Origin of the sequence: Bradyrhizobium sp. SZCCT0231 (genome assembly GCF_018130245.1) — a bacterium.
Lineage (GTDB): Bacteria > Pseudomonadota > Alphaproteobacteria > Rhizobiales > Xanthobacteraceae > Bradyrhizobium > Bradyrhizobium japonicum_F.
Window position 1 is genome coordinate 57,501 of record NZ_JAFCKP010000016.1, and the last position, 111,669, is coordinate 169,169.

105 protein-coding genes and 1 tRNA gene (2 of these 106 running past the window's edge) are annotated in these 111,669 nt (G+C 65.1%); 63 read left to right on the forward strand and 43 right to left on the reverse strand.

Going from position 1 to position 111,669, the window contains the following annotated elements:
• Positions 1-434: the start of a hypothetical protein gene (locus tag JQ566_RS27775; RefSeq protein ID WP_212378324.1), read on the reverse strand. The gene continues 1,177 nt to the left of window position 1, outside the view; 434 of the gene's 1,611 nt are visible here — the first part of the coding sequence; its start codon is at positions 432-434; the stop codon falls past the left edge of the window.
• A gap of 349 nt (positions 435-783) precedes the next feature.
• Between JQ566_RS27775 and JQ566_RS27780 the strand changes: the two genes are divergently transcribed.
• Entirely contained in the window at positions 784-1,380 is a 597-nt protein-coding gene (locus tag JQ566_RS27780; RefSeq protein ID WP_212378326.1) for a hypothetical protein, read from the forward strand.
• Between the two features lie 282 nt (positions 1,381-1,662).
• Here JQ566_RS27780 and JQ566_RS27785 read toward each other — a convergent pair whose 3' ends face one another.
• The 5 genes from JQ566_RS27785 to JQ566_RS27805 all read right to left on the reverse strand — a co-directional run bounded on the left by JQ566_RS27785 (position 1,663) and on the right by JQ566_RS27805 (position 7,067).
• Entirely contained in the window at positions 1,663-2,751 is a 1,089-nt protein-coding gene (locus tag JQ566_RS27785; RefSeq protein WP_212378327.1) for a TRAP transporter substrate-binding protein, read from the reverse strand.
• A 179-nt stretch (positions 2,752-2,930) separates the two neighbouring features.
• Complete coding sequence (locus tag JQ566_RS27790) at positions 2,931-4,244, reverse strand: NAD(P)H-dependent oxidoreductase (protein ID WP_212378329.1); 1,314 nt, start codon at positions 4,242-4,244, stop codon at positions 2,931-2,933.
• A gap of 164 nt (positions 4,245-4,408) precedes the next feature.
• Positions 4,409-5,209, reverse strand: a complete 801-nt coding sequence (locus JQ566_RS27795; RefSeq protein WP_212378331.1) for a phytanoyl-CoA dioxygenase family protein — start codon at positions 5,207-5,209, stop codon at positions 4,409-4,411.
• 140 nt (positions 5,210-5,349) lie between these two features.
• On the reverse strand, positions 5,350-6,027 hold the full coding sequence (locus JQ566_RS27800) for a GntR family transcriptional regulator (protein WP_212378333.1): 678 nt from the start codon (positions 6,025-6,027) through the stop codon (positions 5,350-5,352).
• 182 nt (positions 6,028-6,209) lie between these two features.
• Positions 6,210-7,067, reverse strand: a complete 858-nt coding sequence (locus JQ566_RS27805) for a sigma-70 family RNA polymerase sigma factor (RefSeq protein ID WP_212378335.1) — start codon at positions 7,065-7,067, stop codon at positions 6,210-6,212.
• A gap of 99 nt (positions 7,068-7,166) precedes the next feature.
• Between JQ566_RS27805 and JQ566_RS27810 the strand changes: the two genes are divergently transcribed.
• Positions 7,167-7,622: a carboxymuconolactone decarboxylase family protein gene (locus JQ566_RS27810; protein WP_212378534.1), complete on the forward strand. Its 456-nt coding sequence runs from the start codon at positions 7,167-7,169 to the stop codon at positions 7,620-7,622.
• Between the two features lies 1 nt (position 7,623).
• Here the strand turns inward: JQ566_RS27810 and JQ566_RS27815 are convergent, their stop codons facing one another.
• Both JQ566_RS27815 and JQ566_RS27820 read right to left on the reverse strand, forming a co-directional pair.
• A complete protein-coding gene (locus JQ566_RS27815) occupies positions 7,624-8,436 on the reverse strand; it encodes an alpha/beta fold hydrolase (RefSeq protein WP_212378337.1) in 813 nt (270 codons plus the stop codon).
• An 18-nt stretch (positions 8,437-8,454) separates the two neighbouring features.
• Positions 8,455-9,273: an alpha/beta fold hydrolase gene (locus JQ566_RS27820; RefSeq protein WP_212378339.1), complete on the reverse strand. Its 819-nt coding sequence runs from the start codon at positions 9,271-9,273 to the stop codon at positions 8,455-8,457.
• 133 nt (positions 9,274-9,406) lie between these two features.
• On the opposite strand from JQ566_RS27820, the gene JQ566_RS27825 reads away from it, so the two are divergent.
• Positions 9,407-9,949 (forward strand): methylated-DNA--[protein]-cysteine S-methyltransferase, encoded by a 543-nt coding sequence (locus JQ566_RS27825; RefSeq protein ID WP_212378341.1) that lies wholly within the window; start codon positions 9,407-9,409, stop codon positions 9,947-9,949.
• 36 nt (positions 9,950-9,985) lie between these two features.
• Here the strand turns inward: JQ566_RS27825 and JQ566_RS27830 are convergent, their stop codons facing one another.
• Positions 9,986-11,530: an acyl-CoA synthetase gene (locus JQ566_RS27830; RefSeq protein WP_212378343.1), complete on the reverse strand. Its 1,545-nt coding sequence runs from the start codon at positions 11,528-11,530 to the stop codon at positions 9,986-9,988.
• Between the two features lie 118 nt (positions 11,531-11,648).
• Positions 11,649-12,821 carry an acetyl-CoA C-acetyltransferase gene (locus JQ566_RS27835; protein WP_212378345.1) on the reverse strand — a complete coding sequence of 391 codons (1,173 nt, stop codon included), beginning with the start codon at positions 12,819-12,821 and terminating at the stop codon, positions 11,649-11,651.
• A gap of 209 nt (positions 12,822-13,030) precedes the next feature.
• Here JQ566_RS27835 and JQ566_RS27840 point away from each other — a divergent pair, with 209 nt between their 5' ends.
• The 8 genes from JQ566_RS27840 (at position 13,031) to JQ566_RS27875 (ending at position 22,275) form a co-directional block, all read left to right on the forward strand.
• Positions 13,031-13,633 carry a TetR family transcriptional regulator gene (locus tag JQ566_RS27840; protein WP_249139851.1) on the forward strand — a complete coding sequence of 201 codons (603 nt, stop codon included), beginning with the start codon at positions 13,031-13,033 and terminating at the stop codon, positions 13,631-13,633.
• Positions 13,634-13,687: 54 nt separating this feature from the next.
• Positions 13,688-14,446, forward strand: a complete 759-nt coding sequence (locus tag JQ566_RS27845) for an SDR family NAD(P)-dependent oxidoreductase (RefSeq protein WP_212378350.1) — start codon at positions 13,688-13,690, stop codon at positions 14,444-14,446.
• A gap of 215 nt (positions 14,447-14,661) precedes the next feature.
• Positions 14,662-15,468, forward strand: a complete 807-nt coding sequence (locus tag JQ566_RS27850) for an enoyl-CoA hydratase/isomerase family protein (protein ID WP_212378352.1) — start codon at positions 14,662-14,664, stop codon at positions 15,466-15,468.
• A 43-nt stretch (positions 15,469-15,511) separates the two neighbouring features.
• Positions 15,512-17,383, forward strand: coding sequence for an AMP-binding protein (locus JQ566_RS27855; RefSeq protein ID WP_212378354.1), 1,872 nt, complete (start codon positions 15,512-15,514; stop codon positions 17,381-17,383).
• 143 nt (positions 17,384-17,526) lie between these two features.
• Positions 17,527-18,654, forward strand: coding sequence for an acyl-CoA dehydrogenase family protein (locus JQ566_RS27860; protein WP_212378356.1), 1,128 nt, complete (start codon positions 17,527-17,529; stop codon positions 18,652-18,654).
• Between the two features lie 164 nt (positions 18,655-18,818).
• Positions 18,819-20,063 carry an acyl-CoA dehydrogenase gene (locus JQ566_RS27865; RefSeq protein WP_212378358.1) on the forward strand — a complete coding sequence of 415 codons (1,245 nt, stop codon included), beginning with the start codon at positions 18,819-18,821 and terminating at the stop codon, positions 20,061-20,063.
• A gap of 125 nt (positions 20,064-20,188) precedes the next feature.
• Positions 20,189-21,433 carry an acyl-CoA dehydrogenase gene (locus tag JQ566_RS27870; RefSeq protein WP_212378360.1) on the forward strand — a complete coding sequence of 415 codons (1,245 nt, stop codon included), beginning with the start codon at positions 20,189-20,191 and terminating at the stop codon, positions 21,431-21,433.
• A gap of 143 nt (positions 21,434-21,576) precedes the next feature.
• Positions 21,577-22,275 (forward strand): nitroreductase, encoded by a 699-nt coding sequence (locus JQ566_RS27875; protein WP_212378362.1) that lies wholly within the window; start codon positions 21,577-21,579, stop codon positions 22,273-22,275.
• A gap of 100 nt (positions 22,276-22,375) precedes the next feature.
• Here JQ566_RS27875 and JQ566_RS27880 read toward each other — a convergent pair whose 3' ends face one another.
• A complete protein-coding gene (locus JQ566_RS27880; protein ID WP_018316216.1) occupies positions 22,376-22,924 on the reverse strand; it encodes a sigma-70 family RNA polymerase sigma factor in 549 nt (182 codons plus the stop codon).
• Positions 22,924-23,157, reverse strand: a complete 234-nt coding sequence (locus tag JQ566_RS27885) for a NepR family anti-sigma factor (protein ID WP_024337325.1) — start codon at positions 23,155-23,157, stop codon at positions 22,924-22,926. Before JQ566_RS27885 ends, JQ566_RS27880 begins: the two co-directional genes overlap by 1 nt.
• 213 nt (positions 23,158-23,370) lie before the next feature.
• Here JQ566_RS27885 and JQ566_RS27890 point away from each other — a divergent pair, with 213 nt between their 5' ends.
• The 13 genes from JQ566_RS27890 (at position 23,371) to JQ566_RS27950 (ending at position 36,730) form a co-directional block, all read left to right on the forward strand.
• A complete protein-coding gene (locus tag JQ566_RS27890; protein ID WP_212378364.1) occupies positions 23,371-24,177 on the forward strand; it encodes a response regulator in 807 nt (268 codons plus the stop codon).
• A gap of 140 nt (positions 24,178-24,317) precedes the next feature.
• A complete protein-coding gene (locus JQ566_RS27895) occupies positions 24,318-24,932 on the forward strand; it encodes a nuclear transport factor 2 family protein (RefSeq protein WP_212378366.1) in 615 nt (204 codons plus the stop codon).
• Between the two features lie 323 nt (positions 24,933-25,255).
• Positions 25,256-26,395: a patatin-like phospholipase family protein gene (locus JQ566_RS27900; protein ID WP_212378368.1), complete on the forward strand. Its 1,140-nt coding sequence runs from the start codon at positions 25,256-25,258 to the stop codon at positions 26,393-26,395.
• 58 nt (positions 26,396-26,453) lie between these two features.
• On the forward strand, positions 26,454-28,535 hold the full coding sequence (locus tag JQ566_RS27905; protein ID WP_212378370.1) for a tetratricopeptide repeat-containing protein: 2,082 nt from the start codon (positions 26,454-26,456) through the stop codon (positions 28,533-28,535).
• A 271-nt stretch (positions 28,536-28,806) separates the two neighbouring features.
• Positions 28,807-29,214 carry a hypothetical protein gene (locus JQ566_RS27910; protein WP_212378372.1) on the forward strand — a complete coding sequence of 136 codons (408 nt, stop codon included), beginning with the start codon at positions 28,807-28,809 and terminating at the stop codon, positions 29,212-29,214.
• Positions 29,215-29,326: 112 nt separating this feature from the next.
• Positions 29,327-31,204, forward strand: a complete 1,878-nt coding sequence (gene htpG, locus JQ566_RS27915; RefSeq protein WP_212378374.1) for a molecular chaperone HtpG — start codon at positions 29,327-29,329, stop codon at positions 31,202-31,204.
• Positions 31,205-31,333: 129 nt separating this feature from the next.
• Positions 31,334-31,612: a DUF3551 domain-containing protein gene (locus JQ566_RS27920; protein ID WP_212378376.1), complete on the forward strand. Its 279-nt coding sequence runs from the start codon at positions 31,334-31,336 to the stop codon at positions 31,610-31,612.
• Between the two features lie 9 nt (positions 31,613-31,621).
• On the forward strand, positions 31,622-31,912 hold the full coding sequence (locus JQ566_RS27925) for a DUF3551 domain-containing protein (RefSeq protein WP_212378378.1): 291 nt from the start codon (positions 31,622-31,624) through the stop codon (positions 31,910-31,912).
• Positions 31,913-32,102: 190 nt separating this feature from the next.
• A complete protein-coding gene (locus tag JQ566_RS27930; protein WP_212378380.1) occupies positions 32,103-33,917 on the forward strand; it encodes a long-chain-acyl-CoA synthetase in 1,815 nt (604 codons plus the stop codon).
• 145 nt (positions 33,918-34,062) lie between these two features.
• A complete protein-coding gene (locus tag JQ566_RS27935; RefSeq protein WP_015688794.1) occupies positions 34,063-34,308 on the forward strand; it encodes an acyl carrier protein in 246 nt (81 codons plus the stop codon).
• Entirely contained in the window at positions 34,295-35,677 is a 1,383-nt protein-coding gene (locus JQ566_RS27940; RefSeq protein WP_212378382.1) for a class I adenylate-forming enzyme family protein, read from the forward strand. Before JQ566_RS27935 ends, JQ566_RS27940 begins: the two co-directional genes overlap by 14 nt.
• Entirely contained in the window at positions 35,670-36,392 is a 723-nt protein-coding gene (locus JQ566_RS27945; RefSeq protein ID WP_212378384.1) for an SDR family NAD(P)-dependent oxidoreductase, read from the forward strand. Before JQ566_RS27940 ends, JQ566_RS27945 begins: the two co-directional genes overlap by 8 nt.
• A 128-nt stretch (positions 36,393-36,520) precedes the next feature.
• Positions 36,521-36,730: a hypothetical protein gene (locus tag JQ566_RS27950; protein WP_212378386.1), complete on the forward strand. Its 210-nt coding sequence runs from the start codon at positions 36,521-36,523 to the stop codon at positions 36,728-36,730.
• An 8-nt stretch (positions 36,731-36,738) separates the two neighbouring features.
• Here the strand turns inward: JQ566_RS27950 and JQ566_RS27955 are convergent, their stop codons facing one another.
• Positions 36,739-37,137, reverse strand: coding sequence for a hypothetical protein (locus JQ566_RS27955; RefSeq protein WP_212378388.1), 399 nt, complete (start codon positions 37,135-37,137; stop codon positions 36,739-36,741).
• Positions 37,138-37,346: 209 nt separating this feature from the next.
• On the opposite strand from JQ566_RS27955, the gene JQ566_RS27960 reads away from it, so the two are divergent.
• The gene (locus JQ566_RS27960) at positions 37,347-38,492 is read left to right on the forward strand and encodes a DUF3095 domain-containing protein (protein ID WP_212378390.1); all 1,146 of its coding nucleotides are present in this window, start codon (positions 37,347-37,349) and stop codon (positions 38,490-38,492) included.
• A 171-nt stretch (positions 38,493-38,663) separates the two neighbouring features.
• Here JQ566_RS27960 and JQ566_RS27965 read toward each other — a convergent pair whose 3' ends face one another.
• From JQ566_RS27965 to JQ566_RS27975, 3 genes are all read right to left on the reverse strand, one after another.
• On the reverse strand, positions 38,664-39,098 hold the full coding sequence (locus tag JQ566_RS27965) for a DUF2147 domain-containing protein (RefSeq protein WP_212378392.1): 435 nt from the start codon (positions 39,096-39,098) through the stop codon (positions 38,664-38,666).
• 107 nt (positions 39,099-39,205) lie between these two features.
• A complete protein-coding gene (locus tag JQ566_RS27970) occupies positions 39,206-40,591 on the reverse strand; it encodes an MATE family efflux transporter (protein ID WP_212378536.1) in 1,386 nt (461 codons plus the stop codon).
• An 82-nt stretch (positions 40,592-40,673) separates the two neighbouring features.
• Positions 40,674-41,201, reverse strand: coding sequence for a GNAT family N-acetyltransferase (locus JQ566_RS27975; protein ID WP_212378394.1), 528 nt, complete (start codon positions 41,199-41,201; stop codon positions 40,674-40,676).
• A gap of 244 nt (positions 41,202-41,445) precedes the next feature.
• Between JQ566_RS27975 and JQ566_RS27980 the strand changes: the two genes are divergently transcribed.
• The 11 genes from JQ566_RS27980 (at position 41,446) to JQ566_RS28030 (ending at position 49,582) form a co-directional block, all read left to right on the forward strand.
• Positions 41,446-42,042 carry a superoxide dismutase gene (locus JQ566_RS27980; RefSeq protein ID WP_212378396.1) on the forward strand — a complete coding sequence of 199 codons (597 nt, stop codon included), beginning with the start codon at positions 41,446-41,448 and terminating at the stop codon, positions 42,040-42,042.
• Between the two features lie 204 nt (positions 42,043-42,246).
• The gene (locus tag JQ566_RS27985; RefSeq protein WP_212378398.1) at positions 42,247-42,858 is read left to right on the forward strand and encodes a permease; all 612 of its coding nucleotides are present in this window, start codon (positions 42,247-42,249) and stop codon (positions 42,856-42,858) included.
• Entirely contained in the window at positions 42,855-43,355 is a 501-nt protein-coding gene (locus tag JQ566_RS27990; protein ID WP_212378400.1) for a hypothetical protein, read from the forward strand. Before JQ566_RS27985 ends, JQ566_RS27990 begins: the two co-directional genes overlap by 4 nt.
• Before the next feature lie 56 nt (positions 43,356-43,411).
• A complete protein-coding gene (locus JQ566_RS27995) occupies positions 43,412-43,648 on the forward strand; it encodes a hypothetical protein (RefSeq protein ID WP_212378402.1) in 237 nt (78 codons plus the stop codon).
• A gap of 2 nt (positions 43,649-43,650) precedes the next feature.
• Complete coding sequence (locus JQ566_RS28000) at positions 43,651-44,406, forward strand: metal ABC transporter ATP-binding protein (RefSeq protein ID WP_212378404.1); 756 nt, start codon at positions 43,651-43,653, stop codon at positions 44,404-44,406.
• A 6-nt stretch (positions 44,407-44,412) separates the two neighbouring features.
• Entirely contained in the window at positions 44,413-45,282 is an 870-nt protein-coding gene (locus JQ566_RS28005; protein WP_212378406.1) for a metal ABC transporter permease, read from the forward strand.
• Between the two features lie 2 nt (positions 45,283-45,284).
• The gene (locus JQ566_RS28010; RefSeq protein ID WP_212378408.1) at positions 45,285-46,148 is read left to right on the forward strand and encodes a metal ABC transporter solute-binding protein, Zn/Mn family; all 864 of its coding nucleotides are present in this window, start codon (positions 45,285-45,287) and stop codon (positions 46,146-46,148) included.
• Between the two features lie 57 nt (positions 46,149-46,205).
• Positions 46,206-47,246, forward strand: a complete 1,041-nt coding sequence (locus tag JQ566_RS28015; RefSeq protein ID WP_212378410.1) for a CobW family GTP-binding protein — start codon at positions 46,206-46,208, stop codon at positions 47,244-47,246.
• Positions 47,246-48,265 (forward strand): WD40 repeat domain-containing protein, encoded by a 1,020-nt coding sequence (locus JQ566_RS28020; protein WP_212378412.1) that lies wholly within the window; start codon positions 47,246-47,248, stop codon positions 48,263-48,265. The genes JQ566_RS28015 and JQ566_RS28020 overlap by 1 nt, the downstream gene beginning before the upstream one ends.
• Positions 48,266-48,418: 153 nt before the next feature.
• A complete protein-coding gene (locus JQ566_RS28025; RefSeq protein ID WP_212378414.1) occupies positions 48,419-49,135 on the forward strand; it encodes an MgtC/SapB family protein in 717 nt (238 codons plus the stop codon).
• Positions 49,136-49,237: 102 nt separating this feature from the next.
• Positions 49,238-49,582 carry a hypothetical protein gene (locus JQ566_RS28030; RefSeq protein WP_212378416.1) on the forward strand — a complete coding sequence of 115 codons (345 nt, stop codon included), beginning with the start codon at positions 49,238-49,240 and terminating at the stop codon, positions 49,580-49,582.
• A gap of 150 nt (positions 49,583-49,732) precedes the next feature.
• Here the strand turns inward: JQ566_RS28030 and JQ566_RS28035 are convergent, their stop codons facing one another.
• The 5 genes from JQ566_RS28035 to JQ566_RS28055 form a co-directional block, all read right to left on the reverse strand.
• Entirely contained in the window at positions 49,733-51,175 is a 1,443-nt protein-coding gene (locus JQ566_RS28035; RefSeq protein WP_212378418.1) for a homospermidine synthase, read from the reverse strand.
• Positions 51,176-51,239: 64 nt separating this feature from the next.
• Positions 51,240-51,629, reverse strand: coding sequence for a RidA family protein (locus JQ566_RS28040; RefSeq protein ID WP_212378420.1), 390 nt, complete (start codon positions 51,627-51,629; stop codon positions 51,240-51,242).
• 146 nt (positions 51,630-51,775) lie between these two features.
• Positions 51,776-52,363, reverse strand: coding sequence for a GNAT family N-acetyltransferase (locus JQ566_RS28045; RefSeq protein ID WP_212378422.1), 588 nt, complete (start codon positions 52,361-52,363; stop codon positions 51,776-51,778).
• Positions 52,364-52,493: 130 nt separating this feature from the next.
• A complete protein-coding gene (locus JQ566_RS28050) occupies positions 52,494-53,636 on the reverse strand; it encodes a type III PLP-dependent enzyme (protein WP_212378432.1) in 1,143 nt (380 codons plus the stop codon).
• Between the two features lie 689 nt (positions 53,637-54,325).
• Entirely contained in the window at positions 54,326-54,580 is a 255-nt protein-coding gene (locus tag JQ566_RS28055; protein ID WP_080134515.1) for a hypothetical protein, read from the reverse strand.
• A gap of 136 nt (positions 54,581-54,716) precedes the next feature.
• Between JQ566_RS28055 and JQ566_RS28060 the strand changes: the two genes are divergently transcribed.
• The 3 genes from JQ566_RS28060 to JQ566_RS28070 are packed head-to-tail and all read left to right on the forward strand — an operon-like array spanning position 54,717 to position 58,554.
• Positions 54,717-56,798, forward strand: a complete 2,082-nt coding sequence (locus JQ566_RS28060) for a M3 family metallopeptidase (protein ID WP_212378434.1) — start codon at positions 54,717-54,719, stop codon at positions 56,796-56,798.
• On the forward strand, positions 56,798-57,436 hold the full coding sequence (locus tag JQ566_RS28065) for a DUF1007 family protein (RefSeq protein WP_212378436.1): 639 nt from the start codon (positions 56,798-56,800) through the stop codon (positions 57,434-57,436). The genes JQ566_RS28060 and JQ566_RS28065 overlap by 1 nt, the downstream gene beginning before the upstream one ends.
• A complete protein-coding gene (locus tag JQ566_RS28070) occupies positions 57,433-58,554 on the forward strand; it encodes a nickel/cobalt transporter (RefSeq protein ID WP_212378438.1) in 1,122 nt (373 codons plus the stop codon). The genes JQ566_RS28065 and JQ566_RS28070 overlap by 4 nt, the downstream gene beginning before the upstream one ends.
• Positions 58,555-58,729: 175 nt before the next feature.
• Here the strand turns inward: JQ566_RS28070 and JQ566_RS28075 are convergent, their stop codons facing one another.
• Positions 58,730-59,128, reverse strand: a complete 399-nt coding sequence (locus JQ566_RS28075) for an MAPEG family protein (RefSeq protein ID WP_212378440.1) — start codon at positions 59,126-59,128, stop codon at positions 58,730-58,732.
• Between the two features lie 82 nt (positions 59,129-59,210).
• Between JQ566_RS28075 and hemH the strand changes: the two genes are divergently transcribed.
• From hemH to JQ566_RS28095, 4 genes are all read left to right on the forward strand, one after another.
• Positions 59,211-60,248 (forward strand): ferrochelatase, encoded by a 1,038-nt coding sequence (gene hemH, locus JQ566_RS28080; protein ID WP_212378442.1) that lies wholly within the window; start codon positions 59,211-59,213, stop codon positions 60,246-60,248.
• Between the two features lie 10 nt (positions 60,249-60,258).
• A complete protein-coding gene (locus JQ566_RS28085) occupies positions 60,259-61,236 on the forward strand; it encodes an ABC transporter substrate-binding protein (RefSeq protein WP_212378444.1) in 978 nt (325 codons plus the stop codon).
• A gap of 231 nt (positions 61,237-61,467) precedes the next feature.
• Positions 61,468-62,466, forward strand: a complete 999-nt coding sequence (locus JQ566_RS28090) for an SPFH domain-containing protein (protein ID WP_212378446.1) — start codon at positions 61,468-61,470, stop codon at positions 62,464-62,466.
• A 25-nt stretch (positions 62,467-62,491) separates the two neighbouring features.
• On the forward strand, positions 62,492-62,935 hold the full coding sequence (locus JQ566_RS28095) for an NfeD family protein (RefSeq protein WP_212378448.1): 444 nt from the start codon (positions 62,492-62,494) through the stop codon (positions 62,933-62,935).
• 44 nt (positions 62,936-62,979) lie between these two features.
• Here the strand turns inward: JQ566_RS28095 and JQ566_RS28100 are convergent, their stop codons facing one another.
• Positions 62,980-63,306, reverse strand: a complete 327-nt coding sequence (locus JQ566_RS28100) for a winged helix-turn-helix transcriptional regulator (protein WP_212378451.1) — start codon at positions 63,304-63,306, stop codon at positions 62,980-62,982.
• 96 nt (positions 63,307-63,402) lie between these two features.
• Here JQ566_RS28100 and JQ566_RS28105 point away from each other — a divergent pair, with 96 nt between their 5' ends.
• Positions 63,403-63,954 carry a carboxymuconolactone decarboxylase family protein gene (locus JQ566_RS28105; RefSeq protein ID WP_212378538.1) on the forward strand — a complete coding sequence of 184 codons (552 nt, stop codon included), beginning with the start codon at positions 63,403-63,405 and terminating at the stop codon, positions 63,952-63,954.
• Between the two features lie 113 nt (positions 63,955-64,067).
• Here the strand turns inward: JQ566_RS28105 and JQ566_RS28110 are convergent, their stop codons facing one another.
• Entirely contained in the window at positions 64,068-65,075 is a 1,008-nt protein-coding gene (locus JQ566_RS28110) for a KpsF/GutQ family sugar-phosphate isomerase (RefSeq protein WP_212378453.1), read from the reverse strand.
• 191 nt (positions 65,076-65,266) lie between these two features.
• Here JQ566_RS28110 and JQ566_RS28115 point away from each other — a divergent pair, with 191 nt between their 5' ends.
• The gene (locus JQ566_RS28115; protein ID WP_212378455.1) at positions 65,267-67,009 is read left to right on the forward strand and encodes an outer membrane beta-barrel protein; all 1,743 of its coding nucleotides are present in this window, start codon (positions 65,267-65,269) and stop codon (positions 67,007-67,009) included.
• Between the two features lie 200 nt (positions 67,010-67,209).
• On the opposite strand, the gene JQ566_RS28120 is transcribed toward JQ566_RS28115, so the two are convergent.
• Positions 67,210-68,661, reverse strand: coding sequence for a glutamate synthase subunit beta (locus JQ566_RS28120; RefSeq protein WP_212378457.1), 1,452 nt, complete (start codon positions 68,659-68,661; stop codon positions 67,210-67,212).
• A gap of 157 nt (positions 68,662-68,818) precedes the next feature.
• Positions 68,819-73,552 carry a glutamate synthase large subunit gene (gene gltB, locus JQ566_RS28125; protein ID WP_212378460.1) on the reverse strand — a complete coding sequence of 1,578 codons (4,734 nt, stop codon included), beginning with the start codon at positions 73,550-73,552 and terminating at the stop codon, positions 68,819-68,821.
• Positions 73,553-74,042: 490 nt separating this feature from the next.
• On the opposite strand from gltB, the gene JQ566_RS28130 reads away from it, so the two are divergent.
• Positions 74,043-74,798 (forward strand): hypothetical protein, encoded by a 756-nt coding sequence (locus JQ566_RS28130; RefSeq protein WP_212378461.1) that lies wholly within the window; start codon positions 74,043-74,045, stop codon positions 74,796-74,798.
• Positions 74,799-75,016: 218 nt separating this feature from the next.
• Here the strand turns inward: JQ566_RS28130 and JQ566_RS28135 are convergent, their stop codons facing one another.
• Entirely contained in the window at positions 75,017-75,481 is a 465-nt protein-coding gene (locus tag JQ566_RS28135) for an Hsp20 family protein (RefSeq protein WP_212378464.1), read from the reverse strand.
• Between the two features lie 206 nt (positions 75,482-75,687).
• Between JQ566_RS28135 and JQ566_RS28140 the strand changes: the two genes are divergently transcribed.
• Complete coding sequence (locus JQ566_RS28140) at positions 75,688-76,635, forward strand: alpha/beta fold hydrolase (RefSeq protein WP_212378466.1); 948 nt, start codon at positions 75,688-75,690, stop codon at positions 76,633-76,635.
• A gap of 174 nt (positions 76,636-76,809) precedes the next feature.
• Here the strand turns inward: JQ566_RS28140 and JQ566_RS28145 are convergent, their stop codons facing one another.
• Positions 76,810-79,620 (reverse strand): di-heme-cytochrome C peroxidase, encoded by a 2,811-nt coding sequence (locus JQ566_RS28145; RefSeq protein WP_212378468.1) that lies wholly within the window; start codon positions 79,618-79,620, stop codon positions 76,810-76,812.
• 178 nt (positions 79,621-79,798) lie between these two features.
• On the reverse strand, positions 79,799-81,595 hold the full coding sequence (locus tag JQ566_RS28150; RefSeq protein ID WP_212378470.1) for an adenylate/guanylate cyclase domain-containing protein: 1,797 nt from the start codon (positions 81,593-81,595) through the stop codon (positions 79,799-79,801).
• 225 nt (positions 81,596-81,820) lie between these two features.
• On the opposite strand from JQ566_RS28150, the gene JQ566_RS28155 reads away from it, so the two are divergent.
• Entirely contained in the window at positions 81,821-82,453 is a 633-nt protein-coding gene (locus tag JQ566_RS28155) for a LysE family translocator (RefSeq protein WP_212378472.1), read from the forward strand.
• A 5-nt stretch (positions 82,454-82,458) separates the two neighbouring features.
• On the opposite strand, the gene JQ566_RS28160 is transcribed toward JQ566_RS28155, so the two are convergent.
• Positions 82,459-83,211: a sulfite exporter TauE/SafE family protein gene (locus tag JQ566_RS28160; protein WP_212378474.1), complete on the reverse strand. Its 753-nt coding sequence runs from the start codon at positions 83,209-83,211 to the stop codon at positions 82,459-82,461.
• A gap of 89 nt (positions 83,212-83,300) precedes the next feature.
• Between JQ566_RS28160 and JQ566_RS28165 the strand changes: the two genes are divergently transcribed.
• Positions 83,301-84,191, forward strand: coding sequence for a LysR substrate-binding domain-containing protein (locus JQ566_RS28165; protein ID WP_212378476.1), 891 nt, complete (start codon positions 83,301-83,303; stop codon positions 84,189-84,191).
• A gap of 93 nt (positions 84,192-84,284) precedes the next feature.
• On the opposite strand, the gene hisN is transcribed toward JQ566_RS28165, so the two are convergent.
• Both hisN and JQ566_RS28175 read right to left on the reverse strand, forming a co-directional pair.
• Positions 84,285-85,067, reverse strand: a complete 783-nt coding sequence (gene hisN, locus JQ566_RS28170; protein ID WP_100234159.1) for a histidinol-phosphatase — start codon at positions 85,065-85,067, stop codon at positions 84,285-84,287.
• Positions 85,068-85,604: 537 nt separating this feature from the next.
• Positions 85,605-86,495 carry an N-formylglutamate amidohydrolase gene (locus JQ566_RS28175; RefSeq protein WP_212378478.1) on the reverse strand — a complete coding sequence of 297 codons (891 nt, stop codon included), beginning with the start codon at positions 86,493-86,495 and terminating at the stop codon, positions 85,605-85,607.
• 330 nt (positions 86,496-86,825) lie between these two features.
• Between JQ566_RS28175 and cpdR the strand changes: the two genes are divergently transcribed.
• The 4 genes from cpdR to JQ566_RS28195 all read left to right on the forward strand — a co-directional run bounded on the left by cpdR (position 86,826) and on the right by JQ566_RS28195 (position 88,422).
• A complete protein-coding gene (gene cpdR, locus JQ566_RS28180) occupies positions 86,826-87,185 on the forward strand; it encodes a cell cycle two-component system response regulator CpdR (RefSeq protein WP_007597092.1) in 360 nt (119 codons plus the stop codon).
• 72 nt (positions 87,186-87,257) lie between these two features.
• A tRNA-Val gene (locus JQ566_RS28185) sits at positions 87,258-87,332 on the forward strand.
• Between the two features lie 359 nt (positions 87,333-87,691).
• Positions 87,692-88,165: an L-2-amino-thiazoline-4-carboxylic acid hydrolase gene (locus JQ566_RS28190; protein WP_212378480.1), complete on the forward strand. Its 474-nt coding sequence runs from the start codon at positions 87,692-87,694 to the stop codon at positions 88,163-88,165.
• 8 nt (positions 88,166-88,173) lie between these two features.
• Positions 88,174-88,422, forward strand: coding sequence for a hypothetical protein (locus tag JQ566_RS28195; RefSeq protein ID WP_249139852.1), 249 nt, complete (start codon positions 88,174-88,176; stop codon positions 88,420-88,422).
• Here JQ566_RS28195 and JQ566_RS28200 read toward each other — a convergent pair.
• Positions 88,419-88,871: an NUDIX hydrolase gene (locus tag JQ566_RS28200; RefSeq protein ID WP_212378482.1), complete on the reverse strand. Its 453-nt coding sequence runs from the start codon at positions 88,869-88,871 to the stop codon at positions 88,419-88,421. The genes JQ566_RS28195 and JQ566_RS28200 overlap by 4 nt on opposite strands.
• Before the next feature lie 95 nt (positions 88,872-88,966).
• On the reverse strand, positions 88,967-90,058 hold the full coding sequence (locus tag JQ566_RS28205) for an enolase C-terminal domain-like protein (RefSeq protein WP_212378484.1): 1,092 nt from the start codon (positions 90,056-90,058) through the stop codon (positions 88,967-88,969).
• A 191-nt stretch (positions 90,059-90,249) separates the two neighbouring features.
• Between JQ566_RS28205 and JQ566_RS28210 the strand changes: the two genes are divergently transcribed.
• Complete coding sequence (locus tag JQ566_RS28210) at positions 90,250-91,812, forward strand: adenylate/guanylate cyclase domain-containing protein (RefSeq protein ID WP_212378486.1); 1,563 nt, start codon at positions 90,250-90,252, stop codon at positions 91,810-91,812.
• Between the two features lie 272 nt (positions 91,813-92,084).
• On the opposite strand, the gene JQ566_RS28215 is transcribed toward JQ566_RS28210, so the two are convergent.
• Positions 92,085-93,311: an ABC transporter substrate-binding protein gene (locus JQ566_RS28215; RefSeq protein WP_212378540.1), complete on the reverse strand. Its 1,227-nt coding sequence runs from the start codon at positions 93,309-93,311 to the stop codon at positions 92,085-92,087.
• 474 nt (positions 93,312-93,785) lie between these two features.
• Positions 93,786-94,715, reverse strand: coding sequence for an alpha/beta hydrolase (locus JQ566_RS28220; RefSeq protein WP_212378487.1), 930 nt, complete (start codon positions 94,713-94,715; stop codon positions 93,786-93,788).
• 458 nt (positions 94,716-95,173) lie between these two features.
• On the opposite strand from JQ566_RS28220, the gene JQ566_RS28225 reads away from it, so the two are divergent.
• Positions 95,174-95,314, forward strand: coding sequence for a hypothetical protein (locus JQ566_RS28225; protein WP_212378489.1), 141 nt, complete (start codon positions 95,174-95,176; stop codon positions 95,312-95,314).
• Here JQ566_RS28225 and JQ566_RS28230 read toward each other — a convergent pair.
• Genes JQ566_RS28230 through JQ566_RS28240 form a run of 3 tightly spaced genes read right to left on the reverse strand, consistent with a single transcriptional unit; the run spans position 95,311 to position 99,114 of the window.
• Entirely contained in the window at positions 95,311-96,897 is a 1,587-nt protein-coding gene (locus JQ566_RS28230) for an ATP-binding protein (RefSeq protein WP_212378491.1), read from the reverse strand. The two genes, JQ566_RS28225 and JQ566_RS28230, sit on opposite strands and share 4 nt — an antisense overlap.
• Positions 96,894-97,598: a response regulator transcription factor gene (locus JQ566_RS28235; protein WP_212378493.1), complete on the reverse strand. Its 705-nt coding sequence runs from the start codon at positions 97,596-97,598 to the stop codon at positions 96,894-96,896. The genes JQ566_RS28230 and JQ566_RS28235 overlap by 4 nt, the downstream gene beginning before the upstream one ends.
• A 19-nt stretch (positions 97,599-97,617) precedes the next feature.
• Positions 97,618-99,114, reverse strand: a complete 1,497-nt coding sequence (locus tag JQ566_RS28240; protein WP_212378495.1) for a DUF4153 domain-containing protein — start codon at positions 99,112-99,114, stop codon at positions 97,618-97,620.
• A 188-nt stretch (positions 99,115-99,302) separates the two neighbouring features.
• Here JQ566_RS28240 and JQ566_RS28245 point away from each other — a divergent pair, with 188 nt between their 5' ends.
• Positions 99,303-100,646, forward strand: a complete 1,344-nt coding sequence (locus JQ566_RS28245; RefSeq protein WP_212378496.1) for a glycoside hydrolase family 3 protein — start codon at positions 99,303-99,305, stop codon at positions 100,644-100,646.
• On the opposite strand, the gene JQ566_RS28250 is transcribed toward JQ566_RS28245, so the two are convergent.
• The 3 genes from JQ566_RS28250 to JQ566_RS28260 form a co-directional block, all read right to left on the reverse strand.
• Entirely contained in the window at positions 100,643-102,265 is a 1,623-nt protein-coding gene (locus JQ566_RS28250) for an ABC transporter substrate-binding protein (RefSeq protein ID WP_212378498.1), read from the reverse strand. The genes JQ566_RS28245 and JQ566_RS28250 overlap by 4 nt on opposite strands.
• A 93-nt stretch (positions 102,266-102,358) precedes the next feature.
• Entirely contained in the window at positions 102,359-103,813 is a 1,455-nt protein-coding gene (gene hydA, locus JQ566_RS28255) for a dihydropyrimidinase (protein WP_212378500.1), read from the reverse strand.
• 72 nt (positions 103,814-103,885) lie between these two features.
• Positions 103,886-104,518 carry a TetR/AcrR family transcriptional regulator gene (locus JQ566_RS28260; RefSeq protein WP_212378502.1) on the reverse strand — a complete coding sequence of 211 codons (633 nt, stop codon included), beginning with the start codon at positions 104,516-104,518 and terminating at the stop codon, positions 103,886-103,888.
• A gap of 103 nt (positions 104,519-104,621) precedes the next feature.
• Here JQ566_RS28260 and JQ566_RS28265 point away from each other — a divergent pair, with 103 nt between their 5' ends.
• From JQ566_RS28265 to JQ566_RS28275, 3 genes are all read left to right on the forward strand, one after another.
• Positions 104,622-105,317 carry a PspA/IM30 family protein gene (locus JQ566_RS28265; RefSeq protein WP_212378504.1) on the forward strand — a complete coding sequence of 232 codons (696 nt, stop codon included), beginning with the start codon at positions 104,622-104,624 and terminating at the stop codon, positions 105,315-105,317.
• A gap of 40 nt (positions 105,318-105,357) precedes the next feature.
• A complete protein-coding gene (locus tag JQ566_RS28270) occupies positions 105,358-105,633 on the forward strand; it encodes a YiaA/YiaB family inner membrane protein (protein WP_027573528.1) in 276 nt (91 codons plus the stop codon).
• 165 nt (positions 105,634-105,798) lie between these two features.
• Positions 105,799-106,005 carry a hypothetical protein gene (locus JQ566_RS28275; RefSeq protein ID WP_025033895.1) on the forward strand — a complete coding sequence of 69 codons (207 nt, stop codon included), beginning with the start codon at positions 105,799-105,801 and terminating at the stop codon, positions 106,003-106,005.
• Between the two features lie 56 nt (positions 106,006-106,061).
• Here the strand turns inward: JQ566_RS28275 and JQ566_RS28280 are convergent, their stop codons facing one another.
• A complete protein-coding gene (locus JQ566_RS28280; protein WP_212378506.1) occupies positions 106,062-106,907 on the reverse strand; it encodes an SDR family NAD(P)-dependent oxidoreductase in 846 nt (281 codons plus the stop codon).
• A 180-nt stretch (positions 106,908-107,087) separates the two neighbouring features.
• On the opposite strand from JQ566_RS28280, the gene JQ566_RS28285 reads away from it, so the two are divergent.
• The 4 genes from JQ566_RS28285 to JQ566_RS28300 form a co-directional block, all read left to right on the forward strand.
• Positions 107,088-108,584, forward strand: coding sequence for an aldehyde dehydrogenase family protein (locus JQ566_RS28285; protein WP_212378508.1), 1,497 nt, complete (start codon positions 107,088-107,090; stop codon positions 108,582-108,584).
• A 113-nt stretch (positions 108,585-108,697) separates the two neighbouring features.
• The gene (locus JQ566_RS28290) at positions 108,698-109,825 is read left to right on the forward strand and encodes an alkene reductase (RefSeq protein ID WP_212378510.1); all 1,128 of its coding nucleotides are present in this window, start codon (positions 108,698-108,700) and stop codon (positions 109,823-109,825) included.
• A gap of 179 nt (positions 109,826-110,004) precedes the next feature.
• Complete coding sequence (locus JQ566_RS28295) at positions 110,005-110,508, forward strand: GFA family protein (RefSeq protein WP_212378512.1); 504 nt, start codon at positions 110,005-110,007, stop codon at positions 110,506-110,508.
• 297 nt (positions 110,509-110,805) lie between these two features.
• Positions 110,806-111,669 carry the 5' portion of a thiamine pyrophosphate-binding protein gene (locus JQ566_RS28300; protein ID WP_212378513.1) on the forward strand. 798 nt of this gene lie beyond the right edge of the window, so the window shows 864 of its 1,662 coding nt (coding positions 1-864); its start codon is at positions 110,806-110,808; the stop codon falls past the right edge of the window.

Sequence of the window (111,669 nt, forward strand, 5' to 3'; positions counted from 1 at the left end):
AGCTTGCCGTAACCTGCTAATTTGGTCGGATCAGACGGACGATGCGAACTCTTCAGTGACAGATTCGCTAGGTCACAAAGTAGTCCGACCAGCGCCGCACCATCCGCGGTCTGGTCCACTGCAGGCCCGTCCAGGCTGATCCCGATGCTGAAATAGCCACCAAGCAGCCCGTCGAAGAACATCCTCTTGAAAGCAATCCGCTGCTTTTTGTCGCCGGATCTTTTGAGCTCGATATCAATGGAGCGCACCGCACAGAGGCTGCTCTCTCCGATCCAGCCGAGAAAACCGCCGCTCGGCCGGTCGATGATATCACCCAGATTGCGATAGAACCGATGCGGTTCGTCAAGCTTGGAGAAGCGGCTCTGTACGAGCGCAGATCGGCTCGGAAACAGAGCTCTCTCGTCCGCAAACGGATAATAGACGCTAACAAGCATGCTCTATTCCCGTGGAGCTGGCGGGTTAGAACCACCAGCTCCAGCTCTGAAGGGACGAGCTAGTCTCGCTCGCCCCGATCCCTTGCGGGCTGTAGATGCCGGTCATGTGCCGGCGATCCACGCCTCTATCTTAAGGTGCACTCGCGACGGAATTCAATGGATTTCTCGATCGCCACATGCCGGCGATCCACCACCGGATTGTGATCATTCAGCCACGATTGCTCGTTAGCGATGGGGTCAGTTCATTCGGAGTTCATGTCCGGTTCCCCAGTTTCCCGGATGTCGAGACCTTCCACCGCCGACATCTTCCAGCGCCAAAACCAACCATCCCCTTCAGGAGGAGACTCCCATGCCAGCATTGCTTCGTCCCGCCCTGTCCGCGTTCGGCGTCGCGTGCCTTGTGTGCGCAGCATCGCTTGCTTCCTCCGGTGCCGCTTTCGCGCAAGCCAAGCAGCAGCCCGCACCTGCTCAGCAGGCCGCGCCGGCGCAGCAGCAGGCTCCCGCGCTCAAGCAGATTGTGCTGACCGACAAGCAGCTCGACGGTGTACTCGCCGCCCAGAAGGACGTGGATGCGATCACCGAAAAGCTCCCCGAGAACACCGCGCCCGATCAGAAGGTCATCGCGCAGCTCGAGGAGGTTGCAAAGAAACACGGCTTTGCCGGCTATGACGATTACAGCAACGTCATCGACAACATCAGCCTCGTCATCGGTGGCTTCGATCCTGGGACCAAGAAATATGTCGGCCCCGAAGCGGTGATCAAGGCGCAGATCGCGCAGATCCAGGCCGACAAGAAGATGCCGGCGAAGGACAAGAAAGAAGCCCTCGACGAGCTCAACCAGGCGCTGAAGACGCCGGCGCTCCAGGTCGAGAACAAGGGCAACATCGATCTCGTCGCCAAGTATTACGACAAGCTCGTTGCAGCGCTCGGGGATGATGAGAATTGAGGATGTTGCTGCGTCTTCGCAAAGCGCGATGCTTGGCGCGGCCTGAGGATGACGCACCGCATGCCACAACCCCCGCTGTGATGCTCCGCGAAAGCGGGCCATCCAGTACGCCGCGGCGGATGCGGTGAGAGCGAGCACTTTCATGACCGCCTCTGGAATCCTGGATCGCCCGGTCGAAGCCGGGCGATGACACTTCCGGCGCGGCCCGTTCGTCGCCAAACAAAAAAGCCCCGGAGCCAGCTCCGGGGCTTTCGTCGTTTTGCGGCTCGCAGCGCGATGCAGCTACGTCCTCGTCCGCATCCGCATCATGAAGGTGTCGAAGCTGAGCTCGGCCACCTGCATCCAGGCGAGCGACTCGCTGCGGAAAGCGGTGAGGCTCGCATACATCTTGCTGAAATGCGGGTTGCTCTTGGCGAGATCGGCGTAAATCTCGTTGGCTGCGCCGTAGCAGGCTTCGAGCACCTCCTGCGGGAAGGGCTTGAGGATCGCGCCGGCAGCGAGCAGCCGCTTGAGGGCGGGTGGATTGACCGAGTCGTACTTGCCGGTCACCCAGGTGAAGGTATCGAGCGATGCCGTCGAGATCGCCGCCTGATAGTGTTTCGGCAACGCGTTCCATTTCTCCAGATTCATGATGTTGTGGCCTTGGCCGGTCCCTTCCCACCAGCCCGGATAGTAATAGTACTTCGCCACCTTCACGAAGCCGAGCTTCTCGTCGTCATATGGCCCGACCCACTCCGCCGCGTCGATCGTCCCCTTCTCCAGCGCCGGATAGATGTCGCCCGCCGCGATCTGCTGCGGCACGCCACCGAGCTTCGAGACGATGGTGCCGGCGAAGCCGCCGACGCGGAATTTCAGGCCCTTGAGATCATCGACGGTCTTGATCTCTTTGCGAAACCATCCGCCCATCTGGGCGCCGGTCGAACCCGTAGGAACGCCGATCGCATTGTGCTCCTTCAACAGACCGTTGAGCATGTCCTGACCGCCATTCCACAACAGCCAGGAGATGTGCTGGCGCGTGTTGAGACCGAACGGCAGCGACGTGCCGAAGGTGAACGCCGGGTTCTTGCCCCAATAGTAGTAGAGCGCAGTGTTGCCCATCTCGACGGTGCCGTTCGAGACTGCGTCGAGCACTTGCAGGCCCGGCACGATCTCGCCGGCGGCAAACGGCTGGATCTGAAAGCGGTTGTCCGTGATCTCGGCGACTCGCTTGCAGAAATACTCGCAGCCGCCATAGAGCGTATCGAGTGACTTCGGCCAACTCGCCGCCAGCCGCCATTTCACCTCGGGCATCGATTGTGCGACGGCCGGCGCGGCAACAGCAGTTGCGGCCAGGCCCAATCCGCCTGCCGTCAGGAATTTACGACGTTCCATGCATTTCCTCCTGTGATGTCGTGTCCTCGACGATGGATCGCGGTCTTGTCGCCGCTTTGGTCTTCGCCGGTGGCCGACGTTTCTTGGTGTCCGAAATTCAGTATTCCCGGATCGCGGTCAGGATGACCAAAGGGGGCCTGCAAATCAAGCGCACTTTGGTTGTGCGGCTGTCAAAGCCGTCAATGCTGCGCTGCGAACGCGGCTTCCATGGCCTTGCGCGTCTTCATCGTTTCGTTGGCCGGGTCGAATTCGACATCGCTCCAGCGCACCACCGCGCCATGGGCGACGTCATGTTTCAGCTTCACGCGATGTGCGAGCCCGATCGGCAGGGCGCCGGCCTTGAGGCTCGCAGCCGCCGGTACCAGCTTGCCCCACACCGTATAGCCGCCTTCGCCGTCGAGCATCTCCCCGGCGCGCAGATTTCGCTTGGCCACTGCTGCGACATCGCCACGGAAGCCGATGGCTTGCCCGGTGGGCTCGCCCCGCAGCGCGGCCGACAGCACCGAGATGTTCAGCTCGAGCCCGATCAGATGATACGGCTTGTACATGGCGGCGAAGCGTCCGCTGGCGTCGGTCTTCAGGCCGTATTGCCTGAAGCAATCGGCGGCGTAGTCATTCGGCGCCTCCAGCACGACGTAGACGCCCCAGCGCAGGTCGCGAAACACCGGCCGGCCGTCGCGCTCGATCGAGGAGACGACCTCGACGACGCCGGACCGCTCCAGCACGCCGCCGCGCGAGCGCGGCCGCATGATGTGCGGCAGGTCGTCGACGCCGCAGGGCGGAAACAGCAGGCCGTCCGCGGGCACGTCGAGGCTGCAGGCATTGGCGATCGCGGCCATCTCGATCGCCGATTTGGTGCCGTCGAGGAAGGAGTTGAACATCTGCGGATTCATGCCGGCCGACTGCGCCTCGCCCGCGGTCAGGCCGTAATGCTGCCAGACACCGTCAGGCGTCACGTCGTGATAGGCCGGCAGGTACTTTGTCCCCTTGCCGGCGGCGACGACGCGAAAGCCGGTGGCCCGCGCCCAGTCGACCATCTCGGCGGTCAGCGCCGGCTGGTCGCCATAGGCGAGCGAATAGACCACGCCGGCCTTGCGCGCTTCCTCCGCAAGCAGGGGGCCCGCCAGCACGTCGGCCTCGACATTCACCATCACGATATGCTTGCCCGCCGCAATCGCCGCGCGCGCATGTCTGATGCCGACGGCGGGATTGCCGGTCGCCTCCACCACCACATCCATCGCGCCGCCGGCAATGGCGCGCGCACCGTCATCGGTGAACGTGGTCGCCGCGATGCGCGCCGGATCCCAGCCGACGGTGCGGCAGGCCTCGCGCGCGCGGTCGCGGTCGATGTCGACGATGATTGGCACCTCCAGCCCCGGCGTGTGCGGCACCTGCGCCAAAAACATCGAGCCGAATTTGCCCGCGCCGATCAGCGCGACACGGACGGGCTTGCCGGCGGATGCGCGGGCTTGCAGGAGGCGGAAGAGGTTCATGTTGTCATCCGATAAGTCTCGTGTCCCGGACGCGGTGCAGCGCTTCTTCAGCGCTGCTCCGCAGAGCCGGGACCCAGTGCGAGGGAATTCGGGGCGGCGTGGGCCCCGGCTCAGCAGCGCACCGCTGAAGAAGCGCTGCGCTGCGTCCGGGGCACGAGAGCATTCTATTCCGCCGCTTGCCGCGGCGCACGGGCAAGCCGCAGCAGCGCGTCGTCGTCCACCGTCCTGATCGGCGTGAAATCGCGATGCGCGATGTAGTCCGGCCGCGTCGGTGTGCGGATATAGTTCGAGACCGCGTTCAGCGTCAGGTACACGATCTTGCGCGGGTAGGGCGTGATGTTGCCGCTCGATCCGTGCACGAGATTGCCGTGGAACATCAGCATGCCGCCGGGCTTGCCGGTGGGCGCCACGATGCCGCCCTGCTTGACGAGGCGCGTCACGGTGTCCTCGTCCAGCGTCCACAGCGGATAGGAGGTGGTGGCGAGGTCATGCGAGGCTTCGAGATCGCCGGCATTCTGGCTGCGCGGCACCAGCATCAACGGGCCGTTGATCGGCATCACCTCGTCGAGGAAGATCGCGATGTTCATCGCGCGCGGCTCCGGCATGCCGTCGTCGCGCTTCCAGGTGCCGTAGTCCTGGTGCCACTGCCAGACGTCGCCGGTGAAGGCCGATTTCGCATTGATCTTGAACTGGTGCATGTACACGGGCTCGCCGAACACCTGCTCGACCGGCTCGATCATGCGCGGATGCGCGCCGAGAATGCGGAACGCCTCGTTGTAGAGATGCGCGGCAAACGCCGTGCGCGGCGCGCCGCTCTTCTCGCGCCAGACCTCCGGCCGGTTGGCGTCGTAGATGCCGATCGCCTCGCGCGCGAGCAAATCGACCTCCTCCGGGCTGAACAGTTCGGGCAGGAACAGCCAGCCCTCGCGGTGGAAGAATTCCAATTGCTCCTGGGACAGTTTCATGGGTCGTCCTCCTTGTGTTGTTTTTGTCATTCCGGGGCGCGCGCAGCGCGAGCCCGGAATCCATTTCTCCTCAGCGCTTGCCGCCTGATGGATTCCGGGCTCGACGCTTACGCGTCGCCCCGGAATGACGGCGTTTGTCGCTACGCCGCCGCCGCGTCCGTTGCCCGCAATCTCTCCTCGGTCATTCGTCCCGCCGTCTGCGCATGCGCCAGCGCCGCGCGCTCGGCGGCGCTCGCATTCCCAGCGAAAATGTATCCGGCAATATCGGCATGCTCGGCCCAGGCGCTGTCGCGATAATCGAGCTCCGACAGCACCGTGGCCATCGAGCGGCGCATATGCGGCCATTGCGGCGCCATCGTCTCCTCGATCACGGGATTGCCGGCGAGCTGATAGATCGCGCGGTGAAAGTCGACATCGAGCACGATGAGCTCGGCCAGCGTCGTGTTGCGGTCGCTGCGGCGTCCGGCGGCAAGCGCCGCGTCGAGGCGCGCGCGTCCGGCCGCATCGGTGCCGGCGCGCGCTGCGGCGAGCCGGGCCGCCAGCGCGTCGATGGCGCCGCGCACCTCGTAGAGCTGGCGGATGCGGGCGGGATCGAGCTGGGTGACCTCGAAGCCCCGGCGGCCGCTTTCGGCGACCAGACCTTGCCGGTGCAACAGGTGCAGCGCATGCGACACCGGCTGGCGCGACACGCCGAGCCTGTCGGCGAGTTCGTTCTGCCGGATGCGCTGGCCGGGCCGCAGCGTGCGGTCGGAGATGGCCTCCAGGATCCGTTCATAGACCTGGTCGATCAGGTTCGGGAGCGGGTCGAGAGGGATCACGCCGGCAGCTCCTGGGACGGAATACGGAATTCCGTATTCGAAGGTACTGTGAGGGGGGCGGGGCGTCAAGGCAGACTTGGAGACCTCGCTCCAGCGGCTCTGGAGGGGTCAGCTAAGCCATTGATATCGCTATGCCCGTCTACTTTGCATGGGGTTGTTTTCGTCAAGATGGGGTATCCGCGTCAACCCTCCAGCACCTCCAAATCGAGCACCGCGATCCGCTCCGCATCGGCCACCGCCTCGATTGCCGCGATCCGCTCGCCCTCGAATGTCACGCGCAGCGCAATGCGCAGCTGTCCGCCGAGCACGACGGCAACGCCCAGCTCGCCATCGACCAGCGCCGTGCGAGCGGCTTGGGCGCGACCCTTGAAGCTCTGCGCGACGGCGTCGGCGCCGCGGATCTCGGGCAGCGAGCCGAGCCGCACCGCGGCCTGGTCGGCGCGGAATACGACGTCGGGATCGAGCACCGCGAGCAGCCCTTCGAAATCGCCTTCGCGCGACGCTTTGAGAAACGCATCGACGATCCTGCGTTGATGCGACAGATCCGTCTCGGGCACCGGTGCGCCCTGCACGCGCCGCCGGGCGCGGCTCGCCAGCTGCCGCGAGGCATCGACGGAGCGGCCGACGATCGGCGCGATCTCCTCGAAGGGCACCGCAAACATGTCGTGCAGGACGAAGGCGAGCCGCTCCGCCGGCTGCAACGTCTCCAGCACGACCAGCAGCGCCGCGCCGACGGAGTCTGCCATCTCCGCCTCGCGCTCCCGCGTCTCGTCGACCGGCTCCGGCACGTGCGGACCGATCGGCTCTTCCTTGCGCGATTTCCGCGCGCGCAGCATGTCGAGGCAGATGCGCGCGACCACGGTGGTGAGCCAGCCGCGCAAATTCGCGACGTCTGACATGTCGTAGCGGCTGACCCGCAGCCACGCCTCCTGCACGGCATCGTCGACCTCGGCACGGGACCCCAGCATCCGATAGGCGACCGCGCGCAAATGGTCCCTGCTCGCCTCGAACTGTTCGGTCAGAAAATTTTGTTCGGTCATCGGTCACATTCCCTCGTCGCGATCCGTCATGCCCATGACGAAGCCAATCCGGCCGATGTGACCGGAACCTTCGAAATTCGGCAGATGGAGACGAAAATGATGCACGCCCGCATGAATCACCCCGTCATGGTGCTGCCCGAGGCCATGAATGTCCTTCAGTCCCTCGGCAACCTGACAAAGCAGGGCCTGCCGGAAAAGCTCCTGGAACTGGTGCACCTGCGCGCCAGCCAGATCAATGGCTGCAGCGTCTGCGTCGATATGCATCCCAAGGTCGCGCGCAAGCTGGGCGAGACCGACGAGCGCCTGTTCGCCGTGTCCGCCTGGCGCGATGTGCCCTATTTCACCGACGCCGAGCGCGCCGCGCTGGCCTTGACCGAGGCGGTCACGCGCCTCGCCGATCGCGAAGACCCGGTGCCGGACGCGGTCTGGAACGAGGCCGACAAGCATTTCGACGAGCGCGAGCTCGCAACCCTGATCCTCGCCATTGCGACGATCAACGTGTGGAACCGGCTGAACGCGACGATCAAGATGCCGGTCGGCGTTTGGAAGGTGTGAGTTACTTCGCCAGAAACCTGCTCACCACCTCGCCGAACTCGAGCGGCGCCTGCTCGAACATCCAGTGGCCGGCGTTGGCGATCACCGCCGTCTGGGCGCCCGCGATGTGGGCGGCCAGCACGCGCCACATCACCGACAGGCTGCCGGTGGTCGCGCCGCCGCCGATCAGCAGCGTCGGTGTCCCGATCGCCTGCGCATCGCCGAGCGTGTAGGGCCTGCGCTGCTCGTTGATCTGGCCGAGGAAGGTGAGCGCGTTGTCGCGGAGTTGCTGCTTGGCCGCAGCAGGCACGCGCCGCCAGGAGCCGTCGCCCTCGATGCCTTCATAGAAGTTCCGCAGCGCGCCCTCGTGGTCGCCGGCGCGGATCATCTCGACCGAGCGCGCGGTGCGGGTCGCCAGCGACGCATGCGCGGGCGTGCCTTCTGGCACAGGCAGGGATGCGTCGAGATCGCCGCCGGGCTCGGCCAGCACCAGTTTTCGCAACAGATCAGGCCGCGCCTGCGCCACGCGAAAGGCGATGTGGCCGCCGCGCGAATGGCCCATCAGGTCGACGGGGCCGGGCTTGACCTGCTCGATGAAGGCGATCGTGTCGGCGACATGTTGGGCCATCTTGTAGTCGTCGCCGACGGCATCCCAATGCTCGGGGAAGAAGTGCCGCAGGCTGACCGAGATCACCCGATGCGCCTTCGACAGTGGTCCCAGCACCGAATACCAGGTACGGAAATCCCCGAGCGTGCCATGCACGCAGACCAGCGGCGGGCCGCTTCCCACCTCGAGATAGGCCATGTCGTAACCGTTGACGTGGAAGATCTGCATTGGTCAGCTCGCAAAGAATCAACTTGCTAAGAAATCCAGCACCACTTCGGAGAATTTCTGCGGCGCCTGCTCGAACATCGGATGCGTCGCGTTCGGGATGATTGCCGTCTTGGAGTAGGGCACATGTGTGGCCAGTGCATGCAGCACCTTCGGCAGCAGGCCCTTGGTCCGCGCGCCCAGGATGAACAACGTCGGCATCTTGATGGACTCCGCATCCGCCTTCGAGAACGGTGGGCGGTCGTCGCGGACCTGACCGATCAGCGTAGAGGCATTGTCTCGCAGATTCTGCTTCACCATCGCCGGCAATCGCGGCCAGGTGCCGGCACCCTCCAGCGTGTCGACGAAGACGCCGAGGCCGCCGTCGACATCGCCGGCTGCGATCTTCTCTGCGGAAGCCGTGAAGCGCGCCAGCAGCGGCGAGGGGCCGCCGACGTAATCCGGATCAAGGCTCGCATCGAGCTCGCCGCCGGGCTCGGCCAGGATCAGCCGCCGGAGCAGGTCCGGCCGCCGCTGCGCCACGCGGAAGCAGATATGCCCGCCGCGGGAATGACCCATCAGATCGACCGGCCCGAGATCGAGCTTGTCGATGAAGGCAATGACGTCCTCGACATGCTGGGCGATCGAATAGGTGTCACCGAGGCCGTCCCAGCGCTCCGGGAAGAAGTGCCGCAGGCTAACGGCAATCACCCGGTGCCGCTGCGTCAGCGGCCCGAGCACGCAGCCCCAGACGCGGAAGTCATTCAGCGATCCATGCACGCAGACCAGCGGCGCGCGGCCTTTGTCTTCGCCCACGTCGAGATAGGGCATGTCGTATCCGTTGACGTGGAGGCTTTGCATTCAGGGCTCGCGAGGAATCGGAACTCCTGTGCAAGATTCCCGGAAACCGGGTGGATCGCAACTATTTCCAAGCCTAGATTTGCCAGGAAATCAAAGTGGGGGCCTGCACCGGAAGCAAGCCAGGAACCTAGCCATGACCGACCAGCATTTTGCCCTGTTCGACACCCGGATCGGCCTGTGCGCCATCGCCTGGGGCCCACGCGGCATCAACGGCACGCAATTGCCGATGGGCGGAGAGCGGAAGATCCGCACCCGCATCAGCCAGCGCCATGCGGACGCCACCGAAGCCGAGCCGACCGCCGAGGTGCAGCAGGCGATCGACCGCATCACAAAACTGCTCGCAGGCGAGCCGGATGACCTCACCGACATCCCGCTCGACCTCGACGGTGTTCCCGAATTCAACCGCGGCGTCTACGATATCGCCCGCACCATCCCGCCGGGCAAGACCATCACCTATGGCGACATCGCCAAGCAGCTCGGCGGCGTCCAGCTGTCGCGCGACGTCGGCCAGGCGCTCGGCCGCAACCCGTGCCCGATCGTGGTGCCCTGCCATCGCGTGCTAGCTGCCGGCAACAAGCCCGGCGGCTTCTCGGCCAATGGTGGCGTGGTGACGAAGCTGAAGATGCTCGAGATCGAAGGCGCGCTGGTGAACCACACGCCGAACCTGTTTGACTGATCTCCGCTTCACCCTCCAGGGGAGGGTAAGAGCGCCTCAAATCTTCGCCGCGGTCTTCGGCCAATATTTGTCGCGCAGATGCCGCTTCACCAGCTTGCCCGTGGGCGTGCGCGGCAGCTCGGCTTCGAAGTCGATCGAGCGCGGGCATTTGATCGCGGAGAGGCGGCTCTTGCAGTAGGCGATCAGATCGGCCTCCAGCGCCTTGCCGGCGCGCGTCGTGTCGTGCGGCTGCACCACGGCCTTCACTTCCTCGCCCATCTCCTCGTTCGGCACGCCGAACACGGCGACGTCGGCGACGTCGGGGTGGGTGATCAGCACGTCCTCGGTCTCCTGCGGGTAGATGTTCACGCCGCCGGAGATGATCATGTAGGACTTGCGGTCGGTGAGATAGAGGAAGCCGTCCTTGTCGAGATAGCCGACATCACCGAGCGTCGACCAGCCCTTGGCGTTGTAGGCCTTCTTCGTCTTTTCGGGGTCATTGTGATAGGTGAACGCGGGCGCATCGGCAAAATAGACGGTGCCGATCTCGCCAACCGGCTGCTCCTCGTCGTTCTCGTCGAGAATCTTGATCTTGCCGACCACGGCGCGGCCGACGCTGCCGCGATGCTCCAGCCATTGCTGCGAGTTGCAGACGGTGACGCCGTTGCCTTCCGAGCCGGCGTAGTACTCGATCAGGATCGGACCCCACCATTCGATCATCTTCGCCTTGACGTCGACCGGGCAGGGCGCGGCGGCGTGGATCGCCCCCTTCAGCGTGGAGACGTCGTACTTGGTTCGGACCTCGTCCGGCAGCTTCAGCATGCGCACGAACATGGTCGGCACCAGCTGCGACTGCGTCACCTCGTATTTCTCGACCAGCTTCAAGAATTCCTCGGCGTCAAAATGCTCCATGATGATGGAGGTGCCGCCGAGCACGATCGCCATCATGTTGAAGCGCAGGGGCGCCGCGTGATAGAGCGGCGCTGGCGAGAGATAAGTGCTCTCCGCGTTCATGCCGCACATGTCGGCGCAGAGCACGCGCAGGAAGGCGTTCGGCACGTCGATCCTGTTCCCCTCGAAGGCCTTCTTGATGCCCTTGGGCCGGCCGGTGGTGCCCGACGAATACAGCATGTCGTAGCCGGCGACCTCATCGGCGATCGGCGTGGTCGGCTGCGCGCCCGCTTCCTTGTCGAAGGAACGGAAGCCGGGCAGCGGCTCGTCCATCATGTAGAAGATCGGCTCGCCTGCCGTGCCCGTGATCAGGGCCTTGATCTGGTCGGCGCATTTCGGCGTGGTGATGACGACCTTGGCGCCGCAATCCTTGATGATGTAGTCGATCTCGTCCTGCTTCAGATAGCGGCTGATCGCGGTGTAATAGAGCCCGCTGCGCTGCGCGGCCCAGCAGATCTCCATGAAGGCGAGGCGGTTCTCCATCAAGAGCGCGATGTGGTCGCCGGCCTTCAGGCCGAGCGATCGGAAGAGATGCGCGCCCTGGTTCGAGAGCTCGTCGAGCTCGCGATAGGTGATCGCCTTGCCGGTCCCGGCCATCTGGTAGGCGATCTTGTCGGGCGTCATCTTTGCGTGGATGGAGGGGTGGGTCATGGCGTTTCCTCAAAACGCGAATGGCGAGTAGCGAGTGGCGAATAGGGAAGAAGGGCAAACCGCTCTTCGCCTGCTCACCATTCGCTACTCGCCACTCACTACTCGCTTTTGTTTCTTCTTACAGTCGCTCCACGATCGTCACATTCGCCATGCCGCCGCCTTCGCACATGGTCTGCAGGCCATAGCGCTTGCCGCGCTGGTGCAGGGCATGGATCAGCGTGGTCATCAGCTTGGTGCCGGAGCCGCCGAGGGGATGGCCGAGCGCGATGGCGCCGCCGTTGACGTTGAGACGCTCCGGATCGGCGCCGGTGGCCTTCAGCCAGGCGGTCGGCACCGAGGCGAAGGCCTCGTTGACCTCGAACAGGTCGATGTCGCCGATCTTCATGCCGGCCTTCTCGAGCGCGCGCTTGGTGGCGTGCAGCGGGGCGTCCAGCATGATCACGGGATCGCCGCCGGTCATGGTCATGTGGTGGACGCGCGCGAGCGGCTTGACGCCGAGTTGCTTCAGGCCGCGCTCGTTCACGACCATCACGCCGGAGGCGCCGTCGCAGATCTGGCTGGCGCTGGCTGCGGAGAGCTTGCCGTTCTCGGCGATCAGCTTGACGCTCTTGATGCCGTCGAGGCTGACGTCGAAGCGGATGCCCTCGTCGATGTGATGGGTGTCCTTGCTGCCGTCGGCGCGGGTGATCTCGAGCGGCACGATCTCCTTCTTGAAGTGCCCGGCTTGCGTTGCTGCAATCGCACGCTGATGGCTGTTGTAGGAGAATTCGTCGAGCTCAGCCTTGGAGAGGCCGTACCGCTCCGCCATCATCTCCGCGCCGGTGAACTGGCTGAACACGATGTTCGGATACTTCTTCTCGATGCCCGGGCTCTTGTAGTTGCCGAAGCCGTTCTTGGCCGGCAACTGTGACGACAGGCCCATCGGCACGCGCGTCATGGATTCCACGCCCGCCGCGATCACCACGTCCATCGCGCCCGACATCACGGCTTGCGCGGCGAAGTGCAGCGCCTGCTGCGAGGAGCCGCACTGGCGGTCGATCGAGGTGCCCGGCACGCTCTCCGGCAGCTTTGACGCCATCACCGCGTTGCGCGCGACGTTGTTGGACTGCTCGCCGACCTGCATCACGCAGCCCATGATCACGTCCTCGACCTGGGCCGGATCGACCTTGGTCCGATCGACCAGCTCGTCCAGCACCTTCGCGGCGAGATCGGCCGGATGCCAGCCGGCGAGGCGGCCCCCCTTGCGCCCGCCGGCGGTACGCGCAGCGGCGACGATGTAAGCCTCGGCCATTTCGGTCTCTCCCATGACTGTTCTGAATTGGGTTGTCGGGGGCGGATTTAAGGGGTGGGACATCGTTTAGTCAATCGATCAATTAACTCTTGTGATGAGGCGCTGCTTGGGCTTATCTGCGCCCCGCTTCCAGCGGCCAAACAGGGATCTCCGTGGCGACCAGCGTTCCGAACAGGCTCCCCGGCGGGAGAAATTCCACGGCAGAGAAATTGCTGGTGGCCGCCAGCGAGCTGATGATCGAACGCTCCTCGATCGATATCTCGCTGTCCGATATTGCGCAGAAGTCGGGCGCCAACGCCGCGCTGGTCAAATATCACTTCGGCAACAAGGACGGCCTGTTGCTGGCGTTGCTCGCGCGCGATGCTGCGACCGAGATGTCCAACCTCGAATATCTGCTGGCGCAGCCGATCACATCGACGGCGAAGCTGAAACTGCATATCGCCGGCATCATCCGCGCCTATCACCGGTTCCCGTACATGAACCGACTGATCCACTATCTGCTACACGAGACCAGCGCGAGTTCCGCCGATGAAGTCTCGAAATTCTTCGTCGCGCCGCTATTGGACTTCCACCGCCGCCTGCTGGCCGAAGGCGTCAGCCGCGGCGAATTCCGCCAGACCGACCCGGTGCTGTTCTACACCAGCCTGATCGGCGCCTGCGATCACCTGTTCTTCGGCCGGCACGCGATGTCCCGCGCGACCGGCGTCGGCCCGGTCACCGACGACGTCTGCCGGCAATACATCAAACACATGGAAACGCTGATCTGCGGCGGCATCCTCACGCAAGCCGAGGAAGCCGCCGCGGCCGGATGATCCGGCTGAACCTCTCAAATCTAGAGAAGAAACGCCCAAGGAAAGGTACACGCGATGCAGTTGAAAGACGTAGCCGTTCTCATCACCGGTGGTGGTTCGGGTCTCGGTGAAGCCACCGCCCGCGCCATGGCGGCCAAGGGCGCCAGGATCGGCGTGATCGACCAGAACAAGGAGAATGCCGAGAAGGTCGCGGCCGAGGTGAAGGGGGTGGCGCTCCATGCCGACGTCACCAGCGAAGAGCAGATCAAGGCGGCGATCGCCAAGGCGGAAGCTACGCACGGCGTCGCGCGCGTGCTGATGAACTGCGCCGGCATCGGTGGCTCGCAGCGCATCGTCGGCCGCGATGGCGTCTACCCGCTCGAAAAGTTCGCGCGCATCATCAACGTCAACCTGATCGGCACGTTCAACTGCCTGCGGCTGTTCGCCGAGCGCCTCGTCACCATCGCGCCCGTCGGCGAAGAGCGCGGCGTCATCATCAACACCGCCTCGGTTGCCGCTTACGAAGGCCAGATCGGCCAGATCGCCTATTCGGCCTCGAAGGGTGGCGTCGTCGGCCTCACGCTTCCGGCTGCGCGCGATCTCGCCAGCCAGAAGATCCGCGTCAACACCATCGCGCCCGGCCTGTTCTTCACGCCGCTGCTGATGGGCCTGAACGAAGAGGCCCGCAAGAGCCTGGGTGCCCAGGTGCCGCATCCTTCTCGTCTCGGTGATGCCAACGAGTACGGCATGCTCGCGGTGCACATCGTCGAGAACCCGATGCTGAACGGCGAGACCATCCGTCTCGATGGCGCCATCCGCATGGCGCCGCGGTAGCAGCTGCTCTCTTCTTACCCTCCCCTGGAGGGGGAGGGTCGATCGCGCGAAGCGCGAGCGGGGTGGGGTGATCTCTCCACTCGGGCAGTGTTGGTCGCGGAGAGACCTTCACCCCACCCCGTCTCACATTTCGCTGCGCGCATTGTGAGCCGACCCTCCCCCTCCAGGGGAGGGTGGGAGACGGTCCCCGTGTCACACGAAAGTGCGAGGCTCTCATGTCCCAACCGCTGCTGATCGAGCACAACGACGGCGTCGACCGGGTGACGCTCAATCGTCCTGACAGCCTCAATGCGCTCGATCCTGTGCTGATCGATGCGCTCAATACCTATTTCCAAGGCCTGCAGCGCAACCGCGACACCCGCGTCGTCGTGCTCAGGGGGGCCGGCAAGAATTTCTGCGCGGGCCTCGACCTCAAGGCGGCAATGGCGCGTCGCGCGGGGCAGCAGGAGCCGCCCGGCGTTACGGAGTCGCTCGACTCGCAACGCCGCATCGCCGACATCGTGATGCTGATGCGGCGTTGTCCGCAGCCGATCCTTGCGCTGGTGCAAGGTGCGGCGGCCGGTGGCGGCTTTGCGCTGGCGCTGGCCTCCGACATCCGCATTGCCGCCAAGTCGGCGCGAATGAACTGCGCCTTCATCAAGCTCGGCCTCGGCGGCTGCGACATCGGCACCAGCTATTTCCTGCCGCGCCTCGTCGGCGTCTCCGTCGCATCCGAGCTGGTCCTCACCGGGCGCTTCATCGGCGCCGAGCGCGCGCTGGCGGTCGGGCTCGTCTCGGAGGTCGTGGACGAGGACAAGCTCGACGCGGCGGCCGAGCCCTATGTCGAGGCGATGATGACGGCCTCGCCCGTGGGGCTGCGGCTGTCCAAGGAATGCCTCAACATGAGCGTCGATGCCGGATCGCTGGAAGCTGTGATCGCGATGGAGGATCGCAACCAGGTCCTGTGCAGCCGCTCCGAGGAATTTTCGGAAGGCATCAGGGCCTTCCTTGAGAAGCGAAAGCCTGTCTATATCAAGCGCTGAACGACGAAGATCCGCAAAGGACAGTAATTCCGGGAGACGCAAAATGAGTGGAAGCGCGGCGGCGGTGATGACGAAGCCCGCCTTTCGCAAGGTCCAGTGGCTCAAGCGCGACATCGACGTCGAGCGCCGCGGCGACGGCACGGTGGTGCTGAAGTCGCGCATTCCGCTGCAGCCCCACGAGAAGCACATCCCGGCCTCGCTGGCGAAATGGGCGAAGGAAGCACCCGAGCGCATTTGGCTGGCGCAGCGCGGCGGTCCGAACCGCGAATGGCGCAAGGTGTCTTATGGCGAAGCCAAGCGCACGGTGGACGCGTTGACGCAAGGACTGCTGAACCTCAAGCTCGAGGGACGGCCGGTCACGATCCTCTCCGGCAATTCGATCGAGCATGCGCTGATGACGCAGGCAGCGATGCAGGCGCGGGTCCCGGCAGCTCCAGTGTCGCCGGCCTACTCGCTGATGAGCCACGATCACGTCAAGCTGAAATATTTGTTCGACCTGATCAAGCCGGCCGTGGTGATGGTGCAGGACGGCCCGACCTTCGAGAAGGCGCTGAAAGCGCTCGACCTCAGCGATGTCACCGTGGTTCACGTCGCGCGGCCCTGCGACGGCATCAAGAGCGTCAGCTTTGCCGAACTCGCCGCGACGCCTGTGAGGCCTGAGGTCGATGCGTCGATCGCGGAGATTACGCCGCAGACTGTCGGCAAGCTGCTGTTCACGTCGGGCTCGACCGGCATGCCAAAGGCCGTCATCAATACGCAAGCGATGATGTGCGCCAATGCGGCGATGATGATGCAGGTGCGGCCGCGCGATCCGAGCGGTCCGATCTCGACCATGCTGGATTGGATGCCCTGGAATCACACCATGGGCGGCAACGCCGCGTTCCACCCCATCCTGGTCGATGGCGGCACGCTCTATATCGATGACGGAAGGCCGATGCCGGGCCAGTTCGAGGAGACGCTGCGAAATCTGCACGAGATCTCGCCGACCTACTACGCCAACGTTCCCGCCGGCTATGCCGCACTTGCGGCCGCGATGGAGAAGGACGACGCGCTGTGCCGCTCCTTCTTCAGGAACCTGTCGATCATGGCCTATGGCGGCGCGCGGCTGCCGGACGATCTCTACGAGCGGATGCAAGCACTGGCGGTGAAGACCACCGGTGAGCGCATCGTGTTCTACACCGGCTGGGGCTCGACCGAGACCGCGCCGACCTCGACCGGCACCTATTGGGACACCGAGCGCGTCGGCCTGATCGGCTTGCCGTTCCCCGGCGTCGAGTTGAAGATGGTGCCGTGCGGCTCGAAATACGAGCTGCGCCTGCGCGGCGTCAACGTCACGCCCGGCTATTTCGGCCAGCCGGAGCTGACGCAGAAGATGTTCGACGAGGAAGGCTTTTACTGCATCGGCGATGCCGGCATCTTCGTCGACGACTCCGACCCGGTGCAAGGCATCATCTTCGCCGGCCGCGTGGTTGAAGACTTCAAGCTCACCACGGGCACCTTTGTGCATGTCGGCTCGCTGCGGACCGATGCGATCGCGGCCGCCACGCCAGTGGTGCACGACGCGTTGGTCGCAGGGCAGGATCGCGCCTTCATCGGCCTCTTGGCCTGGCCCAATTTGCACGCCTGCCGCCAGCTCGTCGGCAATCCCGATTTGAGCTTTACGGATGCGGTGAAGCATCCGGAGGTGATTGCCTGCTTTCGGCGCGGGCTGGAGGCTCACAACCGGGAATGCGAAGGCGCCAGCAGCCGCATCATCGCGCGCGCCATGCTGATGGTCGAGCCGCCCTCGATCGACGGCAACGAGCTCACCGACAAGGGCTACATCAACCAGCGCGCCGGCCTGGACCGCCGCGCCGCGCTGGTGGAGCGGCTTTATGCGGATAAGCCGGATCAGGATGTGATCGTGCTGCGATGAGTGAATACTCTCTCCAATCGTCATTCCGGGGCGCGCGTAGCGCGAACCCGGAATCCATCGGGCCGCAAACGTGTGGCGAAATGGATTCCGGGCTCGCGACTTCGTCGCGCCCCGGAATGACAGCAAGAAAAAGGTAGCCCGCCATGAACTTCGATTTCTCCGACGATCAAAAGCAGCTCCGCGACCAGGCGCGCAAGTTCCTCGCGGAAAAGTGCCCGCCCAAGGCGGTGCGCGTCGTGCTCGACGGCAAGGCGGCCTATGACAAGGAGCTGTGGAAGGGCCTCGCCGAGATGGGCTTTCTCGGCGTTGCGATTCCCGAGGAGTTCGGCGGCGCCGGTGCCGGCCATCTCGAGCTTTGCGTGATCGCGGAGGAGATGGGCCGGGCCAATGCGCCGGTGCCGTTCTCCTCGACCGTGTACCTTGCCGCCGAAGCGCTGCTGATCGCGGGCAGCGACGCGCAGAAGAAGAGATGGTTGCCGGCGATCGCCGCGGGCGAGGCGATCGGCACGCTCGCGCTGTTCGAGGGCAAGGGCAACCCTGCGCCGAAGAACCTCAAGCTCACCGCAGCGAACGGCGTGCTCAATGGCGTCAAGAAGCCGGTCGCCGATGGCGGGATCGCCGATTTCGCGGTGGTTGCCGCGCGTACGGGATCGAGCGGGCGCGAGAACGACATCTCGCTGTTCCTGGTTGACCTCAAGGCCGGCGGCGTCGAGGTCAAGAGCCTCACCAATCTCGACCCGACCCGCGGGCAGGCCGAGATCATCTTCAGCGATTGCAAGGCCGAGCCGCTGGGAGCGGCCGGCGAAGGCTGGAGCATCCTCACCCAGGTGCTCGACCGGGCAGCGGTGCTGTGCGCGTTCGAGCAGGTCGGCGGTGCTGACCGCGCCTTAGAGATGGGCCGTGACTACGCGCTCGACCGCATTGCCTTCGGCCGGCAGATCGGCTCGTTCCAGGCGGTCAAGCACATGCTCGCCGACATGTATGTGTCGGCGACGCTGGCGCGCTCCAACAGCTATTACGGCGCCTGGGCGCTCTCGACCAATGCGGCCGAGCTGCCGGAAGCCGCGGCCGCCGCGCGCATCAGCGCGACACAGGCGTTCCAGCACTGCGCCAAGAACAACATCCAGGTTCACGGCGGCATGGGTTTCACCTGGGAGTTCGACTGCCACATGTACTATCGCCGCGCCAACGCGATGGCGCTGGGGCTTGGCAGCCTGTCCTATTGGGAGGATCAACTGATCGATCGCATGCGGAAGAAGAACGCGGCGTAACCGTCGCTCGTGTCCCGGACGCGGCGCGGAGCGCCGCAGAGCCGGGACCCAGGGGCCGCAATGGACCCCGGCTCTGCAGCGCACCGCCATAGCGCGTCTAAGACGCGCGTAAACGCGCTAACGGCGCTGCGCAGCGTCCGGGGAGCGAACCGAGAGAGAAGACGATGAACTTCGACGACACCCCGCAGGAAGCCGAGTTCCGCGCCACCGCCCGCGCCTGGATCAGCGCGAACGCGCCGAAGCAGTACGAGGAGGAACTGCGCAAATCCTCGCTCGGCCGCACGCAGCTCAAGAACGCCAACATTCTGGAGGTCGCAAAAGCCTGGCAGAAGAAGAAGGCCGACGCCGGCTGGGCCTGCCTGCACTGGCCGAAGGAATATGGCGGCCGCGGCTCATCGCCGATCGAGCGCGTGATCTGGCAGCAGGAAGAGGGGCCGTTCGGCCAGCTGTCCCGCATGTTCATCATCGGCCACGGCATGTGCGGGCCGACCATGATGGCGTTCGCGCGCGAAGAGCATAAGCGGACCTATCTGCCGCCGCTCGCCTCCGGCGCGAAGGTGTGGTGTCAGCTGTTCTCCGAGCCCGCCGGCGGCTCGGACGTCGCGGGCCTGCGCACGCGCGCCGAGAAGGACGGCGACGACTGGATCATCAACGGTCAGAAGATCTGGACCTCGGGCGCGCATTATTCCGACTATGGCATCCTCTTGACGCGCACCGATCCGACCGTGCCCAAGCACAAGGGCCTCACCATGTTTTTCCTGGACATGAAGAGCCCCGGAGTCGAGGTGCGGCCGATCAAGCAGGCAAGTGGCGCCTCCGACTTCAACGAGGTCTATTTCACCAACGTCCGCATTCCCGATCATCAGCGCCTCGGCGAGGTCGGCGACGGCTGGAACGTCTCGCTGACCACGCTGATGAACGAGCGCAGTGCGATCGGTGCCGGCGTCTCGACCGGCTTTCCGGAGCTGTTCGAATATTGCTCCAGCCTGATGCTCGATGATGGGCCTGCGATCGAGGATCGCGCGGTGCGCTCGAAGCTCGCGAACTGGGCGGTGAAGGCGAGCGGGCTGAAATACACCAGCATGCGCGCGATCTCGGCGTTGTCGAAGGGCGAACGGCCGGGGCCGGAGAATTCGATCGGCAAGCTGGTCGCGGGCTCGATGATCCAGGATGTCGCGACCTATGCACTGGACTTGCAGGGTGCGAGCGGTGTGATCAGCGGCGAGGATGGCGAGCTGGCCGGCCGTTTCCAGGCCATGCTGCTGCGCGCGCCCGGCACCCGCGTCGAGGGCGGCACCGACGAGATCATGCGCAACATCATCGCCGAGCGGGTGCTGGGCCTGCCCGGCGACATCCGTGTCGACAAGGACGTGCCGTTCAACAAGATCCCGACGAAGGGAAGAGGCTGAAATCGTAGGGTGGGCAAAGGCGCGGTACGCGCCGTGCCCGCCAATTCTGTCGAGAACGAGGGAAGGTGGTGGGCACGCTTCGCTTTGCCCACCCTACGCACCGCGCAAGGATTGAGAGGTCTGCCATGAATTTCGACGACACCCCGCAGGAAGCCGCGTTCCGCGAGACCGCGCGCAAATGGATCGAGGCCAACGCGCCGAAGGAGCTGCATGCCGAGCTGTCGAAATCCTCGCTCGGCCGCATCCGGCTCGCTCACCACGACATCGTCGATGTCGGCAAGGCCTGGCAGAAGAAGAAGTTCGCGGGCAACTGGTCCTGTCTGCACTGGCCTAGGGAATATGGCGGCCGCGGCGCGACGCCGATCGAGCGCGTGATCTGGCAGCAGGAGGAGGGCGTCTACGGCAAGCTGACGCAGCCGTTCCAGATTGGCGAGGGCATGTGCGGACCGACCGTGATGGCCTTCGGCAGCGAGGAGGCCAAGCGCCGCTATTTGCCCAAGCTCGCATCGGGCGAGGAGATCTGGTGCCAGCTGTTCTCCGAGCCATCAGCCGGCTCGGACGTCGCAGGCCTGCGCACGCGCGCGGAGAAGAAGGGTGACGATTGGGTCGTCAATGGCCAGAAGATCTGGACCTCGGGCGCGCATTACTCCGACTACGGCCTCCTGATCGCGCGCACCGATCCGAACGTGCCGAAGCACAAGGGCCTCACCATGTTCTTCCTGGACATGAAGAGCCCCGGCGTCGAGGTGCGGCCGATCAAGCAGGCCAACGGCATGCAGGAGTTCAACGAGGTCTATTTCACCGACGTCGTGATTCCCGACAGCCAGCGGTTGGGGGCCGTCGGCGAGGGCTGGAGTGTGTCGCTGACCACGCTGATGAACGAGCGCATGTCGATCGGCGCGCGGCTCGCGACCGGCGTGCCTGAGATGTTCGAGTTCTGCTCCAATCTGATGCTGGAGGACGGGCTCGCCATCGACGATCCCGCCGTGCGCTCGAAGCTTGCGAGCTGGGCGGCGAAGTCGAGCGGGCTGAAATACACCAGCTACCGCACGATCTCGGCGCTGTCGAAGGGCGAGCGGCCGGGCCCGGAGAATTCGATCGGCAAGCTGGTCTCGGGCATGATGCTCCAGGATATCGCGACCTACGCCATGGACCTGCAGGGCGCGGCCGGTGTTCTCACAGGCAACGACGAGGAGACGGTGCAGGGCCAGTTCCAACAGATGCTGCTGTCCTCGCCCTCGATGCGCATCGCCGGCGGCACCGACGAGATCCTGCGCAACATCATCGCCGAGCGCGTGCTGGGCTTGCCGGGCGACATTCGCGTTGACAAGGACGTGCCATTTAACAAGATCCCGACCAAGGGGCGGTGATGTCTCTCCGTGCCTCGGCTCTCGTAGGGTGGGCAAAGCGTAGCGTGCCCACCATATGCAGATGTTCCGGGGTAAGTCTGTCGGTGGGCACGACGCTTGCGCGTCTTTGCCCACCCTACGAAGCGAAGGGCACGAGCTGATTCATGGACGCACAAGTGAAACAAAACGACCGCATCGGCGTGCTCGAAGAGCTCCTCAGCGAGCGCTACTCCGTCCGCGCGTTTCTTCCCAAGGAAGTCGATCGCGCGACCATCGAGCACGTGCTGACCACTGCGCAGCGCACAGCGTCCTGGTGCAACAGCCAGCCCTGGCAGGTCATCGTCGCCAGCGGCGAGGCCAAGGAACGTTTTCGCAAGGCGATCTACGCCGAAGCCTCGAAAGGCCTCGGCGACGACTACGATTTCACTCCGCCGCGTGAATATGTCGGAATCTACCTCGAGCGCCGCCGCGAGAGCGGCTTCCAGCTCTACAACACGCTTGGCATCGCCCGCGGCGACAAGGCCGCCTACGCCAGGCAGGCGCTTGAGAACTACAATTTCTTCGGCGCGCCGCATGTCGCCATCATCCACACCAACGAGCCGCTCGGCATCTACGGTGCGATCGATTGCGGCGCTTATGTCTCCAACTTCATGCTGGCGGCGCAGGCGCTCGGGCTAGGGACGATTCCGCAGGCAGCGCTCGCGCGGCATTCCGGCCTGATCCGCCGCCACTTCAATCTGCCCGACGACCGCCGCGTCGTCTGCGGCATTTCGTTCGGTTATGCGGACAATGCGCACAAGGTCAACAGCTACCGCACCTCGCGTGCGAGCGTGGCCGAGGCCGTAACCTTCGTGGACGCGTGATCGAGTCTTGTGAGCTCGGCGCCATCGGCGCCGGACGCGCGCGAAGACGGCCGTGGAAACAGCCGTCTTCGTCTCGTCCCGGTGCGATTGACGCCGGCTGTCAGCCGCCGCTGCCGCCGATCACGGCTCGCACGGTCTCGTCGGGGCCGAAATCCTCGGCGCCGTCGACATAGAGCAGCGCGGCGAGCTTCGAGCGGGCGCGGTTCACGCGGCTCTTGATCGTTCCGACGGCGCAGCCGCAGATCGAAGCCGCGTCCTCGTACGAGAAGCCGGAGGCTCCGACCAGGATCAGCGCTTCACGCTGATCTTGCGGAAGCTTGTCCAGCGCCGTGCGAAACTCCTCGAATTCGAGATGCGCGTTCTGCGAAGGCTGTGTCTTCAGCGTCTTGGCGTAGTTGCCTTCGGCATCCTCGACCTCGCGCCGTCGCTTGCGATAGTCGGAGCGAAACAGGTTGCGCAGAATCGTGAACAGCCAGGCCGGCAGGTTGGAGCCGGGCTGGAACGAGTCGATGTTGGCGAGCGCTCGCAGCAGCGTCTCCTGGACCAAATCGTCGGCGCGGTCCGCATTGCCGCTGAGCGAGATGGCGAAGGCGCGCAGACTGGGCACCGCCGCCAGGATGTCGTTACGCAGGGAGTCCGTGAGAGGCATTAATCCCTCCCATTGTTGTTGTCGTTGGATCCGCCCTCATTTTCCACGTGGGGTGTCGCTCCCGGCGCATCAAGCTTCTTGATCAGTTCTGCGAACCGATCCGGAACCCCTTGACGCACGACATCGTCGTACATGGCGCGCAACTGGTGCCCAATCCGGGATTGAATCTCCGGAGTGAGGCCTCCCTTGCCGGGGGTCGTGCTTCTGCTGGCTTGAGACTTGAGATCTTTCATGACCTGTTCCACGTTTCCCCGAGTTAAGTGACTGTAAAATCGAGAGGTTTTCTCAACCGGGAGCCGTTCCCTGGATAGGCACAATTCCAGCTGCGCGAAAAAGTTCCCAGCCCGGCGGAACTTTTCTTGACCTGATGCGTAATCAGCCCAGCAGGGGAACCCGGGCCCCCCGCGTGACGCCTAGACGTTGGCCCGGAGACGAATGGAGTGGGGATGTCCCGTTCACAGCTTGTTGCTGAACACTTGCCGTTGTTGCGCCGGTACGCGCGCGCCCTGACGGGCAGCCAGGCCTCCGGTGACGCCTATGTCGCAGCCATGTTGGAAGCCATGCTGGGAGATCCGTCGGTGCTCGACGAGAGCCATGGGCCACGGGCTGGCCTGTTTCGGCTGTTCACCCAGATCTGGAATTCGGTCTCCGTCAACGACGATTCCGAGGTGACGACCCTGCCGATGCCGCCGGAGCGGCGGCTGTCGAACATCACGCCGCTGCCGCGTCAGGCCTTCTTGCTGCTTTCGCTCGAGGGCTTTTCGGAAGAGGAGGTCGCCTTCATTCTCGGCACCGATGTCGCGGAGACGCGGCGGTTTGCGGACGCTGCCGGACGCGAGATGGCGGCCGAGATCGCGACCGACGTGCTGATCATCGAGGACGAGACCTTCATCGCCATGGACCTCGAGAGCCTGGTGAAGAATCTCGGCCATAACGTCGTCGGCGTCGCGCGCACTCATGCCGATGCGGTGGCGCTGGCCAAGAACAGGCGGCCCGGCCTGATCCTCGCCGACATTCAGCTCGCCGACGGCTCGTCGGGACTGGACGCGGTCAACGAACTGCTGCGTACCTTCGAGGTGCCGGTGGTGTTCATCACCGCCTATCCGGAGCGCTTCCTCACCGGCGAGCGCCCCGAGCCGGCATTCCTGATCTCAAAGCCGTTCCAACCCGCGATGGTGTCGGCGGTGGCGAGCCAGGCGCTGTTCTTCCAGCGCAATTCGCGCAACCGCGCGCCGAAAGCGCCGGCGGCGTAAGGAAAGCACCATTTCGCGAAACGATTTAATCCGGCGTGCCGCAAGGCATGCCGGATTTTTCGTATCGGCCTTCCGCGCTTGACGCGCATCCACTTCGCCGCTCATACCTCATGCATCTATCCCAGTCGGAGATGTGCCTCATGGACCAGCAACTCCTCGATCGTCTCGCCATTCGCGACCTCGTCGAGAACTGGGCGGTGTGGCGTGACGCCGGCGATTGGGAGCGCTTTGCCACGCTGTGGCATGACGAGGGCTGGATGTCCGCCACCTGGTTTCAGGGACCGGCGCGGGATTTCATGCACGTCAGCCAGGAGGGCTTCGCCAGGGGCGTGCGCATCCTGCACTTCCTCGGCGGCACCAGCATCGATCTCGCGGGTGCGCGGGCCATCGCCCAGACCAAGATGACGATCTCGCAGCGCGCCCTCGTGCACGACGTGCTCTGCGACGTCGTCTGCACCGGTCGCTTCTACGATTTCCTGGAGAAGCGGCATGACCAATCAGGTATTGGCAAATGGGGCATCGTCCGCCGCCAGCCGATCTATGAGAGGGACCGGATCGATCCGGTCGATCCCGCCGCGACACTCCGCCTCGACCAGAAGGCGCTGGCTGCGCTCCCCGAGGGCTACCGCCACCTCGCCTACATGCAGGAGCTGATCGGCTACGAGGTCAAGCGCGACATGCCCGGGCTGATCGGCGCCGAAGTGGAGAAGCTGTATGGCGAGGGACGGACATGGCTGGCAGGGAAGGTTTCCTGACGCCTCGCGCGATAGCAGGGCGCTGTTGCGTTGACCGCTACGGGCGTCCCTTCGCCGGCAAACTCACAAATCAGCCGCTTCGTGCAGGGATGCCGCGAAACGGAGTTGCACGATCCACTATACTTTAGGGTGTGTTTCGTGCAAGATGGTTGTCTTGAAGCGACCGATTTTGAAGGTCGGATCGAATTTGATGCTGCGGCACATTCCGTAGCCGTTGCATATAAGAATTATTGCGAGCCATTGAATTGCTGCAGCCGGCATCGCCGGCAGCCTTTGCCGCCTGGGAGGGTCGAATGCCCAAGACTCGGATGCCCAAGCCTCGGATGCCCAAGACCAAGCAACAACATCTGGACGCGACGAACGGACCAAAGCGGATACTGGCGCTCGATGGTGGTGGGATACGCGGCATTCTCACCCTCGAATATCTTGAAGTGATGGAGCGCGAGTTCAGGAGACGATTCGACGATCCGAAATTCCTGCTCTGCGACTATTTCGATCTCATCGGGGGGACATCGACCGGGTCGATCATTGCGGCCGGTCTGGCCTGTGGATTGACGGTGGAGCAGCTCAAGACGCTCTACACCGGGATCGGGACGGATGTTTTCCAGGCCGAGTTCTGGAGGCTCGGGCTGCTGGCGCCGAAGTTCAAATCCGAGCCGCTTCAAGTTGCGCTCGATGCGCAGCTCGGGGCAGATACAACGCTCGACAGCGAGCGCATCCGCACCGGCTTGATGATCATGACGAAGCGCCTCGACACGGGCAGTCCCTGGCCGCTGCACAACCATCCCGCCGCTCGATATGCCGCACAGGACGGCAAGTTGCATTTGACCAAGGCGGTCCGGGCGAGCACGGCAGCTCCGACCTATTTCGAGCCTCAGAAAATCGACATCTCCTCGCGTCAGGGAGACGTCGTCGCCGGCGCGTTCGTCGACGGCGGTGTGAGCCCCTTCAACGACCCGTCGTTGCAACTGCTGATGCTGGCCGCGCTCGATGGCCATGGTTTTCGCTGGCCAACCGGCAGAGAAGAGTTGTTGCTGATCTCGGTCGGCACGGGCACGTTCAAGAAGACTTTCACGACAGAAAAGATCACGGGCATGCCTGCGGCCGAGCAGGGCCTGCGATCGCTGCAATCCCTCATGGATGATTGCGGGCGCGTCAATCAGGCAATGCTGCAATGGCTGACGAACTGCCTGACGCCATGGGCGATCGACAGCGCTGTGGGGGATATGAAGCTGGACAGCCAGAGCGGTCCGCAACTCGCCACCTATGCACGCTATAACGTGCTCCTGGAACCCGCCTGGCTGAAGACCACGGTCAAGCGCGACCTGGCGCCGGAAGCTGTCGCGAAGATCGCGGCGATGGATGATCCCAACAATATCGCGGACCTTGCCGACATCGGGCGGCTTGCCGCGAAGGAGCAGGTCAAGCCGGAACACTTCCCGCCCCGCTTCGATGTGAGCTGATCCGGCGGCGGCCGGTGCTCAGACGCAGGCTTCTGATCCAGACCTGAGGATCTCAGTCATGGAAGTAACGCGCGCGTTCATCGTTCGTCCCTTCGGCACGCAGGGCGGCATCGATTTCGATCGGGTGGAAAGGGATCTTATCGGACCTGCGCTCACGCTGGCCGGGATTGAAGGCCGCACCACGCTCGAGATCACGCGGCAGGGCAATATTCGGGAGGATATGTTCCGGCTGCTGGTGCTCTCCGATCTGGTGATCGCCGACGTCTCCATCCACAACGCCAACGTATTCTACGAGCTTGGTATCCGGCACGGTTTGCGCGATCGGCACACCCTGCTGATGCGCGCCAAGGATACGAAGGACAAGTATCCCTTCGATCTTCAGACCGATCGATATGGTCAATACGATCCGGCGGATCCTGCCGCCGCGCTCCCCGGCTTTCTCGAGTCGCTCAAGGCGACGCTTGCGGACACCAACAAGGACAGCCCGGTCTTCAAGTTGCTCCCGCGCCTGACGCCGCACGACCGGGCGGCGCTCATGGTCGTGCCGTTCGATTTCCAGGAAGAGGTCGAGATCGCGCAAAAGGCGGGTCGCGCCGGCGACCTGCGGCTGCTCGCTCAGGAGGTCCGCGGCTTCGAATGGGGGAGCGCGGGGTTGCGGATTGTCGGCGACGCGCAATTTCGTATCAAGGCCTTCGCCGGAGCCAAGGAGACGTTCGAACTGCTTCGGGGCCTGGACAGCAACGATTTTCAGGCCAATTACCGCCTGGGCACGATCTATCAGAAGCTGGCGGCCAGGGCCCTCGGTCCCGATTCGAAGCTCGACTGCATCACGCGCTCGGAGCTGGCGATCAATCGGGTGCTCGCCCGCACGATGCCGCCGAACGATCGCGATGAGACGCCCAGGGAATCGGCGGAGCGGCGGTTTTACCGCGCCGAAGGACATTCACTGCTGGGAAGCAACGCCAAGACGCGATGGATCGACGATTGGCAGGCCGCAGCATCCGCCGACGCGCAACGCGAGGCCGCCCTCCGCTCGCCACATCTTGCCTCCGCCATCCAGCATTATCTCGATGGCTTCGCCGAAGATCTCGACAGTTTCTATGCCGGGATCAATGCGCTCGCGATGCTGACGATCCAGATCAGTCTCGCCAGGGCGCTTCCCGACGTCTGGGCTGAAGCTTTCGATGACGGGGACGCGGCGATCACTGATCTCAAGACCAGCGAACGCCGCGCCGGTCGTCTCGCTGCGGCGTTGCACCTGGCCGTCGGCAACGATGACAAGGTGGTGCGGAAGGGCGAGAAATTCGACGTCTGGAAGGAAATCAGCCGTGCGGACCTGTCGTTCCTCACGGCCGAGAAGCCGGCGCAAGCCGGGACCGCCTATCGAAGGGGCGTGGCAAATGCGGGCCCGTTCGAAATCGACGCGGTGCGGCGCAATCTCCTGCTGTTTCGCGCGCTCGGGGTGCTGTCGGCAAATGTCGAAGCCGTCCTGAAGGAGATGAACCAGGCTGCGCCGGATAAACCCGCGGCCCTGCCCGTCAGGGTCATTCTTTTCACGGGCCACATGCTGGACACGTCCCGCCGGGACAAGAACGACCCGCGTTTTCCCAACACCCCCGAGGCCGTGGCCGCGGCGCGCAAGATGATCGAAAAGGCGGTCAAGGACGAGATGAAAGAGAATGGCGGCGTCGCGTTCGGCATCGCAGGCGGGGCTTGCGGCGGCGATATCCTGTTCCACGAGGTCTGCCACGAGCTCGGCATCCCGACACAGCTCTTGCTGGCCTTGCCGGAGGCCGAGTTCCAGGCTGAATCGGTCAATCACGGAGGCGTCGATTGGGTGATGCGATACCAGCAACTCTGCCAACGCGTGACGCCTCGCGTGCTTGCCGAATCCAAGGATTTGCCGCGCTGGCTCTCCGGCAGGAAGGGTTACGATATCTGGCAACGGAATAATCTCTGGATGATGTTCAACGCCCTCGCCACGCAAGCGCGTTACCTGACGCTGGTCGCGCTCTACAATCGCGAGAAGGACCCCGGCGGCCCCGGGGGCACGGCGCATCTCGTGACCGTCGCTGCGGATTGGGGATTCAAGACGGTCGAGCTCGACGCGCGGCAATTGCTGAAGGCCGGCGGGTCGTGAGTCGAAGCCGGGTGGCGGCAATGGGTGCAAAAAAGTAAGGCGCGACTGGCATCACCACAGTCGCGCCCTACGTCGCCGGCTTATGGGGCAGGGGGGAATAGCCGGCTGTTGAGACGACTCCCGACTGGCAGAGTCGTTCCACGGCTTGCGAAATATTTTGCCGACCCTGCGGCATTTTTCGCACACGGTTAAGTGATCGTAGCGGTCGAGAACCCCCGATCCTTCGGCGGCGTTGTTCCCGCGATCGCCATGGGGCGAGGGATCGACAGCCATGTCACAGATTCAAAAGGTATTTTTGTGCGCCGTCGCGATCGTCGCCACGCTCGGCGCTGTGCAATTAGCCTCCGGCCACGATCTGGCTGACCGCTGGCAAGCGGTCGCCGACAAGGCTGACAAGCCGAGCCACGACGTCAATCGCGCCGCGAAGGCGGACCGGCTCGCGGAGATCAAGCCGGCAGCAGTTCCTACCCGCACGGTGTCGATGCGGCTGAACGACCTCGCCGATACGTCGGTGCTGCTGCGGGTCCCCGCGGTGATCGAGGCCGGCAACGCCAAGCCGCCAGTGCTGCTCCAGAACCAGAAGAAGCCTCGCACCAAGCCGACGATCGCCTGTGAGCCGATGGTCAGCTCCCTGACCGAGGTCGCCAGGCTGCTCCAGCCCGGCCGCTGCGTGACCTGATCCGGGCCTGTTGTGAGGCGGCCCCGCCGGGCGGATGCTTCACATCCTCTTGATCCGCCGTCGCCTCGCGCTATATCCGGGTTCCTCCGTTTTGTTTTGACCGGGTAAGCGCATGACGACGTCAGATACGGCTGTGCATACGCAGCCTTTCCAGGCCGAAGTTTCCGAACTGCTGCACCTGATGGTGCACTCCGTTTATTCGGAAACCGACATCTTCCTCCGCGAACTCATCTCCAATGCCTCCGATGCCTGCGACAAGCTGCGCTACGAGGCCATCGCAAGTCCGGCTCTGCTGGGCGAGGGCGACGCGCTCAGGATCCGCATCGTCCCGAACAAGACGGCCAAAACGCTCACCATCGCCGACAACGGCATCGGCATGGAGCGGCAGGAGCTGATCGACCACCTCGGCACCATCGCCCGTTCCGGCACCAAGGCGTTCGTGTCCAAGCTGAAAGAGGCCAAGGACGGGCTCGGCCTGATCGGCCAGTTCGGCGTCGGCTTCTATTCCGCCTTCATGGTCGCCGAGAAGATCGTCGTGATCAGCCGCCGCGCCGGCGAGAGCGACGTCTGGACCTGGACGTCCTCCGGCGGCTCCGGCTTCGAAATCGCCCGTGCCAGCGACGAGGAGGCGGCGCGCGTGACGCGCGGTACCGAGATCGTGCTGCACCTGAAGGACGACGCCAAGAAATACCTCGAGACCTACGAGATCGAGCGCATCGTCACGGCCTATTCCGACAACATACTGTTTCCGATCGAGCTGGTGCCCGAAGAGGGCGAGCCGCGCCAGATCAATTCGGCGAGCGCGCTGTGGCAGCGCTCCAAATCCGAGCTGACGGCAGACGACTACAAGAAAGCCTATCAGCAGATAGCCTCCGCCTTCGACGATCCCGCGATGACGCTGCACTACCGCGCGGAAGGGCGCTACTCCTACGCCGTGCTGCTGTTTGCGCCCTCGACCAAGCCGTTCGACCTGTTCGAGCCGAACCGCAAGGGGCGGGTGAAGCTCTACGTCCGGCGCGTCTTCATCACCGATGATGCCGATCTGTTGCCGGGGTACTTGCGTTTCATCCGCGGCGTCGTCGACAGCGAGGATCTCCCGCTCAACATTTCGCGCGAGATGCTCCAGAACAATCCGCAGCTCGCGCAGATCCGCAAAGCCGTGGCGACCCGGGGCGTATCCGAGCTCGAAAGCCTTGCCGACAAGGACCCGGAGAATTTTGCCAAGATCTGGGACGCCTTCGGCGCGGTGCTGAAGGAAGGCATCTACGAGGATTTCGAGCGGCGCGAAAAGCTGCTCGCGCTGTCGCGCTTCACCACCACGTCGGGCGACAAGCGGTCGCTGAAGCAGGTCATCGCCGATTTCAAGCCGAACCAGACCGAGATCTATTATCTCGTCGGCGACAGCATCGAGCGGCTGAAGTCCAATCCGCGGCTGGAAGCTGCGACCGCGCGCGGCATCGAGGTGCTGCTGCTGTCCGATCCTGTCGATGCCTTCTGGACCTCGATGCCGTCGGAGTTCGAAGGCAAGCCGCTGAAGTCGCTGAGCCAGGGCGATCTCAATCTCGACCTGATTCCGCGCCTCGACGAGGCGGACGAGGCGAAGAAGGACGAGCCGGCCGCGGATGAAGCGGCCACCATCGCCGTGATCAAGGCCGCGCTCGGGGAGCGCGTCAGCGACGTCAAGGCCTCGACGCGCCTCACCAGCTCGGCCTCCTGCCTCGTCGCCGACAGCCAGGGCCCCAGCCGCGAGCTCGAGCGCATCTTGGCGCAGCAGAACCGCGGCATGAAGACCAAGCCGATCCTCGAGATCAACCTGCGCCATCCGCTGGTCACCGCAGTCACCAAGGCGCAAGCTGGCTCGAAGGTCGTCGACGATCTCAGCCTGCTCCTGCTCGAACAGGCGCAGATCCTGGACGGCGAATTGCCGGAAGACCCGGCGGCGTTCGCGGCAAGGCTGAACCGGCTCGTGTTGCAGGGGCTGGGCGCGTAGCGCCGCAGCCCCACCGTACTCACCTTGCCGTCATCTATCTCCAGGAACAGTCGCGTCCGCCGTGGTGTTATGCCATATGAAGCCGCCGGCCTCCGATCCGCCGGCGGCTACTGACTTGAGGATTTCTCCATGCGTTTGCTGACTTTGACCCTCACGGCGGTTGCCGCGCTGTTCGTCGCGGCCGATGCCAGCGCGCAGACCTACGATCCCCGCTATCCCGTGTGCATGCACGTCTATACGCCCGGTGGCTTCGCCGGTGGCGGCGGTGACTATTACGACTGCTCCTTCACGTCGCTGCCGCAGTGCCGCGCCACGGCGTCGGGCCGCGCGGCGAGCTGCGACCTCAATCCCTATTACGCCTTCGACGAACGCCCGCCGCCGCGCCGGCGCCACAAGAAACAACACTAGCGGTCCGCAATGCCGTTTTCGCGGATATTCACGTTGCATCGTCCGCTCGGCCTGACCATCGCCGTCGGTGCCTTGCTCGCCGCCGCGCCGTCGCATGGGCAGACCTTCGATCCCCGCTATCCCGTCTGCATGCACGTCTATTCCGGCGCGAATGGCGGTGGCGGGGACTGGTATGACTGCTCCTTCACCTCTCTTGCGCAGTGCCGCGCCACCGCTTCGGGGCGTGCCGCGACCTGTGACCTCAATCCGTATTATACGGTCAACGCGCCGCCGCGCCTGCGTTACAGGCGAAGCGGTTAGCGCCGGGGGATCGCCGGCCGCAAGCGGGGCTGGGGGACACGCGCAGCGCTAGGTCGCACGCCGATCGGGCCGGCCCGGTAAAGGATCACTAGAGTTAATCGCGCACTAACCGGCTTTTACCTTGTCTCTTAACGCCTGGGCAGGGCGCCGTGGACTAAGCTGCCGGGACCAGCAGACACGTTCCGAAAGCATGAACGGCATGACCACCGGCGTCATCGAGCAAACGAAAGCCGCGCGCGCGCCGTCGGCATCGAAGATCTGGCTGAAGGCCATCGAGCTCACCGCGCGGATCGAGACGCTACCGGGCCGGCTGTTCGCCGACGTTGTCGACGATTGGGCGCGGCGCCAGCCCGGTCGCATCGCACTGGTCACGGATGACGCAGCGCTCGACTATGAAGGCTTGTCGAAGCGCATCAACCGCTATGCGCGCTGGGCGCGCTCGGTCGGCGTGGCCAAGGGCGATACCGTTGCGCTGATCATGCCGAACCGCGCCGACTATGTTGCCGCCTGGCTCGGCATCAGCCGGATCGGCGGCGTGGTTGCACTGATCAACACCAAGCTCGTCGGCCAATCGCTCGCGCATTGCCTCGACGTCGCAAGGCCGGCGCATATCATCGTCGCGCACGATGCGATGGCGACGCTGGAGAGCGCGAAGCCCTATCTGAAGACAGAGGCAAAGATCTGGACTCACGGCGATGCCCGCGGTGAGCGTGCCATCGACGTCGCGCTCGCCGTGCTCGACGACGGTCCGCTCCTCGCGGAGGAGCATGGCGACGTCACGATCGACGACCGTGCGCTGCTGATCTACACCTCGGGCACCACTGGCCTGCCCAAGGCGGCGAGCATCAGCCACCGCCGCATCCTCAATTGGGGCTTCTGGTTCGCCGGTCTCACCGGCGCGAGCCCGCAGGACCGGCTCTACGATTGCCTGCCGCTGTTCCACTCGGTCGGCGGCATCGTCGCGCCGTGCAGCATGCTGGCTGCCGGCGGCTCGGTGGTGCTTGCCGAGAGGTTCTCGGCCTCGCATTTCTGGTCCGACATCGTGCGGCATGACTGCACGCTGTTCCAGTATATCGGCGAGCTCTGCCGCTATCTGCTCAAGGCGCCGCCGTCGGAATACGAGAACCGGCACCGCTTGCGGCTCGTCTGCGGCAACGGCCTGCGCGGCGACATCTGGGAAGATTTCCAGGCGCGCTTTTCCATTCCGCGCATCCTCGAATTCTACGCGGCGACGGAAGGCAATTTCTCGCTGTTCAACGTTGAGGGACAGCCGGGCGCGATCGGGCGCATCCCGCCGCTGCTCGCGCACCGCTTTCCGGCCAGTCTCGTCAAGCTCGACCCGGATAGCGGTGCGCCGCTGCGCAATGACGAGGGCTTCTGCATCGCATGCGCGCGCGGCGAGGCCGGCGAAGCCATCGGCCGCATCGGCACCGCGGAGGAGGGCGGCGGCCGCTTCGAGGGCTACACCGATGTCGGTGAGACCGAGACGAAGATCCTGCGCGACGTCTTTGCCAAGGGCGATGCCTGGTTCCGTACCGGCGATCTGATGCGGATCGACGACAAGGGTTTTTTCCATTTCGTCGACCGCATCGGCGACACCTTCCGCTGGAAGGGCGAGAACGTCGCGACCTCGGAGGTCAACGACGCCGTGCGCGATTTCACCGGCGTGGTCGATGCCACCACCTACGGCGTCAGCATTCCCGGCACCGACGGCCGGGCCGGCATGAGCGCAATCGTCGTGAACGAGGGTTTTGACATCACCGCGCTGCCTGCCCATCTCGCGCAACGCCTGCCGGCTTACGCCCGCCCGGTCTTCATCCGCATCTCGTGCGAGCTCGATGCCACCGAGACCTTCAAGCAGAAGAAGGGGGATCTCGCGCGTGAGGGATTTGATCCGGCCGCGATCTCCGATCCGCTGTTCGTGCTCGATCCGAAGTCCGGTGCCTATGTGGCGCTGGACGGGCAGGCGTATGCGGCGATCTCGGACGGTACGATCAGGCTGTAGCGGCACCAAAATCGAGAGATAGGTCCAATTTTATCTGAATTGTCCAAGAAGCCATTTACTTCTGTCGGGTAAACAGACGGCCATGGGGAGGCGGTCATCAAGAGCCGCCGCAACACCGAAATCGATAACAAAAAGCGAGCCAGCCATGTCGGTAAGGTCTAAGGTCATTGAAGCGATCCAGCAGATCGCCAAGGAGCAGCACGTCACGCTTCCCGCACTGTCGGACGATCTGTCCCTGCACGAGACGGGCTTCGACTCGCTCGCCTTCGCGATTCTTGTGGCGCGCCTCGAGGACGAGACCGGCGTCGACCCTTTCACCATTTCCGAGGATGCCGCGTTCCCCGCCACGGTGGGCGATTTCGTGCGGGCCTACGAAAATGTCCCCGCGTGAGATCTTTGCGCTTCGCGACCATCTCGGCGCGGAGCTGAAGGGCCGCACGATCTCCGATGCGCACGACGTCGTGTCGCTGACCGACATCCTGTCGCACACGGTTTTGGGCGGCCGGCTGCACGAATTGTCCGGCCGCGCCATGCTGCTCAGGCTGTCCGACCAGCTCCGGTCGGGCCTTGCCATGATCGAGCTCGACGGCATCGCCCGTCGCATGCTGCTGTGTCCGCCCGATCTCAACCCGGCGCATCTCGACACCTTGATCGCGGATGCCGGGATCGATGCCGTCGTCACCGACGAGCCCGGTCGCTGGGCGGAGACCGGCGTGCCGCTGGTCGTCGCCGCGCATTTGCCGCTTCAAGCCGCCGCGCCGGCCAGGACCGAGCGCGCCACCGAATGGCTGATGCTGACCTCGGGCACCTCAGGCGTGCCAAAGATCGCCGGCCATACGCTGGAAGCGTTGACCGGCGCGATCGTTGCCGAAGGTCCTGCGCGCGGACCTGCGCCGGTCTGGGCGACGTTCTACGACATTCGCCGCTATGGCGGCCTGCAAATCTTCCTCCGGGCTATCCTCTCCGGCGGCTCGATGGTGCTGTCGGACCCGCATGAGGCATTGGCCGATCACGTCGTGCGGCTGAACGCGCGCGGCGTCTCGCATATCTCCGGCACGCCCTCGCATTGGCGCAAGCTCCTGATGAGCGGCTCGGCCGCGCAATTCGCACCTCGCTACGTCCGTCTCTCCGGCGAGATCGCCGACCAGGCCGTGCTCGACGGCCTGAAGGCGGCGTTCCCGAATGCCTCCGTCGGCCACGCCTACGCCTCGACCGAGGCTGGCGTCGGCTTCGCGGTCAATGACGGGCTCGAGGGTTTTCCGGCCGACTATCTCGGCAACCGCAATGGCGTCGAGATGAAGGTCGTCGACGGCTCGCTGCGGATCCGCTCGGCGCGCACCGCGCATGCCTATGTCGGCCGCAATGCGGCGGCGCTCACCGATGCCGACGGCTTCGTCGACAGCGGCGACATCGTCGAGCTGCGCGGCGACCGCTATTATTTCGTCGGGCGCCGCGGCGGCATCATCAATATCGGCGGGCTGAAGGTCCACCCCGAGGAGATCGAGGCGGTGATCAACCGCCATCCCGACGTGCGGATGTCGCGGGCCAAATCCCGCAAGAGCCCGATCACCGGCGGCATCGTCGTTGCCGACGTGATCCTCACCGACGGCACCGATCCGGCGCGCGCGAAGGAGATCCGCGACCAGATCCTGGATCAGTGTCGCGCCCAGCTCGCGTCCCACAAGGTGCCGGCGGTGATCCGCTTCGTCGAGGCGCTCGACGTCACCCCGGCCGGAAAACTGGCGCGCACCGATGCATAACGTTCTCGTCACCGGCGGCAGCCGCGGCATCGGCCTTGCGATTGCGAGGCGCCTCGTTGGTGCAGGCTTCAACGTGATCGCGGCCGCGCGGCGCGAAAGCGACGAGCTCAAGGGCGCGATTGCCGAGGCCGAGGGGCGCCTGCATTTCCGCGCCTGCGATCTCGCCGTGATCGACGCGATCCCGGCCTTCGCAAAACTGGTGCGCGACGAGTTCGGCCCGATCTACGGCCTCGTCAACAATGCCGGCCTCGGCACCGAAGGCCTGCTCGCCACCATGCACAATTCGGAGATTGCGGCGCTGGTGCAGCTCAACGTGCTGTCGCCGATCATCCTCACCAAATATGTCGCGCGGCAGATGATGGCCGATGGTGCCGGCCGCATCATCAACATCTCCTCGATCATCGCGACCACGGGCTACAACGGCCTGTCGGTCTACGGCGCGACCAAGGCGGCCGCCACCGGCTTCACCCGCTCGCTCGCGCGCGAGGTCGGCAAGCTCGGCATCACCGTGAATGCGATCGCTCCGGGCTTCATCGACACCGAGCTCACCCACAATCTCTCCGACGAGGGACGCAAGCGCATCGCCGGCCGCAGCGCGCTGCGTCGCCTGCCGGAGACGGGCGACGTCGCGCGCATGGTGGAATACCTGCTGGGAGAAGGCGGCCGCAATGTCACCGGGACGGTGTTCACGGTCGACGCGGGGAATACGGCATAAGCGGAACTCTGCCGCCATGATCGCGTTGATCCGGCACAATGACATCCAGCCGGATTTGGTCGTAAAATGTTCTATAATCGGTTGGGTTACGTCAATCGATCTGCCCTAATCGACAGGGGGAGCAGTCCATGACCGCGCCAAGCATGACGGCTTCAAATCAGGGCCACACGGAGCAATCCCGTGCGGAGCCGGACGATGTCCACTCCCCGCCGATGACGCATCAGAATTCCGGCAGTCACGGGCATGAAATGTACCCGCAGCAATTCGTTCGCCTGATCGGCTGCCATGATGCGTCTCTCGACACCTTGCGCAAGCATCAAGACGAGAAGCTGCACTAATTCAGCTATCACGTCCGCTGCTTCGGCAAGTCCTTCGGCAGGTCAATTCGTTCGTGCGAAAATTCCGGCGGCCCTTCGGTGAGGCGGCGGACGCGGCGCTCGCGTTCGTCTGCCGGCAGGGCGGGATCGAGCAGCGACTCGATCTCGTGTACTGCGATCTCTTCGATCTTGGTGGCGTCCGATGCGATCGGGTGCGCCGACGTGAGGGCCGGGGGGGCGATCTTCAGGCCCAGCTCGATCAGCTTGCAGATCGCATCCGAGCGGGTCAGGTAGTGCGCTTCCGCCCAGGCATCGACGGCTGCCGTCAGTCGTTCGGGCATCTTCACTGCGCTGATCGGGTCGATGCCCGTGCGTCGGCGGACCGGAGGGGTGGAGTCCTTGCTGCCGAAGTCGGACACCTCGATCATCCCATGCAACCCTTAAAACTGACAAACGATAGCCGCTCTCCCCCGGCGGTCGTTTGATGCCGATCAATGACCCGCCGCGGCATTGCAGCGCGGCCGCATCTTGTTGTCGGAGGCCGTTTCGGCCAATGATCGAAAGGGGAGGCCGGCCAGCGAACCCGGATCGATCCTGCCACGTATTTGTCTCGTATTCCAGCCATCCGGCATTCCCGATGACCTCAGGCGAATCCTTCTACAGCGGCATTCCGGTCTTCCGCGGCTTCACCAGCCTGATGGATCCGGTGCTGTATTCGCCGCTGCCGGACGACTGGAGCATCGGCGTTGCCGACATCGTCGATTCGACCAAGGCGATCGCGGCGCAGCGCTACAAGGCGGTGAACATGGCCGGTGCCGCCGTGATCGCGGCGATGACCAATGCGCTGGAGGGGCGGGAATTCCCCTTCGTGTTTGGCGGCGACGGCGCGAGCTTCGCGGTTGCGCCGGACGATATCGAACTTGCCCGCGAGGCACTGGCTGCGACCGCGACCTGGGTGCGAGAAGATCTCGATCTGACCATGCGCGTCGCACTGGTGCCGGTCAGCGTCATTCGCGCTCAAGGTCTTGACGTGCGCGTCGCCCGCTTCGGGCCGTCGGCAAACCTGTCCTACGCGATGTTCTCGGGCGGCGGGCTTGCCTGGGCCGACGCCGCGATGAAGCGCGGCGAGTTTGCGGTCGAGGAGGCGCCCGCCGGCGCACAACCGGACCTCTCGGGCCTGTCGTGCCGCTTCGAGGTGATGCCGGCTGCGCGCGGCCTGATCCTGTCGGTGCTGGTGATGCCGACGCGCGGCGTCGATTCGCACGCCTTCCGCAAGGTGATCGAGGACATCATCCATCTCGTGGAGCGCAGCCCGGAAGGCGGCCGCCCGGTGCCGCCGCAGGGGCCGCCGCTGAAATGGCCGCCGCAGGGGGTGGAATTCGAAGCCCGCACCAGGCGCGGCGGTCCGCTGCTCGCGCGCAGAGCCAGCGTGCTGGCCTATACGCTGTTCGCCTATCTCATCATGCGCTTCGACATCAAGATCGGCGGTTTCGTGCCCAGCCTCTACAAGCGCCAGGTCGTCGAGAACTCGGACTTCCGCAAATATGACGACGGCCTGCGCATGATTCTGGACTGCACCCCGCAGCTCGAGCGCGCGTTGAGCGATCGTCTCGCGGCCGCCGCGCGCGACGGCATCGTGCGCTACGGCCTGCACCGGCAGGATGCCGCGATGATGACCTGCTTCACGCCGTCGGCGCTGCGCAGCGACCACGTCCACTTCATCGACGGTGCGCGGGGCGGCTATGCATCGGCGGCGACGGCGTTGAAGGCGATGGCGGCGTAAGGGTTCCGTGTCCCGGACGCGCTGCGGCACCGAAAGCGCGTTCACGCGCGTCTTCGACGCGCTATGGTGACGCTGCGCAGAGCCGGGACCCAGAGCGCCGCAATGGGCCCCGGCTCAGCAGCGCATCACTATGTGCTGCGCTGCGTCCGGGGCACGAGAGCATTACTGTCCTCAGCGCCCCGCGCGCGTCCAGGTTTCACCGCCGCAGAGCGCGCCGACGCAGCCTTCGACCCGAAGCGTTTCCGCGCCGGTGAGGCTGATGTTGCTCGCATAGGTGCTGCCGTCGTCGGCATTGTAGATCTGGCCCGACCATTTGTTCGGTCCCGCCGGCTCCATGCCGCTGAACAATGGCAGGCCGATCATCGGGCGCCTGGCGAGCGCGGGATTGGGATTCTTGCTGTCGGTGGCGGGCTGGCCGGTTGAGGTGTCATAGGGCTCGCGCAGCCAGACGATATGGCCGCAGATGCCGCCGCCGCATTTGCTGATCTTGACGCGTGCATCGCCCGCCTGGGTCAGCCAGGTCCCGTCAGCGCTCTGCGCATGGGCGCTCGTTGCGCCAAGCAGAGCAGCCAGGAGGACGAAAGGAATCGCGAATCTGCCGAACATGGAGAGAGCCCCCGAAAATGACGGCGCCTCCATAGCAGCCCGGCAGGATAGTGCAACGCCGGCTGGAATCACATTCCTGCGTTCATTGGCTGAATATCTGCCTGCGATCATTTGCCCCATCGCACGAGGGCGACCGAGGCCGCGGTCGACAGCCCGAACACGACCATGGCGCCGCCGACCAGCGCGAACAAGGTCCAGGCCGGCGCCTGCGCCATCATGAGACCGATCCCGCCGATCGCGACGATCAGCAGCCGTGCGGTGGAAGCGAGCACGGGACCGCCGACGCGTGCGGCGCCTTGCGAGGAGAAATACAGCGACACGCCCATGCCGAAGAACACGAAGGCCGGACCTGCCCAGCGGAAATAGCTGTGCGCGGCGGCTGTGACGCCGGGATCCCGCGTGAACAGTGCGACCCACAGCGACGGAGCAAGTGCGACGGCGAGGCCGATCAGGCCGACCGTGAGTCCGGAGGCCGCAGCCGCCGTCCAGGCCACATGCCGCGCGCGCGTCACATGACCGGCGCCGATCGCGATGCCGACCATCGGCACCGAGGCGATACCGAAGGCGAAAGTGATCGGGATCAGCAAGAACTCCAGCCGCGATCCGATGCCGTAGCCGGCCAGCATCTCGGTGCCGAAGGTCGCGAGGATCTTTGTGAAGATCAGAATGGTGAGCACGGTCTGGAGCGGCGACAAGCAGGCCACCGCGCCGACTTTGAGGATGTCCAGGAACATCGCGCGCTCGAAATGGAAGGTGCGGAAATCGAGCGGCAACCGGCTGCGCCCGGACAAGAGATACCAGAGGAAGAAGATCGCGGCGCAGCCGAACGCGATCAGCTGGCCGCTTGCGACGCCCGGCATGCCGAATTGCGGTACGCCGAACAGGCCGAGCCCCAGCGTGCCGCCGAGCGCGATCTGGAGCACGCTCGCCCCGATCAGCGTCATCGAAGGCAGGCGCATGTCGCCGGTGCCGCGGATCACGGAGGCAAGTGTGTTGACGAGCCAGATCGCGACCGCGCCGGAGAACAGCACCTGCGAATAGCCAGAGGCCTCCTCAAGCACGCGCTCGCGTCCCCCGAGCAGCGCGAAGAAGGAGCGGCCAAAGACCAGCATCATCACCGTGAAGAACAGCCCGCCGCAGAAGCCGATGATGGCGGCATGCAGCGCCAGCGTCGCGGCGCGGTCGCTATTCCCCGCACCGAGCGCGCGGCTGATCGCCGACGATACCCCGCCGCCCATCGCGCCCGCGCTCATCATCTGCGTCAGCATCGCGAACGGAAATACCAGCGCGATCGCGGCGAGCGGAATGGTGCCGAGCCGGCCGATATAGGAGGTCTCGGCCACCGCAACCAGCGTGCTGCCGACCATCGCGATCATGTTGGGGATCGCGAGCCGCAGCAGCGTCGGCAGGATCGGCGCGGTCAGGAGGCTGGCGATTGGGGAAGCGACCGGGGCAACCGGCGGGACGGCGTCTGCAGGGGCGTCGATCGTCATGTGCCACGGTGCGGAATATTGGATGATGATCGACATATTATAGGGTATGAGGCGGCCGGCGCAGCCCTTGCTCACGCAGGGCTCACCAGGGCAGGCCGCATAGGTCGATGGTGCCCAGCGTCGGCGCGCGGACGATGTCGAAGACGTAGGGCGCCATGTAGTCGAAGCGGATCCGCCCCTCCGGCTGCTCGCAATAGACCTCGCCCTTGAAGGGCTGCCATTTGCGGGCCTCGTAGAACGCGAAATTGTGCGGCTCGCAGAACAGCAGCCCGAAGCGGACCGCCTCGTTGGCGCGCATGGTATGCACCGCCGCGTCGATCGCGATCGTCGCGTAGCCGCGGCCGCGCCGGTCCTCGCGCGTGCAGACGCCGCCGATGCCGCCGACGTGAACTTTCTGCCCGTTCCAGGTGACGGTGCGGAAGTAGATGCCGACATGGCAGACGAGGCCGTCCTCGGGCGTTTCGAGCAGCACACGAAGATGGGCGTTGTCCCATTTGACGTGAGCCCAGGGCTTATTCGCGACCAATTGCGGTCCCCAGACCGCCTGAAGAAGCGGCTCCGCAATCGGCCACGAGGCGTCGCCGTTCAAAATGTCGATCTCGATGCTCATGGCTCTGTCTCTCGCAACGTCGGTGCGTAGGGAATTCGTTCTGCCATAAGCGCCTCAAAGGCAATGATAATTTGCATCGAGCCATCACGACCGCGCGGTGTCCGCGTGCTGCGACGATTTTATGCAATCGTGCCAAGCATCCCCATCCCGCGTTTTCGAAATTCTGAGGTATTTAATGGCGGCGGAACCTTCTATAAGGGGTAACCGTTAGAACTCGTTCCCCACCAGTTGCGGACAACAACCCATGACCTTTACGCTGCCCCCACTCCCTTACGCCTATGACGCCCTCGGCCAGTACATGTCGAAGGAGACGCTGGAATATCACCACGACAAGCATCATCAGGCCTACGTCACCAACGGCAACAACGCGCTCAAGGGGACCGAATGGGAAGGCAAGTCCCTTGAAGAGATCGTCAAGGGCTCGTTCGGCAAGAACCCCGCGGTGTTCAACAATGCCGGCCAGCACTACAACCACATCCACTTCTGGAGCTGGATGAAGCCCAATGGCGGCGGCACCAAGCTGCCTGCCAAGCTCGAGAAGAAGATCAACGAGGACCTCGGCGGCTTCGATAAGTTCAAGACCGACTTCCAGGCGGCCGGCGTCGGCCAGTTCGGCTCCGGCTGGTGCTGGCTCCAGGTCAAGAACGGCAAGCTCGAGATCTCCAAGACCCCGAATGGCGAGAATCCGCTGGTGCACGGCGCTACCCCGATCCTCGGCTGCGACGTCTGGGAGCATTCCTACTACATCGACTACCGCAACCGCCGCCCGGACTATCTCAAGGCGTTCGTCGAGAACCTCGTGAACTGGGAATACGTGGAGTCCCTGTTCGAGAAGGCGTGAGTTCTCACCTCGTCATTCCGGGTTCGCACTTCGTGCGCCCCGGAATGACGGAAGTAAAAGGGCGGTCGCACCAGCGGGCCGCCTTTTTTGCTGTGCGGAATTGCCCTGCGTGGTGCGCGCATGGGTCTGTCATCACACCGTTTGCATCACCTCGCCGGCGCCCTTAATCAGGACGGGCATCACCCTCGATCCGACCCGAGCCCGTTGTCAGAACCTTCCCCGAAAGACCCGGCGCCCGCCGAGGACGCGGAGTCCGAGCCGCGGCCGGGGCGTGTGCGCAAGCCGATCGGCTGGTCGACCATCATCATCGCGGCCCTGGTGGCGGTCAGCGCGGCGCTGGTCTGGCGGCGTGATGGCAGCGCCGGCGTTCTCGACATCCTCACCCACGATCTCTCGCTGTTCTCTGGCATCCTGCCGCGCGTGCTGGCCGGCTGCCTGCTCGGCGCCTTCATCTCCGAGATCCTGCCGCACGAAAAAGTCTCTCGCTCGCTCGGGCCGAAATCCGGCCTGATGGGCCTTCTGATCGGCACCGCCTTCGGCGCAATTTTGCCCGGCGGTCCCTTCACCGCTTATCCCGTGGCGAGCGCGCTGCTCGCGGTTGGCGCCGATTTCGGCGCCACCATCGCCATGGTCGTGAGCTGGACGCTGATCGGCTACGGCCGGGCGGTCGCCTGGGAAATCCCGATCATGGGCACCGATTTCACGCTGTGGCGGATCGTGATCTCGCTGCCGCTGCCGGTGCTCGCCGGCGCCCTCGGCCGCTTCGTCTATATCAGGCTCTATCCGAAGCAGCTTGCGAAGGACGACGAGAGTTGAGCGCAGCGCTTCTGATCGACATCCTGTTGTGGGGCTCGGTGCTCGGCGTCGGCCTGATCGCGTTTCGCCGCGGCCCGCCGGTGTTCAAGGCATCCTTGCGCGAAGGCTCGATGGATTTCGTCAACATCGTGCCGCGGATCGCGCTGGGGGTGATCGGCTCCGGCTACATCGCCGCCATCATCCCCCAGGAGGTGATTACCGGCTGGCTCGGCCCGGATAGTGGCTGGCTTGGGGTTGCCACCGCCGCGATCGCCGGCGCGGCCACGCCCGGCGGCCCCGTGGTCGGCTTCTCCATCGGCACCGTGGCGCTGAAGTCGGGCGGTGGGGTGCCGCAAGTGGTCGCCTATGTCGTCGCCTGGGCGCTGTTCGCCTTCCAGCGGGTGATTCTGTGGGAAATCCCGTTCATGCCAGCCCGCTTCGTCTGGTTCCGCTGCGCCGTCTCGGTGCCGTTCCCGTTCGTGGCGGCCGCCATCGCCATGGTGATCGGTAAGCCCTGAGCCCGGGATGACAGCCAGCCGTGGACAGGCGTAATGTTATAATATAACGTTCTGGGATGGTTCCTGCCGCGTCACACGCTCACCATCACGACCATGCCCATGGCCATTCTCATGGCCACGGGCATTCGCATGGGCACGACCACATCCACGCCCATGTTCACGATGCGGCCTCACCGCATCCGGCCCAGGCGGCGCCCTGGTCGATCCTGCGCATGACCATGGCGGGCCGTCTCGCGGCCGCGCTCGCCGTCTGCGCCGTGCTCTGGGGCATCGTCTTCCTGGCGATGAGGTGACCATGGCAGCGCTGCACTTTCACAACGTCACGCTGGGCTATGACCGGCATCCGGCCGTGCACCATCTCAACGGCGAGGTTGTGCGAGGCGCGCTGGTCGCCGTGATCGGTCCGAACGGCGCCGGCAAGTCGACGCTGCTGCGCGGCATCGTCGGCATCCTCAAACCGCTCGACGGCAGCATCCATCTCGGCGGGCTCGACAGCAGAGACATCGCCTATCTGCCGCAAAGCGCGGAGATCGACCGCAGCTTCCCGATCTCGGTGTTCGATTTCGTCAGCACCGGGCTGTGGCGCGGGGCCGGCCTGTTCGGCGGCATCGGCAAGGCCGCGCGCGAAAAGATACGTCGTGCGATCGCGTCCGTTGGCCTCAGCGGTTTCGAGAACCGTCCGATCGGCACGCTCTCCGGCGGCCAAATGCAGCGCGTGCTGTTTGCGCGTGTGCTGCTTCAGGACGCGAGCCTGATCGTGCTGGACGAGCCGTTCAACGCCATCGACAGCAAGACCACGGCCGATCTGCTCGCGCTGGTGAAGCGCTGGCATGTCGAGGGCCGCACCGTGCTCGCCGCACTGCACGACATGGAGATGGTGCGCAACCATTTCACCGAGACGCTGGTGCTGGCGCGGGGCCCGGTCGCGTGGGGCCCGACGGCGGAGGTGCTGACGCCGGAAAACCTGATGGTCGCGATGCGGATGTGCGAGGCTTTCGACGATACCGCCGCGGCCTGCGCGGCCGACGATATCGGCTCGCGGGCGGCCTGATATCCGATGATCTATGATGCGCTGATCGGTCCGTTCACCGAATTCGAGTTCATGCGGCGGGCGCTCGCCGCCGCGATCGCGCTGGCGCTGGCCGGCGCGCCGATCGGCGTGTTCCTGATGCTGCGGCGGATGAGCCTCGTCGGCGACGCCATGGCGCATGCGATCTTGCCCGGCGCCGCAATCGGCTTCCTGCTCTCCGGTCTCAACCTGTTCGCGATGACGGCCGGGGGCCTGATCGCCGGCTTTGCGGTGGCGATCCTCGCCGGCGTGGTCGCGCGCTCGACCGGGCTGAAGGAGGACGCTTCGCTCGCGACCTTCTATCTGGCCTCGCTCGCGCTCGGCGTCACCATCGTCTCGATCAAGGGCACCAATATCGATCTGCTCCACGTGCTGTTTGGCAACATCCTGGCGATGGACGATCAGACGCTGCTGGTGGTGGCTTTCAACGCCACGGTCACGCTGCTGGTGCTCGCGGTGATCTACCGCCCGCTGGTGATCGAGAGTGTCGACCCCCTGTTCCTGCGCACCGTCAGCCGCGCCGGGGGACCTGCGCATCTCGCCTTCCTCGCGCTCGTCGTCATCAACCTCGTCAACGGCTTTCAGGCGCTCGGCACGCTGCTTGCGGTCGGCCTCATGATATTGCCGGCTGGCATCGCGCGGTTCTGGTCGCGCGATCTCACCGCCATGATTTGCATCGCCGTCGTTGCTGCCGCAGTCTCGGGCTATGCGGGCCTCGTGCTGTCGTTTCAGACCCGCGTGCCATCGGGCCCAGCGATCATTCTCGTGGCGACGGTGCTCTACGTGGTCTCCGTCCTGTTCGGCCGCGTCGGCGGTATCGTCCGGCAGCTGTTTCCCGGCCGGCATCTGGAAGCGTGACGATGCGGCTCATCCTGCTTTGTGCGCTGTTGCTGATTGGCTCGCCGCTGCATGCTGCGGAGCGGCTCAACGTGGTCGCAAGCTTCTCGATCCTCGGCGATTTCGTCCGCAACGTCGGTGGTGACCGCGTCAATCTGACGACGCTGGTCGGCGCCGACAGCGACGTCCACGTCTATACGCCGGCGCCCGCCGACGCGAAGCGGATCGCGGATGCAAAGCTCGTCATCGTCAATGGACTCGGCCTCGAGGGCTGGTTGCCGCGTCTCGTCCAATCCTCCGGCGGCAAGGCAACGGTCGTCACGGCCAGTGCCGGCATCGCACCGCTGAAGCTCGGCTCAGCCGCGGATCCCCACGCCTGGCAGTCCATCCCGAACGCCAAGATCTACGTGACCGACATCGCCAATGCGCTCGCCGCGGCCGTCCCGGCCGAGGCGGACTTCTTCCTCGCCCAGGCCAAGGCCTATCTGGAAAAGCTCGAAACACTGGACCGCGAGGTCCGCGACGCCGTGGCGAAAATCCCGCCAGAGCGGCGCAAGGTGATCTCCACCCACGACGCCTTCGGCTATTTTTCCGCCGAGTACGGTATCCGGTTCATCGCTCCCCTGGGCGTCTCGACGGAAACCGAACCCAGCGCGCGCGACATTGCGGCCATCATCGGCCAGATCAAGGCCCAGAAAATCCCGGCCGTGTTCCTCGAAAATATCAGCGACGACCGGCTGATCCGGCGGATCGCGGCCGAGACTGGCGCAAGGGTCGGCGGGACCCTGATTTCGGACGGTTTGACCGGCGAAAAGGGGCCTGCACCCACTTACATTGACATGGTCAGGCACAATATAAAGGCCCTGACCAGCGCGCTTGACCACTAGGGCAGGGGCCACCCCGCCTCGCGTCGCGCGAAAAAAGCCTTAAAGTCCGGAGTTGTTATGTCTGACGCGACCTCCCAAAAGATTCCCGTGACCGTCCTGACCGGCTATCTCGGTGCCGGCAAGACCACGCTCTTGAACCGCATCCTGTCCGAGAACCACGGCAAGAAATACGCCGTCATCGTCAACGAATTCGGCGAGATCGGCATCGACAACGACCTCATCATCGGCGCCGATGAGGAAGTGTTCGAGATGAACAATGGTTGCATCTGCTGCACCGTGCGCGGCGACCTCGTCCGCATCATGGACGGCCTGATGAAGCGCAAGGGCAAGTTCGACGCCATCATCGTCGAGACCACCGGTCTCGCCGATCCGGCGCCGGTCGCCCAGACCTTCTTCGTCGACGAGGACGTGCAGAAGAACGCGCGGCTCGACGCGGTGGTCACGGTCGCCGACGCAAAGTGGCTGTCCGACCGTTTGAAGGATGCACCCGAGGCCAAGAACCAGATCGCCTTTGCCGACGTCATCGTGCTGAACAAGACCGACCTCGTCAACAAGGGCGAGCTCGCCGAGGTCGAGGCCCGCATTCGCGGCATCAACCCCTATGCGAAACTCCACCGCACCGAGCGCTGCTCGGTGGCGCTGGCCGACGTGCTCGACCGCGGCGCGTTCGACCTCGACCGCATCCTCGACATCGAGCCGGATTTCCTGGAGGCCGACGATCATGACCACGACCATGATCATCACCACCATCACGGCCACGATCATCATCACGGCAACGGCCTGAAGCATTATCACGACGAGGAGATGCAGTCGCTCTCGCTCAAGACGGACAAGCCGCTCGATCCCAACATGTTCATGCCCTGGCTGCAGAACCTGGTGCAGGTCGAGGGCGGCAAGATCCTGCGCTCCAAGGGCATCCTCGCCTTCCACGACGACGAGGATCGCTACGTCTTCCAGGGCGTCCACATGATGCTGGAGGGCAACCACCAGCGGAAGTGGAAGGACGGCGAGCCGCGCGAGAGCCGGCTCGTCTTCATCGGCCGCGAATTGCCTGAGGAGGCGATCCGCAAGGGTTTCGAGAGCTGCATCGTCTCGTGATGAAAGAGTTTACGCCGTCCCCGGATTCCGCTTCGATCGTCTCTGTCACCGACCGGGTCAAGCCTGTTACGCTCGGCATGGCCGTGACCTCGGTGCACTTCCTTGGCCCTCGCGCCGCTTTCGTCGGCGGCGAGGAGAACGTCGCGTTCGTCGACGCCAAGGGTGAGATCACCAAGGTCGCCGTGCACAGCGGCGGCATTCTCTCGACCGCTTCCGACGGCAAGAGCCTCGTGATGGGCGGCGACGACGGCAAGGTCGTCTCGCTCGACGCCAAGGGCGAGGTGACGCTGCTCGCCACCGACCCCAAGCGGCGCTGGATCGACGCGGTAGCGCTGCACGCCGACGGCGCCTTCGCCTGGTCGGCCGGCAAGACGGCTACCGTCAAGAGCGGCAAGGCCGAGGAGAAGTCGATCGACGTGCCTTCGACCGTCGGCGGCCTTGCCTTCGCGCCGAAGGGCCTGCGGCTCGCGATCGCGCATTACAACGGCGTGACGCTGTGGTTTCCCAACATGGCGGGATCGGCCGAATTCCTGCCCTGGGCCGGCTCGCATCACAGCGTCGCCTTCAGCCCCGACAACAAGTTTCTCGTCACCGCGATGCACGAGCCGGCACTGCATGGCTGGCGGCTTGCCGACAACAGGCACATGCGCATGACCGGCTATCCCGGCCGCGTCCGCTCGATGTCCTGGAGCGTGGGCGGCAAGGGGCTCGCGACCTCGGGCGCCGACACCGTCATCATCTGGCCGTTCGGCAGCAAGGACGGTCCGATGGGCAAGGAGCCCGCGATGCTCGCCCCGCTGCAGGCGCGCGTGTCCGTGGTCGCCTGCCATCCCAAGAACGACATCCTCGCCGCCGGCTACAGCGACGGCACAGTGCTGATGGTGCGGCTGGAGGACGGGGCGGAAATCCTGGTCCGCCGCAACGGCACGCCGCCCGTGGCCGCGCTCGCCTGGAACGCCAAGGGCACGCTGCTGGCCTTTGCCGACGAAGATGGGGATGGCGGCCTGCTGGAGCTTTAATCTGTCATCTTTCAGGTCGTAGGGTGGGCAAAGGCGCTCTTGCGCCGTGCCCACGTTCTGTTTGCGTTGACGGGAGCCGTGGGCATGCTTCCGCCTTCGCTCTTCGAGCTACGGCGGACAAGTCGCTTTGCCCACCTACGGCAGCTCACATTCATGCGGTTTCTGACGACCTTCCAGCTTGCCGATTTCGCCGACACGCTGGTCAGCCTGACCACGGCCTTCGTGCTGGGCACGCTGATCGGCGCCGAGCGGCAATACCGCCAGCGCACCGCGGGCCTGCGCACCAACGTGCTGGTCGCAGTCGGCGCCGCCGCCTTCGTCGACCTTGCCATGCATCTGGATGGCGCCGAGGGCGCGGTGCGGGTGATTTCCTATGTCGTCTCCGGCATCGGCTTTCTCGGCGCCGGTGTCATCATGAAGCAGGGCATGGACGTGCGCGGCCTCAACACCGCGGCGACGCTGTGGGCCTCGGCCGCGGTCGGCTCCTGCGCCGGCGCCGATATGGTCGCGCAGGCGGCCGCGCTGACCGTGTTCGTCATCGCCGGCAACACCATGCTGCGTCCGCTGGTCAACGCCATCAACCGCATTCCCCTCAACGAGAAGGCGTTGGAGGCGACCTACTATTTCAAGCTGGCGGTCGCGGCCGACGCTCTTCCGGATATGCGCGACCGGCTCGTCGAGAAGCTCGAGGCTGCGAAATATTCGGTGGCCGATATCGATGTGGCCGAAATCGGCGACGGCATTCTGGAGATCGCCGCCAGGCTGGTCGCAAGCGCGGTCGACCCGAACGAGCTGAACGCGGTGGCAACCGATCTGCAGCATCTGCCGGGCGTGCGGCATGCGACCTGGGAGGTCAGCACGACGGAGTGAGGGCGGCGTTTTGGCGCGCAAGGGGGCGGGTTCCCGCTTCTTCGGTCCCGGAACCGGCGCGCCCCGGTTTCGTTGATTCCGCGGACAAAGGCGGTGATCGACATGCCCGGCCACGATGACAAACGCAGACTGAAGCTCGATCTGGCAATTGCCGCTGCGCTGTTCGCAGCCGGCGTCGTGGTGTCGGTGATATCGCTCGCGCAAATCCGTGCCGAAAATCGGCTGGAGCTGGCACAGGCGACGCCACCGCTTCAGGGCACCCCGTCCGACGATCAAAGCAAGACACCTGCCAAGACACCTGCGGAGTCCAAGCCCGGCGGCGACCGGCCCACCACCCCGGCGCCCGAACCGGCGCGGCCGGATTCCCAGACGCAGGGTGCGGCGACCAAGCCTGCATTGCCGCAGGCGCCGCCTGAGAAGATCGCGCCGCCGATCGAGAAGAAGTAGGTCTCTCCGTCATTCCGGGGCGCGCGAAGCGCGAGCCCGGAATCCATTTATCCGCACGCACTGCCGCCCGATGGATTCTCTGATGTGCAATTGCGCATCATAGCTCGACGCTACGCGTCGCCCCGGAATGACGGGCGGAGAGAGTCCGCCTCACCGCACCAGGATATTCCGGAACTGCCAGGGATCGCTCGTATCGATATCCTCCGGAAACAGTCCCGGACGATCCGTCAGCGGCGTCCAGTCGGTGTAGAAGCCGTTCACCGGGCCGAGATACGGCAGCTGGATTTCCAGGAGGCGATCGAAGTCCATCTCGTCGGCTTCGACGATGCCCTCGTTCGGGTTCTCCAGCGCCCACACCATGCCGCCGAGCACGGCGGAGGTCACTTGCAGGCCGGTGGCGTTCTGGTAGGGCGCGAGCTCGCGGGTCTCCTCGATGGAGAGCTGCGAGCCATACCAATAGGCATTGTTGTCGTGGCCGAACAGCAGCACGCCGAGCTCGTCGATGCCGTCGACGATCTCGTTCTCGTCGAGGATGTGGTGCTTCTCCTGCATCTTCCCGGCGCGGCCGAACATTTCATGCAGCGACAGCACGGCATCGTCAGCCGGATGGTAGGCATAGTGGCAGGTCGGCCGGTAGATCGCCTTGCCCGACGCGTCGCGCACGGTGAAATAATCGGCGATCGAGATCGACTCGTTGTGGGTGACGAGGAAACCGTATTGCGCGCCGCGGGTCGGGCACCAGGTGCGCACGCGCGTGTTGGCGCCGGGCTGCATCAGATAGATGGCGGCGCCGCAGCCGGCTTCGTGGGTGCGTGCATTCTCGGGCATCCATTTCTCATGGGTGCCCCAGCCGAGCTCGGACGGCTGCACGCCTTCCGACAGGAAGCCTTCCACCGACCAGGTGTTGACGAAGACGTCGGGCTCCTTCGGCTTCTTGGAGCGCTGGGTGTCGCGTTCGGCGATGTGGATGCCCTTGATGCCGGCCTGCCGCATCAGGTCTGCCCATTCGGCCTTGGTCTTCGGCTTGGGGGCATTGAGCTTCAGATCGGCGGCGACATTGAGCAGCGCCTGCTTGACGAAGAACGAGACCATGCCGGGATTGGCGCCACAGCAGGAGACCGCCGTCGTCGAGCCCGCCGGGCGCGCCTTCTTGGCGGCCAGCGTCACTTCGCGCAGGGCGTAGTTCGAGCGCGCTTCCGGGCCCTTCGAAGCGTCGAAATAGAAGCCGAGCCAGGGCTCGTTGACGGTGTCGATATAGAGCGCGCCGAGCTCGTTGCAGAGCTCCATGATGTCGGTCGAGCCGGTATCCACCGAGAGATTGACGCAAAAGCCCTGTCCGCCGCCCTCGGTGAGCAGCGTGGTCAGCACCTCGCGGTAATTGTCCTTGGTCAGGCCCTTCTGGATGAAGCGGACATTGTGCTTCTCGCAAAGCGCCTTGCGGCCCTCGTCCTTGGGATCGAGCACCGTGATGCGCGACTTGTCATAGTCGAGGTGCCGCTCGATCAGCGGCAGCGTGCCTTTGCCGATGGAGCCGAAGCCGACCATGACGATGGGGCCGGTGATCTTCGCGTAGATCTGCGAGGGAGGGCTCATGGGATAGTTTCTCCGGAACGTGCTGGCGGACAAAGGGTGGGTGGTTCAGGCGCTGCGGCGCTTGTCAGATGCTGCGGCGCTTGGCGGTGACTTCGATCTCGACCTTCATCTCGGGCTTGGCGAGGGCAGAGACGACCAGCAAGGTCGCAGCCGGCCTGATGTCGCCGAGAACCTCGCCGCAGACGGCAAAGTGGGCATCGATGTAGCTGGCGTCGGTGACGTAGTAGGTCGCACGGACGATATCGGCCATCTCGAATCCGCCCTCCTTCAGGGCGGCTGCGATGGTCTTGAAGCAGTTGCGTGACTGGCTCGTGACATCGGTCGGCATCGTCATCGTCGTGTAGTCATATCCGGTGGTTCCCGCGACGAAGGCGAACTCGCCGTCGATCACGGCCCGGCTATAGCCGACGGTCTTCTCGAGCGGAGAACCGGTGGAGATCAGGCGACGGGACATATTTCGAACCTCGGCTGAAGGGGGTGTTTCGCGGGGTTAAAGGGCGTTTCCGGCGCCTGCGCAACCCCAAAGGAACGGGCTTGGTGCAGGCGCGGCCGGGCGTTGCCGCTCAGTGCGGCTTGGGTCGTCGCGACGAGAGCGATCCCTTAGGCCGCGTGCGCCTCAGGTGCGCGAACCGACCTCCGTTTGGGCAAGGCCGCGCCGGTCGGGACGATCATCCCGGCGGCGCCATCGAGCGCACCTTGGGCGAACTCGATCGCCAGCAGCCGGTCGCGCTCGAACGGGCCGGGCAGCGACAGCTCGGCCGTCTTCTCGGCCGAGAAGCCGAAGCGGGCGTAATAGGGCGCATCGCCGAGCAGGATCACGGCTTCATGCCCGCGCGCCCGGGCGGCGGCCAGCGCTTGTTGCATCAGCGCGGCGCCGATCCCGAGCTCGCGGCAGGCAGGGTCGACCGCCAGCGGTCCGAGGACCAGAGCGGGCCTGCCTCCGGCGCTGACATGCCACAGCCGCACGGTTCCCACGAGCTTGCCCTCGCGCATCGCCGACAGGGCAAGGCCTGCAGCGGGCGCGCGTCCGTCGCGCAGGCGCTGGCAGGTGCGGCCGTGGCGGGTCTCGCCAAAGCAGGCATCGAGCAGCGCTTCACGCGTCGCGACGTCGGCAGCACGTTCCGCACGGATCGCGAACGGAGCGGCTTTCGAGGTGAGGGCAATCTGTGGCTTCCGAGGAGCAGTCATGGCACGTCAGTCCCCGCTTGAATCCGTGCGCCAGGGGCACGCGGACTCGAGCGTCGTCAGAATGGCAATGTCAGGGAGGGAGCCGGCGGACCGGCTCCCGGGTTCGTCAGGCCTCAGACAGCGAGGCGGATCAGATGTGATACGTCTTCAGCGGCGGAATGCCGTTGAACGCGACCGACGAGTAGGTCGACGTATAGGCCCCGGTGCCCTCGATCAGCACCTTGTCGCCGATCTCGAGCGTCACGGGAAGCGGATACGGGTTCTTCTCGTACAGCACGTCGGCGCTGTCGCAGGTGGGACCCGCGAGCACGCACGGCGTCATGTCCGCGCCGTCGTGACGGGTGCGGATGGCGTAGCGGATCGACTCGTCCATGGTCTCGGCGAGACCGCCGAACTTGCCGATGTCCAGGTACACCCAGCGGACCTCGTCCTCGTCGCTCTTCTTCGAGATGAGCACGACCTCGGATTCGATGACGCCGGCGTTGCCCACCATGCCGCGGCCCGGCTCGATGATGGTCTCCGGAATCTGGTTGCCGAAGTGCTTGCGCAGCGCGCGGAAGATCGAGCGGCCGTAGGTCACGACCGGCGGCACGTCCTTCAGGTACTTGGTCGGGAAGCCGCCGCCCATGTTGACCATGGTGAGGTTGATGCCGCGCTCGGCGCAGTCGCGGAACACCTGCGAGGCCATCGCCAGCGCACGGTCCCACGCCTTCACCTTGCGCTGCTGCGAGCCGACATGGAAGGAGATGCCGCACGGCTCCAGCCGGAGGCGCTTGGCGAGGTCGAGCACCTCGACCGCCATCTCCGGGTCGCAGCCGAACTTGCGCGACAGCGGCCACTCGGCGCCGGCGCAGTCATAGAGGATGCGGCAGAACACCTTCGCGCCGGGGGCGGCACGGGCGACCTTCTCGACCTCGGCGGCGCAGTCGACCGCGAACAGCCGGATGCCGAGCGCGAAGGCGCGCGCGATGTCGCGCTCCTTCTTGATCGTGTTGCCGAAGGAGATGCGGTCGGGCGTCGCACCAGCGGCCAGCGCCATCTCGACCTCGGCGACGGTCGCGGTGTCGAAGCAGGAGCCCATGGACGCGAGCAGGGCCAGCACTTCCGGCGCCGGGTTCGCCTTGACGGCATAGAACACGCGGCTGTCGGGCAGCGCCTTGGCGAAGCTCTGGTAATTGTCGCGCACGACCTCGAGGTCGACGACGAGGCACGGCTCGGTGTCGAGGCCTTCCTTGCGGCGGTTGCGCAGGAATTCCTGGATGCGTTCGGTCATGGCACTCTCCCAAACGGCCCAGCGACGGGCCCGTTCAAAACATGACGTCGGATAGGAGTGCTCTGGCCGGATCGCGCGATGGAGGCGCGACGAAGCCAAAAGACTCAAACCAGACTGTGCTGCCGTGGATTGGTTGGGAGTGTTCCCGCCCGCACACCTGGCAATGAAGGACAAGCCTTTTCAGTAGCCCGCGCCGGCGTTGGACTGCCGGTAGAGACCAAAAAAGCCCGATCCGTCGTTGCTTTAAGTCGCGTCCCCCGTTGAGAGCGGGGTGCGCCGGTTCGCCTCCGGCTGCCAGTCACGGTTGCAAAGAGCGAAGTCACCTTCGACATGGCATCTCTTTGAGAGAGATGCTGGGCGCTCCGGGTTTGCTTCGTCGTCTGACCTCCTCGTCTTGCGACGTTGGGTCTTCCGACTTCTGCACTTCCGAAGAGCCCCTCGGCTTCTTCACCCCTTGGCGGCTGTCCGGCCTCTTGTCCGGATACCTACCGACTGACACACGACCACAGGCACGTGCGAAATTGGGCAAGAGCGCACATAAGCGTTTTGACTCTGCTTCGCAAGAATTTTTTTAGGCTGAGAACAGAATTGCCTAACATCTGCTTGCGCAGTGTTGCGCGAGCGACGCGGAAGATGAACGGGCGTTAAGTTTCTTGCGGCGCGCGCGAGTCTCTCGCTCGCGAGAAGCGTCAGCCGCGCTTCGTGAAGGGCTCGACGCGCTGAGCGCCGCGGATGAAGGCAGTCATCACGAGCACGCCGAGTGCGAACAGCACGGCCTGGAGGATGTGCGCGCCCTGGTCGCCGAGACCGAACAGGATCGCGAGCGCCCAGCCGCCGGCGAAGGCCGCGCCGAACACCTCGGCGCCGATCAGGATGGCGGCGCTGATGACGGTGATGACGCTCGGCCAGACGATCCGGCGGGAAGAGGAAGAAGGCGCGTTCATGGGGCTCAGGGGTCCTGACTTCGAGGGCCGCAATCTCCCCGAAAAGGCGGCCGGGAGCAAGGGCAAATGGCCCAAAAAAGCCCCATCGCGTGCTATAGCTGGCCGCAACAATCGAGCCACGAAAACCGGACTTGTGATGTCAGAATCCCGCCAAATTACGGACGCCGAGACCAACCCGCTGCTGAAGGCCTGGGTGACGCCGTTCGCGACTCCGCCCTTCGACGAGATCAAGCCGGAGCACTTCCTGCCGGCGTTCGAGCAGGCCTTTGCCGACCACGCCGCCGAGATCGCGGCGATCACCAATGATCCGGCGGCGCCCGACTTCGCCAACACCATCACGGCGCTGGAGCGCTCGGGCAAGCTCTTGAGCAAGGTTGCGGCGGTGTTCTACGACCTCGTCTCGGCGCATTCCAACCCGGCCATCCTGGAGATCGACAAGGAGGTCTCCTTGCGGATGGCGCGACACTGGAATCCGATCATGATGAACGCGGTGCTGTTCGGCCGCATCGCCCAGCTGCACGAAAACCGCGCCGGTCTTGGGCTCACGCCCGAGCAGCTGCGTCTGCTGGAGCGCACCTACACCCGCTTCCACCGCGCCGGCGCCGGTCTCTCCGAGGAGGCCAAGGCGCGGATGGCCGAGATCAACGAGAGGCTCGCCCAGCTCGGCACCGGCTTCAGCCACCATCTGCTGGGCGACGAGCAGGACTGGTTCATGGAGCTCGGGGAGGCCGACCGCCAGGGCCTGCCGGAGAGCTTTGTGGCCGGCGCCAAGGCTGCGGCGGAAGAGCGCGGCATGGCAGGCAAGGCCATCGTCACGTTGTCGCGCTCCTCGGTCGAGCAATTCCTGAAGAGCTCTGCCCGGCGTGACCTCCGCGAGAAGGCCTACAAAGCCTTCATCGCGCGTGGCGACAACGGCAACGCCAATGACAACAATGGCACCATTGTCGAGATCCTGAAGCTGCGCGAGGAGAGCGCCAAGCTTCTGGGCTACCCGACTTTCGCCGCCTACCGGCTCGAAGACTCCATGGCCAAGACGCCGGACGCGGTGCGGGGCCTTCTGGAGCGGGTCTGGAAGCCGGCGCGGGCGCGGGCGCTCGCCGACCGCGACGAGATGCAGGCGCTGATCACGGAAGAGGGCGGCAATTTCAAGCTCGCGCCCTGGGACTGGCGCTTCTACGCCGAGAAGCTGCGCCTGCAGCGCGCCAATTTCGACGATTCCGCGATCAAGCCGTATCTCAGCCTCGACAACATGATTGCCGCCGCCTTCGACTGCGCGACGCGCCTGTTCGGCGTCACCTTCGAGGAGCGCAAGGACGTTCCGGTCTGGCACCCGGACGTCCGGGTCTGGGAGCTCAAGGGTCCGGACGGCAAGCACAAGGCGCTGTTCTATGGCGACTACTTCGCCCGGCCGTCGAAGCGTTCCGGCGCCTGGATGACCTCGCTGCGCGACCAGCAGAAGCTCGACGGCGACGTCGCGCCGCTCGTTCTCAACATCTGCAATTTCGCCAAGGGCGCCGGCGGCGAGCCTTCGCTGCTGTCGCCCGACGATGCCCGCACCCTGTTCCACGAGTTCGGCCACGGCCTGCACGGCATGCTCTCCAACGTGACCTATCCCTCGCTGTCGGGCACGTCAGTGTTCACCGACTTCGTCGAGCTGCCGTCGCAGCTCTACGAGCACTGGCAGGAGCGGCCCGAGGTGCTGCAGACGTTCGCCCGTCACTACCAGACCGGCGAGCCGCTGCCCGACGACCTGCTCCAGCGCTTCCTTGCCGCGCGAAAATTCAATCAGGGCTTTGCCACGGTCGAGTTCGTCTCCTCGGCGCTGATCGATCTCGAATTTCACACCCAGCCGGCAGCCGCCGCGCAGGATGTCCGCGCCTTCGAGAGGAAGGAGCTGGAGAAGATCGGCATGCCCGAGGAGATCGCGCTGCGGCACCGTCCGACGCAGTTCGGTCACATCTTCACCGGCGACCACTACGCCGCCGGCTATTACAGCTACATGTGGTCGGAGGTGATGGACGCCGACGCCTTCGGCGCCTTCGAGGAGGCCGGCGACATCTTCGATCCTGCCGTGGCCAAGCGCCTGCACGACGACATCTATTCTTCCGGCGGATCGGTCGATCCGGAGGCCGCTTACGAGGCCTTTCGCGGCCGCCCGCCCGAGCCGGACGCGCTGCTGCGCCGCCGCGGCCTGCTCGACGACGCAAAGGCGGCCTGATGGACATGCGCGCTCTTTACGGTTGGCTGCTCGCCGTAGGCCTGTCGTTCGCGGCGGGTGCCGCGCAGGCGCATCCGCATGTCTGGATCACCGCAACTAGCGAGCTGCTCTACGCCGCCGACGGCACCATCACCGGCGTGCGCCACGCCTGGACCTTCGACGACATGTTCTCGGCCTATGCGGTGCAGGGGCTCGAGAGCAAGACCAAGGGCACCTATACAAGCGAGGAGCTCAAGCCGCTGGCGCAGACCAATGTCGAGTCGCTGAAGGAATATGCCTACTTCACCTTTGCGCGAGCCGACGGCAAGAAGGAGCGATTTCAGGAGCCGGTCGACTATTTCCTCGACTACAAGGACACGGTGCTGACCCTGCACTTCACGCTGCCGCTGAAGAGCCCGGTCAAGCCCAGGCAGCTGGTGCTCGAAGTGTTCGACCGTTCCTTCTTCATCGACTTCCAGATGGCCAAGGACAGCCCGGTCAAGCTGGTCGGTGCGCCCGCGGGCTGCCAGATGAAGCTGGAACGGCCGAACGACGGCACCGCGAGCGCGCAGAAGCTCAACGAGCAGACCTTCCTGAACGGCGAGAACTCCAATTTCGGCATGATGTTCGCCAACAAGATCACGGTGGATTGCCCTTGAAGCCGCAACTCTCCTCGCTCGTGCGCGGGCTGCTCGCTGGCGCCGCAATTATCCTCGTGCTCGGCCTGGCCGATGCCGCGCTCCACGATCTCCTCGCGCAAAACCCCTTTGGCGCCCCGCGGCCCGCACAGGCAGCCGAACCCGAGGCCAGCGGCCTCATCGGCTGGCTGCTGGCAAAGCAGTCGGAATTCTATCGCCAGATGTCGTCGACCATCCGCGCCGCGAAGTCTGACGGCTCGGCAGTTTGGACGCTGCTGTTCATCTCCTTTGCCTACGGCATCTTCCATGCCGCCGGTCCCGGCCATGGCAAGGCGGTGATCGCCTCCTATCTGGTCGCCAACCGCGAGACCGCGCGCCGCGGCATCGCGCTGTCGTTTGCCTCCGCCCTGATGCAGTCGCTGGTCGCGATCCTCATCGTCGGCATTTCGGCCTGGGTGCTGAATGCGACGGCGAAAACCATGTGCAAGGCGGAAGGGGTGATCGAGATCGCGAGCTACGCCCTGATTGCAGCGTTCGGCCTGCGCCTGGTCTGGGTCAAGGGCGGCGCCTTCATCCGCGCGCTGCAGGCGGCCCAGCCGGTGCCGGCGATGGCGGGCGTGCCGCACGATCATGACCACGATCACCACCATCATCATGATGCGCATGATCATCACGATCACGGTCATGATCACCATCATCACGATCATGCCCACGCCGCCCACCACCATGCGCACGACCACGTCCATGACGAGCATTGCGGCCATTCCCACGGCCCCACCCCGAGTGAGCTCGCCGGGCCCGGCGGCTGGCGGCGCGGCTTTGCGGCGATCCTCACCGTCGGTATCCGTCCCTGCTCCGGCGCCATCCTGGTGCTGGTGTTCGCGCTGGCGCAGGGCCTGTTCTGGGCCGGCATCGCCGCGACCTTCCTGATGGGGCTCGGCACCGCCATCACGGTCGCGGCGATCGCAGTCGTCGCCGTCTCCGCCAAGGACATCGCGCAGCGCCTGAGCGCCGGCCGCGACGGCGGCGGTGCGCTGTTCATGCGCGGCATCGAGTTCGGTGCCGCCGGCCTGGTCCTGCTGTTCGGCGTCGGCCTGTTGTTCGGCTACATCGCCGCCGAACGGACGACGTGTTTTTGAGGCGAACTCTTACCCTCCCCTGGAGGGGGAGGGTCGGCTCACATTGAGCGCAGCGAAATGAGAGCCGGGGTGGGGTGATCTCTCAACACGGGCAGTGTGCGATGTGGAGAGACCGTCACCCCACCCCGCTCGCGCTGCGCGCGATCGACCCTCCCCCTCCAGGGGAGGGTAAGAGTCACACCGGCAGAAACCGCTTCAGCATCGGCATGAGAAAAATCCCGAGATTGATCGCAAAGCCGATGGTCCAGAGGATCGAGCGCAGCGTCGGGCGGTTGCCGAGATAGGTCAGCACATAGGCGATCCGCACGATCAGGAACAGCGCCGCGAGCTCGTCGATCAGCCGCTGCGGCGAATCCCTGTATTCGGCGAGCAGCACCGCGAAGGCGAAGAACGGAAAGGTCTCGATGCCGTTCTGGTGCGCGCCGAGCGCGCGTTGTGAGAGGGCGTCCTCGTAGAACGCGGGGTCGCGTGGCCGGGAATTGTCGAAGCGGCGAAACCTGATCCATTTGATCGAGGCGATCGTCAAGAGATAGAGCAGCAGCGCTCCGAAGACGCACCATTCCGCGAGTGTCATCTTTCCTCCCCCGCTTGGGTGCGACCCTAGCGAACCCCGGCTCATCTTGACAAGTTCGGACCAACGCGCGACCCACAGAGCCATGACCAGCGTCGTCCCCATCGAGACTACGAAACCGGCCGCGAAACCCGCCCAGCCGCGTGTGGGCGTGCTCCTGATCAATCTCGGAACGCCTGACACCGCGGATGCCCCCGGCGTGCGCATCTACCTCAGGGAGTTCCTCAGTGACGCCCGCGTCATCGAGGACCAGGGCCTGGTCTGGAAGCTGGTGCTGAACGGGATCATCCTGCGCCGTCGTCCCCGCACCAAGGCCCTCGATTACCGGAAGATCTGGAACAATGAGCGGGACGAGTCGCCGCTGAAAACCATCACGCGCTCGCAAAGCGACAAGCTCGCAGCCGCCCTGTCGGACCGCGACCACGTCGTTGTCGATTGGGCGATGCGCTACGGCAATCCCTCGATCAAATCCGGCATCGACGCGCTGATCGCGAAGGGCTGCGAGCGCATTCTGGCCGTGCCGCTCTATCCGCAATATTCGGCCTCGACCTCGGCGACCGTCTGCGACGAGGTGTTCCGCGTGCTGGCGCAGCTCCGCAACCAGCCGACGCTGCGGGTGACGCCGCCCTACTATGACGACGCGGCCTATATCGAGGCGCTCGCGACCTCGATCGAGGCGCATCTGGCGGACTTGCCTTTCAAGCCGGAGCTGATCGTGGCGTCCTTCCACGGCATGCCGAAATCCTATGTCGAGAAGGGCGATCCCTATCAGCAGCACTGCATCGCGACGACGGAGGCGCTGCGCCGCCGGCTCGGCATGGATGAGACCAAGCTGCTGCTGACATTCCAGTCCCGCTTCGGCAATGACGAGTGGCTCCAGCCCTACACCGACAAGACCATGGAGCGGCTCGCCAGGGAAGGCGTGCGGCGGATCGCGGTGGTGACGCCGGGCTTCTCCGCCGACTGCCTGGAGACGCTGGAGGAGATCGCGCAGGAGAACGCCGAGATTTTCAGGCACAATGGCGGCGAGCAGTTTTCCGCGATCCCGTGCCTCAACGACAGCGCATCGGGCATGGACGCGATCCGCAGCCTGGTGCTGCGCGAGCTTCAGGGCTGGATCTGATGGGCGCCCCATGAATCGCCGCGAGTGCCTGGCGCTTCTTGGGATGATCGTGGCGCTGCCGGCCCCGGCACTGGGGCAGCAGCGGAACGCGACGCGGCGGCTCGGCGTACTCTCGGTGACGGCCGCCGATGACGCGATCGGGCAGGCGCGCAGCACGATCCTGGTCGAGGCGCTCGCCGGCCAGGGCTGGAAGGAGCGCGACAATCTCAAGATCGATTGGCGCAGCGGCGGCGGTGACCGCGCCCGCATCGCGCAGCTTGCGGACGAGCTGATCGCGCTCGAGCCCGACATCCTGCTCGCGGTCGGCACGCCCTCGGTCGAGGAGCTGCGCCGGCGCACCACGACGATCCCGATCGTGTTCGCCGTGGTCACCGATCCCGTCAGCCAGGGCTTTGTCGAAAACCTCGCGCATCCCGGTGGCAACATCACCGGTTTCACCGATTATGACGGTCCGCTCGCCGGCAAGTGGCTGGAGATGCTGAGCCAGGTCACGCCGCCCGTCCGCCGCGTGTTCGTCGTCTACAACCCCGCCACCGCGCCGTTCGCGCCCCTGATGCTGCGCACGATCGAGGACGCCGCACGGACGCTGCGCCTGACGGTCGAGCCCGCGCCCGTCCGTGACGCCGTCTCGATCGGCGCGCTGGCTTCGCGGCAAGACAGTGCCGTCCTGGTCCTGCCGGACTTCTTCACCATGGCCAACCGCGCGCAACTGCTCTCGGCGATCGCACAGGCTCGCGTCCCCGCGGTGTTCTGGAGCCGGACCTTCGTCGACGAGGGTGGGCTGATGTCCTACAGCACCGACAGCGCCGAGCAGCTCCGCCGCGCCGCGGGCTACATCGACCGCATTCTGAAGGGGGCGCGCGCGGCCGACCTCCCGGTCCAGAACCCCACCAAGTTCGAGCTGACGGTCAACCTCAAGGCGGCCGGGGCGCTCGGCGTCACGCTGTCCCCGGGTCTGCTCGCGATTGCGAATGACGTCATCGAATGAAGCCGCCCTTGGCGGAGGCTTGGCCCGCATTCGTTAATTTCCGCTGCTAGGTCTGCGCCCCTGCGCTTTCAAGAGCCGGTCGTAAATACATATCGTGGTCGTTCTCTCCCTCGACGTCTTGTGCAGAATTACGCCTATACCGACGTGAATTGCGACCGCTGAACCGGTAGGGTCGCGATCCCGACCAATGACAGCGCCGGAAGGGGCCTTTTTCGCCGGCTTGGAGGAGATATGAGCGGTTTCGACATTTTCGCGATTGTTCTGGTATTGCTCGTCATCGTCACGCTGGTGGCCGGCGTGAAGACGGTGCCGCAGGGCTATGACTGGACCATCGAGCGGTTCGGCAAGTACACCCAGACGCTCAGCCCCGGGCTCAACCTGATCGTGCCCTATTTCGATCGCGTCGGACGCAAGATCAACATGATGGAGCAGGTGATCGACATCCCCGAGCAGGAGGTGATCACCAAGGACAACGCCACCGTGACGGTCGACGGCGTCGCCTTTTTTCAGGTGTTCGACGCTGCGAAGGCGAGCTACGAGGTCGCCAACCTGAACCAGGCGATTACGGTCCTCACCATGACCAACATCCGGTCGGTGATGGGCTCGATGGACCTCGACCAGGTGCTGTCGCACCGCGACGAGATCAACGAACGCCTGTTGCGCGTGGTCGATGCCGCGGTCTCGCCCTGGGGCGTCAAGGTCAACCGTATCGAGATCAAGGACATCGTGCCGCCCGCCGACCTCGTCGAGGCCATGGGCCGGCAGATGAAGGCCGAGCGCGTCAAGCGCGCCGACATCCTCGCCGCCGAAGGCCAGCGCCAGTCGGAGATCCTGCGCGCCGAGGGCGCCAAGCAGGGCCAGATCCTCCAGGCCGAAGGCCGCCGCGAGGCCGCCTTCCGCGACGCCGAGGCGCGCGAGCGGTCGGCGGAAGCCGAGGCCAAGGCCACGCAAATGGTCAGCGAGGCCATCGCCAAGGGCGATGTCGCTGCGCTAAACTATTTTATCGCCGACAAATATATCAAGGCATTCGGGCAACTGGCCGACTCGCCGAACCAGAAGGTCATCATGCTTCCGGTCGAAGCGATGAGCATGCTGGGCTCGCTCGCCGGCATCGGCGAGATCGCCAAGGCCACGTTCGGCGAAAGTGCGGCCTTTGCAACGGCCGCGGCCCGCCGCGGCGGCTCGGTGCCGTCGTCTGGTCCGACGCCGCCCGCGGTGCCGCCGCAGTAACGGGGTATTTTACAGAGGTCGTGTCATGACCGACATGTTCGTATCGCTGGGCAACTGGAACTGGCTGATCTTCGGCTTCGTCCTGATGGCGCTGGAGGTGCTGGCGCCGGGCGTCTTCCTGTTCTGGCTCGGCCTTGCTGCGCTGCTGGTCGGCCTGATCTCGTTCGCAGCTGCCATCTCCTGGCAGATCCAGCTCGTGATGTTCGCGATCTTCGCCGCCGCCGCCGTGCCGGTCTGGCGCCGCCTCGCCAAGCCGAAGCCGGACGCGAGCGCCAGCCCATTCCTCAATAAGCGCACCGAAGCGTTGCTCGGCCGTGAGTTCACGCTGGAGAAGCCGATCATCGACGGCACCGGCACCGTGCGCATCGGCGACACGGTGTGGCGCGTGGCTGGGCCCGATACGCCGGCCGGCACGCGGGTCAAGGTGGTGCAGGTCGACGGTGCCAACCTGACGGTGGCAGCGGCGTAGCTTCGCTCGTCCCGGACCCCCTCCAGGGGAGGGTAAGAGGCGCCTCACCTCTTCCACCTCTCCGCAAACCTGTGCAGCGGCATGAACGTCTCGCACAATTCCCGCCCCAGCGGTGTCAGCCCGTAACCGCCGCCGTCACCCAGTTCCACGAAGCCGGCCTCGCGTAGTTCGGTCAGCCGCGCTTGCAGCACCGTGGGCGAAGCCTCGTCGCAGGCGGTGCGTAAGCTGCGCGAGGTGAGGGGCTCTTCGCGCAACTCCCATAATATCCGCAGGCTCCAGCGCCGGCCGAGCAGGTCGAGCAATGCCATGATCGGCCGCCCGGTGCGCGAGCCGCGGACGCTGCGTGTCGTCGAGCCAGCCTGTTTCGCCATCGTCGCCTCTTGCGTTGCGCTACAAATAATGTAGCGTATTGCTACTATAAATGTAGCAAAGGAGGCGGCCCCATGTCTTCTGCCATGTCTTCTGCCATGTCCGAAGCCACACCGCGCATTGCCCTGCTCATGCCGCCTTATGCCCCGGAGATCCAGGCGCAGTTCGACCGCATCATGCGCGGCGCGCCGCCGCTGGTGCTGTTCCGGGTGATGGCGGGCCACGGCCGCGCCTGGGACAAGTTTCGCGCCGGCGGCCTGCTCGATCCCGGCCCGCTGTCGCTCCGCGAACGCGAGATCGTCATCGACCGCACTTGCGCGCTGAACGGATGCGAATATGAATGGGGCGTGCATGTCGCGATTTTCGCTGGGGCGGCAAAGCTCACCGCGGACGAGGTCCGTGCCACCGTGCACGGCGATGCGAATTCAGCCTGCTGGTCGCCGGCCGAGCAGGCGCTGATCGCGGCCGTCGACGCGCTGCATCACCGCGCGACGTTGAGCGACGAGGAATTCGCCGCGCTCTCGGCGCATTACGACGAGGCGCAGATTCTGGAGATCATGCTGCTGTGCGGCTTCTATCGCACGGTGTCGTATCTGGCGAACGGGCTGCGCTTGCCGCTGGAGGAGACGGCGGCGCGGTTTCCGGCGTAGGTCTCTCCACCGTCATTGCGAGGAGCCTTGCGACGAAGCAATCCAGACTGTCTCCGCGGAGGCAGTCTGGATTGCTTCGCTGCGCTCGCAATGACGAGTGGAAAGCGCGCGCCCTACGCCACCCCCGCGCGCAGCAGGTCGTGCAGGTGCACGATGCCCACCACCTTGTTCGCCTCGGTCACCAGCAGCGTCGTGATCTTGCGGGTGTTCAACACCTCGATCATCTCGCTCGCCAGCATCGAAGGCGGCACGGACTTCGGCTGCTTCGTCATGATCTCATCGACCGCCACCGTCAAAAGATCGGGCCGCATGTGGCGGCGCAGGTCGCCGTCGGTGATGATGCCGACGGCCTCGCCCGCAGCGTTGACGATGCAGACGCAGCCGAGCCCCTTGGCCGACATCTCGACCACGGCTTCGGACATCTCGGTACCTTCAGGCTTGACCGGAATCTCCGCGCCGGTGCGCATGTAGTCACGGACGAATTTCAGCATCGCGCCCAGCTTGCCGCCGGGGTGGAAATGCGCGAACTCCAGCGCTGTGAAGCCGCGCCCCTCCAGCAGCGCGATCGCAATGGCGTCGCCGATCGCGGCCTGCATCAGGGTCGAGGTGGTCGGCGCCAGATTGTGCGGGCAGGCCTCGCGCGCCTTCGGCAGCTCGATCACGATGTCGGCGGCCTGGCCGAGCGAGGATGCGGCGTTCGACGTCACTGCGATCATGGGGATCGCAAAGCGGGCCGAATAGTTCACCAGCGTCTTCATCTCCGGCTGCTCGCCGGACCAGGACAGCGCCATGATGACGTCGTCAGTGGTGATCATGCCGAGGTCGCCATGGGCGGCTTCCGCGGTGTGGACGAAGAAGGCGGGCGTGCCGGTCGAGGCCAGCGTCGCCGCGATCTTGCGTCCCATGTGGCCGGACTTGCCGAGCCCGGTGACGATGACGCGGCCCTTGGCCTGCCGGATCAGCTCGACGGCCTTGGCGAAGGTCGCGCCGAGCGGGCCGCGCAGGGCGGCGGCGAGCGCGTTGATGCCGCCGCTCTCCGTCTCCAGCGTGCGGAGCGCGGATTCGACGCTTGTCGGAATGGGGCCGGATGATTGGGTCATCAGCGGTTTCGAGCTCGGCATGGTCTGGTCCAGGGAGGAGGGGCGTGCGCCCGTTGGCGCCTGCTTAGCACGCCCCGACCAGCGAGGCGACGAGCGCGCCAACACCCTCAACGGGTCATTAACCATAATTGTTTTAACTCCATTAACGATGGTTCCCGCCTGTCGGCGGAGGCGATCGTGAAAGTATTTGATTTCGTTGGGGTAATTCCATCGTGGGGTCGTCTCCAGGCAGGAGCCGGAGCAAACGCGCGCAGTTCCTGCGCGCCGCATTGCCGTGCCTGGCGCTGACTGCCCTCGGAAGCGGCCCCGCGGCCGCCCAGAGCCTCACGCCCGACCTGTTCAATCCCAACCGCGGCGGCTTCGCCTCGCCCGACACGCTGCCGACGCGCCGCACGGCGGGCGTGCCGCAGGCGCCGTCGGATGCGCTGCCGGCACTGCCCGATCCCAATGCCGATCCGCGCAAGGCCCGCGAGAGGCCGGCGACCTCGCGCATCGGTCAGGTCCCGACCTACGGCCTGCCCGCCGCCACCGGCGCGAGCAGCTCCGGCTACGACTCGCTCAACCGCAAGCGGCAGCAGCCAAAGCTTCATCCTGGCCAGCCAAAGCCGAAGCGTCCCGTCGGCCCGGGTTCGCCGCCGCCACCGGCAACGCCGGTCACGACGCTGGGTCCGCCGCGCATCGCGCCGCCGCCGTCCGAGACCGCGCACAAGACGCCGGTAGCCCCGGCGATGGCCGGCAACGTGCCCGGCCAGCCGCTGCGCCGCCGCCTCAAGCTGGATGAGGATCCGTTCGGCGCGGTCGGCGATTATGCCGGCAGCTTCCTGATCAAAGGCGGGCTCGAGCTCTCTGCCGGCTACGACACCAATCCGACGCGCCTCAACAAGCCTGTCGGTTCGCCGGCCTATGTGGTCGCGCCCGATCTCCTCGTGGTGTCCGATTGGGAGCGCCACGCGCTGGTCGCCGATTTGCGCGGCTCGTTCTCGGGCTACACCAACGACATGCCGGCGACCATCGACGGCTTCGCCTCGCCGTCGCCGGTCGAGGCCAACCGTCCCGATTTCAACGGCCATGTCGATGGCCGGCTCGACGTCACCCGCGACTTCAAGCTGACCTCGCAGCTGCGCCTGCGGCTCGCCACCGACAATCCCGGCAGCCCCAACGTGCAGGCCGGCCTGCAGAAATATCCTGTCTATGCCACCTACGGCACGACGATCGGCTTCGACCAGACCTTCAATCGCTTCCAGGTCGCTGCCGGCGCCACGGTCGATCGCACCGCCTACACCGACTCGAAACTTACCGACGGCTCGACCTTCAGCAATAGCGACCGCGACTTCAATCAGTATGGCGGCGTCGGACGCTTCTCCTACGATCTGAAGCCGGGCCTGAAGCCCTTCGTCGAGATCGAGGGCGACACCCGCGTCCACGACCTGGCGGCCGATCGCAACGGTTATTTCCGCGATTCGAACGGCGGCTATGCCAAGATCGGATCGTCCTTCGAGTTCTCGCGCATCCTCACCGGCGAGATCTCGGTCGGCTATTCCGCGCGCAACTACACCGACCCGCGTCTCAGCCAGCTGTCCGGCTTCCTCACCACGGGCTCCCTGATCTGGAATGCCAGCGGCCTCACCACGGTGAAATTCTTCACCGACACGCAGATCAACGAGACCACGATCCCCGGGTCCTCCGGCGTCCTGGTGCGCACCTACGCCGCGGAAGTCGACCACGACTTCCGCCGTTGGCTCACCGCAATCGGCAAGTTCACCTACGGCACCTACGACTACCAGGGCCAGAACCGCAACGACAAGACCTACTCGCTCGAAGGCAATTTGATCTACAAGCTCAACCGCAACATCTGGATCAAGGGCACACTGCGCCACGACATCCTGGATTCGAACCAGGCGGGATCGAGCTCGCAGGGCACGGTGGTGATGCTGGGGGTGAGGCTGCAGAATTGAGAGGCGGCGGCGGGTATTTGAGCGTGTGCGGCACTATGGGCACCGCTCTTGCCACTCACTCCGCCGTCATGCCCCGGCTTGACCGGGGCATCCAGTACGCCGCGCCTCATCCGTATACGTTTGACGTCTCTGGAATACTGGATCGCCCGGTCAAGCCGGGCGATGACACCGTTTGCTGATTTGGCGGCGGAGCAAAAAACTCAGCGCGGCAGATCCGTCTTCCCCATCAGGAACGTGTCGATCGACCTTGCGCACAGCCGGCCCTCGCGGATCGCCCAGACCACCAGCGACTGGCCGCGGCGCATGTCGCCGGCGGTGAACACGTTGGGGCGCGAGGTCTGATAGTCGAGCGTGTTGGCCTTGACGTTGCCGCGCGGGTCGAGCTCGACCGCGAGCGTCTTCAGGAGGCCCTCGTGCACGGGATGGACGAAGCCCATCGCGAGCAGGACGAGCTCGGCGTCGAGCTCGAACTCGGTGCCGGCGATCGGCTTGAACTTGTCGTCGACGCGCACGCAGTGCAGCTTCTTGACCTGGCCGTTCTCGCCCGTGAACTTCTGCGTCAGCACGGCGTATTCGCGGATCGCGCCTTCGGCCTGGCTGGAGGAGGTGCGCATCTTCAGCGGCCAGTTCGGCCAGGTCAGGCCCTTGTTCTCGCGCTCGGGCGGGGCGGGCATGATCTCGAGCTGGGTCACCGACAGCGCGCCCTGGCGCAGCGAGGTGCCGATGCAGTCCGAGCCGGTGTCGCCGCCGCCGATGACGACGACATGCTTGCCGCCGGCCAAAATCTCCTGGACGCCGCCGAGCGGCTCCTCGGAGACGCGGCGGTTCTGCTGCGGCAGGAAGTCCATGGCGTAGTGGATGCCGGCGAGGTCGCGGCCGGGGATCGGCAGGTCGCGCGGGGCTTCCGCGCCGCCGGTCAGCGCCACGGCGTCATACTCGTTGAGCAGCTCGCGCGGATCGACATTGCCTTCGGCGCCGACATGGCTGTTGTAGTGGAAGGTGACGCCTTCGGCTTCCATCTGCGCCACGCGGCGGTCGATGACGCCCTTCTCCATCTTGAAGTCGGGGATGCCGTAGCGCAGCAGGCCGCCGGCCTTGGCGTATTTCTCGAACAGATGCACGTCGTGGCCGGCGCGGGCGAGCTGCTGCGCGCAGGCCATGCCGGCCGGGCCCGAGCCGATCACGGCGACCTTCTTGCCGGTCTTCTCCGCGGCCACTTCCGGCTTCAGCCAGCCATTGTCCCAGGCGCGGTCGACGATCGCGCATTCGATGGTCTTGATGGTGACGGGGTTGTCGTCGATGTTGAGCGTGCAGGACGCTTCGCACGGCGCCGGGCAGATGCGCCCCGTGAACTCCGGGAAATTGTTGGTCGAGTGCAGGTTGCGCGAGGCTTCTTCCCAATTGCCCTGGTAGACGAGGTCGTTCCAGTCGGGGATCTGGTTGTTGACCGGGCAGCCGGGCGTGCCGGGCGCGACCGAGCCGGTGCCGTGGCAATAGGGAATGCCGCAGTTCATGCAGCGCGCGGCCTGGTCGCGCACCTCCTTCTCGGAGAGCGGAACGACGAATTCCTTGTAATGCTTCACGCGCTCGGCGACCGGGGTGTACTTGCGATCGTGCCGTTCGATTTCCAGAAAACCCGTGATCTTGCCCATTAAACCCGAAGTCCCTGCCGCTTAGTCGTTTGTTCTCTCACTCCTCATCCTGAGGAGCGGCGCACCCTTTGCGCCGCGTCTCGAAGGATAGAGGCCCGGATGGTGACCTCATGGTTCGAGACGGCGCTACGCACCTCCTCACCATGAGGGCTTCTTCTTACGCCCCGATCGCGATTTTCGGCTCGGCGTCCGCGTTGGCGGCCAGTTCGCGCAGCGCGCGCCGGTACTCGACCGGCATCACCTTGCGGAATTTGGGCAGCCATTCCTTCCAATTGGCGAGGATCTCAGTGGCGCGCTTGGAGCCGGTTGCCTTGGCGTGGCGCGTGATCAGCACGTGCAGCCGCTCGACGTCGGAGGCGAGCAGGTTGTTGAACACGTCGACCCGGCCATGCGCCTCGAGGTCACCGGAGGCGTGATAGGTGTCGGCGTTGATCATCTCCTCCGACAGCACCGGCTCGAGCTCGACCATGCTGAGGTTGCACAGCTTGTCGAAGTCGCCGGCCTCGTCCAGCACATAGGCGATGCCGCCCGACATGCCGGCCGCGAAGTTGCGCCCGGTCTTGCCGAGCACGACCACGATGCCGCCGGTCATGTATTCGCAGCAATGATCGCCCGCGCCCTCGACCACCGCCACGGCACCGGAATTGCGCACGGCAAAACGTTCGCCGGCGATGCCGCGGAAGTAGCATTCGCCCTGGATCGCGCCGTACATCACGGTGTTGCCGACGATGATCGATTCTTCCGGCACGATCGCGGAGTTCTTCGGCGGCTTGACGATGATCTTGCCGCCCGAGAGGCCCTTGCCGACATAGTCGTTGCCTTCACCTTCGAGCTCGAAGGTGACGCCATTGGCAAGCCACGCGCCGAAGGCCTGGCCGGCAGTGCCCTTGAGGCTGACATGGATAGTGTCCTGCGGCAGGCCGGCATGGCCGTAGATCTTGGCGACCGCGCCCGACAGCATCGCACCCGCAGAGCGGTTGGTGCTGTTGATCGCGGCCTCGATCTTCACCGGCGCGCCGCGGTCGAGCGCAGGCGTCGCCTGCTCGATCAGCGAGCGGTCGAGCACCGCCTCCAGATGATGGTTCTGGCGCTCGGAGTGATAGATCTTCTGGCCCTTCTCTTCCTTCTGCTTGACGAACAGCTTCGAGAAGTCGAGCCCCTTGGCCTTCCAGTGCGCGACCAGACGGGTCTGGTCGAGCAGCTGCACCTGGCCGACCATCTCGTTGAAGGTGCGGAAGCCGAGGCTCGCCATGATCTCGCGGACCTCTTCTGCGACGAAGAAGAAGTAGTTGATCACGTGCTCGGGCTGGCCGGTGAAGCGCTTGCGCAGCACCGGGTCCTGGGTCGCGACGCCGACCGGGCAGGTGTTGAGATGGCACTTGCGCATCATGATGCAGCCGGCCGCGATCAGCGGCGCGGTGGCAAAGCCGAACTCGTCGGCCCCGAGGAGGGCGCCGATCACGACGTCACGTCCGGTGCGGAAGCCGCCGTCGACCTGGACCACGATGCGGCTGCGCAGCCGCTCGCGCACCAGCGTCTGGTGGGTCTCGGCTAGCCCAATCTCCCACGGCGAGCCGGCGTGCTTGATCGAGGTCAGGGGCGATGCGCCCGTGCCGCCCTCGAAGCCCGCGATCGTGACATGGTCGGCGCGGGCCTTGGCAACGCCCGCGGCCACCGTGCCGACGCCGATCTCGGAGACGAGCTTGACCGAGACGTCGCCCGTCGGGTTGACGTTCTTGAGGTCGTAGATCAGCTGCGCCAGGTCCTCGATCGAGTAGATGTCGTGGTGCGGCGGCGGCGAGATCAGGCCGACGCCCGGCGTCGAGTGCCGGACTCTTGCGATGGTCGCGTCGACCTTGTGGCCGGGCAGCTGGCCGCCTTCGCCGGGCTTGGCACCCTGCGCCATCTTGATCTGCATCATGTCGGAGTTGACGAGATACTCCGTGGTGACGCCGAAGCGGCCCGAGGCGACCTGCTTGATCGCCGAACGCATGGAATCGCCGTTCGGCATCGGCTTGAAGCGGTCGGCTTCCTCGCCGCCTTCGCCGGTGTTCGACTTGCCGCCGATCCGGTTCATGGCGATGGCGAGCGTGGTGTGCGCCTCGCGCGAGATCGAGCCGAAGCTCATCGCACCGGTGGCGAAGCGCTTGACGATGTCCTTGGCCGGCTCGACCTGGTCGAGCGGGATTGGCTTGCGCTTCTCTTCCTCCGCGTTCTTGATCCGGAACAGGCCGCGCAGCGTCAAAAGACGCTCCGACTGCTCGTTGAGGATCTTGGCGAAGGCGCGATAGCGCTCCAGCGAATTGCCGCGGGCGGCATGCTGGAGGAGGCCGACCGACTCGGCGGTCCAGGCATGGTCCTCGCCGCGGCTGCGATAGGCATATTCGCCGCCGACGTCGAGCGCGCTCTTGTAGACCTGCGCCTCGCCGAACGCGTCGGCATGGCGGCGCACGGCCTCTTCCGCGATCTCGGCGAGACCGACGCCCTCGACGCGCGTGTGCGTGCCCGCGAAGAACTTGGCGACGAAATCGGCCTTGAGACCGACGGCGTCGAAGATCTGCGCGCCGCAGTAGGACTGGTAGGTCGAGATGCCCATCTTGGACATCACCTTCAGAAGCCCCTTGCCGATCGACTTGATGTAGCGCTTGACGATCTCGTAGTCGTCGAGCGAGCTGGGCAGGCGGTCCTTCATCGCGATGATGGTCTCGAACGCGAGGTAAGGATTGATCGCTTCGGCGCCGTAGCCGGCCAGGCAGGCGAAGTGATGCACTTCGCGCGGCTCGCCGGATTCGACGACGAGACCGACCGAGGTGCGCAGTCCGACGCGGATCAGATGATGATGCACGGCGGCGCAGGCCAGCAGTGCCGGGATCGGCACCCGGTCGGTGCCGACCATGCGGTCGGACAGGATGATGATGTTGACGCCCTCGCGCACCGCGCTTTCCGCGCGCGCGCAGAGCTCGTCGAGCACCTGGTCCATGCCCGCCGCGCCGAGGCCGGCGTGGAACGTGGTGTCCAGCGTGCGCGACTTGAAGTGCGAATCGGCCACCTCCGAGATCGAGCGGATCTTCTCGAGGTCCGCGTCGGTCAGGATCGGCTGGCGCACTTCGAGGCGCTTGGTCGTGGCCATGCCCTGCAGGTCGAACAGGTTCGGCCGCGGTCCGATGATGGAGACGAGGCTCATCACCAGCTCCTCGCGGATCGGGTCGATCGGCGGGTTGGTGACCTGCGCGAAGTTCTGCTTGAAATAGGTGAACAGCGGCTTGGCCTTGTCCGACAGCGCCGAGATCGGCGTGTCGTTGCCCATCGAGCCCGCGGCTTCCTCGCCGGTGGCCGCCATCGGCGTCATCAGGATGGCGATGTCTTCCTGGCTGTAGCCGAACGCCTGCTGGCGATCGAGCAGCGACAGGTTGGAGCGCACGCCGGTGGTCGGAACCTTCGGCAGCTCTTCCAGCACGATCTGGGTCCGCTCCAGCCACTCCTTGTAGGGATGGCTCCTGGCGAGCTCGGCCTTGATCTCGTCGTCCGGGATCAGGCGGCCCTGCTCGAGGTCGACCAGCAGCATCTTGCCGGGCTGCAGGCGCCACTTGGTGATGATCTGGTCCTCGGGGATGGTCAGCACGCCCATCTCCGACGCCATCACGATGCGGTCGTCCTTGGTGACGAGATAGCGCGCCGGCCGCAATCCATTGCGGTCGAGCGTGGCGCCGATCTGGCGGCCGTCGGTGAAGGCGATCGCGGCGGGGCCGTCCCACGGCTCCATCAGCGCGGCATGATATTCGTAGAAGGCGCGGCGCTTCTCATCCATCAAGGGATTGCCGGCCCATGCCTCCGGAATCATCATCATCACGGCGTGCGGCAGCGAGTAGCCGCCCTGCACCAGGAATTCGAGCGCGTTGTCGAAACAGGCGGTGTCCGACTGGCCTTCGTAGGAGATCGGCCAGAGCCGGTTGATGTCCTTGCCGTAGAGCTCGGAGCTCACCGAGGCCTGGCGCGCCGCCATCCAGTTGGTGTTGCCGCGCAGCGTGTTGATCTCGCCATTATGCGCGATCATGCGGTACGGGTGCGCCAGCGACCAGGCCGGGAAGGTGTTGGTCGAGAAGCGCTGGTGAACGAGGGCGAGCGCGCTCTCGAAATCCTTCTCGTGCAGGTCGGGGTAGTACTTGCCGAGCTGGTCGGCGAGAAACATGCCCTTGTAGATCACGGTGCGGCAGGACATCGAGCAGGGGTAATAGCCGGCGAGGCCGCGGTCGCGGCGCTGGTAGATCGCCTGCGAGATCGACTTGCGCAGGATGTAGAGCCGGCGCTCGAACTCGTCCTCGGTCTTGGCGGTGCCGTTGCGGCCGATGAACACCTGCATGCAGGCGGGCTCGGTCGGCTTCACGGTGACGCCGAGCGAGGAATTGTCGGTCGGCACGTCGCGCCAGCCCAGCAGGGTCAGACCCTCTTCCTTGATCTGGTCGGCGATGATGCTCTTGATGACGTTGCGCCAGGCGGTGTCGCGCGGCATGAACAGCGCGCCGATGGCGTATTCGCCCGGCGCCGGCAGCGCGAAGCCGAGTTCCTTCGCCTTGCGGCTGAAGAAGGCGTGCGGGATCTGCACCAGGATGCCGGCGCCGTCACCGGCGCGCGGGTCGGCGCCGACGGCGCCGCGGTGCTCGAGGTTGCAGAGGATGCTCAGCGCGTCCGAGACGATCTCGTGCGACTTCTTGCCCTTTATGTTGGCGATGAAGCCGACGCCGCAGGAGTCCTTCTCCAGGCTCGGATCGTAGAGGCCCTCGGCTTTGGGCCGCGAATTGTGCTCCTGAATCGGATCGGTCGTTTTCGAGGCGACCGTCGCCGACAGCTCTTCTGCCACGATGTTTGCGCGCTCGAATTGCGACCCGTTCATTGTTCCTATCCTCTCCATGCGGCAAGCTGCCTCACCGCCACCTTCGGCGCACCTTGGGCGTCCCGCGGCACCCGCTCCTGGGCCACCGCTCGTCCGCTGCGAGCCGCATTTTCTTAAATTCAGGCCCAGGCGTTCTTCGTCCCCGAGAACGGCTTTGCCCGTTGCCTTATGGTGCTCGGAAGCACCAGCTTTCGCTGCAATCCCTGTGCCGGAACCGCAAGCAAAATTGAGACAGTCTTCCTGTCCTAACCATCACCTTGCCAAATTTTTGTCTAGCACACAAGCGCGCGAAAGTCCCGATTCCCGATAAGTCAATCAATCGCTTTCCAAAAGTTGCGCAGCCCCGGTTTTGAAGCAAACGCGCCCTGATCCGGCCCCGCCGGCGCCGAAATCCCGAATGAAGCTTCGGATTAACCCTTCGGAAGGCGCGCCACGCCGCAAGAAGCGAAAGAGGGCGGCCACCGGAGGGCCTGACAGGAGCGTCTCGATCATGAAGTTTTTCACAGGATGTGTGGCGGCCGCCGCGCTGGCGCTGGCTGCGAGTGCGGTGCACGCCCAGGTTCCCGCGAGCGGTATCGCGAGAGGGGCCGTTATCGCGGTGTCGGATTTCGACGGACCCTACGCGCCGCCGGAGGCCGCCCCGCCGCCGCGTTACGGTTATGGCTACGGCTACGAGGAACGCGGTCCGGCGCAAGTCCTGTTGCCGTCAACGGAGGTTTACGCGGTGCTGCGCGAAAACGGCTTCTCGCCGCTCGGCATCCCACGCCTGCGCGGCAACGTCTACACCATCGCGGTGATCGACCATCGCGGCGACGATGGCCGGCTGGTGATCGACGCCCGCGACGGGCGGATCATCCGCTTCATGCCCGCCGCCGACGCCTATGGCATGGCACCCGCCTATGACGACCGCGCGGTCGCGCCTTACGGGCCGCAAAGCGCGCTGCCGTCGCCGACCGTGATCCGCAGCGGTCCCCCGCGCCCGCCGGCGTCGATCCCGCATGTGGCAAGCCGCGCCGTGCCGCTGCCCAAGGCCGCCCCGCGGCGCGGCGAGACGCCGGTCGCTGCGGCAAAGCCGGCCGAGCCGGCGGCGCAGCAGGCCCAGGCAGCGCAGGCCCAGCCCGCGCAGCAAGCCGCCGCTGTGCAGGCGAAGCCGGCCGAGGCCGCTGCACCCACAGTTGGTCAGGCCAAGCCTGCGCCGACGATTCTGCCGACACAGGAGATGCCGGCCGTGCAGGGGCTGGATTAGCGCTGCGAGTTTGGCGCGACAGTGCCCATCACACCCTCGCTGTCGTCCCCGCGAAGGCGTCCGTTCGCAGGGACGACATCGCGGAGAGAGCTGAGCAAACAAAAGGCGCCTGGAATGCTCAGGCGCCCGTGGTGGCGTTCATGCGCTCTGTGATGCGATGTAAAACGAAAAACGCCCCGGGGCACCGGGGCGTTCTTGCAACCTGGAAGTCGCTTGGCTTAGGCGGCTTGCGCGGCCGAGCTCTCGATCACCTGCGCCTTTGCGCTGGCGTTGATCGCGATCTGGCGCGGCTTCTTGGCCTCGGGAATCTCGCGGACGAGGTCGACGTGAAGCAGCCCGTTCTCGAGCGAGGCGTCCTTCACCTGCACGAAATCGGCAAGCTGGAAGGCGCGCTCGAACGCACGCGCGGCGATGCCGCGGTAGAGCACTTCGGACTTCGAGTTCTCGCCTGCGACTTTCTCGCCCTTGATCGTCAGCGTGTTTTCCTTCGCGACGATGGAGAGCTCGTCTTTGGCAAAGCCCGAGACCGCGACGGTGATGCGGTAGGCGTTCTCGCCGGTGCGCTCGATGTTGTAGGGGGGATAACCGGGGCTGCCGTCCGAGCTGGCCTGGTCGAGCAGGTTGAAGAGGCGGTCGAAGCCGACGGTGGAACGATAAAACGGAGTGAGATCGTAGGTACGCATGGTCAAGTCCTCCATTGAGCGACTGTTTAGGTAACCCGCCCGCCATCGGGCCGGGCTCATCTCTGTGTGCAGCCTGATGTTCCGGTTCCGAAACACTGGTAGCGGCCTGCACGAAGGTGATATGGGTGGAACGAGACGGCGTTCAAGAGGGCGGCATTTGCGCCTTTTCGGCGCTTTAGCCCCTTGATTTGCAGTACTTCCCGCCTATGACGCTGGTCTCGATCCCGTCCAATCCCGTTCCCGAAAACGTCGTCAGCGGCACCATCAAGACACCCGACGGCGCCGAGCTGCGCTTTGCGCGGTGGGCGCCGCCGGCGAACCGCAAGGGCACCGTCTGCGTCTTCACCGGGCGCAGCGAGCAGATCGAGAAATATTTCGAGACCGTGCGCGACCTGCGCGACCGCGGCTTCGCGGTGGCGATGATCGACTGGCGCGGGCAGGGCCACTCGTCGCGCCGCCTGCGCGATCCGCGCAAGGGCTATGTGCGCGACTTCGCCGATTTCGAGATCGACGTCGAGACCTTCGTGCAGCAGGTGGTGCTGCCGGATTGTCCGCCGCCGTTCTTCGCGCTCGCCCACTCCATGGGCGGCACGGTGCTGCTGCGGGTGGCGCATGCCGGCAAGCGCTGGTTCGACCGCATGGTGCTGTCGGCGCCGATGATCGACCTGCCCGGGCGCACCACCTCGTTCCCGGTGCGTGCGCTGCTCAAGACGATGCGCCTGCTCGGGCAGGGCGGCCGTTACGTTCCCGGCGGCAGCAACCGCCTCACCGGGCTCGATCCCTTCATCAACAATCCCCTGACCAGCGATCCGGTGCGCTATGCGCGCAATGCCGCGATCCTGGAGGAAGACCCGACGCTCGGACTGGCGTCGCCGACGGTCGCCTGGGCCGATACCGCCTTCCGCGCCATGCACACCTTCAAGCGCGTGAACTATCCCTCTCAGATCCGCCAGCCGATCCTGATGCTGGCGGCGTCCAACGACACCGTGGTCTCGACCGCGGCGATCGAGGAGTTCGCCTATCACTTGCGCGCCGGTTCACACCTCGTGATCGCCGGCTCCAAGCATGAGATCCTCCAGGAGCAGGACCGCTACCGCTCCCAGTTCTGGGCCGCCTTCGACGCCTTCGTGCCGGGCACGCCGCTGTTCAAGTGAGGGCTTGAGCGAGGGATCGAGCCACAAACTCGTCATGCCCGGGCTTGTCCCGCCTGCGCGGCCGAAGCCGCTTCGGCGAGGCGAAGGCCCTGGCATCCACGTTCTTCGCGCCGCGCAGCAAGACGTGGATGGCCGGGACAAGCCCGGCCATGACGACGGCGAATTCCGGTCGCCCTACAGCGTCTTCAGATATTCGATCAAATCGTAGCGCTCCTGCTCCTTGAGCACGCGGCCGATGGTGCCGTCCTTGCCGGGGCCTGGCGTACCGTCGAACGAGTGGCCGGCATTGCTGTTACCGAACAGCTCGGTGCCGTCAGACGCCCGCGTCGAGAAGCGCGACTGCCCGGTCTTGCAGCTCTCGCCGTCGGCGACCGCGAAGCCGACCTGCTTCGGATCGTAGTCGCGGCCACCACCCATGCAGAACGATTTGGGGCGCTCGGCCGCGGGGCTCAGCATCCAGTAGAGCGAGGGGACCGATCCGTTGTGCAGGTAAGGTGCGGTGGCCCAGACGCCATCGAGCGGGCGCGCGCGATACCAGGGCCCCGGCTCGTTCTTCTCGGCCGGCTGCGGACCGGGATTGGGGCAGTTCTTGCGCTTGCCCCACCAGGCCTGCTGAACCTTCGGGTCGATCTTGGCATCGTCCATTGCCTTCCGGGCGACGATGTCGACGAGCACCATCAGGCCAAGCGAATATGGCATGTCGGTCGAAGAAACATCCGGCAGATTGCAATTCCACCAGGCATTGAGGTTCTGCGTGGGATCGAGCTTGAGAAAGCCCGGCACCTGAACCGTGCGCGTCGCCAGCACGCTGGCCTGAGCGGGGTCGGTCCCCATGCCTTTGGCGCTCTTCTGGACCTCGTTCAGGAATTTGTCCTCGCCGATGGTTTCCCACCGTGACGAGGACCAGATGCTCTGGGCCGGAAACTCGGTGTCGAACACGGGATCGTTGACCGGACCAAGATGGCATTCGACGCAGATCTCCGAGTAGAGCTTGCGGCCACGTTTGACGCGGTCGCCATCGATCTTCCAGGCATCATCGCCGAAGATGTCCGACGGCCATTTCGGCGATGTCAGTCCGGAGAGCTGCTTTTTCGGATAGGGCGCCGATCCCTTCAGCAGATCCTCGATCCAGTTCAGATTCTTGACGTCCATCGACGAGCGGAACAGCCTGTCCTTGGGCGTATTGTCGGACAGGTTGAGCAGCGCGGTCACGCCCAGCGCTTCGCCGGCGTTGCGGATCAGCGGCTGTTCGATCGAAGCGTCATATTGCGCGTATTTGAGCCAGGGTACGGTCCAGATCGGCGGGAAGCTGACCGGCGCGTCCTTGGCATGCAAATTCTTCTCGAAGCCGCTGAGGCCGCTGAGCGTCATGTCCTGGGAGAAGACCTGGTTGCCGATGCGGTTGAGCGCATCGAGGCGGCCATAACCTTCCTCGGTGTCCTGCTGCTTCTCTTCCCGCTTCGTCTTCTCGTTGAACCTCGTCTTGCCGTCGATGGTCTTCGCGTAGGTCTTCTCCCAGTCGACCAGGAACGTGCCGATCGCACTCAGCTTCTGCTTCAGCGCGTCGCGGTCTGCATCGCTGGCGGAAGGGCCGAGCACGCGGTCGGCGAAGCGCGTGAAACGCCCCGGTACGTAGAGCGTGTAGGCGATCGACAGGCCGGTCGTGACCTCGAGCTTCCTCAGGTCGGTCATCGCCGGGCCGCCGTCGAAGCGGATGTCGGTGCCCTTGTAGTGGATCTGGCCGGTGTGGCAGGCGGCGCAGGTCAGGCCGATGCGGTCCTCGCCGATCTGGCCGGTCGCGGGATCGGCCACGCCGGTCATGCGTGCGAAGCCGACCGGCAGGCCGTCGACGTTTTCGGCCTGGGGACCCCAGTTCACCGGCGGATTCCAGAGCCGCGCCGGCACCGGCTTGGTCTTGTCGTAGACGTTGGCATAGCCGAACCGGCGCAGCGTGGCGTCGTCGGTGTTGATCGTTTGCGGGCTCGGGATGAAGCCGAAGCGCTGAAGATGGTCGCTGTCATGCAGCATCCCGGGCTTTGCGAAGAAATGAAGCCGCGGCTGCTCGAGCGCCATGAACCAGCTATAGGGCACCGGGAAGGTCGCGGTGCCCTGGCTGGCGTGATGAAACCAGTGCCGGTCCTCCAGCGCCCAGTTCTGCTCGAGCCAGTACGCGGCCCGGGGTTCGACGTGCGCGGGCAATGGCGGGGCCACGAGGTCCCCGAGGATGCCGGGCAGCATCGGCTGGAATTGATCGGGAAAGCGCAGCGCCACGATGCCGAAGACGAGGAGCGCGGCGACCAGTCCGCCGGCAGCGCGCAAGATCAGCGAGGGCGGGGTGACCGGCTGGCTGGCGACCCGCTGGGTGATCCTGTCAGGGAATTTGCGCTCGTTGAACAATGTCCTCACCTCGGCCACGCTGAGATAGCGGTCGTCGCCCTGACCCTTGCCCATGATCTTGAGCAGGATCGGCCATTCGAACTTCATCAGGATCGGGTAGTACCAGCGCGCTTGATTGCCGGCGCGCTTGAGGTTGTCCTTCATGAAGGTCTGGATTTGCGAGGCGTTGAGCCCGGTCTCGGTGCCGCCGCCATCGGGATCGGCATAGGTGCCGCCGAAACTGGCAAGCCGTGCAATCTCGTCCTCGTTGACGCGACCGTCGACGCCGAGGATGCGCGAGCCGGCACCGAGCTTGTCGAGCGGGCCGCCGCGCAGCGTGTTGAGCTGCGCGCCCCAGAAGATGCTTTGCAGGATGTGACAGGCGCCGTTGGCGATCAGTGCGACGCCGCGGACCTGGATGCGGGCCGAGGTCTTCCTCAGCCCGGTCTCGCCGCTCGCATTTGCGATGGTCTGCGACAGCGTCCGGAGCGGGACGGTGCCGCCATCGACAAAACCTTCGCCGACGAGGCCGCGCAGGAACGGGCAGGGATTGTTCGGCGAGACCTGGATCGAGGGGTCGAAGGGCGGCTTCGAAGCGGGGTCATGCATGGCCCAAATCCTGAAAACGGCGAATCGCAAAGAAGGACGCGCCGATCAAGCGCGGAAAGTCCTAACAAACCGACAGCAGATATACTACTTCAGCGTGTGATGAAGTGTGGCTGATTTCACTGTCGTGTCAACAACAGCGGCGCAAGCAGCTTGCCGCGAAGGAACCGCGGCCTGCCGTTCAGGACTCGGCGGCCCGTTTGAGGTCGCTCTGAACCAGCGTCAGCTTGCCGAGCGGCACGCCGGCCTTCAGCAGCCCCTCGCGATAATGGGCGATGTCCTCGGGCCGCTTCCAGTGGAAGTTGCGCAAGTGCCTGTCGACGTTCAGCGCTGGATAGTTTGCCATCAGCACGCGGGCGGCTTCGCTCGCCTCGTCGCTTCGCCCCAGTTGCGCCAGCGCCGCGGCGCGGATCGCCAGCGCCTGCATGTGATTCGGGTTGATGTAGAGCTGCTCGCGGGCCCATGACAGGGTCGCGTCATATTGGCGCAGAAGATAATGGCTGAAGGCGTTCAGCGCCGCCCATTGGTAGCGCGGGTCGCTGTTGTCGCGTTGCGCGGCCATCGAGAACAGCTCGATCGCCTCGCGGTGCTCGCCGATCATGAAATGGCAGATGCCGAGCACGCCGCGCGCGCCATTGTCGTAGGGGTTGAGCGCGACCGCGCGCTTGGCGGCGTCCATCGCCGCCTCGTGATGTCCCTCCATCGCATGGGCCCAGGACAGGATCGAGAACGCAAAGGAGGAGCGCGGGTCGAGCCGGACGCTGGTTTCGGCGAGGTTCATCGCCTCGGCCCACATCTCGCGCGTGCCCTTGACCCAGCCGAACTGAATGCTCTGGATCTGGATCGTGGCGAGATAGGCGTGCGCGATCGACAGCTTGGGATCGAGCCCGATGGCCTCGCGGAACAGGTCGACGGCGGCGGCCAGATCCTCCTTGGTCTGACGGTAGTAGTGCGACAGTCCCTTGAGGAAGCGGTCCCAGGCGGTGACGTCGGTCGAGAGCCGCGCCGGAGCCGAGGCCTCGGCACGGACGATCTCGGTGGCGATGGCGGCGGACAGGTTGGTCGTGATCTCGTCCTGCATCGCGAACAAATCGCCGATGTCGCGGTCGTAGCGGCCGGTCCAGAGCTGCTCGCCGGTCTCCGGCGCGATCAGCTCGGCGGTGACGCGGATCTTGGCGCCGGCGCGCCGCACCGAGCCCTGGATCAGATAGGTGGCGTCGATCTCGCGCGCGATCAGCCGCGTGCTCGTGTTCTTGCCCTTGAAGGCGAACGTCGAGTTGCGGCTCAGCACCCGATAGAAGGATTGCAGCGACAGCGCGTGGATCAGGTCCTCGGTGAGGCCATCGGAGAAATATTCGTCCTGGGCGTCGCTGAGATTGGCAAAGGGCAGCACGCCGACGATCGCGGTGCGGTACTGCTGCGACAGCGTGGAAGCCTCCCGGAGCTCGGGGGCAAGCGCCGGCGCGCCCTCGGGCGTCCAGGTCCAGACCCCGATCGCATCCTTGATGTTCTTGAAGCGATGGTTGCCGGCATCGGTCAGCGGCACGGTGAGATGCTTGCTTGCCTCCCGGTAGGCCTTGGCCGAGATCGCGAAGCCGCCGGGGCTCGCCACCGATTCCAGGCGGACGGCAATGTTGACGTCGTCACCGAAAACCTCGTCCTCATCGGCGATGACGTCGCCCATGTGGATGCCGAGCCGGAACTGCATGGCGCGGTCGGCCGGCAGATGGTGGTTGCGCTCCGCCATCAGCGTCTGCATCGCGATCGAAGCCTCGGTGGCGCCGACGATGGAGGGGAACTCGAGCAGGAAGCCATCGCCGGTGTTCTTCACGACGCGGCCGCCGTGATTGAGGATGATGGGATGGATCGCGCTGCGATGGGCCTTGAAGGCGGCGTGGGTGCCGGCCTCGTCGCTGCCCATCATGCGCGAATAGCCGGCGACATCGGCGCAGACGATGGCGGCCAGACGTCTTTCCATATCCGCGAAGCTCCAAAGGATAGGGGACCGGCCACGGCGTGGCAGTCGCCTCGAATCCCGCATTTCAAGAACCCTGCCTTTATAAAGCAGATGAGGCCCAGCGGAAGCAGGATCCGCATTGCAAATTCGAGGTAAATCCCAAGCAATCCCGGCGGTGGACGGGGACGGGCGAACCGACTAAGCGGAACCAGGACCGCCCGGACGGGGCGGCGGGAGGCAGCTTGCATGCTGGGCATTCACGAGATCGGGCTTTTCATCCTGTCGGGCGTGCTGCTCAACATCACGCCGGGGCCGGATTCGGTCTATGTGATCGGCCGCAGCATGCAGATGGGCTGGCGAGGCGGCGCCGCTGCCGCCTTGGGCATCAGTTGCGGCTGTTTTGTCCATGTCGCGGGCGCGGCGGTCGGTCTTTCGGCCCTGCTGATGGCCTCGTCCACCGCCTTCTCGATCCTGAAGCTGGTCGGCGCGGCCTATCTGGTCGTGACCGGCCTCCAGATGCTGTGGTCGCGCCCGGTGCTGGCCTCAAGCGTCGACGCGCCGGTGCGGAGCTCGTTGCGGCAGGTCTTCCTCCAGGGCGTCTTCACCAACGCGCTCAATCCCAAGGTCGCGCTGTTCTTCCTGGCCTTCCTGCCGCAATTCGTCGCAGCCGATGCGCCGCACAAGCCGCTCGCCTTCCTGACGCTCGGCCTGATCTTCATCTTTACGGGGACGTTGTGGTGCCTGGTGCTCGCCGCATTCGCGGCCAAGGCCGCGCACCGGCTGCGTCGGTCCGAGGGGGCGATCGCCTGGGTCAATCGCGCGCTGGGCGGCCTCTTTGTCTATCTCGGCATCCGCGTCGCCATGCTAGAGACGCGGTAACTCGTTCAGGCGAACTCCTTCGCCAGCGCGCTGCCGGCGAGATAGAGACCGAGCAAGATCATCGCGATCAGGAACCAGCGGCGAAACGCTTCGGCCGGCATCCGCGCCCGCACCGACTGGCCGATGAACATGCCGGCAAAGGCCATGGCAAGGCCCACGGCGCCCGGCACGGCATTGGCCGGGGTCAGCAATCCGACCGCGCTCAGGTTGAAGGCGAGCGCCAGCGTTGCGGTGGTGAAAAACACGCCGAGCGCCTGCACCAGCTCGTCCTTCTCCATGCCGATCGCCTGCATGAACGGCATCGAGGGAATCACCTGCACGCCGGTCGAGGCCGAGATCACGCCGGTGATGACGCCAACCACGCCGCCGACCCATTTCTCGTTTCCGGGCGCGACGCGGAAGTGGAACTTGTTCAGCCCGATCACGGCATAGACGACGAGCAGGGCGCCGAGCACGATCGTGCCGTAGCGCGCATGGGGCCCGGTCAGCGCGCCGGCATTGAGCCAGCAGCCGATCACGGTGCCGATCATCAGCGGCCACAGCCGCCGCAGGATGTCGCGCAAATACGGGCCGACGAAGGTCTGCCAGATGTTGGTGATGATGGCCGGCACGATCACGATGGCGATGGCGCGGCTCGGGGCCATGCTCACGGCGAGCAGGCCCATGGACACCGTCGGCAGGCCGAGCCCGACCACGCCCTTGACGAATCCGGCAAGCAGGAAGACGGCGGCGATGAGGATGAGCATCGGGTCGATCATATCTGCACATTGACCGATACCGCGATCAGGCACAATCTGGAGGTTACGGAGAGAGCCTTCGCTACAAACGAAGGCTGAGGAGACATCTCATGCGCTTCGACCTCGTCGACCTCCAGCTCTTCATCGCGGTTGCCGACCAGCGCAGCATCACCCGCGGTGCGGAGCGGTCGCATCTCGCTCTGGCCTCGGCCAGCGCGCGCATCAAGGGGCTGGAGGATGCGCTCGGCGTCGCACTGCTCAAGCGCGGGCGCCGCGGCGTCGAGTTGACCGCGGCCGGCGAGAGCCTGCTCGATCATGCCAGGCTCGTGATTCACCAGATCGACGCCATGCGCGGCGATCTCGCCGGCTTTGCCAGCGGCGTGCGCGCCAGCGTGCACTTCCTCGCCAACACGTCGGGCCTGTCGGAGCATCTGCCGAAGGCGCTCGCCGGTTTCCTGCGCGAGCATCGCGACGTCGCCATCGACATCGAGGAGCGCGAGAGCACCGATATCGCCGCCGCCATCACCGCCGGTGCCGCCGATCTCGGCTTTGCCGCCGAGCACGCGCTGCCGGACCATATCGAACGCTTCCCCTTCAGCGAGGATCGCCTGACGCTGGTGACCTCGCGCCGCGGCCCGTTCGCCGGCCGCCGCCAGATCGATTTCCAGGAGGCCGCGGCTTGCGAGTTCGTCGGGCTCACCAGCGCCACCGCGCTCCAGATGCACATCTCGAAGCACGCCGCGCGGCTCGGCATGCGCCCGCATTTCCGCGCGCGCCTGCGCGACTTCGACGCGATCTGCCAGATGGTCGCCGCCGATGTCGGCGTGGCGCTGGTGCCCGAAGCCGCCGCCCGCCGCTGCGCCAAGACCATGCCACTCGCCATGGTCCGCCTGCGCGACAATTGGGCCAACCGCCGCCTCGTGATCTGCGCGCGCAGCTTCAAGGCGCTGCCAAAGCCGGCCAAGATGCTGGTGGAGCATTTGCGAGCAGAGGCGGTGTGAGGAGACTCTTACCCTCCCGCAAGGGGAGGGTAAGAACCACCTACTTCGCCGTCTCCGCTCCCGCGTCGGTCATGCAAGCCCTCCGCCCGCTCGCTACTGGTTCAAGAGCCTCAGGGCTTCCTCGTGAACCCGCGCGTCGCCGGCCGCGATGATGCGGCCGCCGCCCTGGGCCGGCTTACCTTCCCACGTCGTGACGACGCCGCCGGCGCCGGTCACGATCGGGATCAGCGCTGCGATGTCGTAGGACTTCAACTCGGTCTCGACCACGAGGTCGACGTGGCCGGCCGCCAGCATGCAATAGGAGTAGCAGTCGCCGCCATAGCGCGACAGCCGCGCGCCCCGCTCGATGCGGCCGAAGATGGCGCGGTCGCTCTCGTTCATCAGCAGCGGGCTGGTGGTGTAGGTCGTGGCTTCCGACAGCGAAGCGCAGCGGCGGACCTGGAGCCGACGCTCGCCGGAGGGCCCTTTATAGTTGGCCGAACCGTTGTCGCCGGAAAAGCGCTCGCCGATGAAGGGCTGGTGCATCATGCCGAACACCGGTGTGCCCTTGTGCAAGAGCGCGATCAGCGTGCCCCAGATCGGAAAGCCGCCGATGAAGGATTTGGTGCCGTCGATGGGGTCGAGCACCCAGACGTAGTCGGCGTCCTCGCGCTCGTTGCCGAATTCCTCGCCGACGATGCCGTGCTGGGGGAAGTTGGCCTTGATCAGCCGCCGCATCACCGCCTCCGCGGCGCGGTCGGCCTCCGTCACGGGGTCGAAATCCTTGGTCTTGCTCTTGTCGTCGATCGACAGCGAGGTGCGGAAGAACGGCAGGATGGTTTCGCCGGAGGCGGTGGCGAGCCGTCCGATGAAGGCGGAGAAGTCGATCACCGTCACAGGCCGAATCCTCGAAGCGAAGGTTGGATGAAGCTCTCTCCTGCCTAGCTCAATTCGCCTGCCGCGTGCAGCGCTGTCTTGATCTTGCTCCCTGGTATTTTGGATGCCGAGGCGCGCTGCCTCATCCCAGTCATCTCCTGGCCAAATATCGATCACAGAGTTGAAAACTTAGTTCCGAAGTTGCCTTGTTCGTATGCAAATGACTATCAACCCATTGAATTTCCTTATCAAAGAAACTGAATCTGGGTTTCCATGGAAGCAACTGAGCCATGTGCGAATTGCATGGAAAACGGCTCAAAAGCCCTTGCACTTTGTGCGGCGCGGTCGCATATTGTTGCGGTGCGGTAGCGCTTTGGCGTTACCGCTGCCCTCCTTGGGCGTTTCCTCCCTAGACTTGGGCCGCTTCTTCATCAGAAGCGGCCCTTTTTTCTTTGCGCCTTTTTCCTTGTGTGCCTTGCTTTCGTTTCGGAGTGCGCAGCGAAGCGACGCCGCCTTCGCGCCAATCCCGGACAACGTGGTCGCAAGAAAAGTCGGCGCCTACTCCGCCGCGGCCTGGAACGGGCCGAGATCGGCGAACGGAATCGTGGTTGCCAGCACGTCGGCGAGAATGCCGAAGTCGGCGGCCACTTTCGCAAAGCGTGCACTCCGCTCGCGCCGCCGCTCGTCCATGTAGATCGCGCGATTGAGCTCGAGCTGCACCGTGTGCAGGCCGCTTGCGGGATTGCCGTAATGTTCGGTGATGAAGCCGCCGGCATAGGGCTTGTTACGGCCGGTCGAATAGCCGAGGCCTGACAAGGTCTCCTCGACGCGATCGGGAAGCAGCGGCGTGCAGCTGGTGCCGTAGCGGTCGCCGATCACGACGTCGGGCCGCCGCGGCTCGTCTCTGCTGACGCCGACCGAGGGCATCGAGTGGCAGTCGACCAGCACCACGGTGCCGAACATCTGATGCACCTTGTTGATCAGCCGGCGCAGCGCGCGATGGTAGGGCTTGTAGAGCGTCTCGATCCGCCCCAGCGCATCGTCGACCAGGATGCGCTCGCGATAGATCTCCTGGCCGTCGCCGACCACGCGCGGAATGGTGCCGAGGCCGCCGGCGACCCGCATCGAGCGGGTGTTGGCAAAGCTCGGCAGCCGGCCGGTGAACATGCGGGGATCGAGCTCATAGGGCTCGCGGTTGACGTCGACATAGGAGCGCGGAAAGTTGACCCGCACCGTCGGAAAGCCGCGCGCGCTCAAATGGCCGATCAGCTCGTCCATGAACGAGTCTTCCGACCGCCGCAGCGTCGGCAGGTCGATCCGCGACGCCGCCAGGAATTCGTCCGGATAGATCGAGCCGGAATGAGGCGAGTTGAAGATGACAGGCGCGCGCCATTCGGCGGGCTCGAAGATCTCGAAGGCTGGCGACATGTCGCCGTCAAACCGGGTCATCTTCTCAGGCTTCGTCCCTTCGTGCCGGGATCTGGCAGGGACCAGATCGCATCGATTCGGCCGATCGAGCGGCTCTTATGTGTCGTCATTGTCCGGAATCGCAACCATTCTGCCAAGCGAAAAGATGTGAAGCACGCTGGAACATGTCTTAACCGTGCAGCTATCGCGGCGGGGATCAGTCGATCCGGCTCGATTGATTCGGAGCCCATTCCGGTTCACAAAGGGCCGGCAGCGCAGCCGGCCCAAGGTAAAGATTTTCACCCCAAATTTACCCTCTGTCGGGCTTAGTGACCTCTGCTGATATCCTCTGGGGATGCGACGTTTCCTGCCATGCCAAAGATCCTGCTCGCCGAAGACGACAACGACATGCGCCGTTTCCTGGTCAAGGCGCTGGAAAACGCCGGTTTTCAGGTCTCGTCCCACGACAACGGCATGGCCGCCTATCAGCGGCTGCGGGAAGAGCCGTTCGAGATGCTGCTCACCGACATCGTGATGCCGGAGATGGACGGCATCGAGCTCGCCCGTCGGGCCTCGGAACTCGATCCCGACATCAAGATCATGTTCATCACCGGCTTCGCCGCGGTCGCCCTGAACTCGGATTCGGACGCCCCCAAGAACGCCAAGGTGCTGTCCAAGCCCGTGCATCTGCGCGAATTGGTCAGCGAAGTGAACAAGATGCTGGCGGCCTAAATCGGCCCCGTTCCGTCCTTGCGCACGCTCCCCTGAGCCGTTATAGGGACCCCACCGATGAAATGACCTCTAGGGCACGTAGCTCAGCGGGAGAGCACTACCTTGACATGGTAGGGGTCACAGGTTCGATCCCTGTCGTGCCCACCATCCTTCGCTCGCGATAGCGAGAGAAGGATGCCGCGCCGAAGCCCAAAGGGCGAAGGCGGGCTTGCATCCGCGAGCTACGGCTAGGCAGGCCATCCTTCGCTCGCGATAGCGCGAGAAGGATGCCACGCCGAAGCCCAAAGGGCGCAGGCGGGCTGGTCGCCGCGAGCTACGGCTCGGCAGGCCAGGATCTCACTTTATCAATAGCGGCCCGTAGCCCGGATGAAGCCAACGGGTCGGCGCGAAGCGCCGCCCGATGACAGGCTCCGCGCAATCCGGGGTGTATCCTCACGGGCGCCGTCCCGGATTACGCTTCCGCTCCATCCGGGCTACGATCTCCCTTTCAGACGCGAAGGTCGCCCATGACCGTATCCGTCATCGAACAGGCAAAGATCCAGGCGCAGGTGCTGGTGCCGCTGGTCAAGGCGTTGCAGGCCGAGCTCGGCGAGGCGCGCGCCAACGCGCTGGTGCGCAAGGCGCTCGGCGATCTCTATCGCCGCTTCGGCGAGGAATTCTGGAAGGCGAAGAACGAAGCCGATCTCGGCAAGGCCGTGTCGTCGGCATTCAGGACCTATGCCCGCGGCGATGCGCTCGCCTATGACGTGATCGAACAGACGGCGGACGCCTTCGCGTTCGACGTGACGCGCTGCGCCTATGCCGAGTTCTACAAGGCACTCGGCGAGCCCGAACTCGGCTTCCTGTTGATCTGCACCGCGGACTTCGCGACCGCGGAGGGGTTCGGTCCCGACATCAAGCTCACGCGCACGCAGACGATCATGCAAGGCGCCTCTCATTGCGACTTCCGCTACCGGCGCGATGGAGGCGGATCACAGTGAGGGCAACGATGCGGGCGAGCTGTCTCGCCGTGGCGGTGCTGGCGCTGATTGCGTCACGCGCCGACGCCGCGATCATCGATTGGCAGGCCGAGCTCCAGCGCTGCCGCGCGCTGCGCCAAAACGTGGCGCCGCTGCTTCAGGCCGGCGAGGGAATCTCCGCCGTCGGCCGCTCCAACAGATCGGTCCGCCGCGAGGCTCGCCGAAGAGGCGAGCGCCTCAGGGTGACGGTCACAAAATGGCGCGCACTGCCTACCTAAGCACCGCGCAGCAAGCCCTTCAGTCCGGTCGGATAGAGGCTTGGCCCGCCATCCACGTCGAGATCGGCAAGGTCGAACCAGCGCGCGACGATCTCGATGCCGTTATCCTCGCGGAAATCGATGTGGTCCCGGCCGGCGAAAGCGCCGTCCGGAAAGGCGACCTCGGTGATGAACATCACCTCGTGCCCGGTCGATCCCTCGTGCACAAAAATGTTCTCCAGCATCAAGGGCTCACCCGTGATGGTGACGTCGATGCCGAGCTCTTCGTTGAATTCCCGCACGAGAGCGGCCCGCCAGCTCTCGCCGAATTCGATCTCGCCGCCGAGCGGACGCACGCCCTTGATCCGGCCCGCATCGTCGCGAACCTCGGCCGCCAGCAGCCGTCCGTCGCGCCAGTGCAGGCCGATCGCGACGACGCGGATGTGGGGATGTGGGCGCCAAGTGGTCATGGGGAATCGTTAGTCCGTGTCGCACGCTTTCGCAATGAGGGAGGAGATCGTGTGCCTGCAATGGCGACATGGGTGACGGGGCCGGCACCCCGCGATCACTCCACCAGATATTTCCTCACCGCCGCTTCGTCCCACGCGATCCCGTTGCCCGGCTCCTCGCCCGGCAGCGCAAAGCCGTCCTTGATCTGCAACCGCGTTGCCAGCACGGCGTCGGCCCAGTCGACATATTCCAGCCAGTGCGCGGTCGGCGTCACGCAGAGCAGATGCGCGCTCACTTCCGAGAACAGATGCGTCGACATCTCGATGCCGGCGGCATGGGCCAGCGCGGCGGCGCGGAGCCAGCCGGTGACGCCGCCGATGCGCTGCACGTCGGGCATCACGTAATCGCAGGCTTCCGCCGAGAGCGCGGACTGCATCGAAAAGGCGCTGTCGAAATTCTCGCCGATCTGCACCGGCGTATGCAGCGCGTCGGCGATGCGGGCGCAGCCGGCATAATCGTCATGGCGGATCGGCTCCTCGATCCAGGTGAGGCCCTCGTCGTCGAGCATCTCACCGCGGCGGATCGCCTCGGTCACCGTCAGCGCCTGGTTGTAGTCGCACATCAGCGTCATCTCGTCGCCGACGGCATTGCGCACCGCGCGCACCACGGCGAGGTCCTCCCGCGCATCGGGCCGGCCGACGCGGATCTTGGCGGCCTGAAATCCTTCAGCCAGCAGCTTGTGGGCTTCCTCGACGGCGGCGCCGGCCGGCATGATGCCGAGCCCTTTCGAATTGTAGGCGCGCACCGGCTTCGGTGCGCCGCCGAGCAGCCGCGCCAGCGGCAGGCCGCGTGCGCGGGCCAGCGCATCCCAGGCGGCCATGTCGATGCCGGATTGCGCCAGCCGTTGCAGCCCGGCGAGGCCGAGCAAGGTGAAGCGCTGGGCCAGCTTGCGCTCGATCTCGAACGGCAGCAGCGCGTCGCCGGCGAGCAAGTCTGACATTTCCGTGACCATCGCCGTCAGCGGTTTCAAGGCGGACGGCGTGATCGAGAACAGATAGGCATGGCCCACCGCGCCCTGATCGGTCTCGCAGTCGATCAGCACCAGCGGCGCCTTGGCGACTGCGCCGGTCGAGGTCTGGAGCGGCAGGTTCATCGGCACGATCACGGGCCGCGCGTGGAAGCGCTTGATGCGGATGGCTTCGGTCATGGGTCTCTCCCGGCGGGGCGGATGCAGGTCGGGGCCGATCTTAAGCATCCGTGATCAAACGAAAAGGCGCTTGGCCCGACCACCATAAAATGGGGTTGCGTGGGCCTGCAATTCTTGGCTCTGTGCCGCCGCATTCCTTGCCGCGGATTCTGGACGATTTGCGACAAAATCGCACATGACGGAGCCACAGCGTGAAACGAGAGATATCCGAAGAGCAGCGCAAGAGCGGCATCCTCACTGGCGCCGTGATTGCCTTCCTCCTGCTTGCCCTGCCGGTCGCGGTGTGGCTGGACCTGACCGAGCTCAGCAAGACGGCTTTGCGCCGGCAGGCGATCGATCTCAATTCGGTGATATCAAGCGTGCGCAGCTATTACGCCTCCAACGTGGTCGGACGCGTGCTCGCCAACCCCAATGGCACCACCAAGGTCGTGCACAATTACGAAGCCGTTCCCGGCGCGATCCCGATCCCGGCAACACTATCGCTCGAGCTCGGCCGCGTGATTGGCGCGCAGCAGGAGAACATCGCCTACCGCTTCGTCTCGGACTTCCCGTTCCAGAACCGCGCCCCGCACCAGCTCGACAAGTTCGAGAAGGACGCGCTCGATGCGCTGCGCAAGGATCCCGAGCAGAAGATCGTGGAGACCGAGACCTCGCTGTTCAACGACAAGGTCCGCCTGGTCGCCCCCGTCACCATGGGCCCGGCCTGCGTCAGCTGCCACAACAGCCACCCCGAAAGCCCGAAGAAGGACTGGAAGGTCGGCGACGTCAGAGGCATCCAGGAGGTCGTCATCGCGCAGCCGATCGCCGCCAACATCTTCTCGTTCAAGTTCCTCCTGGCCTATTTCGTGATCGCCGCCGGCAGCGGGCTGTCGTTCCTCTCGCTGCAGCGCCGCCAGGCGCGCCGCATCAAGGGCATGAACAAGGAGCTCGAAGCCGCCAACGACTTCCTCGCCTCGCTGTCGATGAAGATCTCGCGCTATATTCCGCCGCAGGTCTACAAGAGCATCTTCTCGGGCCAGAAGGACGTCACCATCCATACCGAACGCAAGAAGCTCACCATCTTCTTCTCCGACATCCAGAATTTCACCGCGACCGCCGAGCGGCTCCAGCCGGAGCAGCTGACGCAGCTCCTCAACGAATATTTCACGGAGATGTCGGCGATCGCCCACGACTATGGCGGCACCATCGACAAGTTCATCGGCGACGCCATGCTGATCTTCTTCGGCGACCCCGAGACCAAAGGCGATCGCGCCGATGCGCAGGCCTGCCTGCAGATGGCCTGGCGCATGCAGCAGCGCCTTGCCGAGCTCAATGCGAAATGGCGGGCGTCCGGCATCGAGCAGCCGTTCCGCTCGCGCATGGGCATCAACTCGGGCTATTGCAATGTCGGCAATTTCGGCAGCGCCGACCGCATGGACTACACCATCATCGGTGCCGAGGCGAACCTCGCCGCGCGCCTGCAATCGATCGCCGAGCCCGGCGGCATCGTGCTGAGCTACGAGACCTTTGCGCTGGTCAGCGACATCGTCCGCGCGCATGCGCTGCCGGCGATCACGATGAAGGGCATCAGCCGCGAGGTCATTCCTTATTCGGTGGACGCACTGAACGACACTGCTGCGGAGAACAGCGGCATCATCACCGAGCGCGCGCCGGGCCTCGAGCTGTATCTCGACCCGGCCGTGGTGAAATCAGGCGACGCCGCACGCGTGCGCTCGCTGCTGGAGAACGCGCTGGCCTCGCTGAAGCCGGCGTGAGTCTCTCTCTCTCTCTCTCTCTCTCTCTCTCTCTCTCTCTCTCTCTCTCTCTCACCCTCCCCTGGAGGGGGAGGGTCGATCGCGCGTAGCGCGAGCGGGGTGGGGTGATCTCTCAACACGGGCAGTGTTCGATGCGGAGAGACCTTCACCCCACCCCGTCTCATGTCTCGCTTCGCTCAACATGAGCCGACCCACGGGCGAGCTACGCTCGTCCCGGACCCCTCCAGGGGAGGGTAAGAGTCCCAACTCTCACCGCGGCACACCAAGTCACCTCACCTTGCCGCGCCTTCCGTGAACGCCGTCTCGATCACCTCGCCAAAAGGCTGCCACGAGCGCCCGTCGAACTGCACCAGCCGCATCTGCCGGATCGGCAGATAGTTGCTGGGCGAGGTGTTCATCCTGATGTTGGGCAGCGCCACGGAGGGCTGATGGTCCCTGAGCGAGGCCGCCTGGCGCATGATGTTGTCGCGCGAAAAATCATCGCCGCACTGCTTCAGCACCTGTGTCAGCGCCTCGGCCGCGGCGTAGCCATAGAGCGCGGCGCTGTTGTTGGTGCTTTCGACCTGATGGTATTTGTCCATGAAGGCGAACCAATTCTTCATGGTGGCATCGTCTTTCCAGGCGGGATCGCTCGGATCCTTCAGGAACGCCGCCGCGATCACGCCGGCGGAGTTCTCCAGGCCCGCGGGCGCCATCGCATTGGCGATCGAGGCGGAGGCATCGTTGACGATGAAGACCGGGTGCCAATTGAGCGACGCCGTCAGCTTGATCACCTTGGACGCCGTCGACGGCACGCCGAGAAAGACGAAGATGTCGGCGCCGGCGCGCTTGAGGATCGAGACGTGCCCGTCGAGATGCTCGTCGGCAATGTCGAAGGCGATGTCGACGAGGACGTGACGGTTGAGATCGCCAAGGCCTTCCTGGATGCCCTTGTAGAGCATGCGCCCGAACTGGTCGTTCTGCCAGAGCACCACGATCTTCTTCCGGGGGTAATAGGCCTGGATGTAGTTGGCGTAGATGCGCCCCTCCGACCTGAACGACGGCTGCCAGCCCATGGTCCAGGGAAACGCGCTTGGCTGGCTCAGCTCCTCGTCGCCGGAGGCGACGAACAGCTGCGGGATCTTCTTCTCGTTCAGATACCGGCGCGTCGCGAGATTGCCGGGCGTGCCGAACGAACCGAACATCAGGTGGACGTCCTCGCTCTCGACCAGATTGCGCGTCAGCTCCAACGCGCGTCCCGGATCGGAATTGTCGTCGCGCGTGATGAAGCGGATCCTGCGACCGTTGATGCCGCCACGCGCGTTGACCATGTCGAAATAGGCGGCCTCAGCCTGGCCGATGGCGCCGAACTCCGAGAGCGGTCCCGAATACGGCATGACATTGCCGATTCGGATTTCCTTGTCGGTTGCGGGTTGATCCGAGTGCTGCTGCTGCGACATCGCGCCGAGCGACGCGGCGGCAATCATGGAAACGAACAGCATCTTGCCGATGACGCGCATGTTCGATGCCTTGTGGTTGGCCCCCAACGAGGTCGGCTCAATCTCCACCAAGGCCGCTTGATCTAGGTCAAGCGTTTGTCAAAGCTGTGGCTGGGCGGCGCGCTTTGATGAAAGCGGCAGGCGTACTGACGCGCTGCATCGATTTCTGATCGAGAGAGTGTGCCGTGTGGCACCTGTCTTACCCGCCCCTGGAGGGGGAGGGTCGATCGCGCGCAGCGCGAGCGGGGTGGGGTGATCTCTCAACTCGGGCACTGTTCGATGCGGAGAGACCGTCACCCCACCCCGTCTCACATGTCGCTACGCTCCATGTGAGCCGACCCTCCCCCTCCAGGGGAGGGTAAGGACGACCTCCCACGACGCAAGAGGTGTGCTCCCTTCCTCCTCTTGTCCGCCGTAGCTTTGGCGAAGGCGGATGCGGGGGAGAGGGGGTGGCCCAGCAATCGGTCGGAGTAATAAGCGTGCTGCCACAACGCGCTACGGCAGCCCCCGCGCCTCCAGTTGCTTCACCAGCAGCAGCGTCGGTTCCGCAAGACTGTCGCCGGAGCCATCGAGGCCAAACGCGGCGGCGATGCCGTCGCGGCTGCGCAGCAATGCGCTGCGCGGGCAATGGCCGGCGCCGCACAGCGTCTTCTTCAGCGTCTCGCCCTGCGCCACGAGGCCGGCGGAATCGTCCGCGGCCCAGGCCAGCACGATCGGCACGTCGACATTGAGGATGCCGGGGAAGACCGATCGCTTGTCGTATTGGGTGGCATCCGGGCCGAGATAGGCCTTCTCGCTGTCGCTGGCGTCCTTGCCGACGCGGTAGATTCCGGACACCAGCACGACGCCGGCGACGTCGGCGCCGTCGGTCTGCAGCTCGGGATGCGCCAGCAGCGAGGCGACATGGAAGGCGCCGGCGCCGTAGCCGACCGCGACGATTTCGCGGGCATCGCCGTTGAAGAGGTCGATATTGCCATGAACCCAGGACAGCGCAGCCGCCACATCGGCCGCGCCGGCCGGCCAAGGCGCCGCGGGCGCCAGGCGATAATTGACGCGGACCCCGATCATGTCGTTGCGCGCGGCAAAGCACATCGCCTGGTCCTGGATCTGGCGCGACAGCTCCGGCGCCGCGCGGTCGCCGGTGAAGGTGTCACCCGCCACGAACAGCAGCACCGGCCGTGGCGTATCCGCCTTGGTCGCGCTGGTCGCGACATCGAGCACATTGGCTTCGCTGTCGCCATAACGCAGGCCGCGCGAGAAGGCGACCTGCTCGCACAGGCGCGCGGTGCCGCCGGCGGTGGTGTCGGAATCGGTGAGGCCCGCTTGCACGAGATCGGACGGCGGCGAGAGATGGCCCGGCAAAGGTCCGTGCGCAGAGGCCGCAGTCATGGTCAGAAGCAGGAAAAATATCAGATAATTCTTCATCGTGATGCCGGCCTTGCGGGGCTCATATTGGCGCGCTGATCTGGCCTGTCTTTTCAATTCGCCACATTAGTCAGCTGGCCTTGAGGCGAATTCGCGGCGCCCTGGCCGGCACGCGGCCGGCGCGGAACGGGCGCCCCCTCGCATGCGGCCGCATTTGGTACACAAGTTCGCGGGGCCCGGAAGGATTGCGCGGAGCGACGATTTTGTCTCGATCCGTCAGGCCGTTGGCCGGCGCCGCCCAGCCTCGAGCCGGAAACGGCTTCCTACTGTGCATGGGGTTGTTTCGCAGTTTTTGTTTTGGACGACCGGTCAGGCCCGCTTCATCGTCCGGAAGGTGATGGAGTAGCGCCGCGCCGCGACCGGCGGGATGCCGCGTCATTCCTCGCATTTCCGTGATGGAACCTAATGGCGGCTGATGCGACTTATCTATGGCGCGGGAAGGAATGTGCGAGGCTGTCATGGCAGAGAAGCATACCGCCGATCCGGTTGAGATCATGCGGGCGAACGGTCATCCTGAGCTGGAATACGCCGCCGGCTGGACCATCGCCGGTCTCGTCACCATCGGCGCCATCGTTGCCGCCTGGGTGTTCGCGATCTAGGCCAGAGGGAATTGGAGCTCGAAGGCCGCGCCCTCGTCGGTCGGCTTCAGCCTGATCGAGCCGCCATGGCTCGCCATCACTGCACGCGCGATCGCCAGCCCCATCCCGGTACCGCCCTGGTCGCGGCGGGTGGTGAAGAACGCGTCAAAAATCCTGTCGCGGTTCGGGGCCGAGATCGGCTCGCCGTCATTGCTCATGGTCAGCCGCAGGGTCGTCCGCTCGTCCGCCGCCTCCAGCCTGATCGTCCGCGCCTTGTGCCGCATCGCGTTGTCGGCGAGATGCGACAGCACGATCAGCGCCTTCTCGCCGGACATGCCGACGGCGCGGTCGAGGCTACCGCTGGCTTCGATCGAGCTTGCCGGAAACCTGCTCCTGAGATCGGCGATCACGGGCGCAAGCTCGGTGCGCTCGTTCTGCGGCAGGCTCTCGGCACGGGCCAGCTCGCGCAGCCGCTGCGCCATCGCCTCGAGGCGCTGGGTGTCGGACAGGATGTTGGCGATGAACGTCTTCTGCTCCGCCGGCGTCAGGCCCTCGGCCTTGCCCTGAAGTGAATCCTGCAGCAGCTCGGCCGCGCCCTTGATCGAGGTCAGCGGCGATTTCAGCTCGTGGGTGAGATGGGCCGAGAACGTCGCGATATAGTCGGAGCGCCTTGCGAGCTGTTCGGCCATGCCGAGAAAGCTGTGCGAGAGCTGGGCGAACTCGCGCGTGCCGTAATGCTTCAGCGGCTGGAACGCCTCGCGGTCGCCGCGGCCGATCCGGGCGGCGCGGTCGATCAGCTCGCGCATCGGCAGCGTGATGGTGCGCGAGAACACGAGGCCGATCGCGATCGTGCCGAGAATGACGGCGAGCCCCGCAAGCACGAACTTGGCCCGCTCCTGGTAAAGATGGTCGAAGATGTTGCTGGGCGTCCGCGTGGTGTAGATCACCCCGGCGACGCGGTTGTTGACGATGACGGGCATGGCCGAGAACACATGCACGCCGAGGCCGCGGCTGAAGGAATAGATCGGCGGCGGCGGCTTGTCCGGCACGCGGTTGCGCAAGGTCGCCCGGTATTGCCCGTGCAGCGCGTCCGCGACCTCCTCGATATGGGCGAGCGACTGCCCGACCTCCTGCCGCCCGGCAATCACCACGCCTTGGGGATCGAGAATGCGAAAGCCCGCCAGTGTCACCTTCTGGGTCTCGCGGATGATCGGCGTCAGCCTGGCGCCGATCTCGACATAGGCTGCTTGCGCTGCTTGCGGCGCCGGTAGCGCATCGGGCCGCCGCCGCAAGAGGTCGTTGGCGGTGAGGTCGAGCGCGGGGCGGATCGGCGTGACCTGGTCGCCGGGATCGGGCAGCACGCCCGGCGGCACCTCGGCGCCGAGCACGAGGCCGCTGTCGAGCCGTGCCGCGGCCTCCTGTGCATAGATCGTCGCGAGCACGCGGCTCTGTGCGATCAGCTCGGCCTGGGTCTGGCGGATGAGCTGGTTATCGTAGAGACGAAAGAAGAACAGGCCGACCAGCGGCAGGATGGCGACGGTGGCCAGCACCGTGAAGATGACGAGCCCAAGCGACGGCCGCCATTTGTCGGGCGCCGCGCTCATGCCTCTTTCTCGCAGCGGCCGAGCTTGAAGCCGACGCCGTGGATGGTCTCGATGACGTTGTCGCAGGCCAGCGCCGCGAGCTTGGCGCGGATGTTGCGGATATGGCTGTCGATGGTGCGGTCGGAGACCTGGATGTTGAGCTGATAGGCCGCCCGCATCAGCTGCTCGCGGTTGAACACCGATGTCGGCCGGGTCAGGAATGCGCGCAGGATGCCGAACTCGATCGCGGTCAGCTTCAGCGGCGTGCCGGCAAAGGACGCGACATGCTGCTCGGGATCGATCAGGAGTCCGCCTTGCACCAGCGCGGTGGGCCCGGCCTTGGCCTCGCCATTGCGCGGGCTGAGGCGGCGCAGGATGACATTGACCCGCGCCACCAGCTCGCGCGGGCTGAACGGCTTTGTGACGTAGTCGTCGCCGCCGATCTCGAGGCCGAGGATGCGGTCGATCTCCTCGTCGCGCGCCGACAGGAACAGGATCGGCACGTCGGAGACTTTGCGGACCTCGCGGCAGACGTCGAGGCCGTCGAACTCGGGCATGCCGATGTCGAGCACGATCAGATCGGGCCTGTCGGCGGCAAAGCGGCTGAGCGCCTCCTTGCCGTCGCGCGCCTCGATCACGTCCATGCCGGCTTTCTTCAGGGCGACGCGGATGACCTCGCGGATATGGCCCTCGTCGTCGACGATGAGAATGCGATGCGCCAAGAATCTCTCCGCTGCCTCGTCAACCCGCCGGCTGATTCGTCGTCTGGGCGTCCAGCCTGCGCTGCAGCCGCCAGTTGCGAAAGCCCCAGCTCCGCCAGGCCATATCCTGGCGCTGCTGTTCTACAAGGCGGTCGCGCCGTGACACAAGGCAGGTCTCGGGATTGCCGGGCCTGAGCATGATCGCCTTGTCGATGGCGGGCAGCGCCTGCGGCCCGAGCGCCAGGAGATAGTTAATGTCGATCTGCACGCCGTTGCCCGATGCCTCCCGGCTGTGGGCGACATTGTAGTCGGCAATGAAGGCATCGAAGTTCACGAGCGAGCAAGCATAGAGCACGATCGCGAGCGCGATCAGGTTGACGCCGACCAGCCACTCGTTGGAGCGGTCGAGCACGATGCGGGCCACGATCAGGATCAGCCCCATCGCCACCAGCCCCATCCAGATGAAGGCCGCAATCCGCCAATAGGTCAGCATGTAAATGCCGACATAAAGATCGAGCCGGAGGATGGAGGAGGCGACGAGAAGGACGTTCTGCCCAACCCAGAGATAGACCAGCGGCCGGATCACTCTCGACTTCTCGGCCGGTCCGCCCGGGCGCATCGCCACCAGCACAAAGGCGGCGGCCAGCAGCGCGGTCGCAATCAGCGGATAGGCGCCGCGGTGGGCATAGGCCGCGTAAGTCAAATTGTCGGGCAGCGCGGCGTGGCCCCAGAGATAGATGCCGTCGAGAATGGACTGCGCTGCAAACAGCAGGTTGAACAGGATCAGCGAGCGCAGGATGGTGGAGGGTCCCAGAAACTCCGGCGAGATGAAGGGCGCAAGCGGCTCCGGCTCCACGACATCGGTCTGGGCGGTTGCGACAATCTTCCTGCGCCGCCAGCGCACGTGGATGAACGGCCAGACCAGCGCCAGCATCAGGATCCAGAACAGCACGCGCGGGACGCTGACATAGTCGAGGATGATCCTTGGATTGAGCAGCGAGACCCATTGCTCGATCAAGGGATTGGCGGCGGCGAACAGCGCGACGAACACGGTGCCCAGCACCACCGGCATCAGCCACAGCGCGATGCCGCGGGTGAACGCCGACATGTTGAAGACCTGAAGCGCCTCGGGGAAGACTCTGAAGGGGCCGAACAGGACTAAGTTTCGCAGTGCGCGGGCTCGGTCGGCAAGGCCAGTCGTTTCAGGATTGGTTGCCAGCAGCAGGGCGATGACCAGCGCTGCAATGAGGATCAGGAATGAAAGCGTGTTGAGCTCTTCGATGGCTGGCACGAGACCGAGGACGATGACGGCGGCACCGATCGCCGCGCGGCGAATGTCCAGCGATGCGTGGTTGGCGAGGAGCGAGGCGCAGACGATCGCTACCGCAAAGACGACCAGCGACAGCCCGGCCCGCTGGCCATAGAAGAGCCAGTCGGCGAGCGCGGCGAGCACCAGCGCCATCGCGAGCTTGAGCGATAGTGTCGAAGGCCTGATCGGTTGGATGTCCGTCGTCGGCGTCGTAGCCAGGCTCGTCATGTGCAGATGACCCTCTCGTGAATATCGATATCGTGCAGTCTGCATGGCGCTTGCGCAGAAGCCGGGGCCTTCGTCTGCACGGTTTCAGGAGTCTTTTGCAGTTTTCGTGCAGCTGCGCTTTTGCCCCTCGCGCAGCTTCAGCCGCCCTGATAGGTGCGATGCGTTCATCACCTCAGGCGTGACGCATCATGCAATTCCTCAATCGCCTCGGTCTCATCCTGCTCTGGCTTGCCGCGCCACTTGCCGCATTCGCGGCGGCGAACAAGAACGATCCCTATCTGCTCGTGCTGCGCGGCGCCGGAAACATTGCGCTTGTCGTCGCAAGCATCGCGATCGTCATCGTCCTGCTGCGCAGAGGTCGCTGGCGCAGCATCGCGGGCAAGCTGCTCGTCACACTCTGGTGCCTGCCGCCGGTGCTGATGTCCGCCGCGCATTTGAAGTTCGAGCTGCGCAAGCACGACGTTCTCAGCGCGAACGCTGCCGAGGTACGCCAGCTCGGGCCTCACTTCATGGTCGGCTATTCCTCCTTTCCCGAGGTCGCGCGCCTTGCCGAGCAGGGCCTGATCGGCGGCGTCTATGTCACCCGGCACAACATCCGCGGCCGGACCGTCGAGGCGCTGCGCGCCGAGATCGCGGCGCTCCAGGATATCAGGCGCGCCGCCGGCCTGCCGCCGCTGGTTGTCGCCGCAGATCAGGAGGGCGGCATCGTCGGGCATCTCGCGCCGCCGCTGACGAAAGTGCCGGCGCTGGCGACACTCGCGGGGCTCGCTCCCGACGAGCAGCAGGCCAAGGCCGAAGAGTTTGGCCGCATCCACGGCCGCGAGCTCGCCGGGCTCGGCGTCAATCTCAACCTCGCGCCGGTGCTCGATCTCAAGCCGCCGGCGCGGCGCAGCCGTCTCGATTTCCATACGCTGATCGGCCAACGCGCGATCGCGAGCGATCCCGCCGTCGTCAGCACGATCGCCAGCGCCTATGTGCGCGGGCTGGAGCAGTCCGGCGTCGGCGCCACGCTCAAGCACTTTCCCGGCATCGGCCGCGTGCGCACCGACACGCATCATTTCAGCGCCAATCTCGATACGCCGGTGAAGGAGCTGGAAGCAAGCGACTGGCTTCCGTTCCGCGAGGTGCTGTCGCATTCGCGCAGCGCGCTCATGGTCGGCCATGTCACGCTCACCGCCGTCGATCCTGACCGCGCCGCCTCGCATTCGAAGCGCGTCGTCGAGGGAATCATTCGCGAGAAGTGGGGTTACCGGGGCGTGGTGATGACCGACGATCTCGTGATGGGCGCGATCTACCAGAGCGATGTCTGCAAGGCCGTGGTGGAAGCGATCAACGCCGGTGTCGATCTGCTGCTGGTTGCCTATGATGGCGCGCAGTTCTACCGCGTCTTCGCCTGCGCTCTCGACGGATTGCGGCAGGGCAGGCTCGATGCGGCGATGCTACACGCGAGTGCGGCGCGGCTGGAGCGCGGTTTCCCGACCGCGCAGGCGCGAGCCTCGTCAGTCGTAGTCAGCATCGCCCGCCGGAACTAGCCCTTCGCGAACTGGCGGTAGTCCGGCTCGCGGTGAAACCAGAATTCGTAGCCGCTGACGCTCTTCTGCATGGCGACGTCGTGGATCGGCTGGTTGAGTGGAATGACGGGAACGTCGCGCATACAGAGCGCGATGAAATCCTTCACGGTCTTGGCGTATTCCGCGGCATCCGTGGTGAAGCGCGCCTTGTCGATCAGCGCGTCCATCTCCTTGTTCCGGTAGGACGAGATGTTGAAGATCGAGTTGTTGCCGTGGAAATTCCAGTAGAAGTAATATTCGGGATAATCCAGCCAGCCGCTGAAGCGGTTGAGCGCGAGCGGCAGCTCCTTCTTGTTCAGCGTCGTGCGCCAGTTCGCGCCGGGGATTTTTTCGATTCCCGCCTTGATGCCGATCTTGGCGAGGTTCTCCTGGATCAGGATCGCGGTCGGCTCGCCGACGGTGGCCGTGCCAGTGTCCAGCGACAGCGTCGTCTCAAGGCCGGATTCGAAACCTGCTTCCTTCAGTAAAGCCTTGGCCTTGTCGAGATCGGTGACGTAAGGAAACGGCTGCGGCCAGACCGGTTTTGAGACTTCGGCCGCGCCGCCGTACATGGGAACGGCACGCCCGAAGAAGGCGCTGGTCTGGATCTGCTCGTAGGGCATCGCCCAGGCGATGGCCTGACGCAGTTTGGCATTGTCGAACGGCGGCTTTGCGGTGTTCAGCGCGACGTACCAGAGCGCGTTCGGGATCGGCACGCCAGAGACCTTGACCTTGCCCTCCTTGATGATCTGCTCGAAATCGCGCGGCGCAAAGCCGCTGGAAATGTCGGCATCGCCACGCTCCAGCATGGCGCGGCGGGTGCCGGCGGAGGGGACGTCGCGCGCGATCACGCGCTTGACCTTCGGCAGCGGTCCGCTCTTCCAGTCGTCGAACCGCGCCAGCACGGTCTCGCTGCCGGGCTTCCAGCTCTCGATCCTGTAAGCGCCGCCGCCGGCCTCGTTGTTCCTGAGCCACGCCAGCGCCCACGGATCTTCCGCCGTCGCGTTCTTCCTGGCGAGTTCGGAGTTGATGATGAAGGGCACGACGACGGCGACGTTGAACAGCAGCATCTTGTCCTTGCGGACGTAGTCGATGCGGAAGGTGTGGTCGTCGACCACAACGAACTGCTCGGGCTTCTCCAGCGATCCCGCCGACATCTGGAAAGTCGGGAAGCCGCCAACCTTCACGGCGCGGTCGAACGACCATTTGACGTCCTTGGCGGTAACAGGCGCGCCGTCGTGGAATTTGGCGTCCTTGCGAAGCTTGAAGGTGCAGGACATGCCGTCGGCCGCGACCTCCCAGCTCTCGGCGAGCTCGGGCGCGAGCTTTTCGCAGTCGTAGGAGATCGTCCCATCGGGCAGCGACTTGGAGGCGTAGGTCAGCAGCCGGTCGTAGCAATTCCAGGAGAGACCATTGACTGTCTGGTTGGAGCCGACGCCCTGCATATCCAACGAATTCGGCCCGAGCTCCTGCACCACCAGCAGTGTCTCCGCGCGGCTCTGTGCCCAGGCGAGACGTGGAGCAAATGCTGCCATACCGCCGGCGCCGAGGCCGCCAAGCACCACGTCGCGCCGGGTCATATTATGGGGTGCATTGCTCATCGCCGCCTCCGTCAGAGAATTATCCGACATCGAGAGGCAAGGCGTGTGCCATCACCGCGCACCAAGGTGTCACATGCCTAGCACCCGAACGCGCTACGGCGTCACTGCGCCACGTGCGACCGCGCGCGGGGCGGTCAGCTCCTTCCAGGTCGAATTCGCCACATGCACCGGCGAGAAGGCGGGACGTTCGACGTAGCGGCCATCGCCGGCCTCGGCGCGCAGGTCACCATTCTTCCAGACGATACGGCCGCGCGACAGCGTCGCGGCCGGTCCGCCCGTGCAGGCAAAGCCTTCGAACACGTTGTAATCGATCTTGCTCATCTGCCGCTTGGCGCTGATGGTCTTCGTCGCCTTCGGATCCCACACCACGATGTCGGCGTCCGAGCCGACGGCGACCGCGCCCTTGCGCGGATAGATGTTGAGGATGCGGGCGATGTTCGCCGACGTCACCGCGACGAATTCTTCCTTCGTCAGCCTCCCCGTGGCGACGCCCGCAGTCCACAATAGCGCAAGGCGGTCTTCGAGGCCGCCGGTGCCGTTCGGGATCTTCCTGAAGTCGTCGAGGCCGAACCGCTTCTGCTCCGTGGTGAAAGCGCAGTGGTCGGTCGCGACCACCTGGAGCGAGCCGGCTTGCAGGCCGGCCCAAAGACTATCCTGATGCGACTTGTCGCGGAACGGCGGCGACATCACGCGCTGTGCGGAATGATCCCAGTCCTTGTCCTGGTATTCGCCGGCATCGAGCAGCAGATGCTGGATCAGCGGCTCGCCATAGACCCGCTTTCCCGCAGCCCGCGCGCGGGCGATCGCCTCATGCGCCTCGCGGCAGCTGGTGTGCACGATGTAGACCGGCGTGCCCGTCATGTCGGCGATCATGATGGCGCGGTTGGTGGCTTCGCCCTCGACCTCCGGCGGCCGTGAATAGGCGTGGCCCTCGGGGCCGGTGATGCCGCGCGCGATCAGGGCCTCTTGCATCAGGGCAACGACGTCGCCGTTCTCGGCGTGCACCACCGGCATCGCGCCGAGATGGGCGCAGCGTGCGAACGAGTTGTAGAGCTCGTCATCGTTCACCATCAGCGCGCCCTTGTAGGCCATGAAGTGCTTGAAGGTGTTGATGCCGTAGGTTTTGACCACGGTCTCCATCTCGTCATAGATCTGCTTCGACCACGACGTCACCGCCATGTGGAAGCCGTAGTCGCTGGCCGCCTTCTCGGATTTGTGCCGCCACTCCTGATAGGCTGCCAGCATCGACTGGCCTGGATCGGGCAGGCAGAAATCCACCACCATGGTGGTGCCGCCGCTCAGCGCCGCCTTGGTTCCCGATTCGAAATCGTCGGCGGTGACGGTGCCCATGAACGGCATTTCGAGATGGGTGTGCGGATCGATGCCGCCCGGGATGACGTAGGCGCCGCCGGCATCGACGATCTCGGTACCTGCCGGCGCCTCGATCGATGCGCCCACCGCGACGATGGTCTCGCCGTCGATCAGCACGTCCGCGCGGCGCGAATGATCGTGATTGACGACGGTGCCGCCGCGGATGAGGAGGGGCATGAGAGGCTCCGGGGAACGGTGAGGGACGGCCCGAAAGCTAAGCGCACCACTCGCGACGCGACAGGCGAAATGTTAGTCAGCCGCCGCCGATCCTTTTTGCTCCGCGCGCCCGATCAGTCCGTCGATCATCGCGTGCACGAGGTTTGCGATCTCCTTGCGCAGTGCCGGCAGCGGCACGGCAACCAGCTTCTGCTCCAGTCCCAGCGCCACCATCCCATGCACGGCCGAGAACAGGCTGCGCGCCGTGATGCCGAGTTCCTCCGGGCTGCGCTCTGGAAACAGCGCGGCCAGCGGCTGGTAGATGTGGCGGAACAGCTGCAGCTGGTCGTTGATGGACCAATCGGGGAGGGGCTTGTCGGCCGCCATGCGGTGCTCGAACAGCGCGCGCCAGAGCTCGAGATTTTCGGCGGCGAAATCGCAATAGGCAATCGCGATGCGGATCAGCGTCGCCTGTGGCGACGGGGCGCCCGCGCCTTCCGCCGCGCTGAGCGCCTCATCGAGGCGAAGCAGCGTGCGCGAGCCGACGCGCAGGACGAGTTCGTCCACGTCAGCGACGAGATTGTAGACCGCGCCATTGGCGCAGCCGATCTCGCGGGCCAAATCGCGGGTCTTCAGACCCGCCAACCCCCGCTCAGCGATCATCTGCTCGGCCGCCTGGATCAGGTCGACCCGTAATTTCTCTCGACGCTCCAGGGCCTTAGTCATTCTCGACCAAATTCTTGAGCGTCGCTCAAATATTTATTGAACGATGTTCAAGATCGCTGCTACAAAGCATTGTGAGCAATGCTCATAAACCAGGGAGCAGACAATGTTCAAGACCGTAGTGACCCTCTTCCGCGGCAGCGTGGCCGCTGCGGGCGAGGAACTGGAAGACCGCACCGCCCTTCTGATCCTCGACCAGCAGATGCGCGATGCGGCCGCGGCCGTCGAGCGCAGCAAGCGCACGCTGGCGCTGGCGATCGCGCAGGACCAGCAGGAGGGCCGCAAGCTCGAGGCGACCGTCGCCCGCATCGCCGATCTCGAGACCCGCGCGGTTGCCGCGCTCGAAGGCGGCCGTGAGGATCTTGCCAGGGACGCCGCCGAAGCCATCGCCGGCTTGGAGGCCGATCGCGATGCGGCGATGACGGCTCGCGCCTTGTTCGCGACCGAGATCGCGCGGCTGAAGCGGCACGTCGCGAGCGCGCAGGCGCGTATCACCGAGCTCGATCGCGGCCGTCGCCTCGCCCGAGCCTCGGAGGCGGTGCGCTCGCTTCGCCGCAGCGGCATCGAGGCGGCACGTCCTTACGAATCCACGCTGCCGGAGGCGGAGAGCACCTTGCGGCGGCTGCGCGAGCGGCAGATGGAGGCCCAGGCCGCCGACGATGCGCTGGTCGAGCTCGATGCGGCCACCGGTCCGCTCGCCACCGCCGAGAGACTCGCCGAGCAGGGCTTTGGCCCGCGGCTGAAGACGACTGCGGACGATGTGCTGGCGCGATTGAAATCCAAGCATACGCCGGCGGCCTGATCTCACACCCAAACGTCATTCGAACCAACAGGAGACCATCATGAACCAGAACGGCCAGCCCCACAGCAGCGCCTGGGTGACCTTTACTTACGTGTCCTTCGCAGCCTCCGCGTTCCTCGTGGCCGTCGGCGTCTTCTTCCTGCCGATCGACCTCTGGATGAAAGGCTATCTCACCATGGGCATCGTCATGTTGATCCAGACCTGCATCACCCTGACCAAGACCGTGCGCGACAATCACGAGAGCAGCCGGCTGGTGAACCGCATCGAGGACGCCAAGGCCGAGCGGCTGCTGATGGAGGTTTCCAAGGCAGCCTGAGCACGACCGGCCGCGACCGGGAGTTGCGGAGCACACGCTCCGCGGCTCTCACGTCCGGCAGTTATCCGGAACGACGTCTTGATGGGCCCGCGATCCTCATCACGCATTGTGCTTCGAATGCAGGTGCGATATGGCTCTCGCGCTTTCCAGAGGCGGAGATGAGCTTTGTCGAAACAGTCCCTGCGCGAGGAGGCCGAACGCCTGATCCGCGAATCGATGGAAAAGAAGACCATCGTCGTCAAGCAGGGCACGACCCGCATCGAGGCCGTCTGCGGCAAATGCGGCGCGCCGAACCGGGTGCAGGCGGAAAAGGGCCAGACCCGCGTCAAGTTTGCGTGCAAGAACTGCGGGCATAAGCAAGAGACGTTGTAGGCTTCTCCACCTCTCCCCGTAAGAACGGGGCGAGGGAGTGAGCGAGCGGTGCAAGCTTACTCTCCCTCCACATACCTCTTGAACGCATCCGCGTAGTCCGGATGCCAGCGCGACAGCGGCGGACGGTTCTCGACGATGTCGCCGGCGGCCCAGAGCATGCGCTTCTCGTCGAGGGCGCGCGGCACGTCATTGTCCGGGCACAGAATATAGAAGTCGCCGGCCTCCAGCCGCGCCAGCATGAAATCGACCGTTTGCTCCGGCGTCCAGGCGCCGGCCGGCTTCTCGGTGCGTCCCTTCGCAGTCAGGCCGGTGAAGACGAAGCCCGGGATCAACAGATGTGCCGTGACGTGGCAGTCCTTCCTGTTGCGCAGCTCGTGTTGGAGCGCCTCGGTGAACGCTTTCACGCCGGCCTTCGAGACATTGTAGGCGGGATCGCCCGGCGGCGTGGTGATGCCCTGCTTGGAGCCGGTGTTGATGATCAGGCCGCATTTGCCGCGTACGATCATGCTCGGCGCGAAGATGCGCGAGCCGTTGATGATGCCCCACATGTTGACGGCGATGATGCGCTGCCAATTGTCGGGCTCGCCGAACAACGTGCTGCCCGGCTGGATGCCGGCATTGTTCATGAGGATGTCGGTGCTGCCGAACCGCTCGCGCACCGCGCGCTCCAGTTCCATCACGCTCTCGACCTGGCTGACATCGACGGCCATGGTCATCACGTCTGTGGCAATCGTGACGGATGACAGTTTTGTTGCAGCTTCTGCCAACCGTGTCTCGTCGACATCCGCGATACACACCTTCATTCCAGCGCGGGCAAAGGCGGTGGCGGCGGCAAATCCGATGCCGGACGCGCCACCTGTGATCACGGCAACATTGTCTTTGACGATGGCGGGATGTGGCATGGAATGTCTCCGTGGACGGCTCTCGTCGAGCTATAGCATGGCAGCAGTGCGACCCTGCACAAGTCGGCATGGGAGGTCTTCGTTCTGCGCTGCCTTTACGCCTATCCGGCACGGCTGTATCCTCGATCGAACGATCCCGCCCAGATCGAACCAATCAATCACCTGACAGGGAGTGCAGCCATGGCTGTGTCGCAGGCTATTCCGATCACGCGCCATCCGTTCGCAAACGGGTCCTACAAGCAGATGCTGATCGACGGGAAGTGGGTCGATGCAGCCTCAGGCAAGCGCTTCGAGACCCGCAATCCCGCCACGGGCGAGCTGCTCGCAACCGTTGCCGAGGGTGACAAGGAGGACATCGATCGTGCGGTTGCCGCCGCCCGTCGCGCCTTCGAAGGACCCTGGAGCAAAATTAAGCCGTTCGAGCGGCAGAACCTGCTCTTGAGGCTCGCCGACCTCGTCGAGAAGAACTTCGACGAATTGTCGCAGCTCGACACGCTCGACATGGGCGCGCCTCTCAGCCGCACCCGCGCCTATCGCCTGCGCGCCGTCGGCATGCTGCGCTATTACGCCGGCCAGACCACGGCCATCCACGGCGAGACCATCGAGAACTCGCTGCCCGGCGAGATCTTTTCCTATACGCTGAAGGAGCCTGTCGGCGTCGTCGGCGCCATCATTCCCTGGAATGGCCCGCTCACTGCGACGATCTGGAAGATCGGCCCGGCGATCGCGACCGGCTGCACGGTGGTGCTCAAACCGGCGGAAGAAGCGCCGCTAACCTCGCTGCGCATCGCCGAGCTCGCGATGGAAGCGGGCGTGCCGCCCGGCGTCATCAATGTCGTTCCCGGCTACGGCGAGACCGCGGGCGCGGCGCTCGCCTCCCACCACGACGTCGACAAGGTCGCCTTCACCGGCTCGCATGTCACGGGACAATCGATCATCCGCGCCTCGGCCAGCAACCTCAAGCGCGTCTCGCTCGAGCTCGGCGGCAAGTCGCCGGACATCGTGTTCGCGGATGCCGATCTCGACGCGGCGGTGCCGGGCGCGGCGATGGCGGTGTTCGCCAATTCGGGGCAGATCTGCAGCGCCGGCACGCGCCTGTTCGTCGAGCAGTCGATCTATGACGAGTTCGTCGGCCGCGTCGCCGAGTTCGGCAAGAAGCTGCAGGTCGGCAACGGTCTCGATCCCAATGTGCAGATCGGCCCGCTGGTCTCCGAGCAGCAGCTCGAACGCGTCACCGGCTATCTCGATATCGGTCAGAAGGAAGGCGCGCGGGCGCTCGCCGGCGGCGGACGCGTCACCGAGGGCGCATTGTCAAAGGGCTTCTTCGTCTCACCGACGGTGTTCGCGGGCGTCCAGGACAACATGCGCATCGCGCAGGAGGAGATTTTCGGCCCGGTCATCTCCGCGATCGCGTTCAAGGACATGGACGAGCTGGTCAAGCGCGCCAACAACACCACTTTCGGCCTCGGCTCCGGCTTGTGGACGCGCGATGTCAGCAAGGCCCATGCGGTGGCGAAGTCGCTGCGTGCCGGCTCCGTGTGGGTCAACTGCTACCAGGCGATGGATCCGGCCGTGCCGTTCGGCGGCTACAAGATGAGCGGCTACGGCCGCGAATCCGGCAAGCAGCATGTCGAGGAATATCTCAACGTGAAGGCCGTCTGGGTCAAGACGGCGTAAGACGTGCTCTCTCGCGTTCCGTGAGAGAGAATATCTGCTTGGGGGGCGGCGCCTTTTCCGGTGCCGCCCCTCGCTATATGATCCATATCCTTTCATCGACATCCGGGGACCACATGAAATTCGAAGCATTGTTCAAGCCGCTGCAGGTCGGTCCGTACAAGCTTGCGCATCGCGTCGCGATGGCGCCGCTCACGCGCATGCGGGCCGAGCGCGAGAGCTTTTCGCCGCGACCGCTCAATGCTGAATATTACGGCCAGCGCGCGACGAAAGGCGGCCTGATCGTTGCCGAAGCCTCGCCGGTGCTCTCGCACGGCCGCGGCAACCCGGCGACACCAGGCATCTATTCGGAGGCGCAGATCGCGGGCTGGCGCAAGGTGGTCGATTCCGTCCATGCCAAGGGTGGCATCATCTTCCTCCAGCTCTGGCATGTCGGCCGCGTCTCGCATTCTTCTTTCCACGGCGGTGCGCTGCCGGTTTCGGCTTCGGCGATCCCGATCAAGGCCGAAGGCATGAAGGCGATGACGGCCGACGGCAAGATCGCCGATTACGAGACGCCGCGCGCGCTGGAGACCGAGGAGGTCAAGGACATCGTCGAGGCGTTCCGGCAAGGCGCCAAGAATGCGCTCGCCGCCGGCTTCGACGGCGTCGAGATCCACGGCGCCAACGGCTATCTGCTCGAGCAGTTCCTGCAATCGCGCAGCAATCACCGCACTGATCAGTATGGCGGCTCCATCGAGAACCGCACACGACTGCTGCTGGAGGTCACGCAGGCCGCGATCGATGTCTGGGGCGCGAACCGCGTCGCCGTCCGGCTGTCGCCGCACGGCATCGCCAATGATTCCGGCGAGCCCGATCCGATGCCGCTCTACACCTTCGTCGTGAAGGCGCTCGACAAGCTCGGTCTCGCCTATCTCCACTTCATCGAGCCGCGCTCCAGCGGCGCCGGCCGGGTCGATGTCCACTGGGAGAACGTGCCCTCTGCCATGGTGCTGTTCCGTCCGCTTTACAGCGGCGTGCTGATGACCGCCGGCGGCTTTACCGGCGAGACCGCGAACGCTGCGATCGATGAGGGCCACGCCGACATCATCGCCTTCGGCCGCATCTTCATCTCCAACCCCGACCTGCCGCGGCGCCTGGAGCACGACTATCCGATCACGCCGTACAACCGCGCGACGTTCTATGGCGGCGAGGAGAAGGGGTACACGGATTATCCGGTGTATGACGAGCTGACGCCGGCGTAGCTTGCTCCGTCATTCCGGGGCGATGCGGAGCATCGAACCCGGAATCCATTTCACGTCCTGGCTTGCCGCTTGATGGATTCTCAGATGCGCAATTGCGCATCGTAGCTCGCGACTTCGTCGCGCCCCGGAATGACAATCGTGTATGGTCGCTCCTCGCAATGACGACGGAGGGACCTACCATGGCCAAAGCCGCAGCCGCCGCAGGGATCGCCACGGGCCGGTGCCTCTGCGGCAAGGTCACCTTCGAGATCGATGTTCCCGCGCGCTGGGCCTGGCATGATCATTCTGCCAGTAGCCGCCGCGCCCACGGCGCGGCTTACGCGACCTATATCGGCAGCTGGAAGAAGCGCTTTCGCATCACCTCCGGCAAGAGTGAGCTGACCCGTTTCGAGGACAAGGCCACGAAGACCGCCCGCAGCTTCTGCTCGCATTGCGGTACGCCGATCATGTACGAACGTCCGCGCGGACCGCACATGGTCAACATTCCTCGCGCGCTGTTCAACGAGCGCACCGGCCGTCAGCCGCTCTATCACATCGCGATCGAGGAGCTGCAGGAATGGGCCTATACCGGCGAACCCCTGGTGCCGTTGAAGGGGTTTCCGGGCGTGGTGTGGCAGCGCTCGAAAAAGAAGAAGCGCGCGGGCGGCGAGGATCCATTCGAGCTAGGGCGGGAGGAGATGTAGCGCGGCATAAGCTGCTCTCGTGCCCCGGACGCAGCGCAGCGCCTCCCCGGCGATGCGAAGCATCGTCCGGTGCGGCGGTGCGCTGCTGAGCCGGGGCCCATGTAGCAGCGAGTTCGGCGCGAATCTGGGTCCCGGCTCAGCGTCGCAACGTTGCACTTTGCGCCGCGTCCGGGACACGAGAGCGCAGTTTGCCTCGCCGCGTGCAACGCAGCCATGACCGCGCTTCCTTGCGCGCCTCGCAAGACTTCGGCCATCATGCCTTCGGTCCTTGCGGCAACGTCCGCTCCTGGAGGAAACATGAAGAACAAGATCGCCGGCCGCTCCGCCTTTCTCGCGTTGCTCAAGGACGAGGGCATCACGCACCTGTTCGGCAACCCTGGAACCACCGAGCTGCCGATCATGCATGCGCTGAAGGACCATCCTGACCTCACCTATGTGATGGCGATGCAGGAGAGCCTGGTGGTCGCGATTGCCGACGGCTACAGCCGCGCCTCGGGCAAGCTCGTCGCCTGCAACGTCCATGTTGCGCCCGGTCTCGGCAACGCCATGGGCTCGCTCTACAACGCCCAGTTCACGGGCACGCCGATGATCCTGACCGCGGGCCAGCAGGAGCAGGGCCACGGCCTGATGGAGCCGGTGCTCTATGGTCCGCTGGTGCGCATGGCCGAGCCGCTGGTGAAATGGGCGGTCGAGGTGACGCGGCTGGAGGACCTGCCGCGCATCGTGCGTCGCGCCGCCAAGGTGGCGATGACGCCGCCGACCGGACCGGTGTTCATCTCGCTGCCGGGCGACATCCTCAACAGCGAGGCCGGCATCGACCTCGGCCGCTCCACTCGCATCGATGCCCGCACAAGACCGTCGGACGAGGCGTTGAAGATCTTTGCCGCACGGCTGCTTAGGTCCGAACGTCCCGTGATCGTCACCATGGACGAGGTGGTCAAGAGCGATGCTCTGAAGGAGGCGGCTGAGTTGGCCGAGCTGCTCGGCGCGGCCGCCTATCAATCCTCGACACCCTATGGCGCGCACTTCCTCTCGGAGAGTCCGAGCTTCATCGGCACGCTCGCGCGCGTGCAGAAGGCCGCCCACGATACCCTCGCACCTTACGATCTCCTGATCGCGCTGGGCGGCGATCCCCTGCGGATGTCGGTCTATAGCGAGGTC

Excerpts from the sequence above, each read along its gene's own strand:
- JQ566_RS28000 (WP_212378404.1), top strand. The coding sequence starts at position 43,651 with ATGGCAGCGCTGCACTTTCACAACGTCACGCTGGGCTATGACCGGCAT.
- JQ566_RS28195 (WP_249139852.1), top strand. The coding sequence starts at position 88,174 with ATGCGGGCGAGCTGTCTCGCCGTGGCGGTGCTGGCGCTGATTGCGTCA.
- JQ566_RS28155 (WP_212378472.1), top strand. The coding sequence starts at position 81,821 with ATGCTGGGCATTCACGAGATCGGGCTTTTCATCCTGTCGGGCGTGCTG.
- JQ566_RS27830 (WP_212378343.1), bottom strand. The coding sequence starts at position 11,530 with ATGACCCACCCCTCCATCCACGCAAAGATGACGCCCGACAAGATCGCC.
- hydA (WP_212378500.1), bottom strand. The coding sequence starts at position 103,813 with ATGCCCCTCCTCATCCGCGGCGGCACCGTCGTCAATCACGATCATTCG.
- JQ566_RS27970 (WP_212378536.1), bottom strand. The coding sequence starts at position 40,591 with ATGACGATCGACGCCCCTGCAGACGCCGTCCCGCCGGTTGCCCCGGTC.
- JQ566_RS28100 (WP_212378451.1), bottom strand. The coding sequence starts at position 63,306 with ATGGCGAAACAGGCTGGCTCGACGACACGCAGCGTCCGCGGCTCGCGC.
- JQ566_RS28015 (WP_212378410.1), top strand. The coding sequence starts at position 46,206 with ATGTCTGACGCGACCTCCCAAAAGATTCCCGTGACCGTCCTGACCGGC.
- JQ566_RS27900 (WP_212378368.1), top strand. The coding sequence starts at position 25,256 with ATGCCCAAGACCAAGCAACAACATCTGGACGCGACGAACGGACCAAAG.
- JQ566_RS28145 (WP_212378468.1), bottom strand. The coding sequence starts at position 79,620 with ATGCATGACCCCGCTTCGAAGCCGCCCTTCGACCCCTCGATCCAGGTC.
- JQ566_RS28175 (WP_212378478.1), bottom strand. The coding sequence starts at position 86,495 with ATGACCCGGTTTGACGGCGACATGTCGCCAGCCTTCGAGATCTTCGAG.
- JQ566_RS27910 (WP_212378372.1), top strand. The coding sequence starts at position 28,807 with ATGTCACAGATTCAAAAGGTATTTTTGTGCGCCGTCGCGATCGTCGCC.
- JQ566_RS28050 (WP_212378432.1), bottom strand. The coding sequence starts at position 53,636 with ATGACCGAACGCATCCAGGAATTCCTGCGCAACCGCCGCAAGGAAGGC.
- hemH (WP_212378442.1), top strand. The coding sequence starts at position 59,211 with ATGACCAGCGTCGTCCCCATCGAGACTACGAAACCGGCCGCGAAACCC.
- JQ566_RS27815 (WP_212378337.1), bottom strand. The coding sequence starts at position 8,436 with ATGCAGATCTTCCACGTCAACGGTTACGACATGGCCTATCTCGAGGTG.
- JQ566_RS28200 (WP_212378482.1), bottom strand. The coding sequence starts at position 88,871 with ATGACCACTTGGCGCCCACATCCCCACATCCGCGTCGTCGCGATCGGC.
- JQ566_RS27890 (WP_212378364.1), top strand. The coding sequence starts at position 23,371 with ATGTCCCGTTCACAGCTTGTTGCTGAACACTTGCCGTTGTTGCGCCGG.
- JQ566_RS27820 (WP_212378339.1), bottom strand. The coding sequence starts at position 9,273 with ATGCAAAGCCTCCACGTCAACGGATACGACATGCCCTATCTCGACGTG.
- JQ566_RS28045 (WP_212378422.1), bottom strand. The coding sequence starts at position 52,363 with ATGACTGCTCCTCGGAAGCCACAGATTGCCCTCACCTCGAAAGCCGCT.
- JQ566_RS27785 (WP_212378327.1), bottom strand. The coding sequence starts at position 2,751 with ATGGAACGTCGTAAATTCCTGACGGCAGGCGGATTGGGCCTGGCCGCA.
- JQ566_RS28265 (WP_212378504.1), top strand. The coding sequence starts at position 104,622 with ATGTTCAAGACCGTAGTGACCCTCTTCCGCGGCAGCGTGGCCGCTGCG.
- JQ566_RS28095 (WP_212378448.1), top strand. The coding sequence starts at position 62,492 with ATGACCGACATGTTCGTATCGCTGGGCAACTGGAACTGGCTGATCTTC.
- JQ566_RS28090 (WP_212378446.1), top strand. The coding sequence starts at position 61,468 with ATGAGCGGTTTCGACATTTTCGCGATTGTTCTGGTATTGCTCGTCATC.
- JQ566_RS27935 (WP_015688794.1), top strand. The coding sequence starts at position 34,063 with ATGTCGGTAAGGTCTAAGGTCATTGAAGCGATCCAGCAGATCGCCAAG.
- JQ566_RS27810 (WP_212378534.1), top strand. The coding sequence starts at position 7,167 with ATGCACGCCCGCATGAATCACCCCGTCATGGTGCTGCCCGAGGCCATG.
- JQ566_RS27940 (WP_212378382.1), top strand. The coding sequence starts at position 34,295 with ATGTCCCCGCGTGAGATCTTTGCGCTTCGCGACCATCTCGGCGCGGAG.
- JQ566_RS27850 (WP_212378352.1), top strand. The coding sequence starts at position 14,662 with ATGTCCCAACCGCTGCTGATCGAGCACAACGACGGCGTCGACCGGGTG.
- JQ566_RS28085 (WP_212378444.1), top strand. The coding sequence starts at position 60,259 with ATGAATCGCCGCGAGTGCCTGGCGCTTCTTGGGATGATCGTGGCGCTG.
- JQ566_RS28205 (WP_212378484.1), bottom strand. The coding sequence starts at position 90,058 with ATGACCGAAGCCATCCGCATCAAGCGCTTCCACGCGCGGCCCGTGATC.
- JQ566_RS27920 (WP_212378376.1), top strand. The coding sequence starts at position 31,334 with ATGCGTTTGCTGACTTTGACCCTCACGGCGGTTGCCGCGCTGTTCGTC.
- JQ566_RS27885 (WP_024337325.1), bottom strand. The coding sequence starts at position 23,157 with ATGAAAGATCTCAAGTCTCAAGCCAGCAGAAGCACGACCCCCGGCAAG.
- JQ566_RS28065 (WP_212378436.1), top strand. The coding sequence starts at position 56,798 with ATGGACATGCGCGCTCTTTACGGTTGGCTGCTCGCCGTAGGCCTGTCG.
- JQ566_RS27945 (WP_212378384.1), top strand. The coding sequence starts at position 35,670 with ATGCATAACGTTCTCGTCACCGGCGGCAGCCGCGGCATCGGCCTTGCG.
- JQ566_RS28055 (WP_080134515.1), bottom strand. The coding sequence starts at position 54,580 with ATGAACGCGCCTTCTTCCTCTTCCCGCCGGATCGTCTGGCCGAGCGTC.
- JQ566_RS27795 (WP_212378331.1), bottom strand. The coding sequence starts at position 5,209 with ATGAAACTGTCCCAGGAGCAATTGGAATTCTTCCACCGCGAGGGCTGG.
- JQ566_RS28260 (WP_212378502.1), bottom strand. The coding sequence starts at position 104,518 with ATGACTAAGGCCCTGGAGCGTCGAGAGAAATTACGGGTCGACCTGATC.
- JQ566_RS27880 (WP_018316216.1), bottom strand. The coding sequence starts at position 22,924 with ATGCCTCTCACGGACTCCCTGCGTAACGACATCCTGGCGGCGGTGCCC.
- JQ566_RS28150 (WP_212378470.1), bottom strand. The coding sequence starts at position 81,595 with ATGGAAAGACGTCTGGCCGCCATCGTCTGCGCCGATGTCGCCGGCTAT.
- JQ566_RS27780 (WP_212378326.1), top strand. The coding sequence starts at position 784 with ATGCCAGCATTGCTTCGTCCCGCCCTGTCCGCGTTCGGCGTCGCGTGC.
- JQ566_RS27860 (WP_212378356.1), top strand. The coding sequence starts at position 17,527 with ATGAACTTCGATTTCTCCGACGATCAAAAGCAGCTCCGCGACCAGGCG.
- JQ566_RS28025 (WP_212378414.1), top strand. The coding sequence starts at position 48,419 with ATGCGGTTTCTGACGACCTTCCAGCTTGCCGATTTCGCCGACACGCTG.
- JQ566_RS28190 (WP_212378480.1), top strand. The coding sequence starts at position 87,692 with ATGACCGTATCCGTCATCGAACAGGCAAAGATCCAGGCGCAGGTGCTG.
- JQ566_RS28075 (WP_212378440.1), bottom strand. The coding sequence starts at position 59,128 with ATGACACTCGCGGAATGGTGCGTCTTCGGAGCGCTGCTGCTCTATCTC.
- gltB (WP_212378460.1), bottom strand. The coding sequence starts at position 73,552 with ATGAACGGGTCGCAATTCGAGCGCGCAAACATCGTGGCAGAAGAGCTG.
- JQ566_RS27930 (WP_212378380.1), top strand. The coding sequence starts at position 32,103 with ATGAACGGCATGACCACCGGCGTCATCGAGCAAACGAAAGCCGCGCGC.
- JQ566_RS27790 (WP_212378329.1), bottom strand. The coding sequence starts at position 4,244 with ATGAACCTCTTCCGCCTCCTGCAAGCCCGCGCATCCGCCGGCAAGCCC.
- JQ566_RS28110 (WP_212378453.1), bottom strand. The coding sequence starts at position 65,075 with ATGCCGAGCTCGAAACCGCTGATGACCCAATCATCCGGCCCCATTCCG.
- JQ566_RS27875 (WP_212378362.1), top strand. The coding sequence starts at position 21,577 with ATGGACGCACAAGTGAAACAAAACGACCGCATCGGCGTGCTCGAAGAG.
- JQ566_RS28140 (WP_212378466.1), top strand. The coding sequence starts at position 75,688 with ATGACGCTGGTCTCGATCCCGTCCAATCCCGTTCCCGAAAACGTCGTC.
- JQ566_RS27980 (WP_212378396.1), top strand. The coding sequence starts at position 41,446 with ATGACCTTTACGCTGCCCCCACTCCCTTACGCCTATGACGCCCTCGGC.
- JQ566_RS28105 (WP_212378538.1), top strand. The coding sequence starts at position 63,403 with ATGTCCGAAGCCACACCGCGCATTGCCCTGCTCATGCCGCCTTATGCC.
- JQ566_RS28035 (WP_212378418.1), bottom strand. The coding sequence starts at position 51,175 with ATGAGCCCTCCCTCGCAGATCTACGCGAAGATCACCGGCCCCATCGTC.
- JQ566_RS27865 (WP_212378358.1), top strand. The coding sequence starts at position 18,819 with ATGAACTTCGACGACACCCCGCAGGAAGCCGAGTTCCGCGCCACCGCC.
- JQ566_RS28030 (WP_212378416.1), top strand. The coding sequence starts at position 49,238 with ATGCCCGGCCACGATGACAAACGCAGACTGAAGCTCGATCTGGCAATT.
- JQ566_RS27855 (WP_212378354.1), top strand. The coding sequence starts at position 15,512 with ATGAGTGGAAGCGCGGCGGCGGTGATGACGAAGCCCGCCTTTCGCAAG.
- JQ566_RS28245 (WP_212378496.1), top strand. The coding sequence starts at position 99,303 with ATGCAATTCCTCAATCGCCTCGGTCTCATCCTGCTCTGGCTTGCCGCG.
- JQ566_RS27835 (WP_212378345.1), bottom strand. The coding sequence starts at position 12,821 with ATGGCCGAGGCTTACATCGTCGCCGCTGCGCGTACCGCCGGCGGGCGC.
- JQ566_RS28290 (WP_212378510.1), top strand. The coding sequence starts at position 108,698 with ATGAAATTCGAAGCATTGTTCAAGCCGCTGCAGGTCGGTCCGTACAAG.
- JQ566_RS28060 (WP_212378434.1), top strand. The coding sequence starts at position 54,717 with ATGTCAGAATCCCGCCAAATTACGGACGCCGAGACCAACCCGCTGCTG.
- JQ566_RS27805 (WP_212378335.1), bottom strand. The coding sequence starts at position 7,067 with ATGACCGAACAAAATTTTCTGACCGAACAGTTCGAGGCGAGCAGGGAC.
- JQ566_RS28135 (WP_212378464.1), bottom strand. The coding sequence starts at position 75,481 with ATGCGTACCTACGATCTCACTCCGTTTTATCGTTCCACCGTCGGCTTC.
- JQ566_RS27905 (WP_212378370.1), top strand. The coding sequence starts at position 26,454 with ATGGAAGTAACGCGCGCGTTCATCGTTCGTCCCTTCGGCACGCAGGGC.
- JQ566_RS28010 (WP_212378408.1), top strand. The coding sequence starts at position 45,285 with ATGCGGCTCATCCTGCTTTGTGCGCTGTTGCTGATTGGCTCGCCGCTG.
- JQ566_RS28280 (WP_212378506.1), bottom strand. The coding sequence starts at position 106,907 with ATGCCACATCCCGCCATCGTCAAAGACAATGTTGCCGTGATCACAGGT.
- JQ566_RS28295 (WP_212378512.1), top strand. The coding sequence starts at position 110,005 with ATGGCCAAAGCCGCAGCCGCCGCAGGGATCGCCACGGGCCGGTGCCTC.
- JQ566_RS28225 (WP_212378489.1), top strand. The coding sequence starts at position 95,174 with ATGGCAGAGAAGCATACCGCCGATCCGGTTGAGATCATGCGGGCGAAC.
- JQ566_RS28270 (WP_027573528.1), top strand. The coding sequence starts at position 105,358 with ATGAACCAGAACGGCCAGCCCCACAGCAGCGCCTGGGTGACCTTTACT.
- JQ566_RS28215 (WP_212378540.1), bottom strand. The coding sequence starts at position 93,311 with ATGCGCGTCATCGGCAAGATGCTGTTCGTTTCCATGATTGCCGCCGCG.
- JQ566_RS27950 (WP_212378386.1), top strand. The coding sequence starts at position 36,521 with ATGACCGCGCCAAGCATGACGGCTTCAAATCAGGGCCACACGGAGCAA.
- JQ566_RS28250 (WP_212378498.1), bottom strand. The coding sequence starts at position 102,265 with ATGAGCAATGCACCCCATAATATGACCCGGCGCGACGTGGTGCTTGGC.
- JQ566_RS28165 (WP_212378476.1), top strand. The coding sequence starts at position 83,301 with ATGCGCTTCGACCTCGTCGACCTCCAGCTCTTCATCGCGGTTGCCGAC.
- JQ566_RS28230 (WP_212378491.1), bottom strand. The coding sequence starts at position 96,897 with ATGAGCGCGGCGCCCGACAAATGGCGGCCGTCGCTTGGGCTCGTCATC.
- JQ566_RS27955 (WP_212378388.1), bottom strand. The coding sequence starts at position 37,137 with ATGATCGAGGTGTCCGACTTCGGCAGCAAGGACTCCACCCCTCCGGTC.
- JQ566_RS28120 (WP_212378457.1), bottom strand. The coding sequence starts at position 68,661 with ATGGGCAAGATCACGGGTTTTCTGGAAATCGAACGGCACGATCGCAAG.
- JQ566_RS27960 (WP_212378390.1), top strand. The coding sequence starts at position 37,347 with ATGACCTCAGGCGAATCCTTCTACAGCGGCATTCCGGTCTTCCGCGGC.
- cpdR (WP_007597092.1), top strand. The coding sequence starts at position 86,826 with ATGCCAAAGATCCTGCTCGCCGAAGACGACAACGACATGCGCCGTTTC.
- JQ566_RS28285 (WP_212378508.1), top strand. The coding sequence starts at position 107,088 with ATGGCTGTGTCGCAGGCTATTCCGATCACGCGCCATCCGTTCGCAAAC.
- JQ566_RS28005 (WP_212378406.1), top strand. The coding sequence starts at position 44,413 with ATGATCTATGATGCGCTGATCGGTCCGTTCACCGAATTCGAGTTCATG.
- JQ566_RS27995 (WP_212378402.1), top strand. The coding sequence starts at position 43,412 with ATGGTTCCTGCCGCGTCACACGCTCACCATCACGACCATGCCCATGGC.
- JQ566_RS27825 (WP_212378341.1), top strand. The coding sequence starts at position 9,407 with ATGACCGACCAGCATTTTGCCCTGTTCGACACCCGGATCGGCCTGTGC.
- JQ566_RS27895 (WP_212378366.1), top strand. The coding sequence starts at position 24,318 with ATGGACCAGCAACTCCTCGATCGTCTCGCCATTCGCGACCTCGTCGAG.
- JQ566_RS27925 (WP_212378378.1), top strand. The coding sequence starts at position 31,622 with ATGCCGTTTTCGCGGATATTCACGTTGCATCGTCCGCTCGGCCTGACC.
- JQ566_RS27870 (WP_212378360.1), top strand. The coding sequence starts at position 20,189 with ATGAATTTCGACGACACCCCGCAGGAAGCCGCGTTCCGCGAGACCGCG.
- JQ566_RS27975 (WP_212378394.1), bottom strand. The coding sequence starts at position 41,201 with ATGAGCATCGAGATCGACATTTTGAACGGCGACGCCTCGTGGCCGATT.
- JQ566_RS27845 (WP_212378350.1), top strand. The coding sequence starts at position 13,688 with ATGCAGTTGAAAGACGTAGCCGTTCTCATCACCGGTGGTGGTTCGGGT.
- JQ566_RS28130 (WP_212378461.1), top strand. The coding sequence starts at position 74,043 with ATGAAGTTTTTCACAGGATGTGTGGCGGCCGCCGCGCTGGCGCTGGCT.
- JQ566_RS28020 (WP_212378412.1), top strand. The coding sequence starts at position 47,246 with ATGAAAGAGTTTACGCCGTCCCCGGATTCCGCTTCGATCGTCTCTGTC.
- JQ566_RS27965 (WP_212378392.1), bottom strand. The coding sequence starts at position 39,098 with ATGTTCGGCAGATTCGCGATTCCTTTCGTCCTCCTGGCTGCTCTGCTT.
- JQ566_RS28240 (WP_212378495.1), bottom strand. The coding sequence starts at position 99,114 with ATGACGAGCCTGGCTACGACGCCGACGACGGACATCCAACCGATCAGG.
- JQ566_RS28160 (WP_212378474.1), bottom strand. The coding sequence starts at position 83,211 with ATGATCGACCCGATGCTCATCCTCATCGCCGCCGTCTTCCTGCTTGCC.
- JQ566_RS28220 (WP_212378487.1), bottom strand. The coding sequence starts at position 94,715 with ATGAAGAATTATCTGATATTTTTCCTGCTTCTGACCATGACTGCGGCC.
- JQ566_RS28040 (WP_212378420.1), bottom strand. The coding sequence starts at position 51,629 with ATGTCCCGTCGCCTGATCTCCACCGGTTCTCCGCTCGAGAAGACCGTC.
- htpG (WP_212378374.1), top strand. The coding sequence starts at position 29,327 with ATGACGACGTCAGATACGGCTGTGCATACGCAGCCTTTCCAGGCCGAA.